The sequence below is a fragment of the Mycobacterium sp. GA-2829 genome, assembly GCF_001499965.1.
In the GTDB taxonomy this organism is placed as follows: Bacteria; Actinomycetota; Actinomycetes; order Mycobacteriales; family Mycobacteriaceae; genus Mycobacterium.
On the sequence record NZ_LQIT01000089.1, the window covers coordinates 1 to 113,297 of the forward strand.

Genomic DNA, 113,297 nt, shown 5'->3' on the forward strand with positions numbered 1-113,297 from the left:
TCATCCGCTGCCGCGACCTGACCTGCCGCTTCCCCTACTGCGACGTCCCCGCCACCCGCTGCGACATCGACCACGCCGTCCCCTGGCCCGCCGGCCCCACCGCTGCGGCCAACCTGCGCTGTCTGTGCCGAAAACATCACCTGCTCAAGACTTTCTGGATCGGCAAAACCGGTTGGCGTGACGAACAATTCGCCGACGGCACCATCGTGTGGACCGCCCCCAACGGACACACCCACACCACCTACCCCGGCAGCGCCGTACTGTTCCCCACCCTGTGCGAACCCGCCGCGCCAGCGCCGGTGCAGGAGAACCGAGAGCCCACGCGGACCCGCGGCCTCAACATGCCCAAACGCCGCCGCACCCGAACGCAAGACCGCGCCCGCTACATCGAACAACAACGCGGCCGCGTCGCGGAGGAACGCAACAGACCCCCGCCGTCCTAGGCACTTCAGCGCTCGAGGGTAGGGGGCTCCGTCGGCACGTCCGCCACCGCCGCCGATGCCTGCTTCCGCGCCTCCGCCGACGCCTGCTTCGGAACCGCCTCTGCCGCAGCCAACGCCAACCGTCTCCGCTTGAGCCACAACCAGATCGCCATACCGATGGCGCCCGCGGCAAACGGCACGGCACCCAGCACGGTTGACACGCTTCGACTCATGACTCGGCCCTCCCTCGGATGGGACGTTCTCGGTCAGGCTTCGCCGCCGAAGGCAGCCGCGCGCACATGACCGTGAACGGCAACGAGGTCGGACACCATCATCGCGCCGCGGGGTTCGCGACGTCGCGGAACGGGCCGATCCGAGTCTTACAACCGGTTCTGCGTCGCGATCGAGTTGTCGGTGGTCCGCAGCGGCCGGATCAGCGCGTCCTGACTGAAGGATGCGAGGAGCTCGCCCTCCTCGGTGTGCACCGTTCCCCGCACATACGACATCCCCGCACCGACCTGCGTGCTCTCGTGGCCGTAGAGCAGCCAACCGTTCCACCGCACCGGCTCGTGGAAGCTCACGCTGATCGTCATCGGCGCCGTCGACACGGTCAGATGCGACTGCGCGGTACCGATCCCCTCGTGCGCCCGCATCGTCGTCGAGATCCCCAGGTGCCCGGTGAAATACGCGATCAGTGCCTTCGCCAGATCGTCGCGCTGCGGAATGGGGTCATAGTGCAACCACGCGTACAGCTCCGGGGGTCCGACCTCGTCAGGACTGTTCACGTCCACCACATCGACCAGCCGCAGCTGCCGGCCGATCATCGGCATCTCCGACACGTTCGCCTCGGCCGGCGGCACCACCGCGGGCCGCGGCAGATGATGGCGGATCACATCGCCCGACGGCACATCCGTGAACACCGTGACCGTGATGCACCGCTTGCCGTTCTGCGACACCGACACCACCGCCGTCGCCGTCGACCGCCCCTCGGCCACCACGTCGATCTCGAACTCCACCGGCGGCCCGACCACCACGACCCGGGAGAACACCGCGTACGCCGAGCGCACCGACTTGTCCGGGAACCGCTTGGCCACCGCGACGATCGCCTGCGCGAGCACCTGCGTGCCCTCGACCACCTGCCGCTCATCGGCCGCGGCGACACCGGTGTCCGCAGTGAACCGGTTCTCCTCTGCGGGTTGCGCGTCGAACAGGTCGAGCAGCATCTCGACCGTCCACTGCATTTGCGTTGATTCGGTGGTCATATCCGTCGAGCCCCTGTCCGTCGATCCTCGGTGCACCTTAACGACAAGTTACATAGCCTTCTGCAAAAGCGGTAACGTCATTCTCACGAGTCGTGTCCGATGTGGAAGGCATTCCCATGGCGAAGCCCACCGGCCAGTCGGCCACCGTCAGCCCGGACGCCGCGTCACGCCCCGAGAGGTTCATGCGTTCCGCGCTGGCAATCCTCGGCGAGACCGGCCGCACCGACTTCACCGTTCTCGAGGTCGTCGAACGCTCCAAGACCTCGCTGCGATCCTTCTACCAGCACTTCTCCACCAAGGATGAACTGCTGCTGGCCCTCATCGAGCGCATCATGACCGAATCCACCCGGCACTGGCGGGCCGAGACCCTGAACCGAAGAGCCTCCGAGGCCCTGCGCACCCTCATCGAACGAATCTGCGTGCCACCGGACTCCGACACCCAGGACCGCGTCAACCGGGGCCTGACCTCGTACAACGATCGCCTCGCCGACGCCGTCCCGCGCGAGTACGCCAAGGTGCTCGCCCCGGTGCACACCCTGATCGCCGACATCATCCGCCGCGGTATCGCCGAGGGCGACTTCCGTGCCGACATCGATGTCGACGTGACATCGGCCCTGATCATGCAGACCGCACTCGGCGCGATGCGCGTCCGCGCCCTCGGCGCCGAACTCTCCGGCAACGCGATCGACGCCGGGCACATCTACCAGTTCTGCGCCCGCGCCGTGGCCGCAGACACCTGAGTGGTAATGTCATTACCACTCAACGTTAATGCCACTTCCAGGAGGCGGATATGCCATCTCGCGAGCTGTCATTTCCGGTGTTCGACGCGGACAACCACTTCTATGAGCCCAAAGAGGCGCTGACGCAGTTCCTGCCGGATAACCACAAGGGCGTCATCGACTACATCGACGTCCGCGGCCGCACGAAGATCGTGGTGCGCAACCACATCAGCGACTACATCCCCAACCCGACCTTCGAGGTCGTCGCCCGCCCCGGCGCCCAGGAGGAGTACTTCAAACACGGCAGTGGCGGCAAGAGCTTCCGCGAGGTCATGGGCAAGCCCATGAAGGCCATCCCCGCCTTCCGCAACCCCGAGGCCCGCCTCGAGGTGCTCGACGGACTCGGCCTCGACTACACGATCATGTTCCCGACCCTGGCCAGCCTCGTCGAGGAACGCCTCAAGGACGATCCGGACCTGATCCTCGACATCATCCATGCGCTCAACCAATGGATGTACGAGACATGGCAGTTCAACTACGAAGACCGGATCTTCTCCACCCCGGTGATCAACCTCGGCGTCGTCGACCGCGCCCTCGAAGAACTCGAGTGGTGCCTCGAACGCGGCGCAAAGACCGTGCTCGTGCGACCTGCCCCGGTTCCGGGCTACCGCGGCACCCGCTCCCTCGGCCTGCCCGAGTTCGACCCGTTCTGGGCCGCCTGCGTCAAGGCCGGCATCCCGGTATGCATGCACGCCTCCGACAGCGGTTACGCCCAGTACCTCAACGACTGGGAGCCCGCCGACGAGTTCCTGCCCTTCAAGCCGACGGCGTTCCGGATGGTCGCGATGGGCAAGCGCCCCATCGAGGACACCATGGCCGCGCTGGTCTGCCACGGCGCGCTGACCCGCAACCCCGATCTGCGCATCCTGTCCATCGAAAACGGCGCCTCGTGGGTGCCCTACCTCTTCTACCAATTCAAGGACGTCTACTCGAAGATGCCGCAGGAGTTCCCCGAAGACCCCATCCAGGCGTTCACACGCGGCGTGTACGTCGCCCCGTTCTGGGAGGACAACTTCAAGCAGATCGCCGACCTGATCGGCATCGACCGGGTCATCTTCGGCTCCGACTGGCCCCACCCGGAAGGTCTGGCCGATCCGATCCGCCTGGTCGACGACCTCGTCGAACACGGCCTCGACGACGACGGCGTCCGAAAGGTCATGGGCGGCAACCTGGTCGACCTGTTCAAGGTGCCCAACCAGATCGTGCACCGGCCCGACGTGCCTGCCCTCGTCATCGCCTGATCAGCGACATCACAGAGAAGAGAACCGCGTCATGACGGAGGTCACCTCCCCGGAGAGCCTGCTGTTCGCCTCCACCGCCCAGGCCTTCCTCGAGAAGGAGGCCTCCCTGGCGCGGGTGCGCGAACTGCACGCCGCCGGTACGTCTTTCGACCCGCAGTGGTGGCAGCGTGCCGCCGAACTCGGCTGGGCGAGTCTGCTGGTGCCCGAGGAACTCGGCGGGGGCAGCGTGTCGGGTAACGGGGTCGCCGACCTCGCACTCGTCGCCGAACAGATCGGCAAGACCGTCGCACCGGGGCCCCTGCACCCGGTGTCGGTGGTGCTCTCCGGCCTCGTCGACGCCGAGAACCCCGAACGCCATGCCGAGCTCATCGAGTCACTGGTCAGCGGTGAGTCGGTGGCCTCCTGGGCGGTCTACCGCCCCGGCGCGGGCTGGTCACCCCACAACCCAGGGGTGACGGCGTCGGCGACAGGGTCGGGCTTCCGGCTCGACGGTGTCGCCGACCGCGTGGAGGCCGGGGCGCAGAGCGCCGCGCTGCTCGTGGTGGCCGAAACCAGCGGCGGATTAAGGCAGTTCGTGGTTCCGACGGACGCGCCGGGGGTGACCGTCACCCCGCAGCGTTCGCTCGACCTGGTCAAGAGCTATGCCCGCGTGGAGTTCTCCGGTGTGGAGGTCGACGAGTCGGCGGCGGTCGGCACCGCCGCGCAGACCACGGATCTCATCGCCCGACAGAGCCAGATCGCCCAGATGCTGCAATGCGCCGAGGTGGTCGGCATCCTCACCGCGGTCGTCGACATGACCATCCAGTGGGGCCTCGACCGGCACTCGTTCGGCCGTCCGCTGGCCTCCTACCAGGCGCTCAAGCACCGCTTCGCCGATCTCAAGATCCAACTCGAGGCCTGCCGGGCCACCACCCGCGCGGCCGTCGCCTCGGTGGCCACCCGTAGGGCCGACGCCGAGTTCAACGTCAGCGCCGCGAAATCCTATGTCGGCGAGCGGGCTTCGGCGATGATCCAGGACTGCGTCCAGCTGCACGGCGGTATCGGGGTCACCTGGGAACACGATCTGCACCTGTACCTGCGCCGCGCGACGCTGTACCGCTCGCTGTACGGCACCCCCGAGGACCACAACCTGCGTATCTACGCGCTCACCGAAGAGTTGGAGCCCGCCTGATGACCGAAACCTCCACCCGCACCGGGTCGGCACCGTCCGCCGCCGAATCGGTCGAGGAGTTCGCGGCCAGGGCGAGGGCGTGGCTCGCCGACAACATGCCGCGCATCGACCCGGACAACCCGCCCGACGCCGACCGCGGCGAGGAGGGTCCGTGGCGCCGCGCCCGCGAACTGCAGAAGATGCTGTACGCGGGCGGCTTCGCCGGGATCTGCTTCCCGAAGGAGTACGGCGGCCTCGGACTGCCGCTCGCCTACCAGCGCGCATTCGACCAGGAGTCGAAAGCCTATGAGCTGCCGATCATCCTGAACACCCCGACGTTCACGATCTGCGCGGCGACGATCCTCGACACCGGCAGTGAGGCGCAGAAGCAGCAGCACATCGGCGGCGCGATCCGCGGCGAGGAGATCCTCGTCCAGCTGCTGTCCGAACCCAGCGGCGGCTCCGACCTCGCCGGGGTGATCACCCGCGCCGACCGCCGCGACGGCAAGTGGGTGATCAACGGCGCGAAGACCTGGAGCACAAGCGCTTTCGCCGCCGACTACGGTCTGCTGCTGGCCCGCACCGACTGGGACGTGCCCAAACACGAGGGTCTGACGATGTTCCTCGTCCCGCTCGACTCGCCCGGCATCACGATGCGCCGGATCAAACAGGTCGACGGTGGCAACGAGTTCTGCGAGGAGTTCTTCGACGACCTCGTCCTCGACGACGACGCCGTGGTCGGTGAGGTCAACAAGGGCTGGGAGGTGGCCTCGCGCCAGCTCTACCACGAGCGTCGCGCGGTCGGCGGCGGCTCCGAATTCGCCAGCGGCATCGGCCCCGAAGGCGTCTCCGACCAACCGGTCGACTACGTCGCGCTGCTCGCGGCCACACACCAGTCCGACAACGAACGCGCCCGCGAACTGGCCGGCCGCGCGCTGGTGCGGCGCAAGGTGCAGGAGCAGCTGATCGACCACGTCTACCACGGCGTGCTCGACGGCAGCCTGCCGCCCGCGGCCGGATCGATCATCCGTATCACCCACGCCGAGTCGGTCCAGTTCGAACTCGACACCGCGCTCTCCCTGGCCGAGAGCGCCGGCGTGGTCGACGGCGGCGACGACCTGTTCCGGTTCGGTGAGCGCTACCTGTCCCGCCAGGCCGCCTCGTTGGGCGGCGGCACCACCGAGATCGCCCGCAACATCATCGGCGAACGTGTGCTGGGCTTCCCGCGCGAACCCGCCGCCGACCGTGGCGTGCCGTTCAAGGACGTCAAGCGCAACAAGGCTTGACTCAGAACAGCGTCGCCTGCACCGGACCCGCGGCAGCGGCGGCAAGGGCGGCGGCGCCTCCCTGCGGCTCGGTGCGGCGCCGTGTCCCGCTCAGCCCGTGCTTGCGCAACAGCGGTGCGGCGCGGTCGTGCAGCATCTCGCGGTAGTCGGCGGGCAGATACGCGCCGCGCCGGTACAGCGCGCGGTAATCCGCCACCAGTTCGGGATGCGAGCGCTCCAGCCACGCCATGAACCAGTTCCGCGTCGACCCGCGCAGATGCAGACCGAACACCGTCGCACTGCCCGCGCCGGCCGCGGCGATGTCACCGAGCAGGCGGTCCAGGTGCTCGACCGAATCGGTCAGCCGCGGCAACACCGGCGCCACCATCACGTGGCAGGACAGCCCCGCCTCGCGGATCGCGGCGATCAACGCCAACCGGGCCTGCGGCGTCGGCGTCCCGGGCTCGACGTCGTGGTGCAGATCGGGATCCCCGACGGCCAGCGAGATCGCCACACTGACCGGCACCCGCTGCGCCGCCTCGGCGATCAGGGGCAGATCCCGGCGCAGCAGTGTGCCCTTCGTCAGGATCGAGAAACCGGTGCCCGAATCACGCAGCGCGGCAAGGATTCCGGGCATCAGCGCATACCGCCCCTCGGCCCGCTGGTAGGGGTCGGTGTTGGTGCCCAGCGCCACGGTCTCCCGCGACCACGACGGCCTGCGCAACTCCCGCCGCAGCACGTCGACCACGTTCGTCTTCACCACCACCTGGGTGTCGAAGTCGGTGCCGTTGTCGAAGTCGAGGTACTCGTGGGTCGGGCGGGCGAAGCAGTACCGGCAGGCGTGCGAACAGCCGCGGTAGGCGTTGACCGTGTACTGGAACGGCAGCATCGCCGCATTGGGCACCTTGTTCAGCGCCGATTTGCACAGCACCTCGTGGAATGTCATGCCCTCGAACTGCGGCGTCCGCACGCTGCGCACGAACCCGATCCGCGCCAGTCCGGGCAGTGCGCCGTCGTCCGCCCCGACACTTTGACCTGCCCACCGCATGACTCCATTCGAACGTAGGTTCGATCCGCTGTCAAGTGCGATTCTTCCGAGATGACGCCCACGTGCTAGCCTCAACGGAGGATGCTTTCTGCATTCGTACGTAAGTCGAAAGAAATCAAGATATGACACAGGGAACCGTTAAATGGTTCAACAGCGAAAAGGGCTTCGGCTTCATCGCTCCCGACGGCGGCTCTGACGACGTCTTCGTTCACTACTCCGAGATCCAGGGTGGCGGCTTCCGCACGCTCGAGGAGAACCAGCGGGTGGAGTTCGAGATCGGTCAGGGTGCGAAGGGTCCGCAGGCCACCTCGGTGACCGCGATCTAACAGACTTCATGACAGATGGGCCGCCGGATTTTCCGGCGGCCCATCGTCGTTCTCAGGACTGTTTCGTCACCACTTCTTCTTGTCCGGTGCGTCCGAGAAAATCGGATTCTGCACGGGCGCAGTGGAATTCTGCGCGGGACTCGGTTCGGTCACGATCGGATGCGAGAAAAGATCGCCGTTCTTCATAGGTGAAAACCCTTCACGAGTTTCTACTGAGTGGCCGTCTGATCGGCCGGAAACACCGCCTCTCACAGGCGGTTCACCCTCGACCATACTCCTCTCCCTCGCCCATGTGTCACCAGGCGCGCAATGCGCACTGGGTTCCGCTGCCACCGTCGGACTGGACCACCACCACGTCGTCCACGGCGATCTCGCAGTGGAAGTTGGGCGGCACCCGTAGCGCACCGCTCGCGCTGACCAGCGCCCACTGCGTGGGGTCGGCCAGCCGGGTCTCGAACACCCACGGAACGCCCGGCTGCAGAGGTGTTTTCACGTTCGTCAGATACTTCGACGAATCGGCGTCGAAGTCGGCCTGACTCGGCGGTTCGGCGCCCAGATAGTAGATCTGCGCGAAGAGTTCGCTCTGCGCGACGACGGTGTAGGTCACCTTGTGGCCGCCCTGTTCGGGTTCGGCGTGTGCCGTCACCGCGGCCGCCAACGCCGTCGAAGCCGCGAGAACCGATGCAATCACTGTCCGCATGTCGGCTTCATCGACCGCCTTGCCTACCCCGTTACAGCCGTCTCATTCGCTGCGGCGGGCAGGTTAACGTGTTCGTCACACACAGTCATTCCCTAGAAACACCGGCAACTTAACGTGCCGATGCGGCACTGCTCACAGGGCCCGCGCGTGCCCCGCGCTGTTGACTTCAGGGAAAGGCTCCATATGCGACTACCAGGACGTTCCTCGCTCCACAGACCAGCGCTCGCCGCGGGCGCTCTGGTGGCCGTGACCAGCTTGTTGCTGGCAGGCTGTGGCAGCAAAGCCACCGACACCGAAGCCGCAGGTGCCGAGTCTTGCGTGGACACCTCCGGACCGAACATCAAGGTGGGCTCGCTGAACTCGCTGTCGGGCACCATGGCGATCTCCGAGGTCACCGTCCGCGACGCCATCAAACTCGCCGTCGACGAGATCAACGCCTCCGGTGGCGTCCTCGACAAGCAGATCCAGCTCATCGGTGAGGACGGGGCCTCGGAGCCGACCGTGTTCGCCGAGAAGGCCGAGAAACTCATCAGCAGCGACTGCGTCGCCGCGGTGTTCGGCGGGTGGACCTCCTCGAGCCGCAAGGCCATGCTGCCGGTGTTCGAGAGCGCCAACTCGCTGCTGTACTACCCGGTGCAGTACGAGGGCCTCGAAGCGTCGAAGAACATCTTCTACACCGGCGCCACCACCAACCAGCAGATCGTGCCCGCCCTGGACTACCTCAAGGAGAAGGGCACCAAATCGCTCTACCTGGTCGGCAGCGACTACGTGTTCCCGCAGACCGCCAACCGCATCATCAAGGCCTACGCCGAGGCCAACGGCATCGAGATCAAGGGTGAGGACTACACGCCGCTGGGCTCGACGGACTTCTCCACCATCGTCAACAAGGTGCGCACCGCCGACGCCGACGCGGTGTTCAACACCCTCAACGGCGATTCCAACGTCGCATTCTTCCGCGAGTACAAGAACGTGGGCCTGACCCCCGAGCAGATGCCGGTGGTGTCGGTGTCGATCGCCGAGGAAGAGGTCGGTGGTATCGGCGTGCAGAACGTCGCCGGTCAGCTGACGGCGTGGAACTACTACCAGACCATCGACACCCCGGTGAACAAGGCGTTCGTCGAGGCGTACAAGAAGGCCTACGGCGCCAACAAGCCGACCTCCGATCCGATGGAAGCCGCGTACGTGTCGGTGTATCTGTGGAAGAACACCGTCGAGAAGGCGAAGTCGTTCGACGTCAAGGCCATTCAGGAGAACGCGGGCGGTGTCTCGTTCGACGCCCCCGAAGGCAAGGTCACGATCGACGGCGAGAACCACCACATCACCAAGACCGCCCGCATCGGCGAGATCCGGCCCGACGGCTTGATCTACACGATCTGGGAGTCCCCCGGACCGATCGAGCCGGACCCGTACCTGAAGTCCTACCCGTGGGCCGCCGGCCTCTCCAGCTAGGTAGCACGTGGACGTTCTGATCGGGCAGCTGGCAACAGGATTGAGCCTCGGCTCGATCCTGTTGCTGGCCGCGCTCGGGCTCTCGCTGACCTTCGGTCAGATGGGCGTCATCAACATGGCCCATGGTGAGTTCATCATGGCCGGCTGCTACACCGCCTACGTGGTGCAGCAGATCGTCTCCAGCGCCGGTGCGTCGCTGCTGATCTCGCTGGTGGTGGGCTTCTTCGTGGGCGGCGCGATGGGCGCCCTGCTCGAGGTGACGCTGATCCAGAGGATGTACCACCGCCCGCTGGACACGCTGCTGGTCACCTTCGGCGTCGGGTTGATCCTGCAGCAGATCGCCCGCGACATCTTCGGCGCCCCCGCGGTGAACGTGATTGCGCCGTCGTGGCTTTCCGGCGGGGTGGAGATCCTCGGCGCGGTCGTGCCCAAGACCCGCATCTTCATCCTGGTGCTCGCGGTGGTGTGCGTCGCTGTGCTCGCCACGGTGCTCAAGACCAGCCCGATGGGCCGGCGCATCCGCGCGGTGGTCCAGAACCGCGATCTGGCCGAGACCAGCGGCATCTCGTCCCGCAGGACCGACATCACCACGTTCTTCATCGGATCCGGGCTGGCCGCGGTGGCCGGGGTCGCGCTCACCCTGATCGGCTCGACGAGCCCGACCACCGGGCAGAGCTTCCTGATCGACGCGTTCCTCGTCGTGGTGGTCGGCGGCCTCGGCCAGATCAAGGGCACCGTGATCGCCGCGCTGGCGCTGGGCTTCCTGAACTCGTTCATCGAGTACAACACCACCGCCTCGCTGGCCAAGGTCATCGTGTTCGTGATCATCGTGATCTTCCTGCAGGCGCGCCCCCAGGGTCTGTTCACCGTTCGGACAAGGAGTCTCGTATGAGGACACTGCTCGGGCGCTGGCAGACGTGGGCGGGTTTCGGGGTGGCGGCGGTGCTCCTGTTCGCGGTGGCGCCCGCGGTCCTGTCGGACTTCCGCCTCGGTCTGCTGGCCAAGTTCCTGTGTTTCGCGATCGTCGCGGTCGGCATCGGCCTGGCGTGGGGGCGTGGCGGCATGCTGGTCCTCGGCCAGGGGGTGTTCTTCGGCCTCGGCGGCTACATGATGGGCATGCACCTCAAGATCTCCGACGCGCAGTTGCGCGGAGATGACGTCCCGGACTTCATGCAGATCGCCGGGGTACGCGAATTACCCGGCTACTGGGCGCCTTTCGCCTCCCCCGCCTTCACACTGCTGGCGATCGTACTGATCCCCACCGGTATCGCGGCGATACTCGGCTTCGGGGTGTTCAAACGCCGGGTCAAGGGCGCCTACTTCGCGATCCTGTCGCAGGCACTCGCCGCCGCGCTGGCCATCCTGCTGGTCGGTCAGACCGGTCTCGGCGGCAGCAACGGGCTGACGAATTTCCGGACGTTCTTCGGGTTCACGCTCAACGACCCGGTCAACAAGCAGATGCTGTACTTCATCGCCGCCGGCGTCCTGCTCGTCGTCGTCGCGGTGGTGCGCCAGCTCATGCAGAGCCGCTACGGCGAGCTGCTGGTGGCGGTGCGCGACGGTGAGGAGCGGGTCCGGTTCCTCGGCTACGACCCGGCGAACATCAAGGTCGTCGCCTACACCGTGGCCGCGTTGTTCGCCTCCATCGCGGGCGCGCTGTTCGCACCGATCGTCGGGTTCATGGCGCCGTCTCAGGTCGGCATCCTGCCGTCGATCGCGTTCCTCATCGGCGTCGCGATCGGCGGCCGCACCACTCTGCTCGGACCGGTGCTCGGCGCCATCGGCGTCGCGTGGGCCCAGACGCTGTTCTCCGAACGGTTCCCGTCGGAATGGATCTACGCCCAGGGCTTGATGTTCATCGTGGTGGTCGGGTTCTTCCCGGCCGGCCTGGCCGGGCTCGGCGTGCTGCTCAAGCGGCGACGCCGCAAGGCCGCCGAATCCCCTGCGGCACAACCTGCTCCCGAACCCGAGACGGTGGGAGCCACCACATGACCACCACCACCGACCGCGAGCCCGTCGCAGGCGGCAACGCCGGGATGGGTGCGCAGTACCTCGAAGTACGGGGCCTGACCGTCGATTTCGACGGCTTCAAGGCGGTCAGCGACGTCGACCTCACCCTGTTCCAGGGCGATCTGCGGTTCCTCATCGGACCCAACGGGGCGGGGAAGACCACCGTGATCGACGCGATCACCGGTCTGGTCTCGGCGACGGGGTCGGTCAACAAGTCCGGTGTCGAACTGCTCGGCAAGAAGGTGCACCAGATCGCCAAACTCGGGGTGGGGCGCACGTTCCAGACGGCCAGTGTGTTCGAACAGCTGACGGTGCTGCAGAACCTGGACATCGCCGCGGGCGCCCACCGGTCGGCATGGACACTGCTGCGGCGACGGCGCGGGGTGTCACCGGCCATCGAGGAGGCGCTCGAGACCATCGGACTCACCGCGATGGCCGACAAACCCGCGGGCGTGCTCGCCCACGGGCAGAAGCAGTGGCTCGAGATCGGCATGCTGCTGGTGCAGAACGCCGACGTGCTGCTGCTCGACGAACCGGTCGCCGGGATGAGCACCGAGGAACGCGAGGAGACCGGAAACCTGTTGCGCCGCATCGGCGGTGAGCGCACCGTGGTCGTCGTCGAACACGACATGGACTTCATGCGCGCGTTCGCCACCTCGGTGACGGTGCTGGCCCGCGGTGAGGTGATCGCGGAGGGTTCCGTCGCCGACGTGCAGGCCAACCCCAAGGTGCAGGAGGTCTACCTCGGCACCGCCGCCGCCGGTGCGGACGGGATCGCCGACGACGCCCTCCCGGAAGGGGACTGACATGCTCCAACTCGTCGACGTGCGGACCGGCTACGGCCGCTCGGAGGTCATCCACGGCGCCAGCATCGAGGTGCCTGCCGACGGGGTCGCCGCGGTGATGGGCCACAACGGCGCCGGCAAGACCACGCTGCTGCGCGCCGCGGTCGGCCTGCTCAAATGCACCGGCGGACAGGTGCTGTTCGACGGGGAGAACATCACCCGGCTGCGGCCCAGCGCCCGCGTGGCGCGCGGGCTGGCCTACGTCCCGCAGGGCCAGCAGTCGTTCGGCCAGCTGACCACCGCGGAGAACCTCCAGGTGGTCGCCGACGGCCGCAAGAACGGCAAGCAGCTGATCGACGAACAGCTCGACCTGTTCCCCGCCCTCAAGGAATTGCTCACCCGGCGCGCCGGGCTGCTCTCCGGCGGACAGCGCCAGCAGCTCGCGATCGCCCGCGCACTGATCACCAGCCCGCGCTGCCTCATCCTCGACGAACCCACCGAGGGCATCCAGCCGTCGGTGGTCGCCGAGATCGAGGCCGCGATCACCGCGCTCACCGCCCGCGGCGACCTCGGGGTGCTGCTGGTCGAACAGCACATCGGGTTCGCGCTGGAATCCTCGCAGCGGTACTACATCCTGGAGGCCGGCCGGATCACCTCCAGCGGCACCGGCGGCTCGGCGTCGGAGGCCGATGTGCGGGCGGCGATGGCCATCTGAGGCAGGCTACTGTCAGGCGGTATGAGAGCCGTCACATGTGAACGCGGTGCCCTGTCGGTCGTCGACGTCCCCACCCCGCGGCCGGCCAAGGGTCAGCTGCTGCTCGAGGTGCGGCGCTGCGGGATCTGTGGATCCGATCTGCACGCCAAGGACCACGCCGACGAGCTGACGCCGGTGATGGATCAGCTCGGCTACCCGGACTTCATGCGCGGGGACACGCCCGTGATCCTCGGCCACGAATTCTGCGGTGAGGTCGCCGAACGCGGTAAAGGCGTCGGCAAGCAATTCAAGGCCGGCACCCCGGTGGTGTCGTTCCCGATGGTGCGGGGTGCCGACGGCATCCACCTCACCGGGCTCTCCCCCAAGGCGCCCGGCGGTTTCGCCGAGAACGTGCTGGCCGAGGCGTCGATGAGCTTCGCCGTTCCCAACGGCCTCGACCTCGACACCGCGGCGCTGACCGAACCGATGGCCGTCGCGCTGCATGCGGTGCGGCGCAGCGAGATCCGCAAACGCGACGTCGCGATCGTGATCGGCTGCGGACCCGTCGGCCTCGCCGTCATCTGCCACCTCAAGGCGCTCGGCGTGCACACCATCGTCGCCAGCGACTTCTCCGCCGCCCGCCGCACGCTGGCCACCCGCTGCGGCGCCCACATCGTCGTCGACCCCGCCGTGGACTCCCCCTACGAGGCCACCGGGCTGCGCGGCGCCATCACCAAGGCACCCGACCTCTACGAACTCGGCGTCGGCTCGATGGAGAAGCTGCGCCGCGTCCCGGGCTGGTCACACCTCTACCGCGCCGCCGAAGCGCTCGGCGCCGCCGGACCCAAACGGCCCATCGTGTTCGAATGCGTGGGTCTGCCCGGGATGATCGACGGCGTCATCGCCGCCGCGCCGCTGCAGTCGCGCGTGATCGTCGTCGGCGTCTGCATGGGCGAGGACCGCATCCAGCCGACGATGGCCAACGCCAAGGAGATCGACCTGCGGTTCGTGTTCGCCTACACGCCGCTGGAATTCCGCGACACCCTGCACATGCTGGCCGACGGCGACCTCGACGTGTCCCCGCTCATCACCGGAACCGTCGGACTCGACGGGGTGGCAGCCGCATTCGAGGCGCTGGGCGCGGCGGAGTCCCACGCCAAGATCCTCATCGACCCCCGCAGCACCGCGGTCACGCCCTAGCCCAGACGCGAAACCACTTCGGCCACAACGGCGTCCCGCACCACCTCGACCTGGTCGCCGGTGCCGAGGTCCTTGACCTTCACCGCGCTGACGCCGGGGTCGGCGATCAACGCGATCGACGCGCCGGTGCGGTCGGCGGCCTTGAGCGCGGCCTTGAGGCTGCGGTCGCCGTAGGCCACGTCGACGCGGACACCGGCGCGGCGCAGCTCGGCGGCCAGCACCGCGGCGTCGACTTTCGCCTCCGGCCCGGACGGGATGCAGTACACGTCGATCCGCGCGGCCTCCCCCGCGGCCTTGCCCTCGGCGCGCAGCGCGAGCAGGGTGCGGTCCACCCCGAGCCCGAACCCGATGCCCGACACGTCCTGCCCGCCGAGCTGGCGCATCAGACCGTCGTAGCGACCACCGCCGCCGATCCCCGACTGCGCCCCGAGGCCGTCGTGGACGAATTCGAACGTGGTCTTGGTGTAGTAGTCCAGCCCGCGCACCATTCGCGGATTGATCACGTACGGCACGTCCAGCGCCTTCAGGTGCGCCTGCACGGTCTCGAAATGCTTTTTCGCGCTGTCGGACAGGTGGTCGAGCATGACCGGCGCATCGGCGGTCATCTCGCGCACGTGGGGCCGTTTGTCGTCGAGCACCCGCAGCGGGTTGATCTCCGCGCGTCGCCGGGTCTCCTCGTCGAGGTCGAGCTTGAACAGGAAGTTCTGCAACAGTTCCCGGTACTGCGGCCGGCAGGTGTCGTCCCCCAGCGAGGTGATCTCGAGCCGGAAACCGGACAGGCCCAGCGACCGGAACCCCGCGTCGGCGACGGCGATGACCTCGGCGTCGAGCGCAGGGTCGTCGACGCCGATGGCCTCCACACCGACCTGCTGCAGCTGCCGGTAGCGCCCCGCCTGGGGACGCTCGTAGCGGAAGAACGGACCCGAGTAGCAGAGCTTGACCGGCAGGGCGCCACGGTCGAGCCGGTGCTGGATCACCGCGCGGATCACCCCGGCGGTGCCCTCGGGGCGCAGCGTCACGGAGCGGTCGCCGCGGTCGGCGAAGGTGTACATCTCCTTGGACACCACATCGGTCGACTCACCCACACCGCGGGCGAACAGCGCGGTGTCCTCGAAGATCGGCAGCTCCACATCGCCGTATCCGGCGCGGCGCGCGGCGGTCAGCAGCCCGTCACGGACGGCGACGAACTGCGCCGACTCGGGCGGGAGGTAGTCCGGGACGCCCTTGGGTGCCTGGAACGCGGTGTCGGTCACAGAGTGAGCCCTTCGAGGAACGGGTTGGCGCGGCGTTCGGTGCCGATCGTGGACTTCGGCCCGTGTCCGGGCAGCACCACGGTGTCGTCATCGAGCACCAGCAGTTTGGTCAGGATGGAGCCGAGCAGATCGCGGCCGCTGCCGCCGGGCAGGTCGGTGCGACCCACCGAGTTGCGGAACAGGGTGTCGCCGGTCAACGCGACCTGCGAGCGGTCGGCGGCCAGGCGGAACACCACCGACCCCTTGGTGTGGCCGGGTGTGTGATCGACGGTGACCGTCATCTCGCCGAGGTCGAGGACCTCGCCGTCGCGCTGCAGTTCGACCACCTGTTTCGGCTCGCGGAACAGGGCCCCGAGGAGCAGCTGCCCCACCTTGGGGCCGAACCCCTTGATCGGATCGGTCAGCATGAACCGGTCATCGGGGTGGATATAGGCCGGGCATCCGTAGGTGTCGGCCACCTTCTGCGCCGACCAGATGTGGTCGATGTGGCCGTGGGTCAACAGCACCGCCGCCGGGGTCAGGCGGTGTTCGTCGAGGACGCGGCGCAGCGGGGCCATCGCCCGCTGACCCGGATCAACGACGATCGCGTCCGAACCCGGCCGCTGAGCGAGCACGTAGCAGTTGCACGCCAACATGCCCGCCGGGAATCCGGTGATCAACACGTATCCCAGTTTCCCATGCCGGTCGGGGTGTCCCGTTCCAGCGGGTCGTTCACCAGACACTCAGCAACTTTTGGCACACTCGGTGCCGACCGGACGCGGCTTTCAGACCGCGCAGACGAGGAGGACAGCGGCGGTGCCGACGAACGAACAGCGACGCGAGGCGGCCAAACGCAAACTGGAACGCCAGCTCGAACGGCGGGCCGAGCGGGCCCGGAAACGCCGGATCGCGACGATCGCCGGGTCGGCGGTGGCCGCGGTCGTGGTCATCGGTGCCATCGTGGCGACCGTCGTGCTCAACAACGGCGATTCCTCGGACACCACCGCCTCGGCAAGCACCCCCACGCCCGGCACCTCGGCCCCGGGTGAACCGACCGCCGAGGGGCAGCTGCCCGCCTTCGCCCCGCCGGAGGGACTCGGCGCCGACTGCCAGTACCCGGCCTCCGGCGAGCCGAGCAAGCCGGTCAACGCGCCGCGTACCGGCCAGGTGCCCACCGACCCCGCCGAGGTCAGCGTCAGCATGTCGACCAACCAGGGCAATCTGGGCCTGCTGCTCGACAATGCCAAGGCGCCGTGCACGGTCAACAGCTTCGCCAGCCTCGCCCAGCAGGGCTACTTCAACGACACGCCGTGCCACCGGCTGACCACCACCCCGTCGTTGTCGGTGCTGCAGTGCGGCGATCCGACCGGTAAGGGCACCGGTGGACCGGGCTACAAGTTCGCCAACGAGTACCCGACCAACCAGTACCAGCCCGACGATCCGGCGCTGCAGGAAGCGGTGCTCTACCCGCGCGGCACGATCGCGATGGCCAACGCCGGCGCCAACACCAACGGCAGCCAGTTCTTCCTGGTCTACCAGGACTCCCAACTGCCGCCCGGGTACACCGTGTTCGGCCGCATCGACGACACCGGGCTGGCCACGCTGGACAAGATCGCCGCCGACGGCGTCAAGGGCGGCGGACCCGACGGTGCGCCCGCCACCGACGTCCAGGTCAAGTCGATCCTGCTCGACTGATGAGCTACCCGCCGGGGCCGTATCCGCCGCCGGTGTACCCGCCCGGGTATCCGGGCGGCTACCCGCCGCCGCGCCGCACCAATACCTTCGCCGTCGCCGCGCTGGTGTGCGCATTCCTGTTCGCACCGCTGGGCATCGTGTTCGGCCACGTGTCGCTGTCCCAGATCAAGCGCACCGGCGAGGACGGCCGCGGGCTGGCGGTGGCCGGTCTGGTCATCGGCTACGTGATGACGGTGCTGACGGTCGTCGTCGTGGTGTTCAGCCTGCTCTTCCTGACCGCGCTGGCCCGCTACGTCGAGGACACGCAAGTCGACGACGGCTCCCCGCGGATCAGCGCCGGGGCGCCGTCGGGTGACGGGCTGCCCGAGTTCGTCGCACCCCGCAACCTCGGCGCCAACTGCCAGTACCCCAAGGGCGATCTGCCCGCCGACGCGCCGGTCACCCCGCCGCGCAGCGGACGGGTGCCCACCACCCCCGCGACGATCAGCGCGAGCATCTCCACCACCCAGGGCAACATCGGCCTGCAACTCGACAACGGCAAGTCACCGTGCACGGTCAACAATTTCGCGAGCCTGGCGCAGCAGGGATTCTTCGACGACACCACCTGCCACCGGCTGACCACCGCGCGCGCCATGAAGGTGCTGCAGTGCGGCGACCCGACCGGCACCGGTATCGGCGGCCCGGGCTACCGGTTCCCCAACGAGTACCCGACCAACCAGTACCGGCTGTCGGATCCGAACCTGCGCCGTCCGATCGTGTACCCGCGCGGCTCGCTGGTGATGGCCAACACCGGGCCGGGCACCAACGGCAGCCAGTTCTTCCTCGTCTACGGCGACACCCAACTGCCGCCGACCTACACGGTGTTCGGCACGATCGACGAGACCGGGCTGGCGACGCTGGACAAGATCGCCGCCCGCGGGGTGCGCGGCAGCGGTGACGACGGCGCCCCCGCCGCACCGGTCACGATCACCTCGGCGCGGCTCGACTGAACCCGCGCGACCGGCAATTGGGGCTCCTCGCAACGGATATCGAAGGGCAACGGTTTCGTGACGGGCGGGGCGTCACCGGGTGTCGGCGGACTCGTACCATGGTGGCTCCTCCTTCTGCTCGACGGGAAAACACACCCCCATGTCCGACCTCCTCGGCGACCGCCTACGGCTCGCCTTCCTGGCCGCGCTCGTGATCGCGACCGCGTCGCTGCCCGCGTCGCCGGCCGATTCCGGCTGCCGGCACTGCGCCCGCGAACAGGTCAGTTCGCCGGTGGCCAGCGCGTCGTCGGTCCGCCCCCCGGCGCCCGCCGAGGTGACCGTCAACCCGCCCGCCGCCGCCGAGGACGTCTCCCCCGCCGTCCCGGTCTTCGTGCACGCGAGAGCGGGCACGCTGACCGACGTCGAGATGACCAACGAGTCCGGCCGGGTGATCGCCGGGACCATGACCCCCGACCGCACCGCGTGGCGGCCCACCGAGCAACTCGGCTACGGCCGCACGTACACGCTGACGGTGCACAGCCGCGGCGTCGGCGGGATGCCCGCGGCGCAGACGTCCACGTTCTCGACGGTGACCCCGTCGGACCAGACCTCGGTCGTGCTGACCACCCCGGTGTGGACCGAGCTGGTCGAGGGGGCCACCTACGGGGTGGGCACCGTCGTGGTGGCCCGCTTCCACGACGGGATCGCCGACCGCGCCGCCGCCGAACGCCGCCTCGTGGTCAGCACCGACCCGCCGGTGACCGGATCCTGGTACTGGGTCGACGACAGGACCGCGCACTGGCGCCCCGAGCACTACTACGCCCCCGGCACGAAAGTGACTGTGGCCGCGAATCTCTACGGCGCCGACCTCGGCGACGGACTGTACGGGCAGGAGAACCGGCGCGTCAGCTTCCGCATCGGCGACGCACACGTGTCCATCGCCGACGACAAGACCAAACAGGTCAGCGTGTTCGAGAACGGGAAACTGGTCCGCACCATGCCGACGTCGATGGGCATGGGCGGCACCGAGACCATCGGCGGCACCACGCTGACGTTCTGGACACCGCCGGGCATCTACACCGTGCTCGGCAAGGAGAACCCGGTCGTCATGGACTCCTCGACCTACGGGCTGCCGACCGGGTCGCGGCTCGGCTACCGCACGACGGTCCCGTACGCGACCCGCATCAGCATCGACGGCATCTACCTGCATCAGCTGGAGTCCACGGTGTGGGCGCAGGGCAACACCAACGTCTCACACGGCTGTCTGAACCTCAGCGCCGAGCACGCGAAGTGGTTCTACGACTTCTCCGTTCCCGGCGATGTCGTCGAGGTGCGCAACACCGGCGGCCCGCCGCTGAAACTGGAGCAGAACGGCGACTGGTCGCTGCCGTGGGACCAGTGGCGGGCGGGTAGTGCGCTCGGCTAATCGAGGATGCGGCGGGCGACGTTCGTGCTGACCAGATCGAGCAGTTCGTCACCGCGGCCGGCCAGGATGGTGCGGATCGCGTAGACGGTGAACCCCTTGGCCTGTTCGGCCGAGATCGCGGGCGGGATGCTCAGCTCCTGGCGCGCCACCACGACGTCGACGAGGGCGGGGCCGTCGTGGGCGAGCGCATCGGCCACGGCCTGCTCCAGATCACCGGGTTGTTCGACGCGGCGGCCGAAGATACCCATCGCCTCGGCGACGGCGGCGAAGTTCGGATTGTCCAGTCCGGTCGCGAAATTCACCACACCCGCGGCCTTCATCTCGAGTTCGACGAAGTTCAGCGATGAGTTGTTGAACACCACGACCTTCACCGGAAGCCGGTTCTGCACGAGCGTGAGCAGTTCACCGAACAGCATGGCCAGCCCGCCGTCCCCGGCGAGCGCGACGACCTGCCGGTCCCGGTGGGCGGTCTGCGCGCCGATCGCGTGCGGCAGCGCGCACGCCATGGTGCCGTGGGTGAACGACCCGGTGAGTCTGCGTCGGCCGTTCATCGTGAGGTAGCGGGCGGCCCACACCGTCGGGGATCCGACGTCGAAGGTGAACACCGCGTCGTCGGCGGCGAGTTTGTCCACCACCCCCGCGACGTACTCGGGCCGGATCGGGGTGCGGTCGCGGTCGTTGACGGCCAACGCGTCCAACGACTTCCGGGTGCGCCGGTAGTGGTTCTGCGCGCGGTCCAGGTGGGTGCGGTCGGCCTTCTGTGCCAGCAGCGGCACCAACCCGTCGACGGTGTCCCTGACGGTGCCGACCAGTCCCAGGTCCACGTGCGTGCGCCTGCCCAGGTGGCTGCCCCGGATGTCGACCTGCACGACGGTGGCGTCCTCGGGCAGGAACTGCGAGTACGGGAAGTCGGTGCCGAGCATCAGCAGCAGGTCGGCTTCCTTGATCGCCTTGTACCCCGAGGCGTATCCGAGCAGCCCGGTCATCCCGACGTCGTAGGGGTTGTCCCACTCGAGGTGTTCCTTACCCCGGAACGCGTGCACGATCGGCGACTGCAGCAGCCCGGCCAGCGTCATCACCTCGGCGTGGGCGCCCGCGGTGCCCGCACCGCCGAGGATCGTCACCCGCGACGCGGCGTTGAGCAGATCGGCTGCCCGGCGCAGGGATGCGTCGTCGGGGCGCAGCACCGACCGTGTCGGCAGCACCGGCCGGTCGGTCCACCGACCGCCGGACAGCCGCGCCTGGAACACCTCACCGGGCACCACCACGACGGCCACCCCGGACTGTTCGACCGCGGCGCGCATCGCCATCTGGAAGATCCGGGGCGCCGACTCGGCGTTGGGAACCAGCTCGCAGTACACGCTGCACTCGCGGAACAGCTCCTGCGGATGGGTCTCCTGAAAGTAGCCGGAGCCGATCTCGGCGATCGGGATGTGGGCGGCCACCGCGAGGACCGGCACCCGGGTGCGTTGCGCGTCGTACAGGCCGTTGATCAGGTGCAGGTTGCCCGGGCCGCAGCTGCCCGCGCACACCGCGAGCTGTCCGGTGAGCGCGGCGTCGGCGGTCGCGGCGAACGCCGCCGCCTCCTCGTGGCGTACGTGCTCCCAGCTGATGCCGTCCGAGCGGCGGATCGCGTCGGTGAATCCGTTGAGGCTGTCCCCCGGCAAGCCGTAGACCCGGCGCACCCCACTGGCCGTCAGCGTGGCGATGAGGTGCTGCGCGACGGTCGCCACGGATCAGGCCGCCGACGTCACGCGGTAGACGTCGTAGACACCCTCGACGTTGCGCACCACCCGCAGCAGGTGGCCGAGGTGTTTGGGGTCGCCCATCTCGAAGGTGAAGCGGCTGATCGCGACCCGGTCGTTGGAGGTGGTGACCGACGCCGACAGGATGTTGACCTTCTCGTCGGCGAGCACCCGGGTGACATCGGACAGCAGCCGGTGCCGGTCGAGCGCCTCCACCTGGATGGCGACCAGGAACACCGACGACGGCGACGGCGCCCATTCCACGTCGATGATGCGTTCGGCCTGCTCCTGCAGCGACGAGGCGTTGGTGCAGTCGGTGCGGTGCACGCTGACCCCGCCACCGCGGGTGACGAACCCCATGATCTGGTCACCGGGCACCGGGGTGCAGCACTTGGCGAGTTTGGTGAGCACACCGGGTGCGCCGGGCACCGACACCCCGGTGTCGTCGGTGCTGCGCTGCCGCACCGGCATGGTGGCAGGGGTGGAGCGTTCGGCCAGTTCGTCCTCGGCGGCCTCATCCCCGCCGAGCTGGGCCAGCAGCCGCTGCACGACGTGGCGGGCCGATACGTGACCCTCGCCGACTGCGGTGTAGAGCGCGGACACGTCGAGGTAGCGCAGCTCGCGCGCCAGCGCCGCCATCGACTCGGCATTCATCAAGCGCTGCAACGGAAGTCCACCGCGGCGCACCTCGCGGCCGATCGCGTCCTTACCGGCCTCGAGCGCCTCCTCGCGGCGCTCCTTGGCGAACCACTGACGGATCTTGGCCTTCGCGCGCGGGGACACCACGAACGTCTGCCAGTCCCGCGACGGGCCCGCCCCCTGGGCCTTGGAGGTGAAGATCTCGACGACCTCACCGTTCTCGAGTTTGCGCTCGAGTGCCACCAGCCTGCCGTTGACCCGGGCGCCGATACAGCGGTGCCCCACCTCGGTGTGCACGGCGTAGGCGAAGTCGACCGGGGTGGAGCCGGCGGGCAGCGTGATCACGTCACCCTTGGGCGTGAACACGAAGATCTCCTGCACCGCGAGGTCGTAGCGCAGCGACTCCAGGAACTCGCCGGGGTCGGCGGCCTCCCGCTGCCAGTCGAGCAGCTGACGCATCCACGCCATGTCGTCGATCTCGGCGGCGGTGTGGCCGGCCGGTAACCCGTTGCGGCCCTTGGCTTCCTTGTACCGCCAGTGCGCGGCGATCCCGTACTCGGCGGTGCGGTGCATGTCGCGGGTGCGGATCTGCACCTCGAGCGGTTTGCCCTCCGGACCCACGACGGTGGTGTGCAGCGACTGGTAGACGCCGTAGCGCGGCTGGGCGATGTAGTCCTTGAACCGGCCCGCCATCGGCTGCCACAGCGAGTGCACGACGCCGACGGCGGCGTAACAGTCGCGGATCTCGTCGCACAAGATGCGCACACCCACCAGGTCGTGGATGTCGTCGAAGTCGCGGCCCTTGACGATCATCTTCTGGTAGATCGACCAGTAGTGCTTCGGCCGGCCCTCGACGGTCGCGTTGATCTTCGACTTGGTCAGGGTGTTGACGATCTCGGCCCGCACCTTGGCCAGGTAGGTGTCGCGCGACGGCGCCCGGTCGGCGACCAGCCGCACGATCTCGTCGTACTTCTTGGGGTGCAGGATCGCGAACGACAGATCTTCGAGCTCCCACTTGACAGTCGCCATCCCGAGCCGATGGGCAAGTGGGGCAATGACTTCCAGTGTCTCGCGGGCTTTTCGGGCCTGCTTCTCCGGTGGCAGGAACCGCATGGTGCGCATGTTGTGCAGCCGGTCGGCGACCTTGATGACCAGCACCCGCGGATCCCGCGCCATCGCGATGATCATCTTGCGGATGGTCTCGCCCTCGGCGGCGGTGCCCAGCGCGACCTTGTCGAGTTTGGTGACCCCGTCGACGAGGTGGCCGACCTCGGCGCCGAACTCGGCGGTCAGCGCCTCGAGGGTGTAGCCGGTGTCCTCGACGGTGTCGTGCAGCAGCGCCGCGATCAGCGTGGTGGTGTCCATCCCGAGTTCGGCCAGGATGTTGGCCACGGCCAGCGGATGGGTGATGTAGGGATCCCCGGAGCGGCGCATCTGGTCGGCGTGCCGCTGCTCGGCGACCTCGTAGGCCTTCTGCAGCAGCGTCAGATCGGCCTTGGGGTAGAACTCGCGGTGCACCGCGACCAGCGGTTCGAGCACGGGGTTCACCGCGCTGCGCTGGGCGGTCATCCGGCGGGCCAGGCGGGCCCGCACCCGCCGGGAGGCGCTGGTGGTCTTGGGCGCCTCGGGTTTGGCGGCGTCGGGAGATTCGGGGATGTCGGCGATCGGCAGCGGTGCGGTGGTCGTCGTCTTCGTGGTCGTGTCGTCCGCCATCAGTCCACCTCCTCGTCCCCCGCTGGTCCGGCCGCGCAGACTTCGAGGATATCCCTCAGACCGTGTAGAGGCTGGTGACGGGCAGCGGTTTGACCACGTCGCGGCCGTTCAGCGCGGTCAGTTCCAGCACCACCGCGGCGTTGCGCACCTCGGCGCCGCCGCTGGTCAGCAGCCGCTGAGTGGCGGCGACGGTCCCGCCGGTGGCCAGCACGTCGTCGATGATGACGACGGTGCGGCCGGTGATGTCGAGGCCGTCGGCGGGGATCTCCAGCGTCGCCGACCCGTATTCGAGGTCGTAGGTCTGGGAGTGCACCGGGGGCGGCAGCTTGCCGCCCTTGCGCACCGCCAGCACGCCGGTGCCCAACTTGAGCGCCACCGCCGCGCCCAACAGGAAGCCGCGGGCGTCGATGCCGGCGATCAGGTCGGCGCCCTCGGCGGTGGCAGCCAGCGCGTCGGTGACCTGGGCGAGCCCGCGGGCGTCGGCGAGCAGCGGGGTGAGGTCCTTGAACTGGATCCCGGGTTCGGGGAAGTCGGGCACCTCACGCATCAACGACGCGATCACCCGCGCGATGTCGGTCACTGCGACAGCCTCCAACGGTCCATGTTCCAACCCGCACCCCATCGGGTCGGATTGCCGACCACCGCGTACATCTTCGACGACGTGAGCAGCGTGCGCTGCTGACGGTACAGCGGCAGGGTCGGCATATCGCCCCACAGGATCGGCGCGCCCTCGCCGAGCAGGCGGGCGAGCTCCTTGGGATCGGAGGTGACCGCCAGCGCGCCGATGATGCCGTCGATGCGGGGGTTGGCGTATCCGCTGAGGTTGTTGCCGTTGCCGGAGTGCAGTGCGTAGGCGTCCAGCGCCGAGGACCCGGTCGACCCGCTGCCCGGCGCGCCGCCTGTGCTGGCCAGCAGGGCGTCGATCTCGTTGGCGCGCAGCGTCAGTGGCCCGACGGTCGGTCCGGCGGCGTCGACCACCTCGATCCCGGCCGGGGCGCACGCCTTGGCGATGGCGCCGACGGTCGCGGCCAGCCGGGCGTTGGGGCTCTGGTAGCCGATGCGCACCCGCAGCGGCCGGTTGTCCAGCGCGTCGCGGGCGGCGTCGGCGTTGGCGGCGGTGAACTGTGCGGCCTCGGGGCTGGACTCCGCGGTGGCGAAGGCGTTCTCGTCGGCGGGGTTGAGCCGCGAGTTCGCGACCGGGACCTCGGCGTTGCGGGCGATCACGTCGCGGGGCGTGCAGTGCGCGAGCGCGCGGCGGGCCGGCGGGGCGGCCAGCGGTCCGCGCGGGGCGAAGACGAGCTGTTCGATACCGGCCGAGGCACTGTCGGTGCGGACGTAGTCGTCGGGCATGTTGAGGATGCCCGACGATCCGGCGGCGATGTCCACCACGTCGTAGGCGCCCTCGTTGACGCGGTCCTGGATGTCGGCGCCGCGCGGCCACACCGTGATCCGGTTGGTGACGGGTTTGGTGCCCCACCACTTGTCGTTGGCGGTCAGCGTGACCGCACCCTCCTCGGTGACCGAGGCGAGCTTGTAGGGCCCCGACGACGGGAACTTCGCCAGGTCTTCATCGCTCAGGCCGGGTTTGAGGTCCCAGATGGTGTTCCACGCATCGGCGATGCGGTCGACGACGGGCTGGTCGCCTCTCGTCAGCGCGGTGGTGACGTCGACGCCGAGTTCATCGGCGATGACGTGCGACGGCATCAACGAGGTCGCGCTGAACAGCTGCCCGAAGTCGCTGAAGCTGCGGTCCGGCGCGAACGACACCCGCGCGCGTTTCTGCCCGGGTGCGCAGTCGACCGAGACGACGTCGCTGTACCCGCCGCGGTTGGCGGCGTCGAAGCGCGGATAGCGACCGGACTGCGACGCCCACGCCAGCACGAGGTCGTCGCAGGTCACCGGCTTACCGTCGGAGTAGACGGCCTTGTCGTTGATCTGGTAGTCGAGCACCAGCGGCGCCCGGCCCACCACGGCGATGGTGCCGAAGTCGTGGTCACCGATCACCTGGCCCTCGGGGCCGTGGTAGTTGAAGCCGAGCAGGACGCGGGCGAACGCCTGCGGCCCGCCGGACGCGGCACCGGCGACGGTGTTGGTGTTGTAGCTGACCAGCGCGCCGTCGACGGCGTAGTCGACCGCGTCCGCCGCGCCCGAACCGCAGGAGACCACCCCGGCGACCGTCACTGTGGCGACCGCCGCCGCCATGGCGGCCCGCCGGATCCCAACAGCCATCGGGGGCTACCGGCCCCGCGGGGTGCGCTTACCGGTGGGGCGGCTGGGCCTGCTGGTCGGCCGCGACGGTTTGGCGCCGGGCGCCGGCTTCTCGGCGGTCGAGGCCGGGGAGGCAGCGGAAGCCGTCGAGGTGGCCGAGACCTTCTCCGGCTCGTCGTCGTCCTCGTCGACCACATCGTCGCCCTCGGCGGCGGCCGTGACCGCCGCCGACCTGCCGCCGCGGCGCTTGAACACCCGGCGGTTGTGGTCGCGCACCAGCTGGGTGCGTTCGCGCAGCGTCACGAGCAGCGGGGTGGCGAAGAAGATCGACGAGTAGGTGCCGACGATCACGCCGACCAGCTGCACGAGCGCGAGGTCCATCAGCGTTCCGACACCCAGCAGCCACACCGCGATCACCATCAGCGCGATGATCGGCAGCACCGAGATCAGGCTGGTGTTGATCGAGCGCATGAACGTCTGGTTGACCGCGAGGTTTGCCTGTTCGGCGAATGTCCGGCGGGTGGTGTGTTCGAAACCGTGGGTGTTCTCCTCGACCTTGTCGAACACGATGACCGTGTCGTACAGCGAGAAGCCGAGGATCGTGAGCAGGCCGATCACCGTGGCCGGGCTCACCTCGAAGCCCACCAACGAGTAGACGCCCGCGGTGACGATGAGGTCGAAGAACAGCGTCGCCATCGCCGCGATCGCCATCCACAGCTCGTAGCGCACACCGATGTAGAGCGCGGCGAGGACGAGGAACACCGCGAGCGCGATCAGCGCCTTCTTGGTGATCTGGCCGCCCCAGGTCTCCGAGACCGCCGAATCGCTGATGGCCTGTTCGCTCGGCTGCCCGTTCTCCCCGAAGGGCTTGAAGCGGTCGAACAGTGCGGTGCGCAGTTCGTTGGCCTCGTCGTTGGTCAGGGTCTCCGAGCGGATCTGCACGGTCGCCGAACTGCCGCTGCCGACCGTGACCACCGATTCGGGCGCCCGGCCGAGGGTGTCGCTGAACACGGTCTCGACCTGGGTGGTCTCGGCGTTGCCGTTGGCGCCCGCGACCGGCATCGAGACCTTGGTCCCGCCTTCGAAGTCGATGCCGAACGTGAAGCCGCGCAGCAGCATGCTGGCCAGCACGACCAAAACGATCACACCGCTGATGGCGTACCACATCTTGCGGCGCCCGATGACCTCGAAGGCGCCGGTACCGGTGTAGAGCCGGACGAAGAACCCATGTTTGGGCGCCGCCTCGGCGCCCGCCGTCTTGGCGGTGTCGGGGGTCCGCTTGTTCACCACCATTGCCTATCCCCGTCCTGCGGTCGCGTGTGCGGCCGCCCGTCGTTCGCGTGCGATCTGCTGGACCGCGCCCAGGCCGTTGAACGCCGGCTTGGCCGCCCACGTCGTCTTCGACGCCAGGAACACCAGCGGCCAGGTCACCAGGAACACCACGACGACGTCGAGGATCGTCGTGAGGCCGAGGGTGAACGCGAAGCCCTTGACCTGGCCGACGGCCAGGAAGTACAGCACCGCCGCGGCCAGGAACGTCACCGCGTTGCCGGACACGATCGTCTTGCGGGCGCGCGCCCAACCGCGGGGTACCGCGGACCGGAACGAGCGGCCCTCGCGGATCTCGTCCTTGATGCGTTCGAAGAACACGACGAAGGAGTCCGCGGTGGTGCCGATACCGATGATGAGACCGGCGATACCGGCCAGGTCGAGCGTGTAGTTGATGTAGCGGCCGAGCAGGACCAGGATCGCGAACACCATTGCCCCGGCGAGCGCGAGCGACAGGGCGATCAGCACGCCGAGCACGCGGTAATACAGCAGCGAGTACAGCAGCACCGCCGCGAGCCCGACCGCACCGGCGATCAGACCGGCCTTCAGGGATGCCAGACCCAGCGTCGCCGAGACCGTCTCGGCCTCCGAGGATTCGAACGACAGCGGCAGCGAACCGTACTTGAGGACGTTGGCGAGTTCGGTCGCCGTCTGCTGGGTGAAGCGTCCGGTGATCTGGGTGCGGCCACCGGGGATGGCCTCCTGGATCTCGGGGGCGCTGACCACCCGGGAGTCGAGCGTGAACGCGGTCTGCGTGCCCACGTTGGCCGCGGTGAAGTCCGCCCAGATCTTGGCGCCCTCGTCCTTGAACTGCAGGTCGACGACGTACTCGCCGCGCTGGTTGTCCAGGCCCGAGGAGGCGCTGGCGATCTGCTCACCGCTGAGGATCGACTTGTTCAGCAGGTAGACCGTCTGCCCGTCGGTCGAGCACGTGATGAGCGGCAGGTTCGGGTCGTCGTTGCCGGCCAGGACGTCGTCCTCGCCGCAGCGGGTGGCCTGGAACTGCAGGGCCAGCAGCTGGATCGACGGATCGGTGCTCTGGCGCAGCTGCTTCTCGTCGGCGATGCGCTGGGCGAGGTCGGCGCGTTCGTTCGGGGCCTGCGGCGCCGGGGTCGGATCGGGTGCCGGGGCAGGCGCGGGGGCCGGAGCCGGGGCCGGCTCGGTCGGCGACGGGGCCGGCTGCTGCGGGAACGGCCGAGGCTGCGGTGCGGGCGCGGGCGCCGGATTCGGGGGCGGCGGCGCCTGCTGCGGCTGACCGGGTCCGGGTTCGGGAACCAGGCCGGGGATGCCCGGGACCGCCGGACCGCCCGGCTGCGCGGGCGCCTGACCCGGCTGCTGCCCCTGCTCACCCGGTTGCGGCTTGGGCTGGGCGGGCATCGCGTGGACGACGGGGCGGATGTACAGCCGCGCCGTCTGACCCAGGTTGCGCGCCTCGTTGCCGTCGTTGCCGGGGACCGTGATCACGAGGTTGTCGCCGTCGACGACGACCTCGGAACCCGAGACACCCAGGCCGTCGACACGCGCGCTGATGATCTGCTGGGCCTGCGCCAGCGACTCCCGGGACGGCGGTGAGCCGTCCGGGGTGCGTGCGGTCAGGGTGACGCGGGTACCGCCCTGCAGGTCGATTCCGAGCTTCGGTTGCGCTTTCTTGTCCCCGGTCAGGAAGACAAGGAGGAAAGCGCCGACCAGAAGCACCAGGAAGAGCGACAGATAGCGGGCAGGATGTACCGGCGCCGAAGACGATGCCACGTTGCTTGGGTCCCCTCGGGTTTCAGTTCGTCAGCACCGCAAAGGGTACGTGCGGCCGCTGACGGATTGGCTGTCAGTCTCCCTGTGGGTCAGTCCCGCTTGGACCGGTCGGGGTCGGCACCGGTCTCGGCGACCGGGCTGTCGAAGACCTCGGTGGCCGGCGAATCGTCGGTGTCGAGGGCGTCGGCCGGCTCGATCTTGTCCCGCACGGCGAGCTTCATCCAGGTGGTGACCACGCCGGGGGCGATCTCCAGGTCGACGTTGTCGTCGGTGATGCCGGTGATGGTGCCCTGCAGGCCGGAGGTGGTGTGGACGCGGTCGCCGATCTGCAGCGAGTTGTGCAGATCGATGGTGGCCTGCATGGCCTTCTTCTGACGCCGCGAGGCGAAGAACATGAACGCGCCCATGATGATGAGCAGGGGTAGGAATACGACCAGATCCATAACAGCAAGCGTCTTTCGTTTCGAGGTATTCGCGGTCACGGCACCGTTCATCCCCCCGGAAAACAGGCGCCTCGTAGTTGACCAGTGTGCCATCCACCGCCTCCGCACCGGACATGCCGTCGCGAGCGAACCCGCGCACCAGGCCGTCGTCCACGGAAATCGCACAATTCGCGGCCCGGGACTGCGCAATCGATGGCGAAGCCGCGTCGCGACGGTCGTTTCCCGCCGCAGATCATTGCCGCGCCGACTAGGCTCATTGCTGCGCGATCCGCCGCGACCCCATTTCGATGCAGGAGTTTTCACGTGAGCACCCTCGAGCAGAGCCGCCACCTCGCCACGGCCATTCCCGGCCCGAAGTCGCAGCAGCTCATCGACCGCAAGGCGGCCGCCGTATCGCGCGGTGTCGGCACCACGATGCCGGTCTACGCGGCGCGTGCGCAGGGTGGAATCGTCGAGGACGTCGACGGCAACCGGCTCATCGATCTCGGATCGGGTATCGCGGTCACGACCATCGGCAACGCGTCACCGCGGGTGGTCGAGGCGGTCGGCGCCCAGGCCGCGCAGTTCACCCACACCTGCTTCATGGTCACGCCCTATGAGGGGTATGTCGCCGTCGCCGAGGCGCTGAACCGGCTCACCCCCGGCAGCGGGGACAAACGGTCGGCGCTGTTCAACTCCGGGTCCGAGGCGGTGGAGAACGCGATCAAGATCGCGCGGTCGTACACCGGCAGGTCGGCGGTGGTGTCCTTCGACCACGCCTACCACGGCCGCACCAACCTCACGATGGCGCTGACCGCCAAGGTGATGCCCTACAAGCACGGCTTCGGCCCGTTCGCGCCGGAGATCTACCGCGCTCCCCTGTCCTATCCCTTCCGCGACGCCGAGTTCGGCAAGGAACTCGCCACCGACGGTGAGCTGGCCGCGCGCCGCGCGATCGACGTGATCGACAAACAGGTCGGCGCGGGCAACCTGGCCGCGGTGATCATCGAGCCGATCCAGGGCGAGGGCGGGTTCATCGTGCCCGCCGAGGGCTTCCTGCCCACCCTGCTCGACTGGTGCCGCCGCAACGAGGTGGTGTTCATCGCCGACGAGGTGCAGACCGGATTCGCCCGCACCGGCCGGATGTTCGCGTGCGAACACGAAGGCATCGAACCCGACCTGATCGTCACCGCCAAGGGCATCGCCGACGGTATGCCGCTGTCGGCGGTCACCGGGCGCGCCGAGATCATGGACGCCCCGCACGTCTCCGGCCTCGGCGGCACCTACGGCGGCAACCCCGTCGCCTGCGCCGCGGCACTGGCCACCATCGAGACCATCGAATCCGAGGGCATGGTCGAGCGGGCGGCGGCGATCGAGACCCTGATGAAGGACCGGCTGGGCCGGCTGCAGGCCGAGGACGACCGCATCGGTGACATCCGCGGGCGCGGCGCGATGATCGCCGTCGAACTCGTCAAACCGGGCACCACCGAACCCGACGCCGACCTGGCCAAGGCGCTCGCCGCAGGTGCGCACGCCGCGGGCGTCATCGTCCTGACGTGCGGCACCTACGGCAACGTGCTGCGCTTCCTGCCGCCGCTGGCCATCAGCGATGACCTGCTCAACGAGGGCCTCGACGTGCTGGCCCTCCTCCTGCGCGACCTCTGACAGACAAGGAGCCCACTGCATGACAACGGTCAAGAACTTCATCGGCGGCGAACTGGTCGATTCGGTCAGCGGGGCCACCATGCCGCTGGTCGACCCCAGCACCGGGGAGCAGTACGGCACCGCCCCGGTGTCCAACGAGCAGGACATCGACAACGCCTATGGGGCTGCGTCGACGGCTTTCAAGGAGTGGAAGCGCACGACGCCGGCCCAGCGGCAGAAGGCGCTGCTCGACTTCGCCGACGAGGTGGAGAAGGCGGCCGAGGACCTGGTCGCCGCCGAGGGCCGCAACACCGGTAAGCCCAACCACGTGACCATGGCCGAGGAGATCCCGCCCATGGTCGACCAGATCCGGTTCTTCGCAGGCGCGGCGCGTGTTCTGGAGGGCAAGTCCGCCGGGGAGTACATGGAGAACCACACGTCGTGGATCCGCAGGGAGCCGGTCGGCGTCGTCGGGCAGGTGGCGCCGTGGAACTACCCGATGATGATGGCGATCTGGAAGATCTGCCCGGCGATCGCGGCGGGCAACACCGTCGTCATCAAACCGAGCGACACCACCCCGGTCACCACGGTGATGCTGGCCGAACTGGCCGCCAAGCACCTGCCGCCGGGGGTGCTCAACGTCGTCACCGGCGACCGGGTGACCGGCGCCAACCTGGTGGCCCACCCCACGCCGGAGATGGTCGCGATCACCGGATCGGTCGCGGCGGGTCGCGCGGTCGCGGTCAGTGCGGGCGGCAACCTCAAGCGCACCCACCTCGAGCTCGGCGGTAAAGCCCCGGTGATCGTGTTCGACGACGCCGACATCGCCGCGGCCGCCGAGGGGATCGCGACGGCCGGCTACTTCAACGCCGGTCAGGACTGCACGGCGGCGACGCGGGTGCTCGCCCCCGCGCGGATCGCCTCCGACCTCACCGATGCGCTCGCCGAACAGGCCAAGGCCGCGACGACGACCTTCGGCAAGCCGGCCGACGACGAGGACGCCTGGGTGCCGCCGGTCAACAACGCCAACCAGCTCGACCGCGTGCTGAGCTTCTTCGAGGACGTGCCCTCGCACGCCAAGGTCGCGGTCGGCGGAAACCGCCAGGGCGACAAGGGTTTCTACGTCGAGCCGACCGTGGTGGGCGGGCTGCTGCAGGACGACCGGATGATCCAGCAGGAGATCTTCGGACCGGTGATCACCGTGCAGAGCTTCTCCGACGAGGACGAGGCGATCGCGTGGGCAAACGGTGTGGAGTACGGGCTGGCGTCATCGGTGTGGACCAGGGACGTGTCCCGGGCGCTGCGGGTCTCGGCGGCGCTGGACTTCGGCTGCGTGTGGATCAACACCCACATCCCGCTTGTGGCCGAGATGCCGCACGGCGGCTACAAGTCGTCGGGCCACGGTAAGGATCTGTCGATGTACGGGTTGGAGGACTACACCCGCATCAAGCACGTCATGGCCTACATCGGCTGAGTCGCGAAAGCCGAGATCCCGGTCGCCACCCCTCGGGTTCCCCGGCGACCGGGATCTCCTGCGGCCCTCACACGAGGTGCCCCTCAGTGATTGACCAGGGTGCGGCCGCGGCCGCCGCGGTGGAACATGTCCCGCAGCCCGCGCCGGCGCTTGACCGGCTGCTGCTGCGGGGCCATCACCTCGGTCGGCGCGTTGGCCGCGACGGGCGCCGCGGGATGCGGCCCGGTGTGCGCGACCGGCTGCGGGCCGGTGTGGGTCACCGGAGCGGCGACATGCTCATCGGTGGTCAGCGGGCGCCGCGCGTACTCGACGTCGCGGACGCTGCGCACCGTCAAACGGCCGAGCGCCAGCGCACCGAGGAACACGATCAGCGCACCGAGGCCGTAGAAGTAGGTCAGCTCCAGCCACACCCGCTTGGTGTCGGCCGCGGCGACGGGCGTGCCCGCCTGACCCAAGCCGAGCGGACCGGCCAGCGCTCGACCGACCACGAACCAGGCCCCGGACGCGACGGCCAGCCAGCTGCCGAGCACGGCCGTGGCACGGTTGCGCGAGGTCAGCAGCAGCAGACCGCCGACGACGGCCACCGCGCCGGGCAGCACTTCCAGCCAGCCCCTACCTGTGGTCCACGTCCACGGTTGATCCGGCGTGAACGCGAAGTCGAAATACGGCCCGACGAACGGGATGAGCGCACCCCACAGGCCGAGCAGGACGAGTAGGAATCCGCTGGCCGCGCCGCGGCTCCTGGGGATCCTCATGCGGCCGCCGCGAGGGCGGTCTGCGCGCTCAGAACCGATCATTGTTGCCTCCTATGTCGTGGGCCTCGGGTACCCGACTGCGCACCGGTGTAACCCGACCACCTCGGGCCGATTCACAGCCGGCTGACAGGTTTCGGCCAGCCAGGAATACGATTAGTTTGACTAACGTAGTAAAAGTCAGGCGCAGCGTCGCGCCGCCGATTCCTTTGATTGCCTATCCCCAATTGTGTGAAGGATCTTGATGTCCATCCAGACCCGCGAAGCGCGACTCGAACGTCGCGTCGAGGACCTGTACGCCACCGACGAACAGTTCGCCGCCGCACGCCCCGACGAGGACGTCGCCCGCGCCATCGAAGCCCCCGACCTTTCGCTGCCCGAGATCATGCGGACGGTGCTCGACGGTTACGCCGACCGCCCCGCGCTCGGCGAACGCGCAGTGCAGTTCGTCGCCGATCCGGCGACCGGCCGCACAACGGCTCAGCTGCTCCCCCGCTTCGACACCATCTCCTACCGCGAGCTGTCCGACCGCGTCACCGCACTCGCCGCCGCGCTCACCACCGACGGCGTGCGTCACGGCGACCGCGTCGCCATCCTCGGCTTCAGCAGCACCGACTACACCACCGTCGACATGGCGCTGACCTACACGGGCGCGGTCGCGGTACCGCTGCAGACCAGCGCACCGGTCACCCAGCTGCGCCCCATCGCCGCGGAGACCGAACCGGTCGCGATCGCCTCGAGCGTCGACTTCCTCGACGACGCCGTCGAACTCGGGCTGACCGGCCACCCCGTCGGGCGCGTGGTCGTCTTCGACTACCGCGCCGAAGTCGACGACCACCGTGCGGTAGTCGAGGCCGCGACCTCTCGGCTCGCCGGCGCCGGGGTCGTGGTCGAGACCCTTCCCGACGTTCTGACCCGGGGCCGCGCGCTGCCCGCACCGCAGCCGTACGTCGCCGACGGCGACGACGCCGACACCCTCGCGCTGCTCATCTACACCTCCGGAAGCACCGGCACCCCCAAAGGCGCGATGTACCTGCGCAAGATCGTCGCCGGATCGTGGCGGCGGTCCGCACTCGCGCAGTGGGGCGGTGGTGAGCCGCTGCCCTCGATCACGCTCAACTTCATGCCGATGAGCCACATGATGGCGCGCGGGGGCCTGTACGCCACCCTGGGCGCCGGCGGCACCGCGTATTTCGCTGCGCGCAGCGATCTTTCGACCCTGCTCGAGGATCTCGTGCTGGTTCGGCCCACGCAGATGAGCTTCGTGCCGCGGATCTGGGACATGATCTTCGCCGAGTTCGGCAGGGAGGTGGACCGCCGCATCGGCGAGGGTGCCGACGCGCAGGCCGCCGAGGCCGAGGTGCTGGACCACCTGCGCCAGCACGTGCTCGGCGGACGGTACGTCTCGGCCGCCACCGGTTCGGCGCCGATGTCGGCGGACATGAAGGCGTTCGTCGAGACGCTGCTCGACATGCACCTCGTCGACGGCTACGGGTCCACCGAGGCCGGCGCGATCTTCGTCGACGGTCAGGTGGCGCGGCCGCCGATCACCGACTACAAACTGGTCGACGTGCCCGACCTCGGCTACTTCCGCACCGACCGGCCGCATCCGCGTGGTGAGCTGCTGATCAAGTCCGAGACCATGTTCCCGGGTTACTACAAGCGGCCCGAAACCACCGCGGAGGTCTTCGATGCCGACGGTTACTACCGCACCGGCGACATCGTGGCCGAGACCGGACCGGATCAGCTGGTCTACCTCGACCGCCGCAACAACGTCTTGAAGCTGTCGCAGGGCGAGTTCGTCACCGTCGCCAAACTCGAGGCCGTGTTCGGCGACAGCCCGCTGGTGAGACAGATCTACGTGTACGGCAACAGCGCCCGGTCCTACCTGCTGGCCGTCGTCGTGCCCACCGAGGAGGCGCTCATCCGCTTCGCGAGTGAGGCACTGAAGTCCGCGATCACCGACTCCCTGCAGGAGGTCGCCAAGACCGCGGATCTGCAGTCCTACGAGATCCCCCGCGACTTCATCGTCGAGACCACGCCGTTCACGCTGGAGAACGGCCTGCTCACCGGGATCCGCAAGCTGGCGCGGCCGAAGCTCAAGGAGCGCTACGGCGAAACGCTGGAACAGCTCTACACCGAGCTGGCCGACAGCCAGGCCAGCGAGCTGCGCGAACTGCGTCTTAACGGTGTGGATCATCCGGTCCTCGAGACGCTCAGCCGAGCGGCGGGCGCACTGCTCGGTGCGGCCTCGGCCGACCTGCAGCCCGGCGCCCACTTCACCGACCTCGGCGGAGACTCGTTGTCGGCGTTGACGTTCGGCAACCTGCTGACCGAGATCTACGGCGTCGAGGTGCCCGTCGGCGTCATCGTCAGCCCGGCCAACGATCTCGCGGCACTGGCCGCCTACATCGAGGCCGCCCGCCAACCCGGCGTGAAGAGGCCGACCTACGCCGCGGTGCACGGCCGCGATGCGACCGAGGTGCACGCCGCCGACCTCACCCTCGACAAGTTCATCGACGCCGAAACGCTGGGCGCCGCAACGCAGATCCCGGGCCCGGTCTCCGAGGTGCGCACCGTGCTGGTCACCGGCGTGACCGGCTTCCTCGGGCGCTACCTGGCCTTGGACTGGCTGGAGCGGATGTCGCTGGTCGACGGCAAGGTCATCTGCCTGGTCCGCGCCAAAGATGATGCGGCCGCCCGCAAGCGTCTCGACGACACCTTCGACAGCGGTGATCCGGCGTTGCTCGCGCACTACCGCGAGCTGGCCGCCGACCACCTCGAGGTGCTCGCCGGCGACAAGGGCGAACCGAATCTCGGACTGGCGCAGGACGTCTGGCAGCGTCTCGCCGACACCGTCGACCTGATCGTCGATCCGGCGGCGCTGGTCAACCACGTGTTGCCCTACAGCCAGCTGTTCGGGCCCAATGTGGTGGGCACCGCCGAGCTGATCCGGCTCGCGCTGACCACCCGCATCAAACCGTTCACCTACGTGTCGACGATCGGGGTGGGCGCCGGCATCGAACCCGGCCGCTTCACCGAGGACGACGACATCCGCGTGGCCAGCGCGAGTCGAATCGTCGACGACAACCCCACCACCGGGTACGCCAACGGGTACGGCAACAGCAAGTGGGCCGGTGAGGTGCTGCTGCGGGAGGCGCACGAGCTGTGCGGACTGCCCGTGGCGGTGTTCCGCTGCGACATGATCCTGGCCGACACGACCTACGCCGGTCAGCTCAACCTGCCCGACATGTTCACCCGCATGATGCTGAGCCTGGTCGCCACCGGTATCGCCCCGAAGTCGTTCTACGAGTTGGACTCCGACGGCAACCGGCAGCGCTCGCACTACGACGGGCTGCCCGTCGAGTTCATCGCCGAGTCGATCTCGACGCTCGGGGCGCAAGCGGTCAGCGAATCGGGTGCGGGGTTCGCCACCTACCACGTGATGAACCCGTATGACGACGGCATCGGGCTCGACGAGTTCGTCGACTGGCTCGTCGACGCGGGCTACCGCATCGACCGCATCGACGACTACGCCACCTGGCTGCAGCGGTTCGAAACCGCGGTGCGCGGATTGCCCGACCGCACCCGGCAGTACTCACTGCTGCCGCTGCTGCACAACTACCAGCGGCCGTCGTATCCGATCAACGGGTCCATCGCCCCGACCGACCGGTTCCGCGCCGCCGTGCAGGAGGCGAAGATCGGTCCGGACAAGGACATTCCGCACGTCACCCCGGCGGTGATCGTCAAGTACGCCACGGATCTGGAATTGCTCGGCCTGGTCTGAGCTTTCGCCGAGAGTACGGTTGTCGCACGCATCGCCCGAGTAGCGGCGGCAACAACCGTACTCTCGGCGTAGCTAATCGAAGAGTCCGGCGGCGCCGCTGGGTGGGGTCAGACCGAGGTGGGTCCAGGCCTGTGGGGTGGCGACGCGGCCGCGCGGGGTGCGCGCGATCATGCCGGCGCGCACCAGGAACGGTTCGCACACCTCCTCGACGGTGGTGGCCTCCTCGCCGACCGCGACCGCCAGCGTCGAGACACCGACCGGACCACCACCGAAGCTGCGGGTCAGCGCGGTGAGCACCGCGCGGTCGAGCCGGTCGAGTCCGAGTTCGTCGACGTCGTAGACCTCGAGCGCGGCTTTCGCGATGTCGCGGGTGATGACGCCGTCGGCGCGCACCTCGGCGTAGTCGCGCACGCGGCGCAGCAACCGATTGGCGATGCGCGGCGTACCGCGCGAGCGCCGCGCGATCTCGGCACCGGCCTCGGTGCCGAGGTGGATGCCGAGGATGCCGGCCGACCGGGCCAACACCCGCTCCAGTTCCGCGGGTTCGTAGAAGTCCATGTGGGCGGTGAACCCGAACCGGTCGCGCAGCGGACCGGTCAACGCCCCCGAGCGGGTGGTCGCCCCCACCAGCGTGAACGGGGCGACCTCCAGCGGGATCGACGTCGCGCCAGGGCCTTTGCCGACGACGACGTCGACGCGGAAGTCCTCCATCGCCAGGTACAGCATCTCCTCGGCGGGCCGCGCGATGCGGTGGATCTCGTCGATGAACAGCACGTCGCCCTCGACGAGGTTCGACAGCATCGCCGCCAGATCGCCCGCGCGTTCCAACGCCGGACCCGAGGTCACCCGCAGCGACGACGACAGCTCGGCGGCGATGATCATCGCCAGCGAGGTCTTGCCCAGTCCGGGCGGACCGGACAGCAGGATGTGGTCCGGGGTGCCGCCACGGTTCTTGGCGCCCTCGAGCACCAGCTGCAACTGTTCGCGCACCCGCGGCTGACCGATGAACTCCCCCAGCGACCGCGGCCGCAGGCTGGCGTCGATATCGCCCTCACCGACCGTCAGCGCCGGGGAGACCTCACGGTCGTCCTCGGGCTCGGGATCGTCTTCGAAGCGACCCATGAACTACTTCTTCCCCAGCATCGACAACGCCGCCCGCAGCGCGCTCGAGGTGGTCGCGTCGGGATCGTCGGCGAGCACCTTGTCGCAGGCCTCCTCGGCCTGCTTGGCCGGAAACCCAAGGCCGACAAGCGCTTCGACGACGGGCCCGCGCACCGCGTGCCCGGTCGCGGCGGTGACCGACGTGCCCGCGGTGACCGGGCCGATCTTGTCGCGCAACTCCAGCACCATCCGCTCGGCGCCGCGTTTGCCGATCCCGGGCACCCGGGTCAGCGCGGTCACGTCACCGTCGGCGAGCGCCTGCCGCAGCGCGGACGCGTCGTAGACCGCCAACGTGGCCAGCGCGATCTTCGGCCCCACCCCGGAGACACCGAGCAGCGTGGAGAACAGGTCGCGGGCGTCGGCGTCGGCGAATCCGTACAGCGTCATCGAGTCCTCGCGCACGATCATCGCCGTGATCAATCGTGATTCCTCGCCGCGGCGCAGCGTGGCCAGTGTCGACGGCGTGGCCATCACCTTGTAGCCCACCCCCGCGGCCTCGATCACCGCGTGGTCCAACGCGATGTCGATGACCTCACCGCGCACCGAGGCGATCACCGCGCCGCCTTCAGCTTGGCCTGGTAGGTGCGGCGTGCCTCGGCCGCCTTCGCCTCCGCGGCGGCCATCCTGGCCAGCATCGGCGCCCGCCAGCAGTGGCAGATCGCCAGCGCCAGCGCGTCGGCGGCGTCGGCCGGTGTCGGTTTGGCCTGCAGCGCCAGGATTCTCGTCACCATCTCGGTCACCTGGGCTTTGTCGGCGCGGCCGTTGCCGGTGACGGCGGCCTTCACCTCGCTGGGCGTGTGGAAGTGCACGTCGATGTCGCGTTTGGCCGCCGCCAGCGCGATGACGCCGCCGGCCTGTGCGGTGCCCATCGCGGTGTTGGCGTTGTGGTTGGCGAACACCCGCTCGATCGCGATCACGTCGGGCCGGTGGGTGTCCATCCAGTACTCGACGGTGTCGCTGATCGTCAGCAGCCGCCGGTGCAGCTGCTCCCCGGCCGGGGTGCGCACCACGTCCACGTCGAGTGCGATGACCTGACGACCGCGCCCACTCTCGATGACCGAGAGCCCGCACCGCGTCAACCCGGGATCGACTCCCATCACCCGCACGTCAACGCCCCTTCGTGAGAACACTTGTTCGACACCTTAGCGGGCAGAGGCGCGCGGATATCCGCGACACACCGGGTCAGGTCTCCGGCACCGCACCGGCCACGCGGATGCCGTCGACGATCTCGGCGATCCGTGCACCCGAGGCCCGCCACCCCCTGACCTTCTCGACGGTCACCACCTCGCCGGCACGCGTGACCACGACCTTCCACCGCACCCCGCAGAGCTTGGCCAGCGCCCAGAACGGCCAGGCCAGCACGAACGGCAGCGCGATCACGAACATCAGCACGCCGAACCAGTCGTCGCCCCAGTTGAGCATGTCGAGACGGTCGATCAGCGGCATCCACCGCCGCCGCACCCGCCACTTCGCACCCTCGGCGTCGATGAGGTCGGGCACGGCTAGATCACGAACCGTCCGGAGCGGGCGCCCTGTGAGATCTCCCACGCCAGTTGCGCGATCCGGCCCTGCGACCGCTGCCATCCGCGGACCCGTTCGCGGCCGGTCTCCTCACCGGCGCGCTCGACGATGATCGTCCACCGCCCGCCCAGCGCCTTGGTCGCCAGCCAGACCGGCCAGAGGAGCAGAAAGGGCAGGGCAAGCAGCAATTCGACGACGTCGAACGTGAGGTCGACGACGCCGGGAAACGGCCACCACTGCCGGTGCACCGACCATGTCGTCCCGTTGGGATCGGTGACCGCGGCCATGGCGACATCATCGCGGATCGCTGCGCCGCACGGGCGGTTTCGCGAGGCGTGACGGGATGACGGTCGGCGCGGGCGCCGCTACCGTCGAAATGGACCGTCGCACCCGAGCCGTGGAGCCGATGCCCCCGATGCCCGAAGAGACCGAACTCCAGTCCGCCACCAACCTCGCCGTCACCCTCAGCTGGGTCGCCGGCGCCGTGGTCGCCGCCTACCTGCTGGGCATCGTGCTCACCTGGGTGCTGTCCCGCGTCGCGCGGCGCAGCCACATCGTCAAGGACATCGAGATGTGCACGCGGCTGCCGATCCGGGCGATCCTCATGGTCGTCGCGGCGACGATCGCCGTGCAGCGCACCGCCGATCCCGCGACGACCTGGCGCGGCTGGGTGGACCACACGCTGGTCATCGCGCTGATCGCCACCGTCACGTGGCTCATCACCGGATTGGTGAATGTCGCTGAGCATCAGGTCATCTCGCGTTTCGGGGGCGGTGACGCCGGTCTGACCGACGCCGACCGGCACCGCAGGCGGGTGCGCACGCAGGTCACCGTGCTGCGCCGGCTGGCGGTCGCGATCGTCGTCGCGCTCGGCACCGCGGCGATCCTGATGACGTTCCCGTCGTTCTCCGACATCGGCACCACGCTGTTCGCCTCGGCCGGTGTGCTGTCCGTGGTCGCCGGCCTGGCCGCGCAGACGTCGCTGGGCTCCGTGTTCGCCGGCCTGCAGATCGCGTTCTCCGACGCCATCCGCGTCGGCGATGTGGTGGTGCTCGAGGAGGAGTGGGGCCGCATCGAGGAGATCACGCTGACCTACGTCGTGGTGCGGGTGTGGGACGAACGCCGCCTGGTGCTGCCGTGCACGTACTTCACCACCACGCCGTTCCAGAACTGGACCCGCTCGGCGACCGAGATCATGGGCACCGTCGAACTCGACGTCGACTTCTCGGTGCCGTTCGACGCCATGCGCGCCGAACTGGACCGGCTGCTCGCCGAGAGCGACCAGTGGGACGGCCGCAGCGGCGTACTGCAGGTGACCGACGCGGTCGGCGGATTCGTGCGGGTTCGTGTCCTGGTCAGTGCCCCCGACGCCAGTGCGCTGTGGGATCTGCAGTGCGCGGTGCGCGAAGGCCTCGTCGACTGGATCCGACGGACCCACGGCACCGCGCCGCGGTTCCGGCTGGAGACGGCCCAGCCGGCCCCGCGGCGCACCGACACCACGGGCGGGGAGACCGCCCACGTGGGGTCGACGGTGTTCTCGGGCAGCCCCGAGGCCGACGCCCGTGCGCGCGACTTCGCGACGTCGAACGGGCAGCCCCGCGACTAGAACGCCGAGTGCGGCGCCCCCATGCCCGGATCGATCCGCACCGGGCCCGACGCCGACGGCGTCACCGGGAAGTCGAAGATCGCGGTCGGGATGTACACCGTGGCACAGGCGTTCGGAATGTCGACGACGCCGGACAGCCGCCCCTCGATCGGCGCCGCACCGAGCAGCAGGTAGGCCTGCTCGGGGCTGTAACCGAACTTGGTCAGGTAGTCGATCGCGTGCAGACACGCCCGCTGGTAGGCCAGATGCGAGTCCAGGTACCGCTGTTCGTCGTCGAGGGTGACCGAGGTTCCGGAGAACGCGAGCCATTCGGAGTACTGCGGATCGGTGTTGCCCGGCATGAAGATCGCGTTCTCGCTGACGCCGTAGGTCTCCATCCCGCCGGAGATGACGTCGACGCGCAGGTCGATGAACCCGCCCATCTCGATGGCGCCGCAGAACGTGATCTCACCGTCGCCCTGGGAGAAGTGCAGATCGCCGACCGACAGGTTCGCGCCGTCGACGAACACCGGGTAGAAGATGCGGCTGCCCTTGGTCAGGTTCTTGATGTCCTGATTGCCGCCGTTCTCGCGCGGCGGCGCGGTCCTGGCGGCCTCCGCGGCGGCCTTGGTGAAGGCGTCACCGGTCAGGCTGCCCAGGATCGCGTCCTGCGGCTCGGGCGGCAGCGCCAGCGGCGGCACCCGGTCGGGATCGGTGGCGATCAGTGCGGCCTCGCGAGTGTTCCAGCGCGCCAACAGATCCGCCGACGGTGCGGTACCCATCAGACCGGGGTGCACGATGCCGGTGAACTCGACTCCCGGGATGTGCCGTGAGGTGGCCTTCTGCCCGGAGAAGTCCCAGATCGCCTTGTACGCGTCGGGGAACTGTTCGGTGAGGAATCCGCCGCCGTTCTGCGTGGGGAAGATGCCGGTGTAGCCCCAGCCCTGGCCGGCCAGCGGTCCGGAGTCCTCCTGCGGGATCGGGCCGACGTCGAGGATGTCGACGATCAGCAGGTCGCCGGGTTTGGCGCCCTCGACCGCGATCGGGCCCGAAAGCGTGTGCACGGTGGTCAGCGGCGCGTTGAGGATGTCGTCGGCCGAATCGTCGTTGTGGATGGCGCCGTCGAACCATTCCCGGCAGTGCACCCGGAACGAGTCGCCCTTCTTGACCGTCACCGCGGCCGGGATGTCGGGATGCCAGCGGTTGTGCCCGACCTTCTCCTGATCGGTGAACTTCTTCGTCGAATCGAGCGGAAAGACTACGTCGGGCATGAGGTCTCCTTCTTCGGTTCCTACGGGCGCGGGAGTTTGCTGTGCATCGGGTTGGCACTGACCGGGCGCCTGCGCGTCGACGCCGCCGGTGGTGCGCTGACCACCGCGGGCCGGTCGGCGGTGGCCCGGGTGGCGTCCTGCAGCGCCATCGCGGCGCCGCCGGTGCCCAGGTTCGGCGACGCCATCATCCGGCGCGCCGAACCGCCGCAGTCCGGACACTCCACCGCATCGGGGCGGTTGTGCATCGGATGCATCTGCTGCGTGGTGCCACATCCGGATTCGCAGCGAAAGACATACAGGATCAAGGCATTTCCCTCACTGTTGTCGAAACCGGTGCTGATGACCCTACCGAGCCCGCGGGCTGCGCGCGCGGTAGTTGGAGAACCCGACAGCCGATCCGCCGCACGGGTGTAGGCGCCTACACACCGGGCGTGCGCCGGCTCCGATTGGGTGATCCGAATGCGTTGTGCGAGCGGGGTTTCGCGACCGGCGGCGCCGCCTCGGGGCGGGACTCGGGATCGCCGCCCATACCCATGTTGTGCGCGGCCCACAGCGCGATGCGGAAGTTGACGCGGTCGGCCTCGACGAGCGGGTTGGCGCCGGTGAGTTCGGCGATCTTGGCCAACCGGTTGCGTAGCGTGTTGACGTGGACGTAGAGCTCGGCCGCCGCGGTCGAGAGGTCATGGTGCGGGGCGAGGAACGCCTTGAGCGAGGCCACCAGGTAGGAGTTGTTGCCCCGGTCGTGGTCGACCAGCGGTACCAGCAACCGGTGCACGAACGGCACCAACCGCACCTTCGGGACCGCGGCCAGCAGCCCGTCGAGCGTGGCGATCTCATCGATGTGCACGGTGCGCCGCGAGCGGATCGCCTCGTGCAGCGCCTCCAGCGCCTCGGGGATCGCCGACGCCATCGACTGCGCGTCGGCGCCCATCGCCACCCCGCACACCAGCGACGACACCGCCAACTCGGAATCGAAGTCCGCCGACTGCGGCACCAGCGCGACGATGCGGTCGTCGAGCAGCGCCACCGCACCCCGGTGCCGGTCCACCAGCTCGTGCACACGGGTGTGCACGTCGGCGTCGAACGCGCAGACGGTGACGGGCGCGGCGGCCAGCCCGTAGCGGGTCAGCGCCGACTCCACCGGGCCCACGCCCAGGGTGCCCGCGACGAACCACCGCAGGATCGAGCCGAGTTCGCGTTCGTGGGCGTCCGCCTCCCGGTCGGCGGCCCGCCGCGACTCCGCCCAGTCGACGATCCGGCGGAACGGCACCGCCGCACGTTGCACCAGCAACGGCAGGTCGTTCGCGCGGCACGCCTGGATCAACGCGTCCGGCAGGTCGTCGAGGACGTCGCCGAGTCCGATGAGCAGCGCGGCCACCCCGCGGTCGGTCAAGGTGGTGACGTAGCGCGCGATCGCGTCGTCGGGCTGCCCGGCTACCGGGACTCCGACGCTGAGGATCAACTCGGCACCGGACAGGTACGGCGACGGGTCGGCCAACTCGGTGGGATACACGTAGCGGATCGGCCGGTCGACGTCGCCGACCGCGCCGACCGGGTCCACGTGCAGATCGGGTTCGGCCAGCAGTTCGGCGAGGCTGACGGTGCCGTCGTGGGGCTGAGGTGCTGTCATCGTGCGCTCTGCCTGGACCGTCATGGCAGCGGAGTCTAGGCCGCTGACAGCGTCCTCACAGATCGAGCGTCAATTTCCCTCCGTCGCGGGAACGGGACACGCAGATCATCATCGTGGCGTTGGCGCTGCGCTCGGCGTCGCTGAGCAACTCGTCGCGGTGATCGACCTCACCGGCGAGCACCTTCGTCTCGCACGTACCGCAGAACCCGGCCGCACAGGAGTACGCGGCATCCGGGTTCACCTCGAGGACCGCGTCGAGCACGCTGGTCCCCTCGGGCACCGTGACGGTGAGACCGGTGCGCGCCAACTCCACGTCGAAGGCGCCGCCGTCGGCAACGGGCATTTCCGCCGCGGCGGCGGTGAACCGCTCCACGTGCAGCGTCAGCTCCGGATGCCGCTCGCAGGCGTCCTGCACCGCGGCGATCATCGCCGGCGGGCCGCAGCAGTACACCGCCGTGCCCGTCGGGCTGGCGGCCAGGGCGCCGGCGATGTCGGGGAACCCGGCCTCGTCCTGCGGGACCAGCACCACCTCGTCGCGGACCGGCAACCGCTCGACGAACGCCATCGCCTCGCGGTCGCGGCCGCCGTAGACCAGCCGCCACGGCGGCGGGTCCAGGCGACGCTGCAGCGATTCGATCATCGCCAGGATCGGGGTGATGCCCACACCCCCGGCGAAGAACAGGTACCGCGCCGCCTCGGCGAGCTCGAAGTTGTTGCGGGGCTCCCCCACCTCGAGCACCTCGCCGATGCGCAACCGCTGGTGGATCTCCCGGGACCCGCCGCGCCCGTCACCGACCAGGAACACCGCGACCGTGTAGCTGTACGGGTCATCGGCCGATCCGCACAGCGAGTACTGCCGCATCAGCCCCGACGGCAGCGTCACGGGCACGTGCGCACCGGGCGTCCATGCGGGCAACCGCTCACGGGTGGGGCTGCGCAGCTCCACGCTGACGATGCCGGCCGCCTCCCACTTCAGCTGGGTGACACGGAGTTTCATACGCGGATGTGGCCGTTGGTCTCGACCGGCTCGGACGCCGCCTCGACCAGTCCGCGCGCCTCCTGGATGGTCTGCACCGCGTACTGGGTGGCCCGCCGGTAGTTCAGGGTGTAGATGTCGGCGGGCGCGGAGACCTCGAACGCCTGCCCGGCCAGCGGAACCTCCTTGGGCTCCAACCCTTCCAGCACCGGGGTGTCCTCGTTGAACACCATGGTCTCGACCGCCAGGATCTCGTCGACGCTGCCGCCGCGGAAGTCGCGGTCGGTGGCCACACCCCAGAAGATGACGCACTTGTCGTAGCTCACCGGGGACGGGAAGTCCACGAGGTAGCGCTTACCCGTCTCGGGTCCGAAATCGTAGAGGATCGTGGCGATCCCGGGCGCGTAGGAGTGATAGTGCATCCACGCGTCGCCGACCGCGGAGAACTGCGCGGACGGCACCTGCTCGTAGTAGTAGGACGCCCACACCTCGCGGCCCTCGCGCTTGACCTCGAGGTCGGTGACCACGGGATCGACGTCGCCCATCGAGGGTTCGTGGACGAACGGGAAGTGCGCCATGTCGCGGAAGTTCTCGGTGGCCGCCATGAACCCGCAGTCGGCGTGGATCGGTTCCGCCGAACGCCATTCCAGGTCGAGGTCGGCGATCTCCGGCGGGTTGGGCAGGTCGAACACCGGATCACCCAGGCACGTCCACACGTGCCCGAACCGTTCGACCGCGGGGTAGGCCTTGATCGCGGCCTTGGGTGGGATGCGCCCGTCGGCGGGCAGCGACGGGATGCGCGAGCACGCGCCGCTGCTGCCGTCGAACTGCCATCCGTGGTACGGACACTGGATGCTGTCGCCGACGACCTTGCCGTCGGCGAGGTTGGCGCCGCGGTGGATGCACCGCCGGTCGGTGACGCGCGCGGCGCCGGTCGAATCGCGGAACACGACGAGGTTGGTGTCGAGCAGCGTGGCCGACTGCGGAGTGGCGATGTCCTGCGACCGTGCCACGACGAACCAGACGTGCTGGTAGGCCTCGCGCAACTTCTCGGGGGTCAGGGCGTCACGGTTCATGGTTGGTTCTCCTTACGGTCGGGCTGTGACCGGGGTGGGTTCGGGACGGGTGAGAGTCCGCGGGGTGAGCTGTTGGGCGCGCACGTGCTCGGCGATCTGGTTCATGCCGGCCACCCAGACGTCGTCCATCGCGCACACCTCGCCGATGAACTCGCGCAGCGCGGCGGCGCGGCCGGGACGGCCGGACAGGAACGGATGGTTGGTGAGGATCCACGCCCCGCCGACGTCACGCATCGCGTCGAGTTCGGCGCGCCACAGTTCGATCGCCTTGGCGGGCGTCTCGATCAGCCCGGTGCCCGAGAAGTCGGGCACGAAGCAGTACTGCTGCCAGTCATCGAGCGCCCAGCTGACCGGCAGCTCGACCAGCGAGGTGTCCCCGACGGCGAGCTCGTAGGGATGGTCGGAGTCCATCAGCGTGGAGTCGTAGGTGAATCCGAACTCCGCCAACAACTTCGGGGTGTGCCAGTTCATCTCCCACATCGGGGCGCGGTAACCGGTCGGACGCACCCCGGCGACCTCGTCGAGCGCCTCGAGGCCGCGCTGCAGGATCGCGCGCTCGGTGTCCTCGTCGACACCGACCAGCGACTCGTGCAGATAGCCGTGGTGGGCGATCTCGTGCCCACCCTTGGCGATCGACCGGATCGCGTCCGGATGGCGGTGGGCGGTGTAGCCGGGAACGAAGAACGTGCCCGGCACCCCGTGGCCCTCGAGGATGTCGAGCAGCCGCGGCACGCCGACCAGCGGGCCGTACGCCTGGTGCGACATCGCGCCCATCCGATCGGCGAACGCCAGATCGGTTGTCAGCAGCGGACATTCGGCATCCACGTCGAAGGTGAACGCGACGGCGCAGCGTTTGCCGTCCGGCCACTGCACGGGGCCTGCGGGGGTCGGTGCGGTCATCGTTGTGCCTTTCTTCCGAAGACGGACAGGAATTCCCACGTCACGTTCGCCGCGGCGATCGCGGTGATCTCGGCGTGGTCGTAGGCGGGTGAGACCTCGACGACGTCGACCGCGACCAGATTCACTTTGTCCAGGCCGCGGATGACCTCGAGCAGTTCGCGGCTCGACATCCCGCCCGCCTCGGGCGTTCCCGTGCCCGGTGCGTGTGCGGGATCGAGGACGTCGATGTCGACCGACACGTAGACCGGTGCGTCGCCGACCCGGGCACGGATCTTCTCGACGATGCCCTCGGCGCCGAGCGAGTCGATGTCGCGGCAGGTGATCACCGAGAAGCCGAAATTCGCGTCCTCGACGAGATCCTGCTTGTCGTAGATGGATCCGCGCACCCCGACGTGCATGTTGCGGTCGAGCAGCAGCCCTTCCTCGAACGCCCGGCGGAACGGCGACCCATGGGTGATGTCGGCGCCGTAGTAGCGGTCCCAGGTGTCGAGGTGGGCGTCGAAATGCACCAGCGCCATCGGACCGTGCACCGAGTGCGCGGCGCGCAGCGACGGCAACGCCACCGAGTGGTCGCCACCGAGGATCACCGCGCGGGTGCCGCCGGCGAGCAATTCGGTCAGCTGATCGGCGACCTGGTTGACCGCCTCGCCGATATCGAACGGGTTGCAGGCGAGGTCACCGGCGTCGGCGAACTGGCACACCTCGAACGGTTTGATGTCCAGCTCCGGGTTGTAGCCCCGGATCAGGCGCGACCCCTGCCGGATCGCGTTGGGGCCGAAGCGCGCTCCCGGGCGGTAGGTGACCGCACTGTCGAACGGGACGCCGACCACGACGACGTCGGCGTGCTCGACGTCCTCGAGCCGCGGGAGCCGCGCGAACGTGGTCCACCCCGCGTAGCGGGGCTGCACCTGCGGGTCGGCCGGGCCCACGATGGTACGGCCAGCCGACAAAGCCCTGTCGTTGTTCAATCGAATGCCTTTCCTAGACCCGATTCCGGGACAATCCACCGTCGAGGTTGACGATCTGACCGACGGCCGCGGCGAGCCGGCGCTGGCAGAGCAGACCGATCACCCGTGCGGCCTGCTCGACCGTGCCGCGCCGCCCGCCCGGCGGCGTCATGCACGAAACATCCTGTGTGGCATCGCAAATCGACCACTCCGAGTCGACCGCACCGACCGCCACCGCGTTGACGCCGATACCGAATCCACCGAAGTCACGGGTCAGCGTCTTGGTCAGCGCGACGATGCCGCCCGCGGCGGTCGCGACCGCGGCGAGCGACGGGCCGCCGATGTGCCACCGCGAAATGGTCAGCACCATCCGGCCCCCGGTGCCGGCATCGCGCATGTGGGTGGCGGCGGCCTGTGCGTACAGGAAGCTCCCGGTCAGTGTGTCGTCGACGTGCCGCCAGAAGTCGGTCATCGACTGTTCGGCGATCGGGGCGACGACGGGCAGTCCGTGCGCCACCACCAGCGCGTCGACACCGCCCATCTGGTCGGCGGCCCGTGCGACGGCCGCCCGCACCGCGTCGCCGTCGGTGTGCGCCGCATCCGCGGGGATGCCTGCGGTGGCGACGCCGCGTTCGGCGAAGTGGGTGCGCACCGCGGCGCCGAGCATCGTGTCGTCACCTGTGACGAGCACCCGCGTGGTCTGGTCGCTCATCTCAGATCACCGTTCCGCTGTTGACCGACAGCACTTCTCCGCACAGGAACAGGTCCTCCTCCACCAGCGCCCGGACCAGTTCGGCCACCTCCGCGGTGTCGGCGATGCGACGCGCAGGCAGCGAGGCGACGAACTCGGGGGCGCGTTCCCACGAATCGGCGGGTAGCAGCGGGGTGTCGCACGGTCCCGGCGCGACGGCGTTGACCAGTACGCCGTCGGGGGCGACCTCGGTGGCGATGCTGCGCAGCAGACTCAGCGCCGCACCCTTGGCGGCCGCGTAGTGGGCGTCGTTGCCGCCACCGCCGATCGCGCGTTCGGACGCGATGCCGACGATGCGCCCGCTACCCCGTCGCCGCATCTGCGGCAGTACCGCGCGGCACACGTGGGCCAGACCGCCGACGTGCACCCGCAGCATCCGCTCCCAGTCGGACTGCGTGATGTCCAGGGCGGGCATCTCCGCGTAGTGACCCGCGCAGACGACGGCGGCGTCGATCCGTCCGAGCGCCTGCTCGACCTCGGCGACGGCGGCGGTGACGGCCTGTTCGTCGGCGACGTCGGCGGTCAGCCACAGGTCCGTCGCCGGGGCCGGTTCGCGGGAGATCGAGGCGACCGTCCACCCGCAGTCGGCCAACCGCTGCGCCACCGCGGCGCCGATGCCGCTGCCCGCGCCGGTGACCAGAGCGACGGGGGCCGTCATACGAGCTCGGCCTCGCCTGTGCGCACCGGTTCCGACGGGTCGACGGCACCGCGCGCGCCGACGTTCTTGACCTTGATGATCACTGCGCCGAGGGCCAGGATCGCGCCCATCGCGACGAAGAAGGCCCAGTTCATGTACCAGGATTCGGAGACGGTGCGCGGCCACACGATGTTGGTGAACTCGAAGCCGACCCACAGCACCGCGAGCACGGCCACCGGTGTGCCGAACCGGCCCAGGTTCCACGGTCCCGGTTCCCACTTGCCGCGCAACCGGGCGACGAGGCCGGTCACCAGCGGGAACAGGAACGCCAGGTAGTAGCCGCCCGCGGTGAAGGTGACCAGCACCGAGTACACGTCGGTGGCCGAGATCAGGTAGACGAACGCACCGATGACGGTGGTGACCAGGATGGCCGGGATGGGCTGGGCCTCGGACTTGGACAGCTTCGAGAGCACCTCCGAGCCGGGCAGCACCTTCTCCCGGGCGAAGGACCAGATGACGCGCGATCCCGAGGCCTGCAGCGCAAGGAAACTCGCGAGGAAGCCGATGACGAACGCCAGCAGGATCGGTTTGACCCATGCCTCGCCGAGCGCACTGCGCAGCACGTAGGACACCGGGTCGGGCTCCTCACCGGAGCGCACCATCTCGAAGTCGGGGACCGCCAGCGTCACCGCCAGCGAGGCGTAGGCGATCACGGTGGCGATGAACGCGATGGAGAACAGCATGGCCTTGGGGACGTTGCGCCGCGGCTCCTTGACCTCTTCGGCGATGGCGCCGGCGCTCTCGAAGCCCAGGATCGACCAGCCGGTGAACGCGAGTGCCGCCAGGAACGGGCCGGAGATGTAGGCCCAGGACCAGCCGCTGTTCAGGTCGATCCCGTGCAGGATCGCGTCGAAACCGTGGTGGCGGTGGAAGATCAGCAGGTAGGTGCCCAACCCGATGGACGCGACGATCTCGGCGACGATGCTGCCGAGCATGAGCGCCTTGAGGAAGCCGCGGCCCAGGATGTTGGCCCCGGTGCCCGCGAGCAGGATCAGCAGCGCGATGACGCTCTGCTGGACCGCGGTCGGGCGATCGATCCCGACGAGCTGGGCCAGGAAGCCGGCGCCGCCGTAGGCGACGGTGGCCATGATGATGACCAGGGCCCACATGTACACCCAGCCCGCCAGCCAGCCGGCGACCTCACCGGCCAACCGCCTGGTCCACTGGAAGATCGAACCCTCGTAGGGCCAGCGGGACACCAGTTCGGCGAACGCCAGCGCCACGATGCACTGCCCCACGCCGACCGCGACGAAGGTCCACCAGAATCCGGGACCCGCTGTGGCCAGCGACAAACCGTAGATGCCGTACATCGCCACGATCGGCGAGATGAACGCGAACGCAAATGCGAACGCCGACCACAGCGAGAACTCTCGTCTCAATTCTGTTGGCGCAGAACCGGTTTGCGCGCTGGACGTCATCTGGTCTCCTTTTCACCGCCCTGAGGACACGCAAGTATGAGCACGACGGACGGTGTCCGGCACCGTGGATGACCAAGTCCGGTTTGGGCATACAGTCGCCGTGGCGCGCGACTGTAGACATCTACAACGTTGCCGGTTCGGCGCTCGCGCGCCGCGCCCCGTCCCGGTGTGCAGACCTACACTCGCGACGGCGCCCCATGACCAGAGCGGAGATCGTCGTGCCCGACACCGACCAGACGCAGTTCCTCGCGGACGTGGAGGATCACCTGCGCGCGGTGGTCCGTGACACCGTCGCCGAACCCCTGTGCAGCATCGACGACGGTCTGGACGCGGTCGCCGCGTTCTGCGGTTCGGCGGTGCAGTCCGGCGGGAAACGCCTGCGTCCGCGCTTCGCCTACTGGGCCTGGCGCGTCGGCGCACCGGCCGCCGCGCCGCGCCGCCCGCTGGTGGGTCTGGCCGCCGCGCTGGAGTTGCTGCACGCGGCGATCCTGGTGCACGACGACGTGATCGACGCCTCGGAGGTGCGGCGCGGCCAGCCCTCGGTGCGCGCCGCACTGGCCGCCCGGCACCGCAGCGCCGCGGCGTGGGGTGACGCCACCCAGTACGGCGACAACATGGCCCTGCTGGTCGGCGACCTGCTGTGGTCGGCCGCCCACGACGCGTTCGACGACGCCGTTGCCGGCCTTCCCGACGAGGTCAGGCACCGCACCGTGCGGGCGTTCCGCGGCATGCGGCTCGAGGTGCTGGCGGGGCAGTTGCTCGAACTGCGGGCCCAGGCCGCCCGCGACTACGCCGCCGACACGGCCGAGAAGATCCTGCGCTACAAGACCAGCGCCTACACCGTCGAGCGGCCGGTCGAACTCGGCCTCGAACTCGCCGGAGGCGGATCGCCCGCGACGGCCCGGACGCTGCGCGAGTACGCGGGCGCCGTCGGGCAGGCGTTCCAGCTGCGCGACGACCTGGCCGACATGTTCGGCACGCCCGACACCATCGGCAAGACGCCCGGTGACGACGTCCGCTCCGGGAAGCCCACCGAATTGCTCGGTGCCACACTGGAATTGGCGCCCGCCACAGACGCCGAGATCCTGTCCGGCATCGTCGGGGACGCGGCGGCCGATCAGGATGCGATCGCCGAGGCGCAGCGGATCGTGCTGGCCTGCGGTGCGGCCGACCGAGTGCGCCGCCGGATCGGCGATCTGGTGGTGACCGCCCACCGGGCGATCGCCGACCTGTCGTCGTCGGCGGACGTCAACGCGCTGGCCGGGCTCTCGGAGATGCTCGCCGAGTGCACCGAGCTGTCGTTCCTGCCCGCGGGGTGAGGGTCAGTCCTCGATCTGGGCCAGGATCTCGTCGGGGATGTCGGCGTTGGTGTAGACGTCCTGGACGTCGTCGCTGTCCTCGAGGGCGTCGACGAGTTTCATCACCTTGCGGGCGCCCTCGGCGTCGAGCGGCACGGTGACCGACGGCTGGAAGCTGGCGTCGGCGGAGTCGTAGTCGATACCCGCCTCCTGCAGCGCGGTGCGGACCGCGACGAGGTCGGTCGGCTCGGAGATGATCTCGAAGCTGTCGCCGAGGTCGTTGACCTCTTCGGCACCGGCCTCGAGCACGGCCGTCAGCACGTCGTCCTCGGTGAGATCGTTCTTGTCCAGGGTCACCACACCCTTGCGGGAGAACAGGTAGGACACCGAACCCGGATCGGCCATGTTGCCGCCGTTGCGGGTCATCGCGACACGCACCTCACCCGCGGCGCGGTTGCGGTTGTCGGTGAGGCATTCGATGAGCACCGCGACCCCGTTGGGGCCGTAGCCCTCGTAGGTGATGGTCTGCCAGTCGGCGCCGCCCGCCTCTTCACCGGCGCCGCGTTTGCGGGCCCGCTCGATGTTGTCGTTGGGCACCGAACTCTTCTTCGCCTTCTGGATGGCGTCGTAGAGGGTCGGGTTGCCACCGGGATCGCCGCCGCCGGTACGGGCCGCCACCTCGATGTTCTTGATCAGCTTGGCGAAGTTCTTCCCACGGCGGGCGTCGATGATCGCCTTCTTGTGCTTCGTGGTCGCCCACTTGGAATGGCCGCTCATCGGCGAACTACCTCTCTAGCTCAAGTTCGAGTCCGGTAGACGAGTCTACGTGGCAGCGATCGTGGCCCCGTAAGCACCGAAGCACTTCGAGTGGAACACGTTCGTCACGCCCGCGAAATACGGCCGACCTAGCTTTGCCGGATGACTCAGGACGTGAGCAGGGATCCGGTCGACACGGCCGATCGGCTGACCGCCACCAAGGAGACACTCGAGGACTACACGCTGCGATTCGCCCCGCGCAGCTACCGAAAATGGTCGACCGGCGTGGTTGGGGTCTCCGCGCTCGGCGGCATCGCCTACCTCGCGGACTTCGCGATCGGTGCGAACATCGGCATCGCCTACGGCACCACCAACGCGCTGTGGGGCATCCTGATCTTCGCCGTCGTCATCTTCGCGTCCGGCTTTCCGCTCGCCTACTACGCGGCGCGCTACAACATGGATCTGGACCTGATCACCCGCGGCAGCGGCTTCGGCTACTACGGCTCAGTGGTCACCAACGTCATCATGGCGACCTTCACGTTCATCTTCTTCGCGCTCGAGGGGTCGATCATGGCCCAGGGGTTGGAGCTCGGTCTCGGCGTGCCGCTGTGGCTGGGCTACGCGGTCTCGACGATCGTCATCTTCCCGCTGGTGATCTACGGCATGAAAGTGCTCTCGACGCTGCAGGTGTGGACGACTCCGCTGTGGCTGGTGCTGATGGTCGCACCCTTCGTCTACCTCGTGGTGAGCCACCCGGAGTCGATCGGGCAGTTCTTCGCCTACCAGGGTGAGGAGGGTGCGGGCGGCTTTGCCCTCGGCTCGACGCTGCTGGCCGCCGGGGTGTGCCTGTCGCTGATCGCCCAGATCGCCGAGCAGATCGACTACCTGCGCTTCATGCCACCGAAGACGCCGGAGAACAGCCGCAGCTGGTGGACGTGGATGATCCTGGCCGGCCCGGGCTGGGTGTTCTTCGGTGCGATCAAGCAGATCGTCGGGCTGTTCCTCGCGGTGTACCTGATCGCCAATGTCGCCGACAGCACGGGCATCGCGAACCAGCCGGTGCACCAGTTCCTCGAGATCTACGAGAACTTCCTGCCCGGCTGGCTGGCCATGACGCTGGCGGTCGTGCTCGTCGTCATCAGCCAAATCAAGATCAACGTCACCAACGCCTACTCCGGATCGCTGGCGTGGACGAACTCGTTCACCCGCCTGACCAAGCACTACCCCGGCCGGTTGGTGTTCCTGGCGTTCAATCTCGTGATCGCGCTGATCCTGATGGAAGCCAACATGTTCGACTTCCTCAACACGATTCTCGGGTTCTACGCCAACTGCGGGATGGCCTGGGTCGTCGTGGTGGCTTCCGACATCGTCGTCAACAAACACCTGCTGGGCATCTCCCCCAAGGCGCCCGAGTTCCGCCGCGGCATGCTGTACGCGATCAACCCGGTCGGCTTCGGGTCCATGTTGATCGCCGCCGGCGTGTCGATCGTGGCGTTCTTCGGCGGATTGGGCGAGACGATCCGGGCGTACTCACCGCTGGTCGCGATCGGACTCGGCCTGGTGCTGCCGCCGATCTTCGCGATCGCCACCAGGGGCCGCTACTACCTGCGCCGCACTGATGACGGCATCGACCTGCCGATGTACGACGAGTACGGCAACCCGTCCGGTGAACATCTCGACTGCCACGTCTGCCATCACGGATACGAACGGCCGGACATGATGCGGTGCGCCACCCACGAGGCATACATCTGCTCGCTGTGCCTGTCGACGGATCGGGTGGCCGACCACGTGCTGCCCGCGCAGACCTAACGCGTCAGGTCGCCGTCGATGTAGCGCTGTAGGTTCGGCGCGACCGCGGCGACGAGTTCGTCCTCGGACATCGACGCGACCGGTTCGATGCGCCAGATGTAGCGCATCATCGCCAGGCCCATGATCTGCGAAGAGATCAGCCCGCTGCGCACCTTCCGGTCGCGTTCGTCGGCCCCGAGGTGCGAGACGCCCATCAGACTGCGCTCCACGATGTTGCGGAGTTTGTCGCGGGTCGACGATTCGTGTGCGGCGGTCTGCAGCACCGCCCGCAACACCGGGCCGATCTCGTCGTCGGCCCAGGCACCCAGCATCAGCCGGAGCAACGCCGCACCCAGCTCGCCGACCGGGGTGGCCCATGTCGTGACCACACTTTCCAGCCAGCGCTGCGGCGGGTCGGTGGCCGCGTCGAGCAGCGCGTCTTTGGATCCGAAGTAGTGGTAGACGAGGGCGGGATCGACGTCGGCGGCCCGGGCCACGGCCCGCATCGTGGTGCCGGCCGATCCGTTCTCTGCGAACTGTATGCGTGCGGCGGCGAGGATGCGCGCGGCCAGCACGCCCCGCTCGTCCCGGGGCCCCGGCGCAGTTCGTTTCGGCACCGTCCGAGCCTACCCGAATTTCATGTTGCGTTGAGACTAGTTTCAACGTAGCGTGAAACTTGTGTACGCCCTCAACGGTCCGCAGACCACCGGCCGCAACTACCGGGAGCTGAGTCGACCGCGCTTCCGCGTCACCCACGACGTGAACCTCGCCGTGCCGATGCGTGATGGTGTCGCGTTGCTCGCCGACGTGCATCGCCCCGCGGACGACGGCCGGCACCCCGCCTTGATCGCTGCGTCGCCCTACCCCCGGCAGATCCAGAATCTCGGCGCCCCAGCGGGATTCATCGAGGCAGGCGTGAGCGATTTCTGGGTGCCGCGCGGCTACGTCCACGTCATCGCGAATGTGCGGGGCACCGGCGGCTCGGGCGGGAACTTCGGGTTCTTCGACGCGCAGGAACGCCGTGACATGTACGACCTCGTCGAATGGGCGGCCGCCCAGCCGTGGTGCGACGGAAACGTCGGGATGATCGGCATCAGTTATTTCGCCATGACTCAACTCGAGGCGGCGGTGGAGCGACCACCCCACCTGAAGGCGATCTTTCCGGTCGCGGTGACCGCCGACCTCTATGAGGCCGCCCTCCATCACGGCCTGATGAGCTCCTCGTTCGTCACGCCGTTCCTGTCGATGATCGGGCTGACCTCCGAGCGCAGTGACGCACTGTGGCGCGGCCACGTCGTCGGCCTGTTTCGGCGCGTCCTGCATACGCCCCCGCTGCACCGCAAGTTCGCGACCATGAACGGCGAGGCCGCCGTGACGATGATGCGGCAGTTGCTCAAGCTCCCCCACCACCCACACCCATGGGATGACCTGTGGCTCGACGTCGCGGTCGACCATCAGTTCCGCGACGGATGGTGGGACGAACGCAACCTGCTCCCCCTGCTCGACCGCATCGACATCCCGGTCTACCTCGGCTGCGACTGGGAAAACGTCCCGCTACATCTGCCGTCCACCTTCAAGACCTGGGATGCGTTGTCGCACAACGCGAATGTGCGCGTCGGCATGCTCGGACGATACGGGCTGACCTGGCCGTGGGAGAGCCTGCACACCGAGGCGCTGGCGTGGTTCGACCAGTGGCTCAAAGGCCGCGACACCGGCATCCTCGACGGTCCGCCCATCCGCTACGTGCTGCCCGGCGCCGAGGGCTGGCACACCGCGGAGTCGTGGCCCCCGGCGGACACGGCGTATCGCGCTCTGGCGTTGCGCGCCGATGCGGTTCTCGGCGACGACGAAGGGGAACCGGGCAGCCGCGAGTTCATGGTGCTCGGCGCCGGGCTGAACCGAGCCAAGCCCAGCGCCATCGACCCGCCGTCACTGTTGTCGTGGACCAGCGCCGCCCTGACCGAGGACATCGACGTGGTCGGTGACATCGAGCTGCGTCTCGTCGCCTCCACCACGGCGATCGACACGGCGTGGATCGCCACACTGCAGGACGTCGCACCCGACGGGACGGTCGAGGATGTGACCGCGGGATGGCTGCGGGCCAGCCTGCGTGCGGTCGACGAGGCGGCCAGCCGCGTCGGCGCGCCGGTGCTGCCCTGCCGCACCCCGGAGGCGGTACCGGTCGGCGAGGACGTCGAGTACCGAATTCCGTTGGTGCCCAATGCGCGTCGCTTCGCGTCCGGACACAGCATCCGGTTGATGCTCAGCAGCGACGACCAGGATCCGTCGACCCCGGCGATCATGAACTTCCGCCACGCCAGCGTCGGCACCAGCAGCCGCAACACCGTCCGCTCGTCATCGAGACTCCTGCTGCCGGTGATTTCGGCGCGCTGACGTGCGCTCACCGCACGCGAGCGCGCCGAAATCGCGAATCAGAGCGAGTCGACGAACAGTTTGTGCACCCGTCGGTCGCCGGTGACCTCGGGATGGAACGACGTGGCGAGCATGCGGCCCTGCCGGACCGCGACGATGTGCTCACCGGCGGTGGCGAGCACCTCGACGTCCGGGCCGACCCGCTCGACCCACGGCGCGCGGATGAACACCGCATGCACCGGCGAATCGAGTCCCTCGAACGCGATGTCGTCTTCGAACGAGTCGACCTGACGGCCGAATGCGTTGCGGCGCACCGTCATGTCGATGCCCTTGAGCGGGGTGGCCTGACGGCCCGCGGCCCCGGCGTCGAGGATCTCGCTGGCCAGCAGGATCATCCCGGCACACGAACCGTAGGCCGGCATACCCTCGGCGAGGCGGGCGCGCAACGGTTCGAGCAGGTCGAACTCGCGCAGCAGATGGCTCACCGCGGTCGACTCCCCACCGGGGATCACCAGCGCGTCGACGGCCTCCAGTTCGGTCAGGCGGCGCACCGTGACCGCCTCGGCGCCGGCCTCGGTCAGCGCGGCCAGGTGTTCACGGGTGTCCCCCTGCAGGGCGAGCACCCCGACACGAGGGGTCACGTCCGGCCCGGGGTGAAGTCACGCGGGTAGCGGGTCAACCCCTCCTGCATGACGGCCGCGACCATCTCGCCGTACTGGTTGAACAGCTGCCCCTGGGTCAGCGCCCGCCCCCCGCACGCCGACGGCGACGTCTGGTCGTAGAGCAGCCACTCGTCGGCGCGGAACGGCCGCATGAACCACATCGCGTGGTCGAGCGAGGCGACGTTGAGGTACTTGCGCTCGTCGGGGTGATTGACCTGCGCCGAGCCCAGCAACGTCAGATCGCTGAGGTAGGCCAGCGCGCAGATGTGCAGCACCGGATCGTCGGGCAGCGGGTCGCGGTGGCGGAACCACACCTGCTGCTGGGAGGCCTTACCCGGCAGCTTCTGCAGCTGTTCCCGGGGCACGATCCGCACGTCCCACTCGTCGAACTGGCGGAAGCTCGCATCGTCGAAGACCCGGCTCGCCGACTTGAAGTCGGGGATGTCGTCGGGCGGCGGAGCGGGCGGCATGGCGTCCTGGTGTTCGATACCGCTCTGATCGGTCTGGAACGACGCCGACATCGAGAAGATGGTCTCGCCGTGCTGGATCGCGCTGACCCGGCGGGTGCAGAACGAGCCGCCGTCGCGGATGCGCTCGACGGTGTACACCGACGGCGCGCGCGCGTCGCCGGGCCGCAGGAAGTATCCGTGCAGCGAGTGCACCTGGTACTTCGGGTCGACCGTGCGGACCGCCGACACCAGCGACTGGCCGGCGACGTGTCCGCCGAAGGTGCGCTGCAGGAAGCCCGACTCGGGGCTGAACACCGCACCGCGGTAGATGTTGACCTCGAGTTGTTCGAGGTCGAGGATCTGCTCGATCGACATGCAGGAAGTCTTACCAGCCGCGTTCGGCGAGCCGGTGCGGCTGGGCGATGTCCTCCACGTTGATGCCGACCATCGCCTCACCCAGCCCACGCGACACCTTGGCCAGCACGTCCGGGTCGTCGTAGAACGTCGTCGCCTTGACGATCGCGGCCGCCCGCTCGGCCGGGTTGCCGGATTTGAAGATGCCCGAACCCACGAACACGCCCTCGGCGCCGAGCTGCATCATCATCGCCGCATCCGCCGGGGTGGCGATGCCGCCCGCGGTGAACAGCGTCACCGGCAGCTTGCCTGCGCGGGCCACCTCGACCACCAGGTCGTACGGCGCCTGCAGCTCCTTGGCCGCGACGTAGAGCTCGTCCTCACTCAGCGACGTCAGCCTGCGGATCTCGCCGCCGATCTTGCGCATGTGGGTGGTGGCGTTGGAGACGTCGCCGGTGCCGGCCTCACCCTTGGAGCGGATCATCGCCGCCCCCTCGGTGATGCGCCGCAGCGCCTCCCCGAGGTTGGTGGCCCCGCACACGAACGGGACGGTGAACTTCCACTTGTCGATGTGGTTGGTGTAGTCGGCGGGGGTGAGGACCTCGGATTCGTCGACGTAGTCCACCCCGAGGCTCTGCAGGATCTGCGCCTCGACGAAGTGCCCGATACGCGCCTTGGCCATCACCGGGATGCTGACCGCGTCGATGATGCCCTCGATCATGTCCGGATCACTCATCCGGGACACGCCGCCCTGGGCGCGGATGTCGGCGGGCACCCGCTCGAGCGCCATCACCGCGACCGCGCCCGCACCTTCGGCGATCCGGGCCTGCTCGGGGGTGACCACGTCCATGATCACGCCGCCCTTGAGCATCTCGGCCATGCCGCGCTTCACCCGGGCGGTGCCGGTCTGCTGGGTCGAGCCGTTGAGCCCTGCGCTTTCCACAGTCATCTCCTCCGATTAGCTACCGATCCAGTGTAGTGGGGACACCAAATCGATTGATTCCGCAACTCAGCGGATCGATTGCACCGGTCCCGGCGTGGCCGACCCGTCGGCCAGGTCGTTGGCTCGCGCCAACAGTTCGCCCAGTTGCTGCGGATACACGGCCTCTCCGCCGGCGACCAGTTCGGCGATCATTGTCGCATCACACCAGCGGTGCCCGTGAATCGTGCGCTGCTCCAGGGGCGTGTGACCGCGGACAGAGGGCTCGAAGTGGGCGGTGCGGTGGACGAAGAACATCTCCTGGCTACGGAGCATCGCACCGTCGAACTCGAACACCGCATCCCGCCGCCACACCGGCCCGATCAGCACGCTCGCGTCGACCTGCAGTCCCGTCTCTTCCGCGACCTCGCGGGCGGCGGCCCGGGCCAGGTCCTCCCCCGCCTCCACCGCGCCGCCGACGGTGAACCACCATCGCGGGGCGTCGGCCAGCGCCGGATCCGATCCGCAGAACAGCAGCACCGCCCCGGCCTCGTCGAGCAGCACCACGCGCGCCGAGACCCGCCGGCTCATCGGTTCGGCGTCCCGCGGCGGCACCTCGGCGATCTCGAAATAGGTGGGCAGCGCCGCGGTTCCGCCCAGGCGCAGCAGCCGCACGGGCGTGCGCTCCCGCAGGGCCAGGGTGTCGCGCACCGCGTCGTTGTGGAAGCGGCGGGCGAGCAGGACGCGGGCCTCGGCGTCGGCCAGTTCGGCGACCAGCGCGACGGGCAGCGAGGCGGGGTCGACGAGCGCGAGCGCAGCGGACAGTTCGTTCTCGGCGGCTTCCCGGCCGCTGCGGGGTGCGCGTTCGGCGGCGTCGGCGAGGGCGGCCAGCCGCTTGCCCTGCGGTGCGCCTGCGTAGGCGTCGACGGCGACCGCGCGGGCCACCACCGCACGCCGGGCGAGCGCACCGTCGAGGGCCTGCCAGCTCAGGTCGTAGCGCACGTGCAACCGGTCCAGGCGGTGCGCGGTCTGATAGGCCCAGGTGCCGATGAGCAGCGCGACGACCAGCAGGACCGCCAGGACGACGATCACGGCCCACGTCACGGGGCGACCTGGACCTTCACACCCGCCCCGGCGACGGTCTCGTACACGCGCATGATCTGGTCGGCCACCACCGGCCAGTCGTAGCGGCCGACGGCGGCCGAGGCCGCGGCGATGTAGCGTGCCCGCGCCGCGTCGTCGTCGAGCATGCCGATCAGGCCCTCGGCCAGTGCCGCCGAATCGTCGACGGTGACCAGCCTGCCCGCGGCACCGTCGCGCAGCACGCGGCGGAAGGCGTCGAGATCGCTTGCCACGACGGCGGTTTCGGCGGCCATCGCCTCGACCAGCACGATGCCGAAGCTCTCGCCGCCGGTGTTGGGCGCGCAGTACACGTCGGCACTGCGCATCGCCGACGCCTTGGTGGCGTCGTCCACCTGGCCGAGGAAGCACAGGTGCGCGGCGTGTGGGCCGGCCTGCTCGCGCAGTTCGTCCTCGTCGCCGCGGCCGACGATGAGGATCTCGACGTCCGGGTAGCGCGCCACCAGCGCGGGCAGCGCGCCGAGCAGCACCGACATCCCCTTGCGGGGTTCGTCGTAGCGGCCGAGGAACAGCACGGTGCGACCCGGGCGCGGGTAGCCGTCGAGCCGTGGTGCGGTGGCGAAGAATCCGACGTCGACGCCGTTGGGGATCTCCACGGCGTCGGAGCCCAACGCCTCCATCTGCCAGCGCCGCGCCAGATCCGACACCGCGATCCGGCCGACGATCTTCTCGTGGTACGGGCGCAGGATGCCCTGGAACACCGACAGGGTCAGCGATTTCGTGGTCGAGGTGTGGAACGTCGCGACGATCGGCCCCTCGGCGGCCTGCAACGCGAGCATGGACAGGCTCGGCGCGTTGGGCTCGTGCAGGTGCAGCACGTCGAACCGGCCCTGGGCCAGCCACTTCTTGACCAGCCGGTGGGTGGCCGGCCCGAACCGCAACCGCGCCACCGACCCGTTGTAGGGAATCGGCACGGCGCGCCCGCCCGAGACCACGTAGTCGGGCAGGTCGACGTGCGGGGACGACGGTGCCAGCACGCTCACCTCGTGTCCGCGCCCGCGCATCACCTCCGCGAGTTGCAGTACGTGGGACTGCACCCCGCCCGGCACGTCGAACGAGTACGGGCAGACCATCCCGATCCGCATCGTCAGCCGGCTCCGGCCAGTCTGGCGCGGCGCGCATCGGACAGGTCGGCGATCCACTGCGGCTGCATCATGTGCCAGTCCTCGGGATGGGCGGCGATGTTGACCGCGAACCGGTCGGCCAGCGCCTGCGTGATCACCGTGAGGTCCCCGCTGGAGGTGTCGATCGGCGGGAAGACCTGCATGCCCCAGCCGTCGCCGTCGAACCAGCAGTGGGTGGGCAGCAGCGGTGCGCCGGTCTCGCAGGCCAGCTTCGCCGGGCCTGCGGGCATCCGGGTCGGCTCACCGAAGAAGTCGACCTGCACACCCTGGCGGGTCAGGTCGCGTTCGGCCATCAGGCAGACCACCCGGTTCTCCCGTAGCCGCTCCCGGAGCAGTTCATACGGTGGCCGCTCCCCTCCCGACAGCGGAATCACCTCGAACCCGAGGCTCTCGCGGTAGGCGACGAACCGGTTGAACAGCGATTCGGGGCGCAGCCGTTCGGCGACGGTGGTCAACGCGCCGTGGTTCTGCACCAGCCACACCCCGGCCATGTCCCAGTTGCCGCTGTGCGGCAGCGCCGCGACCGCTCCGGTGCCCGCCTCGACGGCCTCCCACACGTGTTCGATGCCGGTGACGGTGAGTTCGCGCCCCAGTTTGCGGTGGTCCATCGCGGGCAGCCGGAACGCCTCGCGCCAGTACCGGGCGTAGGACGCCAGCGAGGCGCGCATCAACTCGCCGGGCACCTCCGCGGGCGCCACCCCGATGACCCGCGCGAGGTTCTTGCGCAGCTGGGCCGGCCCGCCGCCGCGGGCCGCGTATCGCGCGCCCGCGTCGAACGCGTTGCGCGCCACGGTGTCCGGGAGCGCGCGGACCACCCGCCAGCCCGCGGCGTAGCCCCAGTCCGTCAGCTGGTCGCCGAGTGCGCTCACTGCGCGTCCGCCGCCGGTTTCTCCTCGCCCGGGCCGGGGATCTTGTCCATCGCGCCCGGCGAGGTCCGTACGGTGTGCAGCCGTTGGATCACGGTGACCACACTCGCCGCGGCCAGCACCCACATCGCCACGTGGATCAGCCACGGGATGTGCAGGAACCACACGCCGGACAACCCGGCGCCGGTCAGCACGATGACCAGCCGTTCGGGGCGTTCGATGAAGCCGCCGTCGCCGCGCAGCCCGCTGGCTTCGGCCCTGGCCTTGATGTAGGAGATGACCTGAGAGGTGATCAGGCAGATCAGCGTCGCGACCACCAGGGCCGGGCTGTCCATTCCGAACGCCGCCCACCACAGCAGACCGGCGAAGATCGCGCCGTCGGCGACGCGGTCACAGGTCGCGTCGAGCACCGCGCCGAACCGGGTGCCGCCGCCGCGTTCGCGCGCCATGGTGCCGTCGAGCATGTCCGCCAGCACGAATACCGCGACCGCGAAGGCGCCCCACCACAGCTGCCCGATCGGGAACAGGGTCAGCGCGGCGAGCACCGTGCCCGCGGTGCCCAGGATCGTGATGCTGTCGGGGGTGAAGCCCACCCGCAGGGCGGCTCGGGCCACGGGGCGCGCCAGTTTGGCGTAGGCGGCGCGGGTCATCAGGTAGACGTTGCTCACGGTGATAAACCCCCTTCCCCGTTCTGCTTGGCCCACTCGGTGGCCAGCAGCTGCCGCGTCTCGCGCAGCAACTGCGGGATCACCTTGGATCCGCCGATGATCGTGATGAAGTTGGCGTCCCCACCCCACCGCGGCACCACGTGCATGTGCAGGTGTTCGGCCAGCGACCCGCCCGCCGAGTGTCCGAGGTTGAGGCCGACGTTGAACCCGTGCGGCCGCGACACCGCCTTGATGACGCGAATCGCCTTCTGCGTGAACGCCATCAGCTCGACGCTCTCGGCGTCGGTGAGGTCCTCGAGTTCGGACACCCGCCGGTACGGCACCACCATCAGGTGGCCGGGGTTGTACGGGTACAGGTTGAGCACCGCGTAGACCTGCGCACCGCGGGCGACCACCAGACCGTCCTCGTCGGCCATCGCGGGGATGTCGGTGAACGGCTGCGACGACTGTGCGGAACCCTCCCCCTTCTTCATCGGCGATTCGGCGATGTAGCTCATGCGGTGCGGGGTCCACAGTCGCTGCAGGTTGTCCGGGTCGCCGACGCCGTGGTCGACTATGGTCCGCTCGTCGGGTTCGGTCACGTTCCGGCGCCCACCTTGACCAGTTCGGCCGTCGGCGTGGCGTTGCGGCGTTCGGCGATCCAGTTCACGATCGCCTCCACCGCCGCCTCCCGCGGGACGCCGTTGATCTGCGTGCGGTCCCCGAAGCGGAACGAGATCGCCCCGGCTTCAATGTCCTTGTCGCCCGCCAGCAACATGAACGGCACCCGCTGGTTGGTGTGGTTGACGATCTTCTTGGCCATCCGGTCGTCGCTGGTGTCCACCTCGACCCGCACCCCGCGCGAACGCAATTGTGCGGCAACGTCTTCCAGGTACGGGATGTGCGCGTCGGCGACCGGCACCCCGACCACCTGCACCGGTGCCAGCCAGGCCGGGAATGCGCCCGCGTAGTGCTCGGTGAGCACGCCGAAGAACCGCTCGATGGAGCCGAACAGGGCCCGGTGGATCAGCACCGGGCGCTGACGGGTGCCGTCGGCGGCGGTGTACTCCAGCTCGAACCGCTCCGGCATGTTGAAGTCGAGCTGAATCGTCGACATCTGCCAGTTGCGGCCCAGCGCGTCCTTGACCTGCACCGAGATCTTCGGACCGTAGAACGCCGCACCGCCCGGATCGGGCACCAGGTGCAGACCCGAGGCCTCGGCCACCTCGCGCAGCGTGTCGGTGGCCTCCTCCCACACGTCGTCGGAGCCCACGTACTTGTCGGGATCCTTGGTCGAGAGCTCCAGGTAGAAGTCGTCGAGCCCATAGTCCGACAGCAGGTCGAGCACGAACTGCAGCAGCGAGGACAGTTCGTCGCGCATCTGCTCGCGGGTGGTGTAGATGTGCGCGTCGTCCTGGGTCATCCCGCGCACGCGGGTCAATCCGTGCACCACACCGGACTTCTCGTACCGGTACACCGACCCGAACTCGAACAGCCGCAACGGCAGCTCGCGGTAGGACCGCCCCCGCGACCGGTAGATCAGGTGGTGCATGGGGCAGTTCATCGGCTTGAGGTAGTAGTTCTGCCCGGGTTTGCGGACCGCACCGTTGTCGTCGTACTCGGCGTCGATGTGCATCGGCGGGAACATGCCGTCGGCGTACCACTCCAGGTGCCCGGAGGTGACGTACAGGTGTTCCTTGGTGATGTGCGGGGTGTTGACGAACTGGTAGCCGGCCCGCTCGTGCTTGGCGCGCGAGTAGTCTTCGAGCTCCTTGCGGACGATCCCGCCCTTGGGGTGGAACACCGGCAGCCCGGACCCGAGTTCGTCGGGGAAGCTGAACAGGTCGAGTTCCACGCCGAGCTTGCGGTGGTCGCGGCGCTGCGCCTCCTCGATGAGCTCGAGGTGACGGTCGAGCGCCTCCTGGGACTCCCAGGCCGTGCCGTAGATCCGCTGCAGGCTGGCGTTGGCCTGATCCCCACGCCAGTACGCTGCCGAACTGCGGGTCAGCTTGAACGCCGGGATGTACTTCGTCGTCGGGATGTGCGGGCCGCGGCACAGGTCGCCCCAGACCCGTTCGCGCGTGCGCGGGTTGAGGTTGTCGTAGGCCGTCAGCTCGTCGCCACCGACCTCCATCACTTCGGGATCGCCGGACTTGTCGTCGACGAGTTCGAGCTTGTAGGGCTCGTCGGCGAGTTCTTTGCGCGCAGCGTCCTTGGACTCGTAGACCCGCCGCTCGAACAGCTGACCGTCCTTGACGATCTTGCGCATCTTCTTCTCGAGCGCCTCGAGATCCTCGGGCGTGAACGCTTGCGGGACGTCGAAGTCGTAGTAGAAACCGTCGGTGATCGGCGGGCCGATGCCGAGCTTGGCCTCCGGGAACAGGTCCTGCACGGCCTGGGCCAGCACGTGCGCCGCGGAGTGGCGGATCACGCTGCGGCCGTCCTCGGTGTCGGCGGGCACCGGCGTCACCTCGACGTCGTCCTCGGGCGCCCAGGACAGGTCACGCAGCCGGCCGTCGGCGTCCCGCACCACGACGATCGCGTCGGGGGCGCCGCGGCCGGGCAGTCCCGCCTCGCGCACCGCCGCCCCGGCGGTCGTCCCGGCAGCCACCCGGATCGGGGCTGCGGGGGCTGGGCTGGCGGCGGCGCTCATCGGTGACTCTTTCCGGGGGTCGGGGACAGTCGAACGCGACCATGCTATCGGGGTGCGTGCCCGGGGCAGGACTGTGACCGCGTCAGGAAGACCCGAACCCGAGCGGGCTGTCGAGCCAGTCGTGCTCGTAACCCACCAACTCCCCCGCCCAGCCGAGCGCGCCCAGCAACCACAGCGTCGCGAACACGAACAGCGCGGTGACCAGGCCGCCCAGGATCTGCACGATCGCGTGCTGACGGTGGAACCAGTCCATGACCCGGTCGTAGCGTTCCCTGGCGTACTTCAGCAGTCGCTGCGCCCACTCGAATTCGGTGGCGAGGATGCCCAGCCCGAGGAACACGATGGCCCAGCCCGGCCCCGGATACGGGATCGCGACGATGCCCACACCGAGTACCACCACACCCAGCACCCCGACGGCGATGCGGTAGAAGAACTCGACCCTCGGCCGGCGGCGCAGCCCGTCGCGCCACTGTTTCCACCGGTCCTTGACCCGGCTCCAGCGCGACGGCTGCTCGGTCTCGTGATCGGTCACGGCTGCCCCGGTTTGAGTCGGACGAACAGCGCCTCGGCCTCGGCGAGCACGGTGTCCCCGTCGAGGAGTCGTCCCTCGACGAAGATCTTGCGGCCCTCGATGCGGTCGATACCCGCCTCGACGCGCAACGGCTTCTCCACCGGGGTGATGCTGCGGTAGTTCACCTGCAGGTAGGCGGTGCGCTGGAAGCGGCTCTGGGTGAGCTTGTAGGTGGTGTAGCCCAGCACCGAGTCGAACAGCAGCGCCACCGCACCGCCGTGGGCGGCGCCGTTGCGGCCCAGATAGAACCGGCGGAAGGTCGCCTCGCCGGCGATGCGCCCGTCGTCGGTCTTGGCCAGGAACATCGGCACCTGCAGGATGTTGCCGCGGTTGGGCAGGTCCAGCCGGCGCCCGGACGGTGAGCTCCACTCGTCGGCGCGGTAGGGCTCCAACAGCCCGGTGACCTTCTCGATCAGACCCGCGGCCTCGGTGATCACCTCGTCGGGTGCGTCGGCCGCACGCGCGAGGTCCTGCAGGTCCCGGACCGCCTCGACGAACCGGCCGTAGTCGGGTCCGCCGCGGGTCGTCGGTTCCGGCGGGTTGAAGCCGCCGCCGCTGCGCCCCTCGCTCACATCGCTCACCACACCGTTCACCGTATTGCGCGCGGGCGGTGAGAGGGTGGCGGGGTAAAACTCAGCGACCTCGCCGCACTCCCGTTCACGTATCCGGAAGTCGGCGCGACCGCCGGTCCGCTGCCGGCCGGCTACCACCACGTGCGCGAGTCCGCGGTGATCGGATCCGGCCGGGACCGGTTCGACGAGGCGGCCGAGGCGGTGCTGCGGTGGGGCATGTTGCGCGGCGCCGGTGTGCGCGTGCGGGCGACGACGGAGGCCGCCCGGGTGGGCTCGGAGGTGATCGTGGGGCTCGGACCGGTGCAGGCGCCGTGTCGCGTGGTGTATGTCATCGACGAACCCGACCGGCGCGGCTTCGCCTACGGCACGCTGCCCGGCCACGCCGAGTCCGGCGAGGAACTGTTCGCGGTCCGCTACGACCGCGCGACCGATCTGGTCTACGCGGAGGTGGCGGCGTTCTCCCGGCACCACACCTGGTGGAGCAGGCTCGCCGGGCCGGTCACCTCGGTGGTGCAGCGGGTGGTCACTCGGCGGTATCTGCGGGCGCTGTGACGCGGTGTCGTCGTTCCCGCGTCCCCCGGTGAGTGGAGCGCGTAGATTTGACCCACCACGAAATCAAGATCGGAAGGTGCTGGTGACCGAACCTGACGGCGTCGAAGGCGTGCATCGACGGATCGCCGACCTGGTGCAGGAACTGCACGCCCGCACCGACACCGATCCCGAGGCGGTGCTCGCCGAACTGGTCGAACACGCCGCGGCCGAGATCCCCGGCGCCCAGTACGCCGGCGTCACCATCACCCGCAACGCGAAACAGATCGAGACCCCGGCCGCCACCCACCGGTGGCCGATCGTGCTCGACGAGATCCAGGAGCGTCACCACGAGGGGCCGTGCCTGACCGCCGCCTGGACCGAACGCACCGTCCACGTCGCCGACCTCGAACACGAGGAGCGCTTCCCCGACTACCGGCGCGACGCGCTGGCACAGACGCCGATCCGCTCCATCATGGCGTTCCAGCTCTACATCGCCGACCAGTCGATGGGCGCGATCAACGTCTACGCCGAGACGCCGCACGCCTTCACCCCCGAATCCCGCGAGATCGGGATGATCTTCGCGGCGCACTCGTCAGTGGCGTGGAACTCGGCCCGCCGCGATGAGCAGTTCCGGCAGGCGCTGGCCAGTCGCGACGTCATCGGGCAGGCCAAGGGCATGATCATGGAGCGCTACAGCGTCGACGCGGTACAGGCGTTCGCGCTGCTGCGCAAGCTCTCGCAGGACTCCAACGTGCCGCTGATCCGGGTTGCGACGGAGCTGACCAACAGGTCCACCACGCCGGGCATCTGACGCGCCCGGGTTTGCACCCCCGCGAGCGGGGGCACCACAGTCCTCACAGCCAACACAGAGGGCAGGTGCGTGATGAGTCTCGAATCGAAGCCGGGCGCGGACGCGTCGCTCGGGGAACTGCTCAGCCAACTGTCCGCCCAGACCTCACGGCTGGTGCGGGACGAGATGCGGTTGGCCCAGAAGGAATTCCAGGAGTCCGCGAAGCACGCCGGCATCGGAGCCGGATTGCTCAGTGTCGCAGGGATTTTCGCGTTTCTCGGGCTGGCGACGGTGATCGCCGCCGCCGTCGCGGCGCTGGCATTGGTACTTCCGGTCTGGGCGGCGGCGCTGATCGTCGCGGTGGTGTTGTTCGCCATCGCCGGTGTCGCGGCCCTGGTCAGCAAGAAGCAGGCCGACGAGGTCACCCCGGCGGCACCCCGCACCGTCGAGACGGTGAAAGCCGACATCCAAGAGGTAAAGGACCGCGCATCATGACCGCACCCGACCGCCCCGAGCCCGGCCCCGACGCCGGCGTGCACGACATCGAGGCCGACATCGAGGCCACCCGCCAGCAGCTCGGCGAGACGGTCGAAGCGCTGTCGGCCAAGCTCGACGTCAAGCAACAGGCCAAGGACCGGGTCGAGGAGACCAAACAGCGGGTCGCCGACAAGGCGCAAACCGCTCAGCACGCCGTGACCGACAACCCCCAGAAATCGATCCCCGTCGCAGCGGTGGCCGCCGTCGTGGTGGTGGTGCTCGGGGTCCTCGTGTGGCGCCGTCGGCACTGACGTAGCAGACGCCGTCGACGCCCCCGAAAAATAATTTGCTCTACTTTCAAAGAATAACTTCTTTATCAGGATTTTTTAAGGTACCTTTCTCGTCATCCGACGTGGTCGGGGGGTTAATACCAGTCTGAGAAGGGGGCCATGATGTCGGGCAACGCCGTCGAATCCTGTGATAACGAGTTTGCGCGTCGAGAGGTGCCCTCACGACGGTCGCGGCGTGTCGGCGGTCGACACCGCCGTGCGAGAACCGCAATGCCCACTGTGGCCACCGACGTGACACCCAGCCCGTACATCTTGCAGACATCGGGCACGCCAGCAAACTTCGCGTCGCGGCAGGTACGCCGACGCCGAGGAGTCCTTCGCCCCGCCCTCACGGGCGGAATCGCGGTCCTCGGCGCGACAGCGCTGGTGGGAACTTTCGTCACGCCGGCTCCCGCCGAGGCCCGCGCCACGACCCACGCGGTCAGCGCACCGACACCGACGCCGCTGCTGGCGGCGCTCGCCCTGCCCTTCGACGCCGTGGAACTCGAGGCTGCGGCCAGAGCGGCGATCGACATCGATCTCGACGCGGTAGTCCGGTTCAACAGCGACCTCGTCGATCTCTTGGCCCGACTGGGGGCCCGCCTGCGAGTCGACGTCGATATCGACGCCGAAGAGATCGCCGCGTCCTTCGCGGAACTGATCAACGCGATCGCATTCGACGTCGACGCCGGGATCGGCGCGATCAACGGGGCGGTGGACCTGGGTGCCGCACTGGTTTCCGAGATCGCGACGGCGGCGGCCATCGCAGGGGCCGACGGGGTGGACGCGATCGCCGGAGCGCTGGTGAGCCTGTTGGCCGCCATCACGCCGGAAGGCGGCGTGGCGGCCGACCTGTCCGCTGCCATCGGCGCGGCGATCGGCGATATCGGCGACCTGATCGCGACCGGGTTCATCGGCGCGGGTGCGGCGGTCACGTGGAAGGCCACACTGGACGACCTGCTGGTCGACCTCGTGGCCACAGGCGGGATCGCGCTGACCAACGGTGTGGCGGGCAGTCTGGCGGCGCTCTTGACCGGCTCGGCCGAACTGCCCGACCTGCCTGACATCGACGGCGAAGATGTGGTTCTGGCGCTCGGCAACCTCGCCGAACTGTTCGCCGACGGAATCAACGGCGGGCTGCTCACCGCAAGCGGCGCGGTGGAATTGGGCGTCGGCGTGATCGCCGACCTCGCGACAGCGCTGGCCGAGGCGGGCGTGGGCGTGCGGGCGGACATCACCGCCGCGTTGCTCGGCGCATTCGACGCGCCCGACGCCGTCGTCGATCTGGTCGCCGACATCACCTCAGGGATCGACGCCGGGATTCGCGGGCTGGGACAGGCAGTCGCGTGGAAGTTCATTCTCGACGACGTGCTCGTCGACGTCGGCGTCGGCGGCGGCGTATCGCTGGTCAACGGGATCACCACCGCACTGTTCGGCGGACTCGGCCTTGCGCTGCCCGACCTGCCCGATGTCGACTTCGCCGCGTCGGTGCGCGCGCTGATCAACCACTTCGCCGTCGCGCTCGGCATCGAGCTCGACCTCGATGTGGACGCCGGTGTGGGCGTCGGTGAAGACGAGGATGACGAGGACGTGAACGCCGGTGTCGACGTGGACCTGGACGTCAATGGCGACGTAAATGGCGACGTCGATGTCGATGTCGATGGGGACGGAGCGGGCGAGATTCAGACCCTGACGGGCGGATCCGACGCGCAGCGCTCCAGCGTCATCGTCGACGAGACGGATCTCGAGACCGATCTGGACTCCGGTGAGGGCGACGAGGCCGCCTCGGACGACGACGGTGAACTCGCCGACGGCGATGTCGACGGCGATGTCGACGGCGATGTCGACGAAGACCTCGGCTCCGCCGAGGAGTCCGAGGAGTCCGAGGAGTCCGAGGCCGCCGAGTCGGAGTCGGAGTCGGAGTCCGAAAGTGCCGCCGACGGCGACACGGACAACGACACCGGCAGCGACTCCAACGGTGGCGACACCGGAGGCTCGACCGCGACGGAGTGAGCGCGGCGAACGCGAGGCGAGGTGCCGGCAGGGGCGGGACCGTCGAAAGAGACCGTGGGAGAACGGTTTCGGCGAACGCCCGCCCCGCTGTCAGAGCTCGCTCGCACCGCGGTAACGGTCGGCCGATTCGGTACGACAGTCCCCATAGGGCGGTGGCCCACTGTTAATGTTCTCGCGACACATAACCGAGGTTAGGGATCTCACACATCCCGCCGGAGGAAAGGGAGGCCGATGGTGGGACGTCTGAACGCGTTCACCGGCAGGACGAAGAAGCTGGCGATCGCCGGCGTGGGGGCGGCCGCCCTGGCCGGTGCGGCACTGGCATTCGGAGCGGGTGCCGCGAGCGCCGACGTGGTGGACATCGGCGGTCGACCGGGGGCGACGTTCGACGCGCACCCAGCGCCCGAAGGCGGTGTCCGCACGACGGCCAAGGGCGTGCCGAACGCCGGACCGTCGGATGTACGCCGCGCCAAGAAGGGGGCGCCACTGGCGCCGGCCGGCGGTGAGGTCAAGGACAGCCTGCGGGCCGTGCCGTCGATCACCGGTGGAATCGGGACGTACATCCGGATGGGGCCGGCTCGTAACGGCCCGGGCCTGGCTGGATGGTGAACAAACGCCGCTGCGCTTTGATGCGCAGCGGCGTTTTTCTTTGTGCAGTGGGCTAGCGCCGACTCTCCGGGCAGGCGTCGTTGGTACAGCGTGTGCGCGCGCCGTCGCCGGTGGTCTGCTTCGCCAGCGGAGCGCCACAACGCTCACACGGCTGGTCGGTCAACTGCCACTCGTCAGATGTGCTCATCGGTCCCTTGATTCGCCGTCGGAAGGCGGCCCCGCCGAGCTTCGCTGCTGAACCCCGCGAGACCTCGGTCCACGCATGCCCAGCCTGTGGATACGCAAACACAGCGAGGCCGATCGTGACCGGAATCGTGATTCGGCCGAGACGACGAAGGCCCGGCCGAAGCCGGGCCTGTCGCAAAGCTGGTGCGCGATACTGGGATTGAACCAGTGACCTCTTCCGTGTCAGGGAAGCGCTCTCCCGCTGAGCTAATCGCGCGGGGTTTCACATCGGAGGTGGAGACGGGAATCGAACCCGTGTGCACGGCTTTGCAGGCCGTTGCCTCACCACTCGGCCACTCCACCGCTGGGGTTGATGCTTCTGCACCTCGAGCGGATGACGGGATTCGAACCCGCGACCCTCACCTTGGCAAGGTGATGCGCTACCAACTGCGCTACATCCGCATGCTCCGGGCGAGATCGTCGTCCGTCGCGATGCAGAACATTAGTGCACACATGCCTGGGCACACAAATCCCACCAGCCGCACCGGTCCCGCCTGCGCAATCACCAGCGGATTCCATCTCCCCGGCGGTCGCGTGCTAGTGTTCGACGTCGTTCGGCCCGCTCGTCGGTGCCGATCCCACCCGGTCTCGTAGCTCAGTGGGAGAGCGTCCGCCTCACACGCGGAAGGTCGCTGGTTCGAACCCAGCCGGGACCACCACCATCACCATCACGGCTGGTATCCCGCCGAATCCCCTACGCGCCGTAGCGCTGCCGGGCACCACGCTCATACGGCGCCCGCAAGGTCGCGCTGGGCGGTGTTCCGAAGACCCGCCGGTAGGCGACACTGAACCGTCCCGCATGCGCGAATCCCCACCGGCCGGCGATCGAGTTGACCGTGTCGACCGTCGGATCGGCGACCTGCAGGTCCCGGTGGGCGCGGTCCAGCCGGACGCGGCGCAGATACTCCAGCGGCGTGACGCCGAGGTGCCTGCGGTACATGTACTGCACCGCACGCGGTGTGAGATTGGCCGCTGCGGCGATCTCGGCCAGGCCGATGTCGCTGTCGGCGTTCTCATGGATGAACGCCACCGAGCGTCTCAGCCCGGGCGGGCGGTGCCCGCTGGCCGGGAGTTCGTGGAGGTTCGGCATGCGTTTCGCGTACCCGTCCCGGCAAACGTTCAAAACCCCCCGTGCGCGTCGAGACGGCCTGACACGATCGTCGGCATGTCCGAACGCATCGAAGTCCAGCGTGTGATTCCCGCCTCCCCCGACGCCGTCTTCGAGGTGCTCTGCGATCCGCAGGGACACGTCGCGATCGACTCCTCGGGCATGCTGCAGGGCGCCGACGGCCAACCGGTGCGCGGCGTCGGGGACAGCTTCGTCGTCCACATGGACCGGGAGGCGCTCAACGATTTCCCGATGGGGGAATACGAAGTGACCGTGGAGATCCGCGAGTTCGAGCCCAACCGGCGCATCGCCTGGACGATCCTCGGCCAGATCCGCCCGCAGATCGGCCACGTGTACGGCTACACGCTCGAACCCACCGCCGACGGCACCGTCGTCACGTCGTTCTACGACTGGTCGCAGATCGACGACAAGTGGCGGGAGGCCGGCATCTTCCCCGTCATCTCCGAGGCCGCGTTGCGCGCCACCCTCGGCATCCTCGAACGCGCCGTGCGGCGCGGCTACGTCCGCGACTGAGCGTCAACCGTGCGTTGACGATTTCCTACCGTCAACCTAGAGTTGACGCCATGGCCGACCGCATCACCCCGCCCGTCCGCCTCGACGAACTGATCGAGGCCATCAAGAACGTGCACACCGAACCGCTCGAACAGCTCACCGACGCCGTGCTGGCCGCGGAATCGCTCGGCGAGGTCGCCGATCACCTGATCGGTCATTTCGTCGATCAGGCCCGCCGCTCGGGGGCGTCGTGGACCGACATTGGCAAGTCCATGGGCGTCAGCAAACAGGCCGCCCAGAAGCGGTTCGTCCCCCGGGCCGACACCCTCGACCCGCAGCAGGGATTCTCCCGGTTCACGCCGAGGGCCCGCGCCGCGGTGGTGCACGCCCAGAACGCCGCCCGCGACGCCCGCCATCCCGAGATCACCCCCGACCACCTCCTGCTCGGGATGCTCGTCGACACCGAGTCGCTGGGCATCGCGCTGCTCACCGCCCAGCAGGTCACTCCCGACGACATCCGCGCGGCCATCGCGCTGACCCCCTCCGCCGGCGGGGAGGCGCTCGACCTCGTCCCGTTCAACGGGCCGGCCAAGAAGGTGCTCGAACTGACCTTCCGCGAAGCCCTGCGCCTCGGGCACAACTACATCGGCACCGAACACCTGCTGCTGGCGCTGCTGGAGTCCGAGGACGCCGACGGGCCACTGCACCGCCTCGGGGTCGACAAGGACCGCGCACAGACCGATCTGATCCGTCTGCTCGACGCGCTCACACCCGGCGCGAAGGAATGAATGTGGGTGCCCAGCCGTCGAACTGGACATGCGACTCCACGGCGCCGCGCGGGCACTCATCGGACCGGGCGCCGACGCCACCCTGATCACGCTCAACCCCGACGGCAGCCCGCAGGCGACCGTCGTGTGGATGGCGGTCCAGCGCACCGAGGACGGTGACGACGAGCTGGTGACCGCCCACCTCTCCGAACACCGGAACCCACTTCCCGCCTGCGGACGCGCCGCCCGGGTACCTCACCCCGATCCGCATCGACGGGGTCGGCGGCGTCGGCCCGTGGACCACCTGAGTACCGAACCGGCGTGGCGCTCAACGGGGTGTGCGATCCTGTGAGGCACACCTAGGGAGGGAAACCATGCGCCGGCTCCTCATGTTGCTGACCGCCCTGATTGTCGCCGCCGGGCTGACGTCGGCGCCCGCGGGCGCGGCCGTGTCGCCGATCGGCCGCATCGGTGAGCCGCTGCGCGTCGAGTTCGAGGGTCTGATCGCCGACGTCACCGTGGTCAGTGTCGAACCCTCGCCGATCCCGCCGGGCTTCGGATATCCGCCCCGCCCGCCCCGCAACCAGGTGTGGCGCGCCAACGTCGTGGTCCACCCGATCAAGGTGCCGGTCCCTTACGCGATGGCGATCACCTTCCAGTTCCGCGGCGTCACCCCCACCGGGGACGCCTACGAGCCCCGCAACACCGATGCACCCGACGCGCTGGACGCCGCGCTGACCAACGCCCCCGCCGGATCGACCGTCACCGGCGGCGTCTGGTGGGACTGCTATCGCGACCTGGTCTCCAACGTCGTGCTGATCGACAAGTTGACCGGGCAACACCTCGCACAGTGGAACCTGTAGGCGTACAGGTCTTCACGGCCACCGCGGCCGACGTCCCCGAACTCGCCGACGTCGCCGCCCGCACGTTCCCGCTGGCGTGCCCGCCGTCGGCCACCGAGGACAACATCGCGGCGTTCATCGCCGAGAACCTCTCGGCGCACCGGTTCACCGACTACGTCGCCGACCCCGACCGGATCGTGCTGGCCGTCCGCGAGGACGGCCGAATCGTCGGGTACGCCATGCTGATTCGCGGCGTTCCCGATGACGACGACGTGCAGCGCGCGGTGACGCCGCGGCCGGCGATCGAACTGTCGAAGATGTACGTGCTGCCCGACAGCCACGGCGGCGGCACCGCCTCCGCGCTGATGACCGAGGTGCTCACCCTGGCCCACGACACCGGGTACCGGTGCGTCTGGCTGGGCGTCAACCAGGAGAACCGGCGCGCGCAACGGTTCTACGCCAAACACGGCTTCGCCGCGACCGGCACGAAGACCTTCCGGCTCGGCGCAGGCGTGGAGAACGACTTCGTGATGGTGTGCCCGCTGCCGGAAGGCTAGGACCCCTGCTGCCCCTCCGCGGTCAGCGCCAGCAGACGCGACGTCGCGCGCAGGTACTTCTTGCGGAACCCGCCCGCGAGCATCTCCTCGCTGAAGATGGTGTCCAACTTGGATCCCGACGCCACCACCGGGATGCCGGCGTCGTAGAGCCGGTCGGTCAGTGACACCAGCCGCAGCGCGACGCTCTGGTCGTCGAGCGGATGCACGCCGGTGATGAACACCCCCGTGACGCCCTCGATCAGCGACAGGTACCGCGACGGGTGCATGGTCGCCAGATGCGCGCACAGCGCGTCGAAGTCGTCGAGCGTCGCCCCCTCGACGTTCGCGGCGCGGTCGGCGACGTCCTCGTCGGTCGGCGGTTCGGGGGCCGGCGGCAGATCGCGGTGGCGGTAGTCCGGTCCCTCGATCCGCACGGTCTTGAAAATCGAAGCCAGCGTGTTGATCTCACGCAGGAAGTCCTGGGCGGCGAAGCGGCCCTCCCCCAGCTGCTCGGGCAGCGTGTTCGACGTCGCGGCGATCGACACACCACGCTCGACGAGCTGCGACAGCAGCCGCGAGATCAGCGTCGTGTTCCCGGGGTCGTCGAGTTCGAACTCGTCGATGCACAGCACGACGTAATCGGCGAGCAACTCCACGCTCTCGGCGAACCCGAACACCCCGGCCAGCTGGGTCAGCTCCCCGAACGTCGCGAACGCCTTCTTGTCGGGCAGCTCGTAGTACGACGACGCCAGCAGGTGGGTCTTGCCGACGCCGAACCCGCCGTCGAGGTAGACCCCCACCCCGGGCAGCACCTCGCGCTTGCCGAACAACTTCTTCTTGCCCGCCCGCCGCGAGACCGCGTCGGCGCAGAACGCCCGGCACGCATCGACCGCCGCGGCCTGCGACGGTTCGGCCGGATCGGGCCGATAGTTGTCGAAGCTGACGTGGGTGAACGTCGGGGGCGGGACCAGCTGGGCGACGAGGCGTTCCGGGGTCACGCTCGGATGCCGGTCGACGAGATGGCCCGGCTGATTCCGCGCCTGATCGGACGCGCCGCTGGACCCTTGCATGCGAAGCAGCGTAGCGACGTGCTGCAATCAGACCCATGTCCGACTCCGCCGCTGGGACGCAGTTCACAGTGCTGGGCGCCGTCGCGACCGTCGACGACGACCGGGTCGGCGAGTTCTACGCCTACCCCGAACACCTCACCCGATGCTGGGTGCGGGGCAACATGATCGCCAGCGTCGACGGCGGCGCCACCCTGGCCGGGAAGTCCGGCGGGCTCGGCGGAGCCGGTGACCGCGCGCTGTTCGGCCGGATGCGCCACGCCGCCGACGTGATCGTGGTCGGCGCCTCGACCGTGCGCACCGAGGACTACTCCGGCGCCCGCTCCACCCCGGCCGCCCGGCAGGCGCGTCAGGCCCGTGGCCAGCGTGAGGTCCCGCCGATCGCGGTGCTCACCCGGACCGCCGACCTCGACCACGACGCCAAACTGTTCCAGCACACCGAGGTGCCGCCGCTCATCCTCACCAGCACCGAGGGAGCCGCCACCGCCCGCGGGCGGTTCGGCGGGCTCGCCGACGTCGTCGACGCCTCCGGCGCCGACCCCCGCGAGGTGGACCCGGCCGTCGCGCTCCACGCGCTCGCCGACCGCGGCCTGCTGCGCGTGCTGACCGAGGGCGGTCCCTCGATCCTCGGCCTGTTCACCGCCGCCGATCTGCTCGACGAACTGTGCGTCACGGTCGCCCCCGTACTCGTCGGCGGCGCGGCGACGCGCATCGTCACCGGGGTGGGCCACGTCCACACCCCGCTGCAGCGCAGCCACGTCCTCACCGACGACGACGGCTACCTGTACTGCCGGTACGTCCGGAGCCGGTGACCACCTCGCTACTGTGGTCAGCATGCGTCGGCACCCCCTGCTGCTCCGGGCCCTGAGCCTGTCGACGGTCGCACTGGTGCTGGCCGGCTGCGCACCGGGGCTGGCGGCGAACCCGCGGTTCGCCACCGACGACGGTGCCCGGCCCCAGGGCCAGCCCGAGACCACCCAGCAGCAGGCCGGCCCGCCCGCGATCGAGAAGCCGAAGAACGACCTGTCCTGGCGGCCCTGCACCGACCAGGTGTTCCGCGACGCGGCCGTCGATCCGGTGCCCGGCGTCACCCTCGACTGCGCGACCTACGACTCCGACCTCGACCCGATCGACGGCGCCACCGGCACCGTCACCGTCGGCGTCGTCCGGGCCACCACGGCACGCACCCCCGACGATGCGGGCCCGGTCGTGATGACGACCGGCTCGGACCTGCCGTCCTCGGTGGCGCTGCCGATGTGGCTGGGACGGTCGCAGGCGGTGCTCGACAAGAACCCGGTCGTCGCCGTCGACCGCCGCGGTATCGGCATGTCCGGCGCACTGGAGTGCCGTGACCTCTACGACCGCCAGGAGATGCTCGAACAGGCCCAGTTCTCCTACGGCGACGATCCGGTGGCCAACCTCGGCGCGATCACGATGACCGCGACGACCAGCTGCACCGACACCATCGCCCCCGGCGACTCGGCCTACGACAACGCCCACGCCGCCGAGGACCTCGAGCGGTTGCGCAGCACCTGGGACGTCCCGGCGCTGGCGCTGCTGGGCATCGGCAACGGCGCGCAGGTGGCGCTGGCCTACGCCGGCTCGCATCCCAACAAGGTCGCCCGGCTGGCGCTCGACTCCCCGCTGCCGCTGGCCATCGGCGCCGAGGCGGCCGCCGAACAGCGCGTCAAGGGTGAGCAGTCCGCACTCGACGCCTGGGCCGACCAGTGTGTGGCGGTCGGCTGCCCGGCCGCACCCGACCCCAAGGGCGTCGTCGACGGCCTGCTGTCGGCGGCGCGGGCGGGCAACGGTCCCGGCGGGGCGTCGGTGGCCGCGGTCGCCGAGGCGATCTCCACCGCGCTCGCGTTCCCGAAGGGCAACGGGGTCACCGCCACCAACGACCTCGGCGCCGCGCTGGTCAACGCCCGCAACGGCGACACCGCGGCGCTCAACGCGCTGATCGCCGACGCCGAGGGGCTGCGCCAGACTGACGGACAGTTCGTCAACTCCTGCAGCGACGCGCTGAACCGCCCGACCCCTGACCGCGTGCGCGAACTCGTCGTCGCCTGGGGCAAGCAGTATCCGCAGTTCGGTGTCGTCGGGGCTCTGGACCTCGTTCAGTGCCTGAACTGGCCCAGCGGTTCGGCGCCCGCCGAACCCAAGGAGCTGCCGGTGCCGGTGCTGCTGCTCGGCGTCCAGCACGACCCGATCGTCGGCAACGAAGGCGTCGCCGCGGTGGCCGCGACCATCCTCAATGCGGGCGCGGCCAACAAGCGGGTGATGTGGCAGGGCATCGGGCACGGCGCGAGCATCTACTCCGACTGCGCGCTGGCCCCGGTGATCGGCTACCTGGACAACGGAGCCCCGCCGGGAACCGACACGTACTGTCCGGCCTGACGTCTGGCCGTCCCGGCGCCGGTGTACGGTTCGCTCGTGGCGGCAGCAGACAATCTTCGCACCGGCCTCATGAACGCTTTCCGACCGCGCACTTCTCCGCCGAATGCGGCGACGGTGCTGCGGTCGGTGTTGTGGCCGCTGGCGATCCTGACGGTGATTCACCGCACCTACGTCCTGGCGACCAACGGCTACATCACCGACGACTTCGGGCCGGTGTACCGCGCGGTGTCGAACCTGCGCCTGGGCCTGGACATCTACAACGAGCACTTCGACCACGTCGACCCGCACTACCTCTACCCGCCCGGCGGGACGCTGCTGCTCGCGCCGTTCGGTTTTTTGCCCGAGTTCGCGTCGCGCAACTGGTACTTCACGCTCAACAGCCTCGCCACGCTGGCCGCGGCGTATCTGCTGCTGCGGATGTTCGACTACACGCTGGCCTCGGTAGCGGCCCCGGCGCTGGTCCTCGCCATGTACTGCACCGAATCAGTAAGCAACACACTGGTTTTCACCAACATCAACGGATTCATGCTGCTGGCCGAGGTGTTGTTCTTCCGCTGGCTGCTCGACGGCAGGCGCGGCCGTGAGTGGTGGGCCGGTGTGGCGATAGGCCTGGCACTGGTGATCAAACCGTCGCTGGCCCCGCTGTTGTTGCTGCCCCTGCTCAACCGGCAGTGGCGGCCGCTGGTCACCGCCGTGGCGGTGCCGCTGGTGCTGAACCTGGCCGCGTGGCCGCTGCTGACCGATCCGATGAACTTCGTCACCCGCACGCTGCCCTACATCATGGGCACCCGCGATTACTTCAACAGCTCCATCCAGGGCAACGGCATCTACTACGGCCTGCCGCCCCTGCTGATCCTCGCGCTGCGAATCCTGTTCCTGGCGCTGACGATCGGCAGCCTGCTACTGCTGTACCGCTTCTACCGCACCCGCGATCCGCGCTTCTGGATGCTGACCTCCTCAGGCGTGCTGCTGATCGCGTCGTTCCTCGTGCTGTCGCTGGGACAGGCGTACTACTCGATGATGCTGTTCCCGTTCCTGATGACGGTGGTGCTACCCAACTCGGTGCTGCGCAACTGGCCGGCGTGGCTGGCGGTATACGGCTTCATGACGATGGACAAGTGGCTGCTGTGGCGCTGGCCCACCACCGGCAGGTACCTGGAGTACATGAAGGTGACCTACGGCTGGTCTTTGATGCTGGTGGTGGTGTTCGCGGTGCTGTACTTCCGCTATCTCGACGCCAAGGCCGACGGCCGCCTCGACCGCGGCATCGATCCGCCGTGGCTGACGCCGGCCCGGGATCGCGCTAGCGTGGACACATGACGACACCGGCGCCGAAACTGCAACTGACCGACGACGAGTGGCGCAGCAAGCTCACGGCCGAAGAGTTCGCGGTGCTGCGCCGGGCCGGTACCGAACGCCCGTTCACCGGCGAGTACACCGACACCAAGACCGAGGGTGTCTACCAGTGCCGGGCCTGCGGCGCCGAACTGTTCCGCAGCACCGAGAAGTTCGAATCCCACTGCGGCTGGCCGTCTTTCTACGATCCCGCCGACTCCGACGCGGTGATCCTGCGCCCCGACGACTCGCTGGGTATGCGGCGCGTCGAGGTGGTGTGCGCGAACTGCCACAGCCACCTCGGCCACGTCTTCGAGGGTGAGGGCTACCCGACGCCGACCGATCAGCGGTACTGCATCAACTCCATCTCACTGCGGCTGGTGCCGGCGGGCGGATAGTCTCCGCCTGCAGCAGCGTCGTGATGCCCGCCGGGCTCAGCGGCGGGCTGTAGTGGAATCCCTGGGCCACATCGCAGTGGAACGCCCGGAGCCGGTCGGCGGTCTCGGCGTTCTCGACGCCCTCGGCGACCGTCGTCAGGCCGAGGGTTTGCGACAGGTTGACCACCGCGCGGACCACCTCCCCCGCCCGCGGATCCCACATGATCGGCCCGATGAACTGACGGTCCAGCTTCACCTCGTCGATCGGCAGCTCACGCAGATAGCTCAGCGCCGAATAGCCGCTGCCGAAATCGTCGATGGCCACCCGGACACCGTGATTGCGCAGCTCCCGCAGCACCGCGCACGTCCGTTTGATGTCCGGCAGGATCAGGTCTTCGGTGATCTCGACGGTCAGCCGCGCCGGCGGCAGCCCCCGGGCCTCGAGACCCGAGACGATCTTGCCGGGTAGGTCGGTGTCCGCCATCGTCGCGGCGAACAGGTTCACCGCCACGCACACCTCGGTGCCGTTGGCCGCCCACTCCGCGGCGTTGTCGAGCGCCTTGGCGAGCACCAGGTCGGTGAGCGCGCCCATCAGTCCGTGGCGGCGCACCATCGGCAGGAAGTCGTTCGGGCTCATCGTGCCGCGGACCGGGTGGGGCCAGCGCACCAGCGCCTCCACCCCGGCCAGCTCGGAGGTCGCCAGGTGGTACTGCGGCTGGTAGACCACGCTCAGCTCCAGGCGGTCGATGGCCTGCCGCAGCTCCCCGAGCAGCTGCACCGCCGCCACCCCGCCGCCCTTGGCATTCTGGTTCGACACCCGCAGCAGCCCCGCCTGCTCGGGGTACACCAGCGTCATCTCCGGGGTGAACACGTGCACCCCGTCGGTGCGGGACCGCTTCGCGGCGTACATCGCGGCGTCGGCGCGTTTGAACAGCTGCTCGCCGGTCGCATCGGGTTCGTCGTCGGGTTCGGCCACGGCCAGCCCGACACTGGGCCGCATCAGCAGGCTCTCCCCGTCGATGCTGAACGGCAGGTCGAACGCCTCGACGACGCGGTGGGCGATCTCGAGCGAGTGGTCTGTGCGGTCCTCGATGAGCACCGCGAACTCGTCGCCGCCGAGCCGTGCGACGGTGTCGCCCGGCCGCACGCACGCCACCAACCGGCGGGCGACCTGGGTGAGCAGTTCGTTACCCGCGGAATGCCCGAGGCTGTCGTTGACGACCTTGAAGTCGTTGAGGTCGAGCGAGAGCACCGCGACGGCACCGGCATCACGCTGCCGCAGCGCGACCGCGTGCGCGAGTCGGTCGTTGAACAACGCGAGGTTCGCCAGCCCGGTCAGCGGATCGCGCAGCGCCTGATCGGCCACGACCCGCATGAGGTTGCGGTTCTCCCAGGAGGCCAGGAACTGCCGCAGAAAGATCGCGGTGATCATCGCGATGACGGTCGACTCGAGGATGCCGTCGAGCAGGACCACCGCGACGATGCAGCCCCCCATGAGCAGGGGCAGGTACGGCAGCCAGAGCGACATGCTGCTCGGTAGCTGGTCCCGGTCCTCCGGGACGACGGGGATCCTGCGGCTGATCAGCGCGGCGGCGCCGAACAGCACCGACCCCGCGATCCAGCCGATGTCGACGGGGTTGCGTTCGGTGTAGGCGCCGTAAGCGGTCACCCAGGCGTACATGCTGTCGCCGAACGCGAAGAACAGGAACGCCGATGTGAGCAGTCCCAGCGGGACCCGCCAGGCTCCGCCGACGCGCACCAGCAGCAGTCCCGAGATCGCCACGACCACCACGTCGGCCAGCGGATAGGTCAGCGCCAGACTGAGGGCGAACCGGTCGCCGCCGTAGGTCTCGTACACCTCGTGCAGTACCAGCACCCACACCAGCATGAACAGCGACAGCGCCGGGATCACCCCATCGAGCAGCAGGCGCAGCCGGAACCGGCCCGTCACGCTGCTGGGCCACTGCACCAGCGCCAGGCAGGAGAACACCGGAAACAGCACGTAGCCGACGTCGGCCAGGGACGGGGAGCCGGGCTCGTCGGCGATGAGGTCCAGATAGCACCAGAGGAGCGCACCCACCGTCCAGCCGGAGAACCCGATGGCGAAACGCACCCAGACGCGACGCAGCCGGCCCGTCGCGGCGCGGGCGGCCAGCACCGCACACACCGCCGCATACCCCACGAACACCGGGACACCGACGGCCGAGGCGACCACCGAACCGGGAAGTCCGACGAGCAACCAGGCGATCAGCAGGACGGACGCCACCGCGGAGCCGGCGATCATGCCGACCTCACCCCGGGGCCTCACACCCACACCCGACACCAGCCTCCACGCCTCGAAGTGGCGTACCCGCCGGCCTCCCTACCTCGGGTACGTTCGCCGAGGCTAGCAAATCTGCCCCGGCCAGTTACGGCTAATCGCAAGGAAATCGGGCCGGTCCGGGCAACGCTACGGGAGGCGGGTGACCAATTCCTCGACCCCGACCCGCGGGCCGGTGAAGAACGGCGTCTCCTCGCGGACGTGCCGCCGGGCGTCGGTGGCCCGCAGGTCGCGCATGAGGTCGACGATGCGGTGCAGTTCCGGCGCCTCGAACGCCAGGATCCACTCGTAGTCACCGAGCGCGAACGCCGGCACCGTGTTGGCGCGCACGTCCTTGTACCCGCGCGCGGCCATGCCGTGTTCGCTCAGCATGCGCCTGCGCTCGTCGTCGGGCAGCAGGTACCAGTCCAGCGACCGCACGAACGGGTAGACGCAGATGTAGTTGCCGGGCTCCTCACCGGCGAGGAAGGCCGGGATGTGGCTCTTGTTGAACTCCGCGGGCCGGTGCAGCGCGACGTTGCTCCACACCGGGGTGCTCGCCCGGCCCAGCGCGGTGGCGCGACGGAAGTCGGAGTAGGTGGCCTGCAGGGCCTCGACGTTGTCGGCGTGGGTCCACATCATGAAGTCGGCGTCGGCGCGCATGCCGGCGATGTCGTAGAGACCGCGCACCACCACGCCGCGCTCCTCCTGCTGTTTGAGGAACGTGGCGGTCTCGTCGACGACCGCCGCGCGGGCCTGCTCGTCGTACCCGAGCTCCCCCGGCCGGACCGAGAAGACCGAGAACATCAGGTAGCGGATGGTGGAGTTGAGCGCGTCGAAGTCGAGCTTGGCCATACGCCTATCGTGCCACGCCGGAGGTGACCAGCGACGCCACCGCCCGGTTGGCCGACGCCACACACGCGGGCACCCCGATGCCGTCCAGATAGCCACCGGCGACGGCCACCCCGGGCGGTAGGCCGGCGCGCAGTTCGCTGACGAGTTCGGCGTGGCCGGGCCCGTACTGGGGCATCGCGTGGATCCAGCGTTGCACCAGCGCGTCGACGGGTTCGGTGTCGATGCCGAACACGGCCGCAAGGTCGGCCGTGGCCCACGACAGCAACTCGTCGTCGCCGGTGTCGCGCGCCAACTCGTCGCCGAAGCGGCCGTAGGACAGTCGCAGGAGTTCGACGTTGGCGCGGCGGCCCCACTTGCGCGACGTCAGCGTGATGGCCTTGGTGCGCAGCCGCTCACCGGTCGCGACGAGCACACCGGACTGCTGCGGCAACGGGGTGCCGCCGGGCAGTGCGAGCGCCACCACCGCCGCCGAGGCGACCGGGATGCGCCGCGCCAGCGCCGCGCTGCGCGGCGCGAGGTGCTCGATCAGCCGCGGCAGCCGCGGGGCGGGCACCGCGAGCACCGCCGCGTCGGCGGGCCACCGGTTGCCCTCGTCGTCGAGGATGTCCACGCCGCGGCCGGCGCGGTCGATCCGCTCGACGGCCACCTGCGCCCAGTGGATGTCCGCGGCGCGGCGCAGCGCCTCCAGCAGGACGGTGTAGCCGCCGTCGACCGCGCCGAACACCGATCCGGTGGCCGGCGGCGGCAGCGCCTCGCGCACCGCCTCGGTGAGGTTGCGGGCGCCGCGGTCGAGCGCGGCGGCCAGGGTGGGCACCGATGCGCGCAGCCCGATGGTCGCGGCCGAACCGGCGTACACACCGCCGAGCAGGGGGTCCACGGAGCGGGCGACGACCTGGTCGCCGAACCGGTCGGCGACCAGCTCCCCGACCGCCGGGTCCGCACCCGGCCGCCAGCGCAGCGGCCGCATCGGTTCGTCGGTGATCCGGGCGATCGTGGCGTCGTCGACGAGCCCGGCCATCGGCAGCGCCCCCGACGGGATGCCCTGCAACGTGCCCTGCGGCAGCGGGTGCAGCCGGCCTCCGCTGTAGAGCAGCGGACGCACCCCGGTGGTGCCGATCTGCCGGTCGCCCAGCCCGAGTTCGGCCAGCAGCGCGGGCACCTCCGGCCGCCGCGCCACGAACGCCTCCGCGCCGACGTCGAGGAGCTGGCCGCCCACCCGTTCGGTGCGCAGCACGCCGCCGAGCCGGTCGGCGGGGTCGAAGACCGTGATCGTCGCGCCGGGGCCCGCGGTCACCCGCAGCCGGTAGGCCGCGGCCAGGCCCGAGATACCGCCGCCGACCACGCAGTAGTTCGCACTCATCGGGTGCTCACAGCGAGTGCACCAGCTCCACGGTGGCGGTGACGATCTCCGGATCCGTCGCGGGCAGCACCCCGTGGCCGAGGTTGAACACGTGCCCGGCCGCACCGGCGTCGACCGCGCGCCTGCCGTCCTCGACCACCGCGCGCACGGCGCGTTCGACGACGGGCCAGCCGGCCAGCAGCACCACCGGGTCGAGGTTGCCCTGCAGTGCGCTGCCGCGCTGCACACGGGCGGCGGCGTCGGTCAGCGAGGTGCGCCAGTCCACGCCCACCACGCCGGGCGCACCGGATGCGGCGACGGCCTCGGACATGGCGCCGAGCAGTTCGGCGGTGCCCACCCCGAAGTGGGTCATCGGCACACCGGCGGGCGCCAGCGCCTCGAAGACGCGGGCGCTGTGCGGCAGCACGTAGGCCCGGTAGTCGGCCAGCGACAGCGTGCCCGCCCACGAGTCGAACACCTGCAGCGCGTCGACCCCGGCATCCACCTGGGTCTGCAGGAACGCGATGGTCACGTCGGTCAGCGCCGACATCAGCGCATGCCAGGTCTCGGGTTCGCCGAACATCATCGCCTTGGTGCGCTCGTGGTGCTTGCTGGGCCCGCCCTCGACCAGGTAGGAGGCCAGGGTGAAGGGGGCGCCGGCGAATCCGATCAGCGCGACGTCGCCGAGTTCGGCGGTCAGCGCGCGCACCGCCCGCGCGACGGGTTCGACCGTCGCCCGTTCCAGCGGCCGGATCGCGGCGACGTCGGCGGCGGTGCGGATCGGATGGTCGATCACCGGGCCGACGTCGGGCACGATGTCGAGCGCGATCCCCGACGCCCGCAGCGGTACGACGATGTCGGAGAAGAGGATCGCCGCGTCCACCCCGTGCCTGCGGACGGGCTGCAGCGTGATCTCGGTGATCAGCTCGGCGTCGAAGCACGCCTGCATCATGGTGTTCTTGGCCCGCAGCGCCCGGTACTCGGGCAGCGACCGGCCCGCCTGGCGCATGAACCACACCGGCACCCGGTTCGGTTTGCCGCCCCGGGCGGCGGCGAGATACGGCGAGTCGGGCAGTTCACGGCGGGTGTTCATCGCCCCCAATGCTGCCACGACCGGCAACCGTGGGCGGACCCGCGGATCACCATCGGGCGTCGGTTCGGCGCGCCTGCGCGCACGTGCGGCGCAATGGTCTAGCGTCACCGGCGTGACCACCGCCGAACCGGCTCAGTTCCGTGCTGCGGTGGCGGCGATGAATGCCACCACCGTACGGCCGGAGATCGAACTCGGCCCGATACGCCCACCGCAGCGGCTCGCGCCCTTCAGCTACGCCCTCGGTGCCGAGATCCGGCATCCCGACACCGTGCCCGTGCCCGAGCGTTCCGAGGGTGACGCGTTCGGGCGCCTGATCCTCCTGCACGATCCCGAAGGCGCCGACGCGTGGGACGGGACCATGCGCCTGGTCGCCTACATCCAGGCCGACCTCGACTCCAGCGAGGCCGTCGACCCACTGCTGCCCGAGGTGGCGTGGAGCTGGCTGGTCGAAGCGCTGGACGCCAAGGCCGATCAGGTCACCGCGCTCGGCGGCACCGTCACCGCCACCACCTCGGTGCGCTACGGCGACATCTCCGGCCCGCCGCGCGCGCACCAGCTGGAGCTGCGCGCCTCGTGGACCGCCCTCTCGCTGGAACTGGGACCGCACGTGGAGGCCTTCTGCGAGGTGCTCGAGCACGCCGCGGGGCTGCCTCCCACCGGGGTGACCGACCTCAGCTCCCGCACCCGCGCGTGAGATGAGCGAGACCCAGGACCCGGACGCCCTCGACAACGAGGTTCCCGACGAGCCGACCGAATCGTCGGCCGTCCCGCTGCTCGCCCCCGCCGACGGTGTGCCCGAACTCGCGGTGACCACCGACGAGATCCTCGCCGCCGCCCAACTGCTCGCCGCGGGGCACGGCCCCTTCGCGATCGACGCCGAACGCGCGTCGGGCTTCCGCTACTCCAACCGGGCCTACCTCGTCCAGATCCGGCGGGAGGGCGCGGGCACCGTGCTGATCGACCCCGTCAACCACGGCGAGGACCCGACGATGGTGATGGCCCCGGTGGCCGACGTCCTCGACACCGACGAATGGGTGCTGCACGCCGCCGATCAGGACCTGCCGTGCCTGGCCGAACTCGGCATGCGACCGCCCAAGCTCTACGACACCGAACTCGGGGGGCGGTTGGCCGGATTCGCCCGGGTGAACCTGGCGACCATGGTGTCCGAACTGCTGGGGTTGCAGCTGATGAAGGGCCACGGCGCGGCCGACTGGTCCAAGCGGCCGCTGCCCGACGAGTGGCTCAACTACGCCGCCCTGGACGTCGAAGTACTGCTGGAACTGCGCGAGGCGGTCGCCGCGGTTCTGGAGGATCAGGGCAAAACCGATTGGGCGGCACAGGAATTCGAACACCTGCGGACCTACGAGGCGACGCCCACCCGGCGCGACCGGTGGCGCCGCACCTCCGGCATCCACAAGGTGCGCAACCCGAAGGCGCTGGCCGCGGTCCGCGAACTGTGGGTCACCCGCGACCACATCGCCCGCAGGCGCGACATCGCCCCCGGCCGGATCCTGCCCGACTCCGCGATCATCAACGCCGCCACCACCGATCCCGACAGCATCGACAAACTCACCGCGCTGCCGGTCTTCGGCGGCGCCCGGCAGCGCCGCAGCGCCCAGGTGTGGCTGGACGCGCTCGACCGGGCGCGGCAGAACCCCGATCCCCCCGATTCGGCCGAACCGCCCAACGGTCCGCCGCCGCCGTCGCGGTGGGCGCGGCGCAAACCCGAGGCCGCTGCCCGCCTCGAGGCGGCCCGCGCGGGTCTGTCCGCGCTGTCGCAGCGGGTGGCGGTGCCGTCAGAGAACCTCATCACCCCGGATGTCGTGCGCCGACTGTGCTGGGACTGGCAACCCGTGGCCGATATCGCCGCCGCGGTGGAGGAATTCCTGGTCGCGGCGGGCGTGCGCCCGTGGCAACGCGATCTGGTGGTGCCGGTGCTGACCGCCGCGCTGGCACCCACCGCCGAGTGACGGATTCGGGTTTGAGTGATTGACGAACCGGGAACCGCCGAGGGGTGAGTGACAGCCTGCTCCTCGGGCCGACTCTGCGACACGTCGGCGAAACCACCGCCGTGGTGTGGGTGCAGACCTCGGGCCCCGCGACAGTGACCGTACTCGGTTGCAGCGCACGCACTTTCCAAGTCAAGGACCATCACTACGCGTTGGTCACGGTGACGGGTCTGCAACCCGATTCGACCGTCGAGTACGAAGTGCACATCGACGGCGAACTGGTGTGGCCGCAACGCGACAGCCCGTTCCCCCCGAGCGTGATCCGCACCCGCGGCCCCGTCACCACCGAGAAGATCCGTGCGGTGTTCGGCTCGTGCCGCTACCCGAAGACCGACGTGCCGGAGATCGACGACGAACTCGGCGCCGACGCGCTGGACTGCTACGCCGCCCGGATGGCCCGGCTCCCGGTCTCGGAGTGGCCGGATCTGCTGATCCTGCTCGGCGATCAGGTCTACGCCGACGAACTGACCCCGGAAGCGCGCCGCCACCTCACCGGCCGAAGGCGGCACCGCCGCAGGCACGGTCAGCGCCCACCCGACGAGGTGGTCAGCTTCGGCGAATACGAAGGGCTGTACCGGCATTCGTGGTCGGATCCGGAGATCCGCTGGATCATGTCCACGGTCCCGACGGCGATGATCTTCGACGACCACGACATCCGCGACGACTGGAACACCTCGGCGGCCTGGCGCGCCGAGATGGACGACGAGCCGTGGTGGCGCGACCGTATCCGCGCCGGGCTGGCCTCCTACTGGGTGTACCAGCACATGGGCAACCTCAGCCCCGCCGAACTGGCCGCCGACGAGGACTACCAGCGGATGTCCGCGGTCGACGGCGACGTGTGGCCGGTGCTGGTCGAGATGGCCGACCGCGCGGACGCCGAGGTCGACGCCAACAAGGGGGTACGGTTCAGCTACCGCTGGGATTTCGGCCGAAACCGGTTCATCATGATGGACTCCCGCAACGGCCGGATCCTGGACTCCGGTGAACGGATGATGATCGGCGAACGGGAATTCGCGTGGTTGGAGGCCCAAGCCGCCGATGGACTCGACGAGATCGACCATCTGGTGCTGGGGTCCTCGGTGCCGTGGCTGATGCCGCCGGCGCTGTCGGATCTGCAGACGGTCAACGAGATCGCCGCCGACCGCCCCGGGTGGCGCGGGGTGCCGGCCGAGAAGATCCGGCAGGCAGCCGATCTCGAGCACTGGCCGGCGTTCATGAAGTCGTTCCTGCGGCTGACCGAGATGATCCGCGGGGCGGCCACCCGTCCCGACGGTCCGGCGACGGTCACGGTGCTCTCCGGCGACGTGCACCACAGCTACGCAGCCAAGGCGACCCTCGACGGTGTCGGCCAGGACGCGGCCACCGTGCACCAGCTGGTGTGCTCACCGGTGCACAACTACGTCCCGGCGTATGTGAAGCCCGCGTTCCGGCTCGGCTGGTCCCGTCGGCTCGCCCCGCTGATGCGGCGCTGGGCGCGCAGGCACGGATCGCCGGAACTGACCGTCAGCTGGACCAACACCGCTGGTCCGGTGTTCGGCAACACCATTGCGACTCTGTCGCTTTCGGGTCGCGAGGCCGAGGTGCTGTTCGAACAACCCGACGAATCGACCAACCTGCGCGAGGTGGCGCGCCTACCGCTGGGCGGCAGGCGCACCCCCAGCGTCAGTCCAGCCGCTCGCTGACCTCGGCATCGGTCGCGTTCGCGCTGAGCGCGGCGACCCATCCGGTGATCTGGCGGGCGATGTTGCGGTCGGTCAGCCCGACCTCGGCGAGCACCTCACCGCGCGAGGCGTGATCGAAGAACTGCTGCGGCAGGGCCGCGTCGCGGCACGGCACGTCGATCTCCGCGTGACGCAACGCCGCCGACACCGACGAACCGACGCCGCCGTGCCGACCGTTGTCCTCGACGGTGACGACGAGTTTGTGCGCGGCCGCCAGCTCGGTGACCACGTCCGGTACGGGGATCACCCAGCGCGGGTCGACGACGGTGACGCCGATGCCCTGTTTGCGCAGGCTCTCGGCGACGGTGAGCGCCATCGACGCGAACGGCCCGACCGCGACCAACAGCACGTCGGCCGACAGCCCTTCGGCCGGTTCGGCCAACACGTCGACACCGCGGTACCGCCGCAGCGCCGGAATGTCTTCACCCACATCGCCTTTGGGGAATCGCAGCGCGGTGGGGCCGTCGTCGACCGCCAGCGCCTCGCCGAGCTCCTCCCGCAGCCGGGCACCGTCGCGGGGTGCAGCCACCCGCATACCGGGCACGATGCCCAGGACCGAAAGATCCCACATACCGTTGTGGCTGGCACCGTCCGGACCGGTGATCCCGGAGCGGTCCAGCACCAGCGTGACGGGCAGCTTGTGCAGCGCGACGTCCATCATCAGCTGATCGAACGCGCGGTTGAGGAACGTCGAGTAGACCGCGACGACCGGGTGCAGCCCGCCCATCGCCAGACCCGCCGCCGACGTCATCGCGTGCTGTTCGGCGATGCCGACGTCGAAGAACCGGTCCGGGAAGCGGTCGCGGAACGCCGACAGCCCCGTGGGTCCTGGCATCGCGGCGGTGATCGCGACGATGTCGCGGCGCGTGCTGCCGTAGTCGATGAGGGCCTCGGAGAACGCCGACGTCCACCCGGGCGCGGCCACCTTGGTGGCGCGTCCGGTCGCGACGTCGATGACGCCGCAGGCATGCATCTGCTCGGCCTCGTCGTTCTCGGCGGGCGCATACCCCATGCCCTTGCGGGTGACGACGTGCACGATCACCGGGGCGTTGAACCCGCGGGCGTGGCGCAGCGCCGACTCGACAGCGTGCTCGTCGTGGCCGTCGATCGGCCCGACGTACTTGAGGCCGAGGTCGGTGAACATCACCTGCGGGGACAGCGCATCCTTGATGCCCGCCTTCACGCTGTGCATGCACTGGTAGCAGAACTCGCCGATCACCGGCAGCCCGCGCACGGCCTTCCGGCCCTCCTCGAGCACCCGCTCGTACCCGGGTTGCAGGCGCAGCGCGGCCAGGTGGTCGGCGAACCCGCCGATGGTGGGCGCGTAGCTGCGGCCGTTGTCGTTGACGACGATCACCACGGGCCTGCGGGCGGCGGCGATGTTGTTGAGCGCCTCCCAGCACATGCCACCGGTGAGCGCGCCGTCACCGACCACGGCGACGACGTGCCGGTTGCGGTGCCCGTTGAGCTCGAAGGCCTTGGCGAGCCCGTCGGCATACGACAGCGCGGCGCTGGCGTGGCTGGACTCCACCCAGTCGTGTTCGCTCTCGGCGCGCGACGGATAGCCCGACAGGCCGTCCTTCTTGCGCAGCGAATCGAATGCGTGGGAGCGTCCGGTCAGCATCTTGTGGACGTAGGCCTGATGGCCGGTGTCGAAGATGAGCGGATCGTGCGGTGAGTCGAAGACCCGATGCAGGGCGAGCGTCAGTTCGACGACGCCGAGGTTCGGGCCGAGATGTCCGCCGGTGGCAGCAACCTTGTGGATGAGGAACTGGCGGATCTCCCCCGCCAGCTCGGACAACTGGGACTGCGAAAGGTGCTGCAGATCGGCGGGACCGCGGATCTGTTCAAGCATCCCGTCAGTCTACGCACGGCCCACATGCTCAGTCGCGTCGAGACTGGTACACGTCGGGCACTCCGTCGTGGTCTTCGTCGGCGGTCTCCTCCCGCCAAACGGCCCGGTAGTGGCGGTTTCTGGCCCTCAGCAGGACCGCGGCGAGCAACGCCGCCACCAGGGATCCGGTGAGCACCCCCACCTTCACGAAATCGTCACGTTCTGAACCCAGACCGTAGGCGAGGTCGCCGATGAGCAGCGAGACCGTGAAGCCGATGCCGGCCAGCACCGCGACGCCGAACACGTCGATCCAGCGCAGCGCGTCGTCCAGATTGGCCCTGGTCACCGCCGCGAGCACCCTGGTGGTCAGGAAGATCCCGATCGGTTTGCCGACGACCAGGCCGACCGCGATACCGAGGGTGACCGAGTCGGACAGGGCCTGGGTGAAACCGGACACACCGCCGATGGCCACCCCGGCCGCGAAGAACGCGAACACCGGTACCGCCAGGCCGGCCGACAGCGGGCGCACCCGGTGCTCGAAGTGTTCGGCCAGTCCCGGCCCGGCCTCCGGTCCGCCCGCGGCGGCGCTGCGCACCACCGGGACGGTGAAGCCGAGCAGCACACCCGCGACGGTGGCGTGCACCCCCGACTCGTGCATCAGCACCCAGGTGGCGATGGCCAGCGGGATCAACAGCCACCACGAGCGGATGCGTCGCTGCACGCAGACCGCGAAGAGCGCGAGCGGGACGACCGCCAGCCCGAGCGCGACCAGGTTGATCTCGTCGGTGTAGAACACCGCGATCACGCAGACCGCCAGCAGATCGTCGACGACCGCGAGCGTGAGCAGGAAGGTGCGCAGCGCGGTCGGCAGGTGGGTCGAGATCACGGCCAGCACCGCGACGGCGAACGCGATGTCGGTCGCGGTGGGGATCGCCCAGCCGCGCAGGGCGCCGTCACCGGCATTGAATGTGAACGCCACGAAGATCAGGGCAGGTACCACCATCCCGCCGACGGCGGCGGCGATGGGCAGAACCGCGCGGGCCGGGTCGCGCAGGTCGCCTGCGACGAATTCGCGTTTGAGTTCGAGGCCCACCACGAAGAAGAAGATCGCCAGCAGCCCGTCGGCCGCCCAGGTGCCCAGTGTCAGGTTCAGGTGCAGACCGAACGGCTCGGCGCCGATCTCGAGGTCCCGCAATGCGAAGTAGGACTCCGCCCACGGGGAGTTGGCCCACACCAGCGCGACGGCCGCGGCCGCGAGAAGCACCGCACCCCCGACGGTCTCCTTGCGCAGGACCTCGGCGATGCGGCGCGACTCCGCCCAGGAGCCCCGCTCCAGAACGGGGCGGCGGGTGCGGCGGAGTGGTGTCACGTGAATCCTCGAATCCCGATGGGCTGACAACGCAGGGTTCACACCCTGGCCGACCAGACTTCCCGGCACACCGGGTGTCGATGCTATTCGATTGTGACCGCTACGCGCTCTTCCTGGGAGTCACCTGGGAGTGAGGTTTGCGCCGGAGCGCCGGGAAGTCTGGTCGGCATGCGGACCCGTTGTCGCCCGAAACCGTTCGGGCACAGGTCATTTCGTCGACCGGGGGCGTGCCGTGGCTACTTGGTCGCTCCGGCGGGCAATCCGACCTACGGCGACGACTTCATCCTGCGGGCCTGGCTCACCCACCTCGCGGTCCACCGGCCCGACGCCGACGTGGTGGTCGACTGCCACACCCCGGGCCAGGCCGCCGTCCTGCTGCGGCGGTGACACCCCCGCTAACGACGAGGCGGTCGCATTGGCCGCGGGTGCGAGCGGTCTGGCGCTGTGCGGCCGCAGCGACTACTACCCCGTCAAGCACCGGTCCCTGCTCGACGCCGGAAGTGCTTGGCAGATAACCGATCCGTCGACCTGCCCGCGGATCCGGCGCGGTCGGGCGGCTTAGCGGGAACCGGCCGCCGAGTTGTACCCGGTGCGTCGGCCCGCGGGGACGCTACGGCGACTGCTGCGGGCCTGACCCGGCCGCGGTCAGCCCGTCGAGGACACACGTCACGTAGAGCGCCACCGCAAGACCCGGTTCGTCGAGCGAACGGTCCAGCACGCGAGCGACTTTCTCGAGGCGGTAGATCAGCGTGTTGCGGTGCACATGCAGACGTGCCGCGGCCCGGCTGACGGTGAACGCGCAGTCCCCCCACGCGATCAGCGTCTCCCGCAACGCGGGCCAGTCCCGGTCGGCGAGCAACGGCCCGAGCAGACCCTCGGTCAGCCGGACGCGCGAGTCGATCGGCACCACCGACAGCGCCTGATGCAAGCGCACCTCGTCGATCGGGTGGATGCGCGCATCCGGGGCGGCGATCGGCCCGACCTGCAGTGCGTCGTAGGCGTCGCGCGCCGAGACGTTCAGTGCGGCCACCCCGGATGCCGGCGACCCGATCGCGATCCGCAGCGCCAACCCGCGGTCGGCGGCGCGGTCGAGCAGCTCGGTGCATTGGTCCACGTTGTCGGGCGTGCCGCCTGCGACCGCGACGACGGTCCGCGACAACGGCCCCACGAGGTCCTGCTCCGCGTCGAACACCGCCCGCACCAGCGCGGCGACCTGGTCGGAGTCGACCTCCCGCTGGGGTCGATCGTCCCACTGCACCAGCAGGATCCGGCGGGGTGACGCCAGGTCGTAGCCCAGCGTGCGGCCGCGCCGTAGCAGCCGGCCCGCCGGTGTGCGCGAGTGGTGCCATTCGCAGATGTCGACGAGCAGTTCGGTGACCGCCCGCTCGCGGGTCATCCGCAGCCCGATCCGGGCGGCCTCCTGCATGAGGATCTCGGTCTGGCGTTTGACCACCAGGCCGAACTGCTCGACCTCGGCGGGCGAGCCGGACAGCCCGACGGTGCCGACCACGGCGTCGTCGATCACCAGCGGAAGCGTCACACCGGGCAGCGTGCCCACCAGTTCGAGGGCGTCGGCGCTGGAATGCGCGATCGTGCGCCTGCTGCGGACCACCTCGACCGACGCCTCGTGGAACTGGCCGACCCGCGACGCGTCGCCGCTGCCGAGCACGATGCCCGCGGCGTCGGTGATCAGCACGTTGCGGCCGATCACATCGGTGATCTCGTCGGCGATCTGCTGGGCCAACGCCTGACCGAGCATCACCCTCCCTTCGGGCACTCTGCCCAATTTGCACCCAGAACTGCGCGAAATCGTAGCCGTTCTGCCCAGTGACCGCGGTCACCCCGCATTCCTAGCATGGGATCGTCGTCGAAAGGACACGCCATGACACCGCTCGACTGGGCCCTGCTTGCGGGGTACTTCGCGCTGCTGATCCTGATCGGGATCCAGACGATGCGCCGGGTACGCAACCCCGACGACTTCGCGGTGGCGGGCAACCGGATCATCTGGCCGGTCTTCTTCGGCAGCCTCGCCGCGGCGTTCCTCGGGGGCGGCGCGTCGATCGGCATCGCAGGCGCCACCATGCGCGACGGCTATGTCTACATGTTCGCGTTCTGCGCCTTCGGCATCCAGACGTTGCTGGTCGGCTGGTTCATCGCGCCCCGGCTCAAGCACTACCGCGGCGCGCACACCGTCGGCGACGTGATGGCCGAGCACTACGGGAGACCCACCCGGGTGGTGACCGGGGTGCTCTCGGTCGCGCTGTGCGCGGGCATCCTCGGCGCGCAGGCGCTGGCGATCGGCACGATCGTCAACGCGACCCTGGACGTACCGACGGTGCCCGCGGTGATCATCGGCATGGGCATCGTCGTGCTGTACTCGGCGTTCGGCGGCGCGTGGGCGGTGATCCAGACCGACCTGCTGCAGTTCGTGTTCCTCGGGGTCTTCCTACCGGTGGCGCTGTTGATCGGGCTCAACGCCGTGGGCGGTGCCGATTCGCTGCTGGCCGGGGTGCCCGCCGACCACCTGTCCCTGCTCGGCGATTACTCCCCGCTGACGTTCGTCACCCTGTTCGTCGCGTTCCTGCTCGGTGAGACGCTCGTGCCCCCGTACGCCCAGCGCACGTTCTCCACCCCGGATTCCCGCCACGCGCGCATCGGGTTCACCATGGCCGGGGTCTTCTCGTTCTGCTTCTACTTCGTCTCGGCGTCCATCGGGTTGATCGCACTGGTCCTCTACCCCGACATCGCCACCGACGAGGCGCTGCCCACCGTCGTGATGAACCTGATGCCGATCGGCATCCTGGGGCTCGTGGTCGCCGCGCTGCTGGCGGTCGTGATGTCCACGGCCAGTTCCTATCTCAACTCGACGGCGGTGGTGCTCACCAAGGACGTCTACCAACCGCTGCGCAAAACCCCCGTCACGCCGGCGCGGCGGCTGACGATCGAGCGCGTCACCAGCGTCGTGGTGGGGGCGGCGGCGACGACGTTCGCGCTCAGCGTCCCGTCGATCGTCGACGCGCTGCTCTACAGCTACACGCTGTGGGCGCCGACGATCATCGTGCCGCTCATCGGCGCGGTGCTGTTCGGGGTGCGGTCCGCCCCGGCCGCGCTGTCGGCGATCGCCGCGGGCGCGGTGGTCACCGCCGTCTGGCAGTGGGGACTCGACGCGCCGTTCGGCCTCGCCGACGGGCTGATCCCGGGCGTGCTCGCCAACCTCGTGGTGTTCGTCGGCGTCGCCGCGGCCACCGCCCATCGCTACCCGCCGCGGCGCCAACCCGCCCTCGTCACCCAGGGAGAATCCGCATGATCGTCAACCTGCTCTACTACGGCGTGCCGAGCCTGGTGATCGCGGTCACCGGCTGGGTCGGCTTCCTCGGCTGGCGGTTCTACCTGCGAGAAGTGGTGCGGGACGACAGCTCCGAGGAGACACGATGAAGGTCGCGATCATCGGTGCGGGCATCGTCGGCGTCGCGAGTGCCCACGCCCTGGCCGAGCGCGGCCACGAGGTCACCGTCTACGACCGCCGCTCCGAGATCGCCTCGGACGCCTCGGCGTCGACCGGCGGGCTCATCGCCCCGGGCCACTCCTACGCGTGGGCCTCGCCGAGCGCCCCGGCCATGCTGGTGCGCTCACTGCTGGGCGCCGACACCTCGATCCGGGTGGTGCCCCGCGCCGTCGACGCCGCACTGGTCCGGTGGGGTGTGCGGTTCCTGCGGGAGTGCACGCCCCAGCGGTCGCGGGCCAACACGCTGGCGAAGTTCTCCCTCGCCGCGTACAGCCAGCGCCTGACCGACGAGGTGGCCGCCCGTGAGGGCATCGAGTTCTGCCACACCGACCGCGGCGTGCTCTACCTGCACCGCGACGAGGCGGAACTGGCCGCCGCCGAACGGAAATCGGCGCTGTTGCGCGAACACGGCAGGACACAGAACGTGCTGGGCCCCGACGAGATCGCCGCCGTCGAACCCGCACTCGCCCACGGCCGCAACGGATTCGCCGGGGCGATCCACGACACCACCGACGCCAGCGGCGATCCTCAGCGGTTCGCCGCCGGGCTCGCCGAGAGCTGTCGCCGGCTCGGGGTGGAGTTCCGGCTCGGCACCGACGTCACCGGCCTGGTCACCGACGGCTCCCGGGTCACCCACGCCCAGAGCCCCGACGGGGATATCCGCGCCGAGGCGATCGTCGTCGCCGCGGGCGCGGCCAGTCCGCTGCTGACCCGCACCATGGGCGTGGCGATCCCGGTGTACCCGGCCAAGGGTTACTCGATCACCGCACCGCTCAAGGCGCCCGACCGCGCGCCGCGGCTCGGCGGTATCGACGAGCGCACCCTGGTCGCGTGGTCACCGTTCGGCGACCGCATCCGGATGTCGGCGACCGCCGAATTCGTCGGCTACGACCGCAGTTCCACACCCGCCGACTTCGCGGGCATCCTCGCCGCGGGCGAGGAATTGTTCCCCGGCGTGATCGACTGGGACAACGCCCACCACCACACCGGATTACGTCCGATGACGCCGGACGGTCCCCCGCTGATCGGCCCGGGCAGGCAGGAGAACCTGTACTTCAACACCGGGCACGGGCACATCGGCTGGACGATGGCGTGCGGATCGGCGCGGATGCTGGCCGATCTCATGGAGGGCCGCAGACCCGACCTGGACCCCACGCCGTACGCTCCGGTGCTGCGGCGGCGTCACCGCTGACCGCGCGCCAGGACGCGGTCGGACCACAGGGCGGCCGAGGCGTGTCCGGCGAGCAGTTTGACGTAGAACACCGGCCCGAACCACGGTGCGGCGCGCGACGGGCCGAGGCGCGCGTCGAGCGCGGCCCCGACCGCCGTCAGCGCCATTCCCAGCGGTCTGCGCCACGGCGCCGCCCGCCGCAGCAGCAGCGTGGCGGCCAGCAGGTAGCCGTAGTTCGCGAGGGCCCAGCGCCAGCGGTCGCGGCTGCCGCCGTCGACCCAGGCCAGCACGAACGGGTGGACGTGGAGCACCGCGAAGCGCAGGTGGTCGGCATCGGTCTGGCCCGGCCGTTCGTACCAGCGGGCGCACGCCACGGTGTTGTTCGCCCACGCACCACCCCACAGGTCGACCGCGGACACCACCAGCAGGGTGGTCTGCGCGGCGCCGCGGCCGCCGCCGGCGATCCGGGGTGCGAGCCAGCCGCCGAGCCCGGCGAGGCTCAGTATCGTGGCGGTCCCCGCCGGTGTCGTCTCCGCACCGACGAAGTCCAGCCACGCCTCCTTGATCACCGGTTGAGCACCGCCACACATTCGACGTGGTGGGTCAGCGGGAACGAGTCGAACACCCTGATCTCCTCCACCGTGTAACCGGCCCGCAGGTACAGGCCGACGTCGCGCGCGAAAGACGCTGCCTCACAACCGATGTGGATGACACGAGGCACACCGGCGGCGCTGATCGCGTCGACGATCTCGCGGCCGGCACCCGCGCGCGGCGGGTCGAGCACCGCCACGTCGGCGCGCTGCCGTTCGGCCGTCAGCGCGCGGCGCACCGAATCGGTGACGACCGATACCTGCGGCAGGTCGGCCAGGGCGGTGCGGGCCGAGCGGCCCGCCGCCCGCGACGTGTCCACCGTCAGCACCCGACCGGTGTCACCGACCTGTTCGGCCAGCGTGGCCGCGAAAACACCTGCGCCGCCGTACAGATCCCAGGCCGTCTGCCCGGGCTGCAGACCCGCCCACTGGGCGACGAGCCGGCTGTAGTGGCGCGCGGCGTCGCGGTGGGCCTGCCAGAACGCGGTGACCGGGATCCGCCACACCCGCTGCCCGATCCGCTGGGTGGCCTCGTAGCTGCCCGACACCACAGCCGTCGGCGGGGATCTGCGGCCCGCACGCGGACCGCTCTGCACGATGTGGCGGGCCCCGTCGTCGCCGAGCGCGACGTGCACGTGGGCGCCGGGCGGGAACCGCAGCAGGTCCACCTCGGCGACCAACTCGTCCGGCAACTGGGCGCAGCGCAGATCGGTCACCAGATCGGCGCTGTGGTAGCGGTGCAACCCCGGCACCCCGGCGTCGTCGGTGTCCAGCCGGACCCGGGTGCGCCATCCGGTGGCGGATCCGTCGCCGAGCGCCTCGGCGGTCGCCTCGTCCTCGTCCCGCCACCGGTGATCGCCGAGCCGCGCCAGCTGATTGGCCACCACCGCGCCCTTGAGGCTGCGCGCACCCTCGGGGGTGACGAACGCCAGATCGCAGCAGCCGGCGCCGTCGACACCGGCGATCGGGCACAGCGACGGGATGCGGTCAGGCGACGGTTCGAGCACCTCGACGACGTCGGCGTGCCAGTACGAGCCGCGGTCGGACTGCACCCGCACCCGCACCGTCTCCCCCGGCAGCGCATGCCGCACGAACACCACCCGGCCGTCGTGGCGCGCCACGCAGCTGCCGCCGTTGGCGGGTGGACCAATCTGCAGGATCAGGTTCTGATTCACGTCGTCGGTCACTCCAGGAACCCTCGCCGCGCATCGCCGGGTGCCGACTGCGGCTGCAGCGTCTTCAGCCGCTCCGACGAATTCAGTTGCCACGGAACCGAAGTCACCATCACGTTCGGCATGAACAGCAGTCGACCCTTGAGCCGCAGCGCACTCTGGTTGTGCAGCAGCTGCTCCCACCAGTGACCGACGACGTACTCGGGGATGAACACGGTGACCACCGTGCGCGGTGACTCCTTGGTGACCCGCTTGACGTAATCGAGCACCGGGCGGGTGATCTCGCGATAGGGCGAGGCGATCACCTTCAGCGGGACCGTGACGTCGCTGTCCTCCCACTGGTGCACCAGCGCCCGGGTCTCGGCGTCGTCGACGCTGACCGTGATGGCCTCGAGCACATCGGGCCGGGTGGCCCGCGCGTAGGCCAGCGCCCGCATCGTCGGCAGGTGCAGTTTGGACACCAACACGATCGCGTGATTGCGGCTCGGCAGCACGATATCGGCGCCCTCGTCGGCCTCCTGCTGTTCGAGTTCGCGCGACACCGCATCGTAGTGCTTACGGATCGACTTCATCAGCACGAACAGGAACGACATCGCCAGGATCGCGATCCACGCACCCGCGACGAACTTCGTCACCACCACGATCACCAGCACCGAACCGGTGCAGGTGAGCCCGATGCCGTTGATCACCCGGGACCGGATCATCTTGCTGCGCATGGCCGGATCGGTTTCGGTGCGCAGTAACCGCGTCCAGTGCCGCACCATGCCGATCTGGCTCAGCGTGAACGAGACGAACACCCCGACGATGTAGAGCTGGATGAGCGCGGTCACCTGCGCCTGGAACGCGACGACGAACGCGGCGGCGGTCAGCGCCAGGAACAGGATGCCGTTGGAGAACGCCAGCCGGTCGCCGCGGGTGTGCAGCTGCCGCGGGAGGTACCGGTCCTGGGCCAGAATCGAAGCCAGCACCGGGAACCCGTTGAACGCGGTGTTGGCGGCCAGCACCAGGATCAATGCGGTCACACCGGCGATCAGGTAGAGCCCGACCGGGAAGTCGTGGAAGACGGTGTCGGCGAGCTGGGCGATCAGGGTCTTCTGCTCGTATCCGGCCGGCGCGCCGATGAGCTGCTCGTCGGGGTGCTCGGCGATCTTCACGCCGGTCTCCTTGGCCAGCATGATGATCCCCATGAACAGGGTGACGGCGACCGCCCCGAGCATCAGCAGTGTGGTCGCGGCGTTGCGGGACTTGGGCTTCCGGAAGGCCGGCACCCCGTTGCTGATGGCCTCCACCCCGGTCAGCGCCGCACACCCCGACGAGAACGCGCGCGCGACCAGGAACACCATCGCGAATCCGAGGACGTCGCCGTGTTCGGCGGCGACGGTGAAGTCGGCCGACTCCGCTCGCAGCGGCTCCCCCAGCACGTGGATCTGGAACAGCCCCCAGCCCAGCATGATCGCGATACCGACCATGAACGCGTACGTCGGGATCGCGAACGCGGTGCCCGACTCCCGGATACCGCGCAGGTTGAGCGAGGCCAGCACCAGGATGGCCACCACCGCGAACCACACCTTGTGCTGGCCGATGAACGGCACCGCCGATCCGATGTTCGACATGGCCGAGGACATCGACACCGCGACGGTCAGCACATAGTCCACCAGCAGGGCGCTGGCGACGGTGAGCCCTGCGGTGCCGCCCAGGTTGGTGGTGACGACCTCGTAGTCACCTCCGCCGGACGGATAGGCGTGCACGTTCTGCCGGTAGCTCGCGATCACGATGAGCATTACCGCGGCGACCGCGAGGCCGATCCACGGGGCGAGCGTGACCGCGCTCATCCCGGCGATGGACAGTACGAGGAAGATCTCCTCCGGCGCGTACGCGGTCGACGACAGCGCATCGGAGGCGAAGACCGGCAGCGCCACGCGTTTGGGCAACAGCGTGTGCGACAGCCGGTCGGTGCGGAACGGCCGCCCGAGGACGAGCCGCCGCGCCGCGGTGGAAAGCTTGGACACGAGGTCCAAGGGTATGCCCCGTGGCGAGTGGCTGTAGCGTTCCGGTTGCGGAGATTCGCTACTGGCTTGACAGCGGCAGAACCGGGAGGAAACCGCACGTGCGTGTAGTGGTGATGGGATGCGGTCGGGTGGGGGCGTCCCTGTCCGACAGCCTGTCGCGGATCGGCCACGACGTGGCCGTCATCGACCGGGACAGCACCGCCTTCCACCGGCTCAGCCCCGAGTTCACGGGCGAGCGGGTGCTCGGCATGGGATTCGACCGCGACGTGCTGGTGCGGGCGGGCATCGAGGAGGCCAGCGCCTTCGCGGCTGTGTCGTCGGGCGACAACTCGAACATCATCTCCGCGCGTGTGGCCCGCGAGACCTTCGGGGTCGAACGCGTGGTGGCCCGGATCTACGACGCCAAACGCGCCAAGGTCTATGAGCGCCTCGGCATCCCGACCGTCGCCACGGTGCCCTGGACGACCGACCGGCTGCTCAACGTGCTGACCCGCGAGACCGAGACGACGAAGTGGCGCGACCCCTCGGGCAATGTGGGGGTCGCCGAACTTCCGCTGCACGAGGACTGGGTGGGCCACCGGGTGACCGAACTGGAGGCGGCCACGCGCGGGCGGGTGGCGTTCCTGATCCGGTTCGGCAGCGGTCTGCTGCCGGACGCCAAGACCGTCGTCCAGGCCGGGGATCAGGTGTACATCGCCGCGATCGCCGGCCACATCGCCGAGGCGATGGCGATCAGCGCACTGCCGCCCGGTGAGGACGAATCGTGAAGGTAGCCATCGCAGGAGCAGGCGCCGTCGGCCGGTCGATCGCCAGGGAGCTCATCGACAGCAACCACGAGGTGACACTGCTCGAACGCAACCCCGACCACGTCGACGTCGATGCGATCCCCGCCGCGCACTGGCGACTCGGGGACGCCTGTGAACTCACGGTGCTGGAGTCGGTGCACCTCGAGGAGTTCGACGTGGTCATCGGGGCCACCGGCGACGACAAGGTCAACGTCGTGGTGAGCCTGCTGGCCAAGACCGAGTTCGGGGTGGCGCGGGTGGTGGCCCGGGTGAACGATCCGCGCAACGAGTGGTTGTTCGACGAGAACTGGGGCGTCGACGTCGCGGTGTCCACGCCGCGGATGCTCGCGTCGCTGGTCGAGGAGGCCGTCGCCGTCGGTGATCTCGTGCGACTCATGGCGTTTCGCAAGGGTCAGGCCAACCTGGTGGAGATCACGCTGCCCGACGACACCCCGTGGGGCGGGAAACCGGTCAAACGCCTGGAGCTGCCCAGGGATGCGGCGCTGGTGACGATCCTGCGCGGCGCGCGGGTGATCGTCCCCGAGGCGGACGAACCCCTCGAGGGCGGGGACGAGCTGCTGTTCGTGGCGTCGGCGGAGGTCGAGGACGAGCTGAGCAACCTGCTGCTGCATCCGAAGCAGCGCTGAACCGGCCCTATTCGGCGGCAGACGCGTCGGTGCGGGCGTGCAGCGCACGCTGGGCGCTGCGGATCGCCAGGTAGGTCACCAGCGCCGCGCACGCGGTCAGCGGCCAGCCCATCGCGATGCGGGCGAACCCCAGCCAGCCCGTCTGGTCGGCGTCGTACAGGTGGCGCTGCACGATGAACCGCGACAGGAACACCGCCACCCACGTCAGCGTGGCGAGGTCGAAAGCCCGCACCGCCGTGCGGATCTGGCGCCAGTCGTCGGTGTGGCCGTTGATCCAGCCCCAGATGTAACCGACCACAGGACGGCGGACCAGCACCGAGACTGCGAACACCGCGGCCCAGAACAGCGACATCCAGATGCCGAGCAGGAAATAGCCTTTGGACTCGCCGATGAGGTAGGCGATCAGCGCGCTGACGCCCACCCCGATGAAGCCGGAGATCGCCGGCTGCACGGTGTCCCGGCGCACCAGGCGCCAGATGAGGATCAGCGCCGCGACGCCGAGTGCGGCGGCGATCGCCGGGACGAGGCCCGCGATCGACGACACCGGCACGAACACCAGCACCGGCAGGGAGGAGTAGATCAGGCCGCTGACGCCGCCCATCTGGGCGAGGATCGCCTGCGCGCCGGTCGGTTTGTCCTCTTCGGCGGACTCGTCTGTTCCGGTGACGGGGTCGCTCACTTCTGGATTTCGTAGTGGGGGTTGTAGATCGCCTTCGTCCCGTTCTCGAGCTTGCCGACGCGGCCGTGCACCCGCAACGTCCTCCCGGATTCGATGCCCGGGATACGCCGCTGTCCGAGCCACACCAGCATCACCGACGCGGTGCCGTCGAACAGTTCGGCCCGCACACCGCCCGCGCAGCCCTTGGAGTTGGTCTCCACGCTGCGCAGGGTGCCGACCATCGTGACCTCCTGCCCGCGTTGACAGTCGATCGCCTTCTGCGCGCCGGTGTTGGCGGCTTCGTCACTGAGCTCCTCGACGTCGAGTTGCTCTGGGTCCTCCGTCAGACGTCGGGTGAGCCGACGCAGATACCCTTCGGCCGTGGCCATGGCCTCTCCTGACCTATCGCAGATCCACCGTGGACCCGCCTTCAATCCAACGCCACGGTAGACCTGTTGGTTCCCTTATGCCATGCGGGGTTGACCACGCCGCGCCGATCTAATCGTGCGGTGTTGACGGGCGGTGCACGATCGTGTGATGACGGTCGATCTTCGCGGTGTGACAACGGTGCTGCTGCCCGGAACGGGCTCCGACGACGACTTCGCCTACCGCGCGTTCGCGCCGGCCCTGCACGGGGCGGCGGCCGTGGTCGTCACTCCCCGTCCGCAGCCGCACCGGCTGGTCGCGGGCTACCGGGAGGCGCTCGACGAGGCTGCCGCCGCGGGTCCGGTCGCGGTCGGTGGGGTGTCGATCGGTGCGGCCGTCGCCGTGGACTGGGCGTTGGCGAATCCCGGCGCCGTCGTCGCGGTGCTGGCGGCGCTGCCCGCGTGGACGGGGTCCCCGGCGACCGCGCCCGCGGCCATGACCGCGCGCTACTCGGCGCAAGTGCTGCGGCGCGACGGGCTGGTGGCTGCGACCACGCAGATGCGGGCCTCGAGCCCGCGCTGGCTCGGCGACGAGTTGAGCCGCTCATGGGTCGCGCAATGGCCTGATTTGCCCGACGCGATGGAGGAGGCCGCCGGCTACGTCGCGCCCACGTGCGACGAACTGGAGGCGCTTGCGGCGCCGATGGGCGTCGCCTCGGCCGTCAACGATCCGGTGCACCCGCTGGATGTGGGCATGGAATGGGTGTCGGCGGCACCGTGCGCCGCGCTGCGGACCGTCACCCTCGACCAGATGGGCGCCGACCCCGCCGTGCTGGGCGCGGCGTGTCTGGCCGCGCTGGCCGAGGCATCCGGGCGCGAACCCTAGCCGCCGGTGATGGTGCGCAGCTGCTGCATCGCCGAACCCTGGGCGCTGCGCCGTGCGGCGGGTTCGGGCGGCTGCGGCGGCGCCTGCTGTTCGGGCTGCTGCGGCTGGCCCTGCTGCGCGGCCGCGGCGGCCCGCAGCTGGGCGGCCATCGGCTCCGGCAGCTGCACGGCCAGCGGGGTGCGGACCGGCATCGGGGTGTCACCGCGACGAACGACGGTGTCGCGCAGCGCTTCCCGGGCTTCCTCGGTGAGGGCGTCCATGTTCTCGGCGACGCCGTTGACCACACAGCGGATCATCCAGCGGTAGCCGTCGACCCCGATGAACCGGACCATCCCCTGCGCGGTGCCGACGACCTCGCGGCCCCATGGACCGTCCTGGACCGACACCGACGCGCCGTCGCGGCGCAGGGAGTCGGCGAGTTCACCGGCCACCTCACGCCACAGTCCCGCCGACTTCGGCGCCGCGTAGGCGGCGATGGTGAACCGGCCGTTGGGAGTGACCACCCACACGGCGCTGGGCACACCGGTCTCGTTCAGCTCGACCTGCACCTGACCGGCCGCGGGCATGGGTACCAGCACCGAACCCAGATCGAGCCGGCCCTGCGCGGCGACCTCGGGAGTGTCGAAGTCCTCGATGTCGAACGGTCCGTCGAGGTCCTCGTCGCCGACCGAATCGGCGACCGGTCCAGGTTCCGGTGCGGGCACCTGCCGCACCTCGTCGGTGTCACCGCTGCTCTTGCGTTTTCCGAATGCCATCACAAACTCGCATGTCCGCCGGAGGATCCGTGGCCGCCTTCGCCACGGGTGGTCTGTGCCAGTCCGGCTTCGTCGAACGACGTCACCTCGACCAGCTCGGGTAGTTCCACCCGCTGCACCAGCAGCTGGGCGATGCGGTCCCCGCGGCGGATGACGATCGGCGCGTGCGGATCGAGGTTGATCAGCGACACCTTGATCTCCCCCCGATAGCCGGCGTCGATCGTCCCTGGGCTGTTCACGATCGAAAGCCCAACGCGCGCAGCCAAACCCGACCGCGGATGGACCAGGCCCACCATGCCGTGCGGAATCGCCACCGCGATCCCCGTCGGCACCAACTCCCGCTCACCCGGGGCCAGTTCGACATCGCGGGCGCTGTACAGGTCGACGCCTGCGTCACCGTCGTGGGCCCGGACGGGCATCGGTAGCTCGCGGTCCAGACGCAGGACCGCCAGAGAGGTGGACACGACGTCAGAGATTACTCTGAGGCTTGTGTCCGACACGCGCGCAACCACCCAAACGGTGCGCTACCGCGAACGGCTTTCGGTGCCGTGGTGGTGGTGGCTCCCCGGACTCGGGCTGGCGGCACTGATCGCCTACGAGGTCAATCTCGGTATCGAAGGGCTGCCGGACTGGGCGCCGTACGCGGTGCTGTTGCCCGTGGCGGCGGTGGTGCTGGCGTGGTTCGGCAGGGCCGAGGTCCGCGTGACCGGCGACCCGCAGGGTGAGACGGAACTGTGGGTGGGCGATGCCCACCTCCCGGTGAGTGTCATCGCACGCTCGGCGGAGGTGCCCAAGACGGCGAAATCCGCCGCCCTGGGCCGCCAATTGGACCCGGCCGCATATGTGGTGCACCGGGCCTGGGTGGGCCCCATGGTCCTGCTGGTCCTCGACGATCCCGAGGACCCGACGCCCTACTGGCTGGTGAGCACCCGCCACCCCGACCGGGTGCTCGCCGCGCTCGGCCGCTGAGCGGCCTGTCGGCAATAGCCGCTGAGCGGCCTATCGGCGGTAGCCGCTGAGCGGCCCGTCAGGCCGCGCAGTCCGAGCAGATCATCATGCCGTTCTTCTCGCTGGCGAGACGGCTGCGGTGGTGCACGAGGAAACAGCTGGAGCAGGTGAACTCATCGGCCTGCTTCGGGATCACCCGAACGGAGAGTTCCTCGCCCGACAGGTCGGCCCCGGGCAACTCGAAGTTCTCGGCCGTCTCGGATTCGTCGACGTCGACCACAGCCGACTGCGCCTCGTTCCGCCGTGCCTTGAGTTCCTCGAGCGAGTCCTCGGAGACGTCGTCGGTCTCTGTACGCCGTGGGGCGTCGTAGTCGGTAGCCATCGTCTTGTCCCCTCCGGTGAGTGGTGCAGTCGTGCTTTGTACCAGCGTCGAACGCATTCCCCAAACGATTCGTGCCCGGAACCCCTCCTGCGATGCTGTGATTTACATCACATTCTCGCGCTGTCGGCGGGCCGACCGCAAGTGACCAGCGGCGGCGTTGCCTCTAGAGTGCACGGGTGGTCTCGAGCATCACCGAAGGCACCGCGTTCGACAGACACGGTCGCCCCTTCCGCCGGCGCAACTACCTCCCCGGCCTCCTTGCGATCGCGGCCCTCGCGGTCGTCGCGATGGTGGTCTGGGTCATCGCGCTCAACCAGCCGGTCGACGTGGTCGAGGCCGCCGTGTGCAATCCGCCGCCCCCCGCGCCTGCCACCGAGCCGCCCCCGCCGGTACTGGGCAAACAGGTCTCGCGCGCCGACATGATGGACGTCGCGCCCGCCAAACTCGCCGACACCAGGATCCGGGTACTCAACGCCAGCGGCCGGGGCGGTCAGGCCGGGGAGATGGCGAGCGAGCTGCGCGACCTCGGTTTCGCCGCACCCGAGGCCGCCAACGACGCGATCTACGCCACCGCGCGGTTGCAGTGCCAGGGCCAGATTCGGTTCGGGCCGTCGGGGCGCGCTGCGGCGGCCGCGGTGTGGCTGGTGGCGCCGTGCACCGAACTGTTCGAGGACGAACGGCCCGACCCCACCGTCGATCTGGCGATCGGCACCGACTTCGAGGGCCTGACCGCCAGCGACGACATCGACGCCGTGCTGGCGAGCCTGCGGCCGGACGCCACCGCCCCTGCGGACCCCGAACTGCTCAAGCGGATCCACACCGGCACCTGCTGACCGCTCAGCTGCGCACCCCGGCGCTGCGCAACAGCGCGTCGAGTTCATCGGCGATCCCCGGGGCGGCCGCGACGACGAGTCCGGCCCCGCCCACCGCGCCCGCGGTGGGCGGCAACGACATCACCGCGCCGGCCTCCGCGGCGACCAGCGCCCCGGCCCCCCAGTCCCACACGTTCACGCCGTCCTCGTAGTACGCGTCGAGCTGACCGGCGGCGACCATGCACAGATCCAGCGCGCACGAACCGATCCGGCGCACGTCGCGCACCCGGGGCAGCACCGCGACCAGCTGTTGGGCCTGGCGGCGCCGGCGCTCGGGGTCGTAGGCGAAGCCGGTGCCCACCAGCGCCATGGCCAGCCGGTCGGGGGTGTTGCAACGCAGCGGGCGTACCGCGCCGTCCCGGCGCAACCGCGCGCCGTGGCCGAGGGCCGCCGAGTACACCGCGTCGTGGGCGACGTCGGCGACCGCACCCGCGACCGATGCGCCGTCGCGCTGCACCGCGATCGACACCGCGTAGGCCTCGACGCCGTAGACGAAGTTGACCGTCCCGTCGATCGGGTCGAGCACCCAGGTCACCTGTCCGGCGCCGGCGTCGGCGGCGCCGCCCTCCTCCTCGCCCAGGATGTGCTCGCCCGGCCTGCGCTCGGCCAGCCGCTCCCGCAACAGCCGTTCGGTCTCGGTGTCCACGACGGTGACCGGATCGGTCGGGGTGCTCTTGGCGCTCACCGCACCCGAATTCGCGTCCCCGGACGCGGCGCCGAAGACCTCACTGCGCCGGGCCCGCACGAATGTGGCCGCCTCCGCGGCCAATTGCTCGGCCACGTCGCGCAGCACCAGCGGATCGGCATCGGATAGTTGAGCGGCGTCCATGACGACAATCGCATCATGCCGGGGTGGAAATGTCTCCGCCGGTTGCCCGGACCCCCGCCCGCCCCGACCGGACAGCCATTAGTGTGTGGAGCGCGTACCGCCGGGCCGCCACTGTGAGGAGCGCTCATGACCGCCACTGATTCGCCCGTGACGGGTCCGGGCGCCGCCGCAGGCGGTGAACGCCGCGGCTTCGGTATCGACGTGGGCGGCAGCGGCGTCAAGGGCGGCATCGTCGACCTCGACACCGGCCGGCTCATCGGCGACCGGTTCAAACTGCCCACCCCGCAGCCCGCCACGCCGGACGCGGTCGCCAAGACCATCGCCGCGGTGGTCCGCGAATTCGGCTGGACCGGCAAACTCGGCGTGACCTATCCCGGTGTCGTCACCAGCGGCGTGGTGCACACCGCCGCCAACGTCGACAAATCGTGGTTGGGCGTCAACGCACAGGAGATCTACAGCGCCGCACTCGACGGGCAGCCGGTCACCGTGCTCAACGACGCCGACGCGGCCGGGCTGGCCGAGGAGCGGTTCGGCGCGGGCCGGGACAACACCGGCGTCATCGTCCTGCTGACCTTCGGCACCGGCATCGGCTCGGCGGTCATCCACAACGGCATCCTGCTGCCCAACACCGAATTCGGGCACCTCGAGGTGGGTGGCAAGGAAGCCGAGCACCGCGCCGCGTCGTCGGTGAAGGAACGCAAGGACTGGAGTTACGAGCGCTGGACCCAGGAGGTCACCAAGGTGCTCGTGGCGATCGAGAACGCGATCTGGCCCGACCTGTTCATCGCCGGCGGCGGCATCAGCCGCAAGGCCGACAAGTGGATACCGTTGCTCAAGAACCGGACTCCGGTGGTGGCCGCCGCGCTGCAGAACTCCGCCGGGATCGTCGGCGCGGCCATGGCCGCTGAGGTCGACGTCACAGCTACCAACCGGTGACCAGGCGGTTCGCGGCTCGCCCGGACGCCGCTTTTCGCCGCTCGGCGCGGCGTGGTTCCACAGTGTCGTTACAATGGACGTCGGCGGCCGCCAACCGAATAAGCGGCAGATATCTGAGTTGAGATCACGCCGACATTCGACATAGCCGACATTTCGCGTTGGTGCCTGCTCCCCCGATGTCTCGGGGCTCCGGGTGCCCACCGGAATCAGTAAGACCGAAAGGGTGTACGTGGCAGCGACAAAGGCAAGCCCGGCAACCGAAGAGCCGGTGAAGCGCACCGCTACCAAGACCCCCGCGAAGAAAGCCGCCGCGGCGAAGGCCCCGGCCAAACGGGCGGCCAAGGGCACGGCGACGAAGACGCGCGGCCCGGCGAAGAAGGACGGCACCGCCGCCCGCGGTCGCGGCAAGAAGTCCACCGCCCCCGAGGCCGGCGCGGCCGACGCACTCGCCGACGACGATCTCGACAACACCGACGCGCTCGACGGCGAACCCGACATCGACGTCGACGACGCAGACCTCGAACTCGACGACGACCTCGAGACCGACGACGCCGACGATTCGGATGACGACACCGACGCCGCCGAGGACACCGCGGAAGCCAAACCCGCCGCCAAGGGTGGCGCGGTCACCCCGGCGCCCGCCACCGAGGACGAGGAGATCGCCGAGCCGTCCGAGAAGGACAAGGCCTCCGGCGACTTCGTCTGGGACGAGGAGGAGTCCGAGGCGCTGCGGCAGGCCCGCAAGGACGCCGAACTCACCGCCTCGGCCGACTCGGTACGCGCCTACCTCAAGCAGATCGGCAAGGTCGCGCTGCTCAACGCCGAGGAAGAGGTCGAACTCGCCAAGCGCATCGAGGCCGGGCTGTTCGCCACCCAGAAGCTCGCCGAACTCGCCGAGAAGGGTGAGAAGCTGCCGGTGCAGCAGCGCCGCGACATGCAGTGGATCTGCCGCGACGGCGACCGCGCCAAGAACCACCTGCTCGAGGCCAACCTCCGCCTCGTGGTGTCGCTGGCCAAGCGCTACACCGGTCGCGGGATGGCGTTCCTGGACCTCATCCAGGAGGGCAACCTCGGTCTGATCCGCGCGGTCGAGAAGTTCGACTACACCAAGGGGTACAAGTTCTCCACGTACGCCACGTGGTGGATCCGGCAGGCCATCACCCGCGCCATGGCCGATCAGGCCCGCACCATCCGCATCCCGGTGCACATGGTCGAGGTCATCAACAAGCTCGGCCGCATCCAGCGCGAGCTGCTTCAGGACCTGGGTCGCGAACCCACGCCCGAAGAGCTGGCCAAGGAGATGGACATCACGCCGGAGAAGGTGCTGGAGATCCAGCAGTACGCGCGTGAGCCGATCTCGCTGGACCAGACCATCGGCGACGAGGGCGACAGCCAGCTCGGCGACTTCATCGAGGACAGCGAGGCCGTGGTCGCGGTCGACGCCGTCAGCTTCACCCTGCTGCAGGATCAGCTGCAGTCGGTGCTCGAGACGCTCTCCGAGCGCGAGGCGGGCGTGGTGCGGCTGCGGTTCGGCCTCACCGACGGCCAGCCCCGCACCCTCGACGAGATCGGTCAGGTCTACGGCGTCACCCGTGAGCGCATCCGTCAGATCGAATCGAAGACGATGAGCAAGCTGCGCCACCCCAGCCGGTCCCAGGTTCTGCGCGACTACCTCGACTAGAACGACGCCAAGCGCCGTCCAAGAATTGTTCAAGGCGGATCCCCTACTGTCGCTGTCATGGGACGACCACTTCCACCGGTGCCGGTGATACGGGCAGTCGACAAGATCCGTGCGGGTCTGCAGCGATTGCACCGCGAGACCGCACCGGGCAACATCGCCCTCCTTGAACTCGCCACCGGCGCCTGGACCACCGCGGCGCTGTACACCGCCGCCCGGCTGGGCATCGCCGATCAGTTGGCCGCAGGGCCGAAGCACTCCACCGAGGTGGCGGCCCTGGTGGGCGCGAACGCCGACGGAGTGCACCGGCTGATGCGGGCGCTCGCCAGCCGCGGGGTACTCACCCAGCGCGCGGACGGGCGGTTTGCCCTCACCCGGGTCGGAGATGCGCTGCGCTCGGACACCGACGGTTCGCTGCGCGACATGGTGCTGTTCATCGGTCACCCGGTCCGCTGGGCGGACTGGGGCAACCTCGAACACTCCGTGCGCACCGGTGAGACGGCGTTCAGCCATCTGCACGGCAGCCCCTTCTTCGAATACCTCGACAAGGACCCGGAATTCGCGGCGGTCTTCAACAAGGCGATGACGGCGAGCAGCGGGCTGGCCGACGAGGTCGCGCTCGGCGCCTACGACTTCACCGGGTTCAAACTCATCGTCGACGTCGGCGGCGGCCACGGTTCGGTGCTCACCACGATCCTGCGCGGCGCCCCCGACGCGCGCGGGGTGCTCTACGACCTGCCGTCGGTGGTCGCCGACGCCGGGCCGACGTTCGAGGCCGCCGGCGTGGCGGGCCGGGTGTCGATCACCGGTGGGTCGTTCATGGATTCGGTGCCCGCAGGCGGCGACGCCTATGTGATGAAGAACATCATCCACGACTGGACCGACGACGACGCGGTGACGATCCTGCGCAACATCCGCACGGCCATGGCGCCGGGTGGCAAACTGCTGCTGTTCGAGATGGTGCTCCCCGAACACGCCAACCCGTTCATCGGACTGCTCCTCGACCTCGAGATGCTCGTCACCGCCGGCGGCCGTGAACGCACCCGCGCCGAGTACGCAAACCTGCTCGCGCGTACGGGTTTTCGACTCACCAGTGTGACCGCTACGGTGACCCCGCTGTCGATCGTCGAAGCCGAGCCCGTCTGATGGCAGGTGACCGGACCGTCATCGGATCCGGTTCGGAGTTCGAAGCGCTGGTCGGGTATTCGCGTGCGGTCCGGATCGGTGACCGCGTCCTGGTGGCCGGCACCACCGGCGCGGGCGACGACATCGTCGACCAGACGCGAGATGCGTTGCGCCGCATCGAATCCGCGCTCAACCAGGCCGGCGCCGCACTGGCCGACGTGGTGCGCACCCGCATCTACGTCACCGACATCACGCGCTGGCGCGACGTGGGCGCCGTGCACGCGGAGGTGTTCGGCGACATCCGTCCGGTGGCCACCATGGTCGAGGTGT

Annotated in this window: 111 protein-coding genes, 4 tRNA genes and 3 pseudogenes (1 of these 118 running past the window's edge); 54 read left to right on the top strand and 64 right to left on the bottom strand. The window is 69.4% G+C overall.

The window, feature by feature from the left end; translation table 11 throughout:
- On the top strand, positions 1 to 443 hold a 443-nt coding region (locus tag AU194_RS32355; protein ID WP_197417779.1), incomplete at its 5' end, for an HNH endonuclease signature motif containing protein.
- A gap of 5 nt (positions 444 to 448) precedes the next feature.
- On the opposite strand, the gene AU194_RS29755 is transcribed toward AU194_RS32355, so the two are convergent.
- Both AU194_RS29755 and AU194_RS29760 read right to left on the bottom strand, forming a co-directional pair.
- The gene (locus tag AU194_RS29755; protein WP_157576599.1) at positions 449 to 655 is read right to left on the bottom strand and encodes a hypothetical protein; all 207 of its coding nucleotides are present in this window, start codon (positions 653 to 655) and stop codon (positions 449 to 451) included.
- A gap of 147 nt (positions 656 to 802) precedes the next feature.
- Positions 803 to 1,684, bottom strand: a complete 882-nt coding sequence (locus AU194_RS29760; protein WP_059092850.1) for an acyl-CoA thioesterase II — start codon at positions 1,682 to 1,684, stop codon at positions 803 to 805.
- A 116-nt stretch (positions 1,685 to 1,800) separates the two neighbouring features.
- On the opposite strand from AU194_RS29760, the gene AU194_RS29765 reads away from it, so the two are divergent.
- From AU194_RS29765 to AU194_RS29780, 4 genes are read left to right on the top strand one after another with little or no spacing between them, the layout of a single operon-like run.
- Positions 1,801 to 2,424 (top strand): TetR/AcrR family transcriptional regulator, encoded by a 624-nt coding sequence (locus AU194_RS29765; RefSeq protein WP_059092851.1) that lies wholly within the window; start codon positions 1,801 to 1,803, stop codon positions 2,422 to 2,424.
- 50 nt (positions 2,425 to 2,474) lie between these two features.
- A complete protein-coding gene (locus tag AU194_RS29770; protein WP_059092852.1) occupies positions 2,475 to 3,704 on the top strand; it encodes an amidohydrolase family protein in 1,230 nt (409 codons plus the stop codon).
- Between the two features lie 31 nt (positions 3,705 to 3,735).
- On the top strand, positions 3,736 to 4,875 hold the full coding sequence (locus AU194_RS29775) for an acyl-CoA dehydrogenase family protein (protein WP_059092853.1): 1,140 nt from the start codon (positions 3,736 to 3,738) through the stop codon (positions 4,873 to 4,875).
- On the top strand, positions 4,875 to 6,140 hold the full coding sequence (locus AU194_RS29780; RefSeq protein WP_059092854.1) for an acyl-CoA dehydrogenase family protein: 1,266 nt from the start codon (positions 4,875 to 4,877) through the stop codon (positions 6,138 to 6,140). The genes AU194_RS29775 and AU194_RS29780 overlap by 1 nt, the downstream gene beginning before the upstream one ends.
- Position 6,141: 1 nt before the next feature.
- Here the strand turns inward: AU194_RS29780 and AU194_RS29785 are convergent, their stop codons facing one another.
- Complete coding sequence (locus tag AU194_RS29785) at positions 6,142 to 7,167, bottom strand: Rv2578c family radical SAM protein (RefSeq protein WP_059092855.1); 1,026 nt, start codon at positions 7,165 to 7,167, stop codon at positions 6,142 to 6,144.
- A gap of 122 nt (positions 7,168 to 7,289) precedes the next feature.
- Between AU194_RS29785 and AU194_RS29790 the strand changes: the two genes are divergently transcribed.
- Positions 7,290 to 7,493: a cold-shock protein gene (locus AU194_RS29790; RefSeq protein ID WP_059092856.1), complete on the top strand. Its 204-nt coding sequence runs from the start codon at positions 7,290 to 7,292 to the stop codon at positions 7,491 to 7,493.
- Between the two features lie 66 nt (positions 7,494 to 7,559).
- Here the strand turns inward: AU194_RS29790 and AU194_RS32070 are convergent, their stop codons facing one another.
- Positions 7,560 to 7,766 (bottom strand): hypothetical protein, encoded by a 207-nt coding sequence (locus AU194_RS32070; RefSeq protein WP_157576600.1) that lies wholly within the window; start codon positions 7,764 to 7,766, stop codon positions 7,560 to 7,562.
- 22 nt (positions 7,767 to 7,788) lie between these two features.
- The gene (locus AU194_RS29795; protein ID WP_059092857.1) at positions 7,789 to 8,193 is read right to left on the bottom strand and encodes a hypothetical protein; all 405 of its coding nucleotides are present in this window, start codon (positions 8,191 to 8,193) and stop codon (positions 7,789 to 7,791) included.
- Between the two features lie 183 nt (positions 8,194 to 8,376).
- Here AU194_RS29795 and urtA point away from each other — a divergent pair, with 183 nt between their 5' ends.
- The 6 genes from urtA to AU194_RS29825 are packed head-to-tail and all read left to right on the top strand — an operon-like array spanning position 8,377 to position 14,331.
- Positions 8,377 to 9,642: an urea ABC transporter substrate-binding protein gene (gene urtA / locus AU194_RS29800; RefSeq protein ID WP_059092858.1), complete on the top strand. Its 1,266-nt coding sequence runs from the start codon at positions 8,377 to 8,379 to the stop codon at positions 9,640 to 9,642.
- A gap of 7 nt (positions 9,643 to 9,649) precedes the next feature.
- Positions 9,650 to 10,534, top strand: a complete 885-nt coding sequence (urtB, locus tag AU194_RS29805; protein ID WP_059092859.1) for an urea ABC transporter permease subunit UrtB — start codon at positions 9,650 to 9,652, stop codon at positions 10,532 to 10,534.
- The gene (gene urtC / locus AU194_RS29810; protein ID WP_059092860.1) at positions 10,531 to 11,634 is read left to right on the top strand and encodes an urea ABC transporter permease subunit UrtC; all 1,104 of its coding nucleotides are present in this window, start codon (positions 10,531 to 10,533) and stop codon (positions 11,632 to 11,634) included. Before urtB ends, urtC begins: the two co-directional genes overlap by 4 nt.
- Complete coding sequence (gene urtD, locus AU194_RS29815; protein WP_059092861.1) at positions 11,631 to 12,458, top strand: urea ABC transporter ATP-binding protein UrtD; 828 nt, start codon at positions 11,631 to 11,633, stop codon at positions 12,456 to 12,458. The genes urtC and urtD overlap by 4 nt, the downstream gene beginning before the upstream one ends.
- 1 nt (position 12,459) lies before the next feature.
- Positions 12,460 to 13,152 (top strand): urea ABC transporter ATP-binding subunit UrtE, encoded by a 693-nt coding sequence (gene urtE / locus AU194_RS29820; protein ID WP_059092862.1) that lies wholly within the window; start codon positions 12,460 to 12,462, stop codon positions 13,150 to 13,152.
- 21 nt (positions 13,153 to 13,173) lie between these two features.
- On the top strand, positions 13,174 to 14,331 hold the full coding sequence (locus AU194_RS29825) for a zinc-binding dehydrogenase (protein ID WP_059092863.1): 1,158 nt from the start codon (positions 13,174 to 13,176) through the stop codon (positions 14,329 to 14,331).
- Here the strand turns inward: AU194_RS29825 and hisS are convergent.
- Entirely contained in the window at positions 14,328 to 15,584 is a 1,257-nt protein-coding gene (gene hisS, locus AU194_RS29830; RefSeq protein WP_059092864.1) for a histidine--tRNA ligase, read from the bottom strand. The genes AU194_RS29825 and hisS overlap by 4 nt on opposite strands.
- The gene (locus tag AU194_RS29835; protein ID WP_059092865.1) at positions 15,581 to 16,246 is read right to left on the bottom strand and encodes an MBL fold metallo-hydrolase; all 666 of its coding nucleotides are present in this window, start codon (positions 16,244 to 16,246) and stop codon (positions 15,581 to 15,583) included. Before AU194_RS29835 ends, hisS begins: the two co-directional genes overlap by 4 nt.
- A gap of 133 nt (positions 16,247 to 16,379) precedes the next feature.
- Between AU194_RS29835 and AU194_RS29840 the strand changes: the two genes are divergently transcribed.
- The 3 genes from AU194_RS29840 to AU194_RS29850 all read left to right on the top strand — a co-directional run bounded on the left by AU194_RS29840 (position 16,380) and on the right by AU194_RS29850 (position 19,652).
- Positions 16,380 to 17,258: a peptidylprolyl isomerase gene (locus AU194_RS29840; RefSeq protein WP_059092866.1), complete on the top strand. Its 879-nt coding sequence runs from the start codon at positions 16,380 to 16,382 to the stop codon at positions 17,256 to 17,258.
- Entirely contained in the window at positions 17,258 to 18,247 is a 990-nt protein-coding gene (locus AU194_RS29845; RefSeq protein WP_059092867.1) for a peptidylprolyl isomerase, read from the top strand. Before AU194_RS29840 ends, AU194_RS29845 begins: the two co-directional genes overlap by 1 nt.
- Before the next feature lie 139 nt (positions 18,248 to 18,386).
- Complete coding sequence (locus tag AU194_RS29850) at positions 18,387 to 19,652, top strand: Ig-like domain-containing protein (RefSeq protein WP_059092868.1); 1,266 nt, start codon at positions 18,387 to 18,389, stop codon at positions 19,650 to 19,652.
- On the opposite strand, the gene poxB is transcribed toward AU194_RS29850, so the two are convergent.
- The 7 genes from poxB to yajC all read right to left on the bottom strand — a co-directional run bounded on the left by poxB (position 19,649) and on the right by yajC (position 29,478).
- Positions 19,649 to 21,385: a ubiquinone-dependent pyruvate dehydrogenase gene (poxB, locus tag AU194_RS29855; protein WP_059092869.1), complete on the bottom strand. Its 1,737-nt coding sequence runs from the start codon at positions 21,383 to 21,385 to the stop codon at positions 19,649 to 19,651. The genes AU194_RS29850 and poxB overlap by 4 nt on opposite strands.
- Positions 21,386 to 21,388: 3 nt before the next feature.
- The gene (locus AU194_RS29860; protein ID WP_059092870.1) at positions 21,389 to 23,749 is read right to left on the bottom strand and encodes a bifunctional (p)ppGpp synthetase/guanosine-3',5'-bis(diphosphate) 3'-pyrophosphohydrolase; all 2,361 of its coding nucleotides are present in this window, start codon (positions 23,747 to 23,749) and stop codon (positions 21,389 to 21,391) included.
- A gap of 55 nt (positions 23,750 to 23,804) precedes the next feature.
- Entirely contained in the window at positions 23,805 to 24,329 is a 525-nt protein-coding gene (locus AU194_RS29865; RefSeq protein ID WP_059092871.1) for an adenine phosphoribosyltransferase, read from the bottom strand.
- Entirely contained in the window at positions 24,326 to 25,978 is a 1,653-nt protein-coding gene (locus AU194_RS29870) for an ABC transporter substrate-binding protein (RefSeq protein WP_059092872.1), read from the bottom strand. The genes AU194_RS29865 and AU194_RS29870 overlap by 4 nt, the downstream gene beginning before the upstream one ends.
- Before the next feature lie 6 nt (positions 25,979 to 25,984).
- Positions 25,985 to 27,250 (bottom strand): protein translocase subunit SecF, encoded by a 1,266-nt coding sequence (gene secF / locus AU194_RS29875; protein ID WP_059092873.1) that lies wholly within the window; start codon positions 27,248 to 27,250, stop codon positions 25,985 to 25,987.
- A gap of 3 nt (positions 27,251 to 27,253) precedes the next feature.
- Positions 27,254 to 29,035 carry a protein translocase subunit SecD gene (gene secD, locus AU194_RS29880; protein ID WP_059092874.1) on the bottom strand — a complete coding sequence of 594 codons (1,782 nt, stop codon included), beginning with the start codon at positions 29,033 to 29,035 and terminating at the stop codon, positions 27,254 to 27,256.
- Between the two features lie 89 nt (positions 29,036 to 29,124).
- Positions 29,125 to 29,478, bottom strand: coding sequence for a preprotein translocase subunit YajC (gene yajC, locus AU194_RS29885; protein WP_059092875.1), 354 nt, complete (start codon positions 29,476 to 29,478; stop codon positions 29,125 to 29,127).
- 303 nt (positions 29,479 to 29,781) lie between these two features.
- Between yajC and gabT the strand changes: the two genes are divergently transcribed.
- Complete coding sequence (gene gabT, locus AU194_RS29890; protein WP_059092876.1) at positions 29,782 to 31,122, top strand: 4-aminobutyrate--2-oxoglutarate transaminase; 1,341 nt, start codon at positions 29,782 to 29,784, stop codon at positions 31,120 to 31,122.
- 19 nt (positions 31,123 to 31,141) lie between these two features.
- On the top strand, positions 31,142 to 32,575 hold the full coding sequence (locus tag AU194_RS29895) for a gamma-aminobutyraldehyde dehydrogenase (RefSeq protein ID WP_059092877.1): 1,434 nt from the start codon (positions 31,142 to 31,144) through the stop codon (positions 32,573 to 32,575).
- Between the two features lie 83 nt (positions 32,576 to 32,658).
- Here AU194_RS29895 and AU194_RS29900 read toward each other — a convergent pair whose 3' ends face one another.
- Positions 32,659 to 33,372, bottom strand: coding sequence for a hypothetical protein (locus tag AU194_RS29900; protein ID WP_059092878.1), 714 nt, complete (start codon positions 33,370 to 33,372; stop codon positions 32,659 to 32,661).
- A gap of 199 nt (positions 33,373 to 33,571) precedes the next feature.
- Between AU194_RS29900 and car the strand changes: the two genes are divergently transcribed.
- Positions 33,572 to 37,114: a carboxylic acid reductase gene (gene car, locus AU194_RS29905; RefSeq protein WP_059092879.1), complete on the top strand. Its 3,543-nt coding sequence runs from the start codon at positions 33,572 to 33,574 to the stop codon at positions 37,112 to 37,114.
- A gap of 72 nt (positions 37,115 to 37,186) precedes the next feature.
- Here the strand turns inward: car and ruvB are convergent, their stop codons facing one another.
- The 5 genes from ruvB to AU194_RS32810 all read right to left on the bottom strand — a co-directional run bounded on the left by ruvB (position 37,187) and on the right by AU194_RS32810 (position 40,083).
- Entirely contained in the window at positions 37,187 to 38,236 is a 1,050-nt protein-coding gene (ruvB, locus tag AU194_RS29910; protein WP_059092880.1) for a Holliday junction branch migration DNA helicase RuvB, read from the bottom strand.
- Positions 38,237 to 38,239: 3 nt separating this feature from the next.
- Complete coding sequence (ruvA, locus tag AU194_RS29915) at positions 38,240 to 38,830, bottom strand: Holliday junction branch migration protein RuvA (protein WP_059092881.1); 591 nt, start codon at positions 38,828 to 38,830, stop codon at positions 38,240 to 38,242.
- Positions 38,827 to 39,381 carry a crossover junction endodeoxyribonuclease RuvC gene (ruvC, locus tag AU194_RS29920; protein ID WP_059092882.1) on the bottom strand — a complete coding sequence of 185 codons (555 nt, stop codon included), beginning with the start codon at positions 39,379 to 39,381 and terminating at the stop codon, positions 38,827 to 38,829. Before ruvC ends, ruvA begins: the two co-directional genes overlap by 4 nt.
- 76 nt (positions 39,382 to 39,457) lie before the next feature.
- On the bottom strand, positions 39,458 to 39,775 hold the full coding sequence (locus AU194_RS32805) for a hypothetical protein (protein ID WP_231743633.1): 318 nt from the start codon (positions 39,773 to 39,775) through the stop codon (positions 39,458 to 39,460).
- A gap of 2 nt (positions 39,776 to 39,777) precedes the next feature.
- Positions 39,778 to 40,083, bottom strand: coding sequence for a hypothetical protein (locus tag AU194_RS32810; protein ID WP_231743634.1), 306 nt, complete (start codon positions 40,081 to 40,083; stop codon positions 39,778 to 39,780).
- Between the two features lie 128 nt (positions 40,084 to 40,211).
- On the opposite strand from AU194_RS32810, the gene AU194_RS29930 reads away from it, so the two are divergent.
- Positions 40,212 to 41,402, top strand: a complete 1,191-nt coding sequence (locus AU194_RS29930; protein WP_059093027.1) for a mechanosensitive ion channel family protein — start codon at positions 40,212 to 40,214, stop codon at positions 41,400 to 41,402.
- Here the strand turns inward: AU194_RS29930 and fmdA are convergent.
- The 10 genes from fmdA to AU194_RS29980 all read right to left on the bottom strand — a co-directional run bounded on the left by fmdA (position 41,399) and on the right by AU194_RS29980 (position 51,047).
- Positions 41,399 to 42,652: a formamidase gene (gene fmdA, locus AU194_RS29935; protein ID WP_059092883.1), complete on the bottom strand. Its 1,254-nt coding sequence runs from the start codon at positions 42,650 to 42,652 to the stop codon at positions 41,399 to 41,401. The two genes, AU194_RS29930 and fmdA, sit on opposite strands and share 4 nt — an antisense overlap.
- A gap of 20 nt (positions 42,653 to 42,672) precedes the next feature.
- Positions 42,673 to 42,897 (bottom strand): zinc ribbon domain-containing protein, encoded by a 225-nt coding sequence (locus tag AU194_RS32075; protein WP_369804256.1) that lies wholly within the window; start codon positions 42,895 to 42,897, stop codon positions 42,673 to 42,675.
- Between the two features lie 173 nt (positions 42,898 to 43,070).
- Positions 43,071 to 44,306 carry a PucR family transcriptional regulator gene (locus AU194_RS29945; protein ID WP_059092885.1) on the bottom strand — a complete coding sequence of 412 codons (1,236 nt, stop codon included), beginning with the start codon at positions 44,304 to 44,306 and terminating at the stop codon, positions 43,071 to 43,073.
- Between the two features lie 31 nt (positions 44,307 to 44,337).
- Complete coding sequence (locus tag AU194_RS29950; protein ID WP_059092886.1) at positions 44,338 to 45,279, bottom strand: PDR/VanB family oxidoreductase; 942 nt, start codon at positions 45,277 to 45,279, stop codon at positions 44,338 to 44,340.
- Positions 45,276 to 46,334: an aromatic ring-hydroxylating dioxygenase subunit alpha gene (locus tag AU194_RS29955; protein WP_059092887.1), complete on the bottom strand. Its 1,059-nt coding sequence runs from the start codon at positions 46,332 to 46,334 to the stop codon at positions 45,276 to 45,278. The genes AU194_RS29950 and AU194_RS29955 overlap by 4 nt, the downstream gene beginning before the upstream one ends.
- A 12-nt stretch (positions 46,335 to 46,346) precedes the next feature.
- Positions 46,347 to 47,234: a polysaccharide deacetylase gene (locus AU194_RS29960; RefSeq protein ID WP_059092888.1), complete on the bottom strand. Its 888-nt coding sequence runs from the start codon at positions 47,232 to 47,234 to the stop codon at positions 46,347 to 46,349.
- Positions 47,231 to 48,163: an agmatinase gene (speB, locus tag AU194_RS29965; protein WP_231743635.1), complete on the bottom strand. Its 933-nt coding sequence runs from the start codon at positions 48,161 to 48,163 to the stop codon at positions 47,231 to 47,233. The genes AU194_RS29960 and speB overlap by 4 nt, the downstream gene beginning before the upstream one ends.
- Before the next feature lie 52 nt (positions 48,164 to 48,215).
- Complete coding sequence (locus AU194_RS29970) at positions 48,216 to 48,893, bottom strand: SDR family NAD(P)-dependent oxidoreductase (RefSeq protein ID WP_059092890.1); 678 nt, start codon at positions 48,891 to 48,893, stop codon at positions 48,216 to 48,218.
- A gap of 1 nt (position 48,894) precedes the next feature.
- The gene (locus tag AU194_RS29975; RefSeq protein ID WP_059092891.1) at positions 48,895 to 49,590 is read right to left on the bottom strand and encodes an SDR family NAD(P)-dependent oxidoreductase; all 696 of its coding nucleotides are present in this window, start codon (positions 49,588 to 49,590) and stop codon (positions 48,895 to 48,897) included.
- Positions 49,587 to 51,047 (bottom strand): APC family permease, encoded by a 1,461-nt coding sequence (locus tag AU194_RS29980; RefSeq protein WP_059092892.1) that lies wholly within the window; start codon positions 51,045 to 51,047, stop codon positions 49,587 to 49,589. The genes AU194_RS29975 and AU194_RS29980 overlap by 4 nt, the downstream gene beginning before the upstream one ends.
- 197 nt (positions 51,048 to 51,244) lie before the next feature.
- Here AU194_RS29980 and AU194_RS29985 point away from each other — a divergent pair, with 197 nt between their 5' ends.
- Positions 51,245 to 52,366, top strand: coding sequence for a polyprenyl synthetase family protein (locus tag AU194_RS29985; protein ID WP_231743636.1), 1,122 nt, complete (start codon positions 51,245 to 51,247; stop codon positions 52,364 to 52,366).
- Positions 52,367 to 52,369: 3 nt separating this feature from the next.
- On the opposite strand, the gene AU194_RS29990 is transcribed toward AU194_RS29985, so the two are convergent.
- Positions 52,370 to 53,122 (bottom strand): YebC/PmpR family DNA-binding transcriptional regulator, encoded by a 753-nt coding sequence (locus tag AU194_RS29990; protein ID WP_059092893.1) that lies wholly within the window; start codon positions 53,120 to 53,122, stop codon positions 52,370 to 52,372.
- A gap of 141 nt (positions 53,123 to 53,263) precedes the next feature.
- Between AU194_RS29990 and AU194_RS29995 the strand changes: the two genes are divergently transcribed.
- Positions 53,264 to 54,910 carry a cytosine permease gene (locus AU194_RS29995; protein ID WP_059092894.1) on the top strand — a complete coding sequence of 549 codons (1,647 nt, stop codon included), beginning with the start codon at positions 53,264 to 53,266 and terminating at the stop codon, positions 54,908 to 54,910.
- On the opposite strand, the gene AU194_RS30000 is transcribed toward AU194_RS29995, so the two are convergent.
- The gene (locus AU194_RS30000) at positions 54,907 to 55,506 is read right to left on the bottom strand and encodes a TetR family transcriptional regulator (RefSeq protein ID WP_059092895.1); all 600 of its coding nucleotides are present in this window, start codon (positions 55,504 to 55,506) and stop codon (positions 54,907 to 54,909) included. The two genes, AU194_RS29995 and AU194_RS30000, sit on opposite strands and share 4 nt — an antisense overlap.
- A 61-nt stretch (positions 55,507 to 55,567) precedes the next feature.
- On the opposite strand from AU194_RS30000, the gene AU194_RS30005 reads away from it, so the two are divergent.
- Positions 55,568 to 57,283, top strand: a complete 1,716-nt coding sequence (locus AU194_RS30005) for a CocE/NonD family hydrolase (protein ID WP_231743640.1) — start codon at positions 55,568 to 55,570, stop codon at positions 57,281 to 57,283.
- Positions 57,284 to 57,321: 38 nt separating this feature from the next.
- Here AU194_RS30005 and pdxT read toward each other — a convergent pair whose 3' ends face one another.
- The 11 genes from pdxT to AU194_RS30060 all read right to left on the bottom strand — a co-directional run bounded on the left by pdxT (position 57,322) and on the right by AU194_RS30060 (position 67,231).
- Complete coding sequence (pdxT, locus tag AU194_RS30010; RefSeq protein ID WP_059092897.1) at positions 57,322 to 57,903, bottom strand: pyridoxal 5'-phosphate synthase glutaminase subunit PdxT; 582 nt, start codon at positions 57,901 to 57,903, stop codon at positions 57,322 to 57,324.
- Positions 57,900 to 58,748, bottom strand: coding sequence for an acyl-CoA thioesterase II (gene tesB, locus AU194_RS30015; protein WP_059092898.1), 849 nt, complete (start codon positions 58,746 to 58,748; stop codon positions 57,900 to 57,902). The genes pdxT and tesB overlap by 4 nt, the downstream gene beginning before the upstream one ends.
- 10 nt (positions 58,749 to 58,758) lie before the next feature.
- On the bottom strand, positions 58,759 to 59,676 hold the full coding sequence (pdxS, locus tag AU194_RS30020) for a pyridoxal 5'-phosphate synthase lyase subunit PdxS (RefSeq protein WP_059092899.1): 918 nt from the start codon (positions 59,674 to 59,676) through the stop codon (positions 58,759 to 58,761).
- 60 nt (positions 59,677 to 59,736) lie between these two features.
- The gene (locus AU194_RS30025; RefSeq protein WP_059092900.1) at positions 59,737 to 60,750 is read right to left on the bottom strand and encodes an NUDIX domain-containing protein; all 1,014 of its coding nucleotides are present in this window, start codon (positions 60,748 to 60,750) and stop codon (positions 59,737 to 59,739) included.
- Entirely contained in the window at positions 60,747 to 61,871 is a 1,125-nt protein-coding gene (locus tag AU194_RS30030; protein WP_059092901.1) for a glycosyltransferase family 4 protein, read from the bottom strand. The genes AU194_RS30025 and AU194_RS30030 overlap by 4 nt, the downstream gene beginning before the upstream one ends.
- 2 nt (positions 61,872 to 61,873) lie before the next feature.
- The gene (locus AU194_RS30035; RefSeq protein ID WP_059092902.1) at positions 61,874 to 62,779 is read right to left on the bottom strand and encodes a phosphatidylinositol mannoside acyltransferase; all 906 of its coding nucleotides are present in this window, start codon (positions 62,777 to 62,779) and stop codon (positions 61,874 to 61,876) included.
- Entirely contained in the window at positions 62,776 to 63,444 is a 669-nt protein-coding gene (pgsA, locus tag AU194_RS30040) for a phosphatidylinositol phosphate synthase (protein WP_059092903.1), read from the bottom strand. Before pgsA ends, AU194_RS30035 begins: the two co-directional genes overlap by 4 nt.
- Entirely contained in the window at positions 63,441 to 64,025 is a 585-nt protein-coding gene (locus AU194_RS30045) for an HIT domain-containing protein (protein WP_059092904.1), read from the bottom strand. The genes pgsA and AU194_RS30045 overlap by 4 nt, the downstream gene beginning before the upstream one ends.
- The gene (gene thrS / locus AU194_RS30050; RefSeq protein ID WP_059092905.1) at positions 64,022 to 66,076 is read right to left on the bottom strand and encodes a threonine--tRNA ligase; all 2,055 of its coding nucleotides are present in this window, start codon (positions 66,074 to 66,076) and stop codon (positions 64,022 to 64,024) included. Before thrS ends, AU194_RS30045 begins: the two co-directional genes overlap by 4 nt.
- 82 nt (positions 66,077 to 66,158) lie before the next feature.
- The gene (locus tag AU194_RS30055; RefSeq protein WP_059092906.1) at positions 66,159 to 66,608 is read right to left on the bottom strand and encodes a TIGR02611 family protein; all 450 of its coding nucleotides are present in this window, start codon (positions 66,606 to 66,608) and stop codon (positions 66,159 to 66,161) included.
- Positions 66,605 to 67,231 (bottom strand): PaaI family thioesterase, encoded by a 627-nt coding sequence (locus AU194_RS30060; protein ID WP_059093028.1) that lies wholly within the window; start codon positions 67,229 to 67,231, stop codon positions 66,605 to 66,607. The genes AU194_RS30055 and AU194_RS30060 overlap by 4 nt, the downstream gene beginning before the upstream one ends.
- A gap of 42 nt (positions 67,232 to 67,273) precedes the next feature.
- On the opposite strand from AU194_RS30060, the pseudogene AU194_RS30065 reads away from it, so the two are divergent.
- The 6 genes and pseudogenes from AU194_RS30065 to AU194_RS30090 form a co-directional block, all read left to right on the top strand.
- Positions 67,274 to 67,771: pseudogene (locus AU194_RS30065) on the top strand (DUF1990 domain-containing protein); the annotation flags it as partial.
- A gap of 82 nt (positions 67,772 to 67,853) precedes the next feature.
- Positions 67,854 to 68,561 carry a GAF and ANTAR domain-containing protein gene (locus tag AU194_RS30070; protein ID WP_197417780.1) on the top strand — a complete coding sequence of 236 codons (708 nt, stop codon included), beginning with the start codon at positions 67,854 to 67,856 and terminating at the stop codon, positions 68,559 to 68,561.
- A 72-nt stretch (positions 68,562 to 68,633) separates the two neighbouring features.
- On the top strand, positions 68,634 to 69,035 hold the full coding sequence (locus tag AU194_RS30075) for a phage holin family protein (RefSeq protein WP_197417781.1): 402 nt from the start codon (positions 68,634 to 68,636) through the stop codon (positions 69,033 to 69,035).
- Entirely contained in the window at positions 69,032 to 69,328 is a 297-nt protein-coding gene (locus tag AU194_RS30080; RefSeq protein WP_059092909.1) for a DUF3618 domain-containing protein, read from the top strand. Before AU194_RS30075 ends, AU194_RS30080 begins: the two co-directional genes overlap by 4 nt.
- Before the next feature lie 405 nt (positions 69,329 to 69,733).
- The gene (locus AU194_RS30085; protein ID WP_231743637.1) at positions 69,734 to 71,359 is read left to right on the top strand and encodes a hypothetical protein; all 1,626 of its coding nucleotides are present in this window, start codon (positions 69,734 to 69,736) and stop codon (positions 71,357 to 71,359) included.
- Positions 71,360 to 71,590: 231 nt separating this feature from the next.
- Positions 71,591 to 71,968: a hypothetical protein gene (locus AU194_RS30090; protein WP_059092910.1), complete on the top strand. Its 378-nt coding sequence runs from the start codon at positions 71,591 to 71,593 to the stop codon at positions 71,966 to 71,968.
- 367 nt (positions 71,969 to 72,335) lie between these two features.
- Here the strand turns inward: AU194_RS30090 and AU194_RS30095 are convergent.
- The 3 genes from AU194_RS30095 to AU194_RS30105 form a co-directional block, all read right to left on the bottom strand.
- Positions 72,336 to 72,410, bottom strand: a tRNA-Val gene (locus tag AU194_RS30095).
- 15 nt (positions 72,411 to 72,425) lie between these two features.
- Positions 72,426 to 72,496 (bottom strand) — tRNA-Cys (locus AU194_RS30100).
- A gap of 26 nt (positions 72,497 to 72,522) precedes the next feature.
- A tRNA-Gly gene (locus AU194_RS30105) sits at positions 72,523 to 72,595 on the bottom strand.
- 182 nt (positions 72,596 to 72,777) lie between these two features.
- On the opposite strand from AU194_RS30105, the gene AU194_RS30110 reads away from it, so the two are divergent.
- Positions 72,778 to 72,852 (top strand) — tRNA-Val (locus AU194_RS30110).
- A 35-nt stretch (positions 72,853 to 72,887) separates the two neighbouring features.
- Here AU194_RS30110 and AU194_RS30115 read toward each other — a convergent pair.
- Entirely contained in the window at positions 72,888 to 73,283 is a 396-nt protein-coding gene (locus AU194_RS30115; RefSeq protein ID WP_059092911.1) for a helix-turn-helix domain-containing protein, read from the bottom strand.
- Positions 73,284 to 73,358: 75 nt separating this feature from the next.
- Here AU194_RS30115 and AU194_RS30120 point away from each other — a divergent pair, with 75 nt between their 5' ends.
- The 5 genes and pseudogenes from AU194_RS30120 to AU194_RS30140 all read left to right on the top strand — a co-directional run bounded on the left by AU194_RS30120 (position 73,359) and on the right by AU194_RS30140 (position 75,980).
- Complete coding sequence (locus tag AU194_RS30120; protein ID WP_059092912.1) at positions 73,359 to 73,835, top strand: SRPBCC family protein; 477 nt, start codon at positions 73,359 to 73,361, stop codon at positions 73,833 to 73,835.
- Between the two features lie 50 nt (positions 73,836 to 73,885).
- Entirely contained in the window at positions 73,886 to 74,602 is a 717-nt protein-coding gene (locus tag AU194_RS30125) for a Clp protease N-terminal domain-containing protein (RefSeq protein ID WP_059092913.1), read from the top strand.
- A gap of 28 nt (positions 74,603 to 74,630) precedes the next feature.
- Positions 74,631 to 74,889: pseudogene (locus AU194_RS30130) on the top strand (hypothetical protein).
- 66 nt (positions 74,890 to 74,955) lie between these two features.
- Positions 74,956 to 75,444, top strand: coding sequence for a hypothetical protein (locus AU194_RS30135; RefSeq protein ID WP_059092915.1), 489 nt, complete (start codon positions 74,956 to 74,958; stop codon positions 75,442 to 75,444).
- A complete protein-coding gene (locus tag AU194_RS30140) occupies positions 75,432 to 75,980 on the top strand; it encodes a GNAT family N-acetyltransferase (RefSeq protein WP_059092916.1) in 549 nt (182 codons plus the stop codon). Before AU194_RS30135 ends, AU194_RS30140 begins: the two co-directional genes overlap by 13 nt.
- On the opposite strand, the pseudogene zapE reads toward AU194_RS30140, so the two are convergent.
- Positions 75,977 to 77,066, bottom strand: a pseudogene (zapE, locus tag AU194_RS30145) (cell division protein ZapE). The gene AU194_RS30140 and the pseudogene zapE sit on opposite strands and share 4 nt — an antisense overlap.
- Between zapE and AU194_RS30150 the strand changes: the two are divergent.
- The 4 genes from AU194_RS30150 to msrB are packed head-to-tail and all read left to right on the top strand — an operon-like array spanning position 77,065 to position 81,156.
- A complete protein-coding gene (locus AU194_RS30150; RefSeq protein WP_059092918.1) occupies positions 77,065 to 77,838 on the top strand; it encodes a pyrimidine reductase family protein in 774 nt (257 codons plus the stop codon). The pseudogene zapE and the gene AU194_RS30150 sit on opposite strands and share 2 nt — an antisense overlap.
- A 22-nt stretch (positions 77,839 to 77,860) precedes the next feature.
- Positions 77,861 to 79,423, top strand: a complete 1,563-nt coding sequence (locus tag AU194_RS30155; RefSeq protein ID WP_059093030.1) for an alpha/beta hydrolase — start codon at positions 77,861 to 77,863, stop codon at positions 79,421 to 79,423.
- Between the two features lie 21 nt (positions 79,424 to 79,444).
- Positions 79,445 to 80,743, top strand: a complete 1,299-nt coding sequence (gene aftC / locus AU194_RS30160) for an arabinofuranan 3-O-arabinosyltransferase (protein ID WP_059092919.1) — start codon at positions 79,445 to 79,447, stop codon at positions 80,741 to 80,743.
- Entirely contained in the window at positions 80,740 to 81,156 is a 417-nt protein-coding gene (gene msrB, locus AU194_RS30165) for a peptide-methionine (R)-S-oxide reductase MsrB (protein ID WP_059092920.1), read from the top strand. The genes aftC and msrB overlap by 4 nt, the downstream gene beginning before the upstream one ends.
- Here msrB and AU194_RS30170 read toward each other — a convergent pair.
- The 4 genes from AU194_RS30170 to hemE all read right to left on the bottom strand — a co-directional run bounded on the left by AU194_RS30170 (position 81,116) and on the right by hemE (position 86,721).
- Positions 81,116 to 83,449, bottom strand: coding sequence for a bifunctional diguanylate cyclase/phosphodiesterase (locus AU194_RS30170; RefSeq protein ID WP_157576603.1), 2,334 nt, complete (start codon positions 83,447 to 83,449; stop codon positions 81,116 to 81,118). The two genes, msrB and AU194_RS30170, sit on opposite strands and share 41 nt — an antisense overlap.
- Before the next feature lie 135 nt (positions 83,450 to 83,584).
- Complete coding sequence (hemQ, locus tag AU194_RS30175; RefSeq protein ID WP_059092922.1) at positions 83,585 to 84,289, bottom strand: hydrogen peroxide-dependent heme synthase; 705 nt, start codon at positions 84,287 to 84,289, stop codon at positions 83,585 to 83,587.
- Between the two features lie 4 nt (positions 84,290 to 84,293).
- Entirely contained in the window at positions 84,294 to 85,649 is a 1,356-nt protein-coding gene (locus tag AU194_RS30180) for a protoporphyrinogen oxidase (RefSeq protein ID WP_059092923.1), read from the bottom strand.
- Positions 85,650 to 85,656: 7 nt separating this feature from the next.
- Entirely contained in the window at positions 85,657 to 86,721 is a 1,065-nt protein-coding gene (hemE, locus tag AU194_RS30185; protein WP_059092924.1) for a uroporphyrinogen decarboxylase, read from the bottom strand.
- A 112-nt stretch (positions 86,722 to 86,833) separates the two neighbouring features.
- Here hemE and AU194_RS30190 point away from each other — a divergent pair, with 112 nt between their 5' ends.
- The 3 genes from AU194_RS30190 to AU194_RS30200 are packed head-to-tail and all read left to right on the top strand — an operon-like array spanning position 86,834 to position 90,412.
- Positions 86,834 to 87,415 (top strand): DUF3000 domain-containing protein, encoded by a 582-nt coding sequence (locus AU194_RS30190; protein WP_059092925.1) that lies wholly within the window; start codon positions 86,834 to 86,836, stop codon positions 87,413 to 87,415.
- Position 87,416: 1 nt separating this feature from the next.
- Positions 87,417 to 88,691, top strand: coding sequence for a ribonuclease D (locus AU194_RS30195; protein WP_059092926.1), 1,275 nt, complete (start codon positions 87,417 to 87,419; stop codon positions 88,689 to 88,691).
- 44 nt (positions 88,692 to 88,735) lie between these two features.
- Entirely contained in the window at positions 88,736 to 90,412 is a 1,677-nt protein-coding gene (locus AU194_RS30200) for an alkaline phosphatase D family protein (protein ID WP_059092927.1), read from the top strand.
- Here the strand turns inward: AU194_RS30200 and dxs are convergent.
- A complete protein-coding gene (dxs, locus tag AU194_RS30205; RefSeq protein ID WP_059092928.1) occupies positions 90,393 to 92,306 on the bottom strand; it encodes a 1-deoxy-D-xylulose-5-phosphate synthase in 1,914 nt (637 codons plus the stop codon). The two genes, AU194_RS30200 and dxs, sit on opposite strands and share 20 nt — an antisense overlap.
- A gap of 28 nt (positions 92,307 to 92,334) precedes the next feature.
- The gene (nhaA, locus tag AU194_RS30210; RefSeq protein ID WP_157576610.1) at positions 92,335 to 93,660 is read right to left on the bottom strand and encodes a Na+/H+ antiporter NhaA; all 1,326 of its coding nucleotides are present in this window, start codon (positions 93,658 to 93,660) and stop codon (positions 92,335 to 92,337) included.
- Positions 93,661 to 93,894: 234 nt separating this feature from the next.
- On the opposite strand from nhaA, the gene AU194_RS32080 reads away from it, so the two are divergent.
- Positions 93,895 to 94,041, top strand: coding sequence for a hypothetical protein (locus AU194_RS32080; RefSeq protein WP_157576604.1), 147 nt, complete (start codon positions 93,895 to 93,897; stop codon positions 94,039 to 94,041).
- A gap of 223 nt (positions 94,042 to 94,264) precedes the next feature.
- On the opposite strand, the gene AU194_RS30215 is transcribed toward AU194_RS32080, so the two are convergent.
- Complete coding sequence (locus AU194_RS30215) at positions 94,265 to 95,431, bottom strand: sugar diacid recognition domain-containing protein (RefSeq protein ID WP_231743638.1); 1,167 nt, start codon at positions 95,429 to 95,431, stop codon at positions 94,265 to 94,267.
- 105 nt (positions 95,432 to 95,536) lie between these two features.
- Here AU194_RS30215 and AU194_RS30220 point away from each other — a divergent pair, with 105 nt between their 5' ends.
- From AU194_RS30220 to AU194_RS30225, 3 genes are read left to right on the top strand one after another with little or no spacing between them, the layout of a single operon-like run.
- A complete protein-coding gene (locus AU194_RS30220) occupies positions 95,537 to 96,961 on the top strand; it encodes a sodium:solute symporter (protein WP_059092930.1) in 1,425 nt (474 codons plus the stop codon).
- Entirely contained in the window at positions 96,958 to 97,089 is a 132-nt protein-coding gene (locus AU194_RS32910; RefSeq protein ID WP_255374850.1) for a hypothetical protein, read from the top strand. The genes AU194_RS30220 and AU194_RS32910 overlap by 4 nt, the downstream gene beginning before the upstream one ends.
- The gene (locus tag AU194_RS30225) at positions 97,086 to 98,351 is read left to right on the top strand and encodes a D-amino acid dehydrogenase (RefSeq protein ID WP_059092931.1); all 1,266 of its coding nucleotides are present in this window, start codon (positions 97,086 to 97,088) and stop codon (positions 98,349 to 98,351) included. The genes AU194_RS32910 and AU194_RS30225 overlap by 4 nt, the downstream gene beginning before the upstream one ends.
- Here AU194_RS30225 and AU194_RS30230 read toward each other — a convergent pair.
- The 3 genes from AU194_RS30230 to AU194_RS30240 are packed head-to-tail and all read right to left on the bottom strand — an operon-like array spanning position 98,342 to position 102,101.
- Entirely contained in the window at positions 98,342 to 98,899 is a 558-nt protein-coding gene (locus AU194_RS30230; RefSeq protein WP_231743639.1) for a hypothetical protein, read from the bottom strand. The genes AU194_RS30225 and AU194_RS30230 overlap by 10 nt on opposite strands.
- Positions 98,896 to 100,107, bottom strand: a complete 1,212-nt coding sequence (locus tag AU194_RS30235; protein WP_059092933.1) for a class I SAM-dependent RNA methyltransferase — start codon at positions 100,105 to 100,107, stop codon at positions 98,896 to 98,898. The genes AU194_RS30230 and AU194_RS30235 overlap by 4 nt, the downstream gene beginning before the upstream one ends.
- The gene (locus AU194_RS30240; RefSeq protein ID WP_059093032.1) at positions 100,104 to 102,101 is read right to left on the bottom strand and encodes an APC family permease; all 1,998 of its coding nucleotides are present in this window, start codon (positions 102,099 to 102,101) and stop codon (positions 100,104 to 100,106) included. Before AU194_RS30240 ends, AU194_RS30235 begins: the two co-directional genes overlap by 4 nt.
- Positions 102,102 to 102,199: 98 nt before the next feature.
- Here AU194_RS30240 and AU194_RS30245 point away from each other — a divergent pair, with 98 nt between their 5' ends.
- Positions 102,200 to 102,868 carry a TrkA family potassium uptake protein gene (locus AU194_RS30245; RefSeq protein WP_197417782.1) on the top strand — a complete coding sequence of 223 codons (669 nt, stop codon included), beginning with the start codon at positions 102,200 to 102,202 and terminating at the stop codon, positions 102,866 to 102,868.
- On the top strand, positions 102,865 to 103,533 hold the full coding sequence (locus AU194_RS30250; RefSeq protein ID WP_059092934.1) for a TrkA family potassium uptake protein: 669 nt from the start codon (positions 102,865 to 102,867) through the stop codon (positions 103,531 to 103,533). The genes AU194_RS30245 and AU194_RS30250 overlap by 4 nt, the downstream gene beginning before the upstream one ends.
- A gap of 7 nt (positions 103,534 to 103,540) precedes the next feature.
- Here the strand turns inward: AU194_RS30250 and AU194_RS30255 are convergent, their stop codons facing one another.
- On the bottom strand, positions 103,541 to 104,212 hold the full coding sequence (locus tag AU194_RS30255) for a DUF3159 domain-containing protein (protein WP_059092935.1): 672 nt from the start codon (positions 104,210 to 104,212) through the stop codon (positions 103,541 to 103,543).
- Positions 104,209 to 104,580: an OB-fold nucleic acid binding domain-containing protein gene (locus AU194_RS30260; protein ID WP_059092936.1), complete on the bottom strand. Its 372-nt coding sequence runs from the start codon at positions 104,578 to 104,580 to the stop codon at positions 104,209 to 104,211. Before AU194_RS30260 ends, AU194_RS30255 begins: the two co-directional genes overlap by 4 nt.
- A 148-nt stretch (positions 104,581 to 104,728) precedes the next feature.
- Between AU194_RS30260 and AU194_RS30265 the strand changes: the two genes are divergently transcribed.
- Positions 104,729 to 105,442, top strand: coding sequence for a hypothetical protein (locus AU194_RS30265; RefSeq protein WP_059093034.1), 714 nt, complete (start codon positions 104,729 to 104,731; stop codon positions 105,440 to 105,442).
- On the opposite strand, the gene AU194_RS30270 is transcribed toward AU194_RS30265, so the two are convergent.
- Positions 105,439 to 106,197: a DUF3710 domain-containing protein gene (locus tag AU194_RS30270; RefSeq protein WP_059092937.1), complete on the bottom strand. Its 759-nt coding sequence runs from the start codon at positions 106,195 to 106,197 to the stop codon at positions 105,439 to 105,441. The two genes, AU194_RS30265 and AU194_RS30270, sit on opposite strands and share 4 nt — an antisense overlap.
- On the bottom strand, positions 106,197 to 106,661 hold the full coding sequence (dut, locus tag AU194_RS30275; RefSeq protein ID WP_059092938.1) for a dUTP diphosphatase: 465 nt from the start codon (positions 106,659 to 106,661) through the stop codon (positions 106,197 to 106,199). Before dut ends, AU194_RS30270 begins: the two co-directional genes overlap by 1 nt.
- 25 nt (positions 106,662 to 106,686) lie before the next feature.
- Here dut and AU194_RS30280 point away from each other — a divergent pair, with 25 nt between their 5' ends.
- The gene (locus tag AU194_RS30280) at positions 106,687 to 107,166 is read left to right on the top strand and encodes a DUF3093 domain-containing protein (RefSeq protein ID WP_059092939.1); all 480 of its coding nucleotides are present in this window, start codon (positions 106,687 to 106,689) and stop codon (positions 107,164 to 107,166) included.
- Between the two features lie 58 nt (positions 107,167 to 107,224).
- Here AU194_RS30280 and AU194_RS30285 read toward each other — a convergent pair whose 3' ends face one another.
- A complete protein-coding gene (locus AU194_RS30285) occupies positions 107,225 to 107,527 on the bottom strand; it encodes a DUF4193 domain-containing protein (RefSeq protein WP_059092940.1) in 303 nt (100 codons plus the stop codon).
- Between the two features lie 176 nt (positions 107,528 to 107,703).
- Between AU194_RS30285 and cei the strand changes: the two genes are divergently transcribed.
- Complete coding sequence (cei, locus tag AU194_RS30290; protein ID WP_059092941.1) at positions 107,704 to 108,360, top strand: envelope integrity protein Cei; 657 nt, start codon at positions 107,704 to 107,706, stop codon at positions 108,358 to 108,360.
- A gap of 4 nt (positions 108,361 to 108,364) precedes the next feature.
- Here the strand turns inward: cei and AU194_RS30295 are convergent, their stop codons facing one another.
- Complete coding sequence (locus AU194_RS30295) at positions 108,365 to 109,228, bottom strand: inositol monophosphatase family protein (RefSeq protein ID WP_059092942.1); 864 nt, start codon at positions 109,226 to 109,228, stop codon at positions 108,365 to 108,367.
- Positions 109,229 to 109,354: 126 nt separating this feature from the next.
- Here AU194_RS30295 and ppgK point away from each other — a divergent pair, with 126 nt between their 5' ends.
- From ppgK to AU194_RS30315, 4 genes are all read left to right on the top strand, one after another.
- On the top strand, positions 109,355 to 110,164 hold the full coding sequence (ppgK, locus tag AU194_RS30300; protein ID WP_059092943.1) for a polyphosphate--glucose phosphotransferase: 810 nt from the start codon (positions 109,355 to 109,357) through the stop codon (positions 110,162 to 110,164).
- Positions 110,165 to 110,393: 229 nt separating this feature from the next.
- Positions 110,394 to 111,845: an RNA polymerase sigma factor gene (locus AU194_RS30305; RefSeq protein WP_059093035.1), complete on the top strand. Its 1,452-nt coding sequence runs from the start codon at positions 110,394 to 110,396 to the stop codon at positions 111,843 to 111,845.
- Positions 111,846 to 111,902: 57 nt separating this feature from the next.
- A complete protein-coding gene (locus AU194_RS30310; protein WP_059092944.1) occupies positions 111,903 to 112,988 on the top strand; it encodes a methyltransferase in 1,086 nt (361 codons plus the stop codon).
- Positions 112,988 to 113,297 carry the 5' portion of a RidA family protein gene (locus AU194_RS30315; protein ID WP_059092945.1) on the top strand. It continues 62 nt past the right edge of the window, so 310 of the gene's 372 nt are visible here — the first part of the coding sequence; its start codon is at positions 112,988 to 112,990; its stop codon lies off the right edge, out of view. The genes AU194_RS30310 and AU194_RS30315 overlap by 1 nt, the downstream gene beginning before the upstream one ends.

Bases quoted from the DNA above. Each gene is read 5' to 3' on its own strand.
- AU194_RS30090 (WP_059092910.1), top strand. From the start codon at position 71,591: ATGGTGGGACGTCTGAACGCGTTCACCGGCAGGACGAAGAAGCTGGCG.
- thrS (WP_059092905.1), bottom strand. From the start codon at position 66,076: ATGAGCGCCGCCGCCAGCCCAGCCCCCGCAGCCCCGATCCGGGTGGCT.
- AU194_RS29755 (WP_157576599.1), bottom strand. From the start codon at position 655: ATGAGTCGAAGCGTGTCAACCGTGCTGGGTGCCGTGCCGTTTGCCGCG.
- AU194_RS32810 (WP_231743634.1), bottom strand. From the start codon at position 40,083: ATGGCCGCGGTCACCGATCCCAACGGGACGACATGGTCGGTGCACCGG.
- AU194_RS30075 (WP_197417781.1), top strand. From the start codon at position 68,634: ATGAGTCTCGAATCGAAGCCGGGCGCGGACGCGTCGCTCGGGGAACTG.
- AU194_RS30180 (WP_059092923.1), bottom strand. From the start codon at position 85,649: ATGAGTGCGAACTACTGCGTGGTCGGCGGCGGTATCTCGGGCCTGGCC.
- urtC (WP_059092860.1), top strand. From the start codon at position 10,531: ATGAGGACACTGCTCGGGCGCTGGCAGACGTGGGCGGGTTTCGGGGTG.
- AU194_RS29845 (WP_059092867.1), top strand. From the start codon at position 17,258: ATGAGCTACCCGCCGGGGCCGTATCCGCCGCCGGTGTACCCGCCCGGG.
- AU194_RS29970 (WP_059092890.1), bottom strand. From the start codon at position 48,893: ATGAGCGACCAGACCACGCGGGTGCTCGTCACAGGTGACGACACGATG.
- msrB (WP_059092920.1), top strand. From the start codon at position 80,740: ATGACGACACCGGCGCCGAAACTGCAACTGACCGACGACGAGTGGCGC.
- AU194_RS29825 (WP_059092863.1), top strand. From the start codon at position 13,174: ATGAGAGCCGTCACATGTGAACGCGGTGCCCTGTCGGTCGTCGACGTC.
- AU194_RS29990 (WP_059092893.1), bottom strand. From the start codon at position 53,122: ATGAGCGGCCATTCCAAGTGGGCGACCACGAAGCACAAGAAGGCGATC.
- AU194_RS30115 (WP_059092911.1), bottom strand. From the start codon at position 73,283: ATGCCGAACCTCCACGAACTCCCGGCCAGCGGGCACCGCCCGCCCGGG.
- AU194_RS30125 (WP_059092913.1), top strand. From the start codon at position 73,886: ATGGCCGACCGCATCACCCCGCCCGTCCGCCTCGACGAACTGATCGAG.
- AU194_RS30295 (WP_059092942.1), bottom strand. From the start codon at position 109,228: ATGGACGCCGCTCAACTATCCGATGCCGATCCGCTGGTGCTGCGCGAC.
- AU194_RS30080 (WP_059092909.1), top strand. From the start codon at position 69,032: ATGACCGCACCCGACCGCCCCGAGCCCGGCCCCGACGCCGGCGTGCAC.
- AU194_RS29765 (WP_059092851.1), top strand. From the start codon at position 1,801: ATGGCGAAGCCCACCGGCCAGTCGGCCACCGTCAGCCCGGACGCCGCG.
- AU194_RS29780 (WP_059092854.1), top strand. From the start codon at position 4,875: ATGACCGAAACCTCCACCCGCACCGGGTCGGCACCGTCCGCCGCCGAA.
- AU194_RS30285 (WP_059092940.1), bottom strand. From the start codon at position 107,527: ATGGCTACCGACTACGACGCCCCACGGCGTACAGAGACCGACGACGTC.
- AU194_RS29790 (WP_059092856.1), top strand. From the start codon at position 7,290: ATGACACAGGGAACCGTTAAATGGTTCAACAGCGAAAAGGGCTTCGGC.
- AU194_RS29955 (WP_059092887.1), bottom strand. From the start codon at position 46,334: ATGAACCGTGACGCCCTGACCCCCGAGAAGTTGCGCGAGGCCTACCAG.
- AU194_RS29785 (WP_059092855.1), bottom strand. From the start codon at position 7,167: ATGCGGTGGGCAGGTCAAAGTGTCGGGGCGGACGACGGCGCACTGCCC.
- AU194_RS32910 (WP_255374850.1), top strand. From the start codon at position 96,958: ATGATCGTCAACCTGCTCTACTACGGCGTGCCGAGCCTGGTGATCGCG.
- AU194_RS29760 (WP_059092850.1), bottom strand. From the start codon at position 1,684: ATGACCACCGAATCAACGCAAATGCAGTGGACGGTCGAGATGCTGCTC.
- AU194_RS29930 (WP_059093027.1), top strand. From the start codon at position 40,212: ATGCCCGAAGAGACCGAACTCCAGTCCGCCACCAACCTCGCCGTCACC.
- AU194_RS29895 (WP_059092877.1), top strand. From the start codon at position 31,142: ATGACAACGGTCAAGAACTTCATCGGCGGCGAACTGGTCGATTCGGTC.
- secF (WP_059092873.1), bottom strand. From the start codon at position 27,250: ATGGTGGTGAACAAGCGGACCCCCGACACCGCCAAGACGGCGGGCGCC.
- AU194_RS30155 (WP_059093030.1), top strand. From the start codon at position 77,861: ATGCGTCGGCACCCCCTGCTGCTCCGGGCCCTGAGCCTGTCGACGGTC.
- AU194_RS30195 (WP_059092926.1), top strand. From the start codon at position 87,417: ATGAGCGAGACCCAGGACCCGGACGCCCTCGACAACGAGGTTCCCGAC.
- AU194_RS32075 (WP_369804256.1), bottom strand. From the start codon at position 42,897: ATGCACAACCGCCCCGATGCGGTGGAGTGTCCGGACTGCGGCGGTTCG.
- AU194_RS30135 (WP_059092915.1), top strand. From the start codon at position 74,956: ATGCGCCGGCTCCTCATGTTGCTGACCGCCCTGATTGTCGCCGCCGGG.
- AU194_RS29985 (WP_231743636.1), top strand. From the start codon at position 51,245: ATGACCAGAGCGGAGATCGTCGTGCCCGACACCGACCAGACGCAGTTC.
- ppgK (WP_059092943.1), top strand. From the start codon at position 109,355: ATGACCGCCACTGATTCGCCCGTGACGGGTCCGGGCGCCGCCGCAGGC.
- AU194_RS29900 (WP_059092878.1), bottom strand. From the start codon at position 33,372: ATGATCGGTTCTGAGCGCGCAGACCGCCCTCGCGGCGGCCGCATGAGG.
- urtA (WP_059092858.1), top strand. From the start codon at position 8,377: ATGCGACTACCAGGACGTTCCTCGCTCCACAGACCAGCGCTCGCCGCG.
- AU194_RS29995 (WP_059092894.1), top strand. From the start codon at position 53,264: ATGACTCAGGACGTGAGCAGGGATCCGGTCGACACGGCCGATCGGCTG.
- AU194_RS30265 (WP_059093034.1), top strand. From the start codon at position 104,729: ATGACGGTCGATCTTCGCGGTGTGACAACGGTGCTGCTGCCCGGAACG.
- AU194_RS29980 (WP_059092892.1), bottom strand. From the start codon at position 51,047: ATGACGTCCAGCGCGCAAACCGGTTCTGCGCCAACAGAATTGAGACGA.
- urtD (WP_059092861.1), top strand. From the start codon at position 11,631: ATGACCACCACCACCGACCGCGAGCCCGTCGCAGGCGGCAACGCCGGG.
- AU194_RS29960 (WP_059092888.1), bottom strand. From the start codon at position 47,234: ATGACCGCACCGACCCCCGCAGGCCCCGTGCAGTGGCCGGACGGCAAA.
- AU194_RS29770 (WP_059092852.1), top strand. From the start codon at position 2,475: ATGCCATCTCGCGAGCTGTCATTTCCGGTGTTCGACGCGGACAACCAC.
- AU194_RS29860 (WP_059092870.1), bottom strand. From the start codon at position 23,749: ATGGCGGACGACACGACCACGAAGACGACGACCACCGCACCGCTGCCG.
- AU194_RS29975 (WP_059092891.1), bottom strand. From the start codon at position 49,590: ATGACGGCCCCCGTCGCTCTGGTCACCGGCGCGGGCAGCGGCATCGGC.
- AU194_RS30225 (WP_059092931.1), top strand. From the start codon at position 97,086: ATGAAGGTCGCGATCATCGGTGCGGGCATCGTCGGCGTCGCGAGTGCC.
- hemQ (WP_059092922.1), bottom strand. From the start codon at position 84,289: ATGGCCAAGCTCGACTTCGACGCGCTCAACTCCACCATCCGCTACCTG.
- AU194_RS30260 (WP_059092936.1), bottom strand. From the start codon at position 104,580: ATGGCCACGGCCGAAGGGTATCTGCGTCGGCTCACCCGACGTCTGACG.
- AU194_RS32070 (WP_157576600.1), bottom strand. From the start codon at position 7,766: ATGGTCGAGGGTGAACCGCCTGTGAGAGGCGGTGTTTCCGGCCGATCA.
- AU194_RS30120 (WP_059092912.1), top strand. From the start codon at position 73,359: ATGTCCGAACGCATCGAAGTCCAGCGTGTGATTCCCGCCTCCCCCGAC.
- AU194_RS29945 (WP_059092885.1), bottom strand. From the start codon at position 44,306: ATGACGGTCCAGGCAGAGCGCACGATGACAGCACCTCAGCCCCACGAC.
- AU194_RS30220 (WP_059092930.1), top strand. From the start codon at position 95,537: ATGACACCGCTCGACTGGGCCCTGCTTGCGGGGTACTTCGCGCTGCTG.
- tesB (WP_059092898.1), bottom strand. From the start codon at position 58,748: ATGTCGATCGAGCAGATCCTCGACCTCGAACAACTCGAGGTCAACATC.
- AU194_RS29950 (WP_059092886.1), bottom strand. From the start codon at position 45,279: ATGAAACTCCGTGTCACCCAGCTGAAGTGGGAGGCGGCCGGCATCGTC.
- pdxS (WP_059092899.1), bottom strand. From the start codon at position 59,676: ATGACTGTGGAAAGCGCAGGGCTCAACGGCTCGACCCAGCAGACCGGC.
- ruvB (WP_059092880.1), bottom strand. From the start codon at position 38,236: ATGGGTCGCTTCGAAGACGATCCCGAGCCCGAGGACGACCGTGAGGTC.
- AU194_RS29870 (WP_059092872.1), bottom strand. From the start codon at position 25,978: ATGGCTGTTGGGATCCGGCGGGCCGCCATGGCGGCGGCGGTCGCCACA.
- yajC (WP_059092875.1), bottom strand. From the start codon at position 29,478: ATGGATCTGGTCGTATTCCTACCCCTGCTCATCATCATGGGCGCGTTC.
- dxs (WP_059092928.1), bottom strand. From the start codon at position 92,306: ATGCTTGAACAGATCCGCGGTCCCGCCGATCTGCAGCACCTTTCGCAG.
- AU194_RS29775 (WP_059092853.1), top strand. From the start codon at position 3,736: ATGACGGAGGTCACCTCCCCGGAGAGCCTGCTGTTCGCCTCCACCGCC.
- fmdA (WP_059092883.1), bottom strand. From the start codon at position 42,652: ATGCCCGACGTAGTCTTTCCGCTCGATTCGACGAAGAAGTTCACCGAT.
- hemE (WP_059092924.1), bottom strand. From the start codon at position 86,721: ATGAACACCCGCCGTGAACTGCCCGACTCGCCGTATCTCGCCGCCGCC.
- AU194_RS30310 (WP_059092944.1), top strand. From the start codon at position 111,903: ATGGGACGACCACTTCCACCGGTGCCGGTGATACGGGCAGTCGACAAG.
- AU194_RS30270 (WP_059092937.1), bottom strand. From the start codon at position 106,197: ATGGCATTCGGAAAACGCAAGAGCAGCGGTGACACCGACGAGGTGCGG.
- AU194_RS29795 (WP_059092857.1), bottom strand. From the start codon at position 8,193: ATGCGGACAGTGATTGCATCGGTTCTCGCGGCTTCGACGGCGTTGGCG.
- car (WP_059092879.1), top strand. From the start codon at position 33,572: ATGTCCATCCAGACCCGCGAAGCGCGACTCGAACGTCGCGTCGAGGAC.
- urtE (WP_059092862.1), top strand. From the start codon at position 12,460: ATGCTCCAACTCGTCGACGTGCGGACCGGCTACGGCCGCTCGGAGGTC.
- AU194_RS30150 (WP_059092918.1), top strand. From the start codon at position 77,065: ATGTCCGACTCCGCCGCTGGGACGCAGTTCACAGTGCTGGGCGCCGTC.
- AU194_RS30030 (WP_059092901.1), bottom strand. From the start codon at position 61,871: ATGCGGATCGGGATGGTCTGCCCGTACTCGTTCGACGTGCCGGGCGGG.
- AU194_RS29850 (WP_059092868.1), top strand. From the start codon at position 18,387: ATGTCCGACCTCCTCGGCGACCGCCTACGGCTCGCCTTCCTGGCCGCG.